General features: G+C 67.6%; 113 protein-coding genes and 1 riboswitch (2 of these 114 cut by a window edge). Of the genes, 37 read left to right on the top strand and 76 right to left on the bottom strand.

Going from position 1 to position 111779, the window contains the following annotated elements; genetic code table 11:
* The 14 genes from ACKY0W_RS06045 to ACKY0W_RS05980 all read right to left on the bottom strand — a co-directional run.
* Positions 1-838, bottom strand: partial view of a bifunctional FO biosynthesis protein CofGH gene (locus ACKY0W_RS06045; RefSeq protein WP_409436805.1) — the start only. Its footprint begins 1709 nt before the window's first position; only the first 838 of its 2547 coding nucleotides appear in the window; the start codon lies at positions 836-838; the stop codon falls past the left edge of the window.
* Positions 839-916: 78 nt separating this feature from the next.
* Positions 917-1321 (bottom strand): hypothetical protein, encoded by a 405-nt coding sequence (locus ACKY0W_RS06040; protein ID WP_409436804.1) that lies wholly within the window; start codon positions 1319-1321, stop codon positions 917-919.
* 175 nt (positions 1322-1496) lie between these two features.
* Positions 1497-2426: an N-acetyl-1-D-myo-inositol-2-amino-2-deoxy-alpha-D-glucopyranoside deacetylase gene (gene mshB, locus ACKY0W_RS06035; protein WP_409436803.1), complete on the bottom strand. Its 930-nt coding sequence runs from the start codon at positions 2424-2426 to the stop codon at positions 1497-1499.
* Between the two features lie 51 nt (positions 2427-2477).
* Positions 2478-3362 (bottom strand): hypothetical protein, encoded by an 885-nt coding sequence (locus tag ACKY0W_RS06030; protein WP_409436802.1) that lies wholly within the window; start codon positions 3360-3362, stop codon positions 2478-2480.
* A 159-nt stretch (positions 3363-3521) separates the two neighbouring features.
* On the bottom strand, positions 3522-5429 hold the full coding sequence (locus ACKY0W_RS06025) for an ABC transporter family substrate-binding protein (protein ID WP_409436801.1): 1908 nt from the start codon (positions 5427-5429) through the stop codon (positions 3522-3524).
* Positions 5430-5494: 65 nt separating this feature from the next.
* Complete coding sequence (gene typA, locus ACKY0W_RS06020) at positions 5495-7393, bottom strand: translational GTPase TypA (RefSeq protein ID WP_409436800.1); 1899 nt, start codon at positions 7391-7393, stop codon at positions 5495-5497.
* A 51-nt stretch (positions 7394-7444) separates the two neighbouring features.
* Positions 7445-7834 carry a MarR family winged helix-turn-helix transcriptional regulator gene (locus ACKY0W_RS06015; RefSeq protein ID WP_125079740.1) on the bottom strand — a complete coding sequence of 130 codons (390 nt, stop codon included), beginning with the start codon at positions 7832-7834 and terminating at the stop codon, positions 7445-7447.
* A 39-nt stretch (positions 7835-7873) separates the two neighbouring features.
* Positions 7874-8257 carry a RidA family protein gene (locus ACKY0W_RS06010; protein WP_409436799.1) on the bottom strand — a complete coding sequence of 128 codons (384 nt, stop codon included), beginning with the start codon at positions 8255-8257 and terminating at the stop codon, positions 7874-7876.
* A gap of 8 nt (positions 8258-8265) precedes the next feature.
* Positions 8266-8583 carry a DUF732 domain-containing protein gene (locus tag ACKY0W_RS06005; RefSeq protein WP_409436798.1) on the bottom strand — a complete coding sequence of 106 codons (318 nt, stop codon included), beginning with the start codon at positions 8581-8583 and terminating at the stop codon, positions 8266-8268.
* Positions 8580-9329, bottom strand: coding sequence for a respiratory nitrate reductase subunit gamma (gene narI / locus ACKY0W_RS06000; RefSeq protein ID WP_409436797.1), 750 nt, complete (start codon positions 9327-9329; stop codon positions 8580-8582). The genes ACKY0W_RS06005 and narI overlap by 4 nt, the downstream gene beginning before the upstream one ends.
* Positions 9326-9994: a nitrate reductase molybdenum cofactor assembly chaperone gene (gene narJ, locus ACKY0W_RS05995; protein WP_409436796.1), complete on the bottom strand. Its 669-nt coding sequence runs from the start codon at positions 9992-9994 to the stop codon at positions 9326-9328. Before narJ ends, narI begins: the two co-directional genes overlap by 4 nt.
* A complete protein-coding gene (gene narH, locus ACKY0W_RS05990) occupies positions 9991-11598 on the bottom strand; it encodes a nitrate reductase subunit beta (RefSeq protein WP_409436795.1) in 1608 nt (535 codons plus the stop codon). The genes narJ and narH overlap by 4 nt, the downstream gene beginning before the upstream one ends.
* Positions 11599-11602: 4 nt before the next feature.
* Positions 11603-15403 (bottom strand): nitrate reductase subunit alpha, encoded by a 3801-nt coding sequence (locus ACKY0W_RS05985; protein WP_409436794.1) that lies wholly within the window; start codon positions 15401-15403, stop codon positions 11603-11605.
* A 150-nt stretch (positions 15404-15553) separates the two neighbouring features.
* A complete protein-coding gene (locus ACKY0W_RS05980; RefSeq protein ID WP_409436793.1) occupies positions 15554-15961 on the bottom strand; it encodes a (deoxy)nucleoside triphosphate pyrophosphohydrolase in 408 nt (135 codons plus the stop codon).
* Positions 15962-15994: 33 nt separating this feature from the next.
* Between ACKY0W_RS05980 and ACKY0W_RS05975 the strand changes: the two genes are divergently transcribed.
* Positions 15995-16279, top strand: coding sequence for a 4a-hydroxytetrahydrobiopterin dehydratase (locus ACKY0W_RS05975; RefSeq protein ID WP_409436792.1), 285 nt, complete (start codon positions 15995-15997; stop codon positions 16277-16279).
* On the opposite strand, the gene ACKY0W_RS05970 is transcribed toward ACKY0W_RS05975, so the two are convergent.
* Positions 16257-17657 carry a mannosyltransferase gene (locus tag ACKY0W_RS05970; protein WP_409436791.1) on the bottom strand — a complete coding sequence of 467 codons (1401 nt, stop codon included), beginning with the start codon at positions 17655-17657 and terminating at the stop codon, positions 16257-16259. The two genes, ACKY0W_RS05975 and ACKY0W_RS05970, sit on opposite strands and share 23 nt — an antisense overlap.
* Before the next feature lie 84 nt (positions 17658-17741).
* On the opposite strand from ACKY0W_RS05970, the gene ACKY0W_RS05965 reads away from it, so the two are divergent.
* Positions 17742-18719 (top strand): hypothetical protein, encoded by a 978-nt coding sequence (locus tag ACKY0W_RS05965; RefSeq protein WP_409436790.1) that lies wholly within the window; start codon positions 17742-17744, stop codon positions 18717-18719.
* Positions 18677-19546, top strand: coding sequence for a DUF4349 domain-containing protein (locus ACKY0W_RS05960; RefSeq protein ID WP_409436789.1), 870 nt, complete (start codon positions 18677-18679; stop codon positions 19544-19546). The genes ACKY0W_RS05965 and ACKY0W_RS05960 overlap by 43 nt, the downstream gene beginning before the upstream one ends.
* Here the strand turns inward: ACKY0W_RS05960 and ACKY0W_RS05955 are convergent.
* Together ACKY0W_RS05955 and ACKY0W_RS05950 are read right to left on the bottom strand one after the other, a co-directional pair.
* Positions 19540-19686: a DUF1059 domain-containing protein gene (locus ACKY0W_RS05955; protein WP_308486008.1), complete on the bottom strand. Its 147-nt coding sequence runs from the start codon at positions 19684-19686 to the stop codon at positions 19540-19542. The genes ACKY0W_RS05960 and ACKY0W_RS05955 overlap by 7 nt on opposite strands.
* Positions 19683-20282 carry an HhH-GPD-type base excision DNA repair protein gene (locus ACKY0W_RS05950; RefSeq protein WP_409436788.1) on the bottom strand — a complete coding sequence of 200 codons (600 nt, stop codon included), beginning with the start codon at positions 20280-20282 and terminating at the stop codon, positions 19683-19685. The genes ACKY0W_RS05955 and ACKY0W_RS05950 overlap by 4 nt, the downstream gene beginning before the upstream one ends.
* A 137-nt stretch (positions 20283-20419) precedes the next feature.
* On the opposite strand from ACKY0W_RS05950, the gene ACKY0W_RS05945 reads away from it, so the two are divergent.
* On the top strand, positions 20420-20716 hold the full coding sequence (locus ACKY0W_RS05945) for a DUF732 domain-containing protein (RefSeq protein WP_409436787.1): 297 nt from the start codon (positions 20420-20422) through the stop codon (positions 20714-20716).
* Here the strand turns inward: ACKY0W_RS05945 and ACKY0W_RS05940 are convergent, their stop codons facing one another.
* The gene (locus tag ACKY0W_RS05940; protein WP_308486005.1) at positions 20717-20890 is read right to left on the bottom strand and encodes a DUF5302 domain-containing protein; all 174 of its coding nucleotides are present in this window, start codon (positions 20888-20890) and stop codon (positions 20717-20719) included.
* 44 nt (positions 20891-20934) lie between these two features.
* On the bottom strand, positions 20935-21378 hold the full coding sequence (locus ACKY0W_RS05935) for a PPOX class F420-dependent oxidoreductase (protein WP_406758778.1): 444 nt from the start codon (positions 21376-21378) through the stop codon (positions 20935-20937).
* Between the two features lie 62 nt (positions 21379-21440).
* On the opposite strand from ACKY0W_RS05935, the gene ACKY0W_RS05930 reads away from it, so the two are divergent.
* Entirely contained in the window at positions 21441-21956 is a 516-nt protein-coding gene (locus ACKY0W_RS05930) for a DUF1697 domain-containing protein (protein WP_409436786.1), read from the top strand.
* Between the two features lie 25 nt (positions 21957-21981).
* Positions 21982-22803, top strand: coding sequence for a class I SAM-dependent methyltransferase (locus ACKY0W_RS05925; protein WP_409436785.1), 822 nt, complete (start codon positions 21982-21984; stop codon positions 22801-22803).
* Here the strand turns inward: ACKY0W_RS05925 and ACKY0W_RS05920 are convergent.
* Positions 22800-23177: a GntR family transcriptional regulator gene (locus ACKY0W_RS05920; protein WP_409436784.1), complete on the bottom strand. Its 378-nt coding sequence runs from the start codon at positions 23175-23177 to the stop codon at positions 22800-22802. The genes ACKY0W_RS05925 and ACKY0W_RS05920 overlap by 4 nt on opposite strands.
* 28 nt (positions 23178-23205) lie before the next feature.
* Between ACKY0W_RS05920 and ACKY0W_RS05915 the strand changes: the two genes are divergently transcribed.
* Positions 23206-23919: an SIR2 family NAD-dependent protein deacylase gene (locus ACKY0W_RS05915; RefSeq protein WP_409436783.1), complete on the top strand. Its 714-nt coding sequence runs from the start codon at positions 23206-23208 to the stop codon at positions 23917-23919.
* A 7-nt stretch (positions 23920-23926) separates the two neighbouring features.
* Here the strand turns inward: ACKY0W_RS05915 and ACKY0W_RS05910 are convergent, their stop codons facing one another.
* Positions 23927-24565, bottom strand: coding sequence for a class I SAM-dependent methyltransferase (locus tag ACKY0W_RS05910; RefSeq protein ID WP_409436782.1), 639 nt, complete (start codon positions 24563-24565; stop codon positions 23927-23929).
* A gap of 143 nt (positions 24566-24708) precedes the next feature.
* Between ACKY0W_RS05910 and ACKY0W_RS05905 the strand changes: the two genes are divergently transcribed.
* Complete coding sequence (locus ACKY0W_RS05905; RefSeq protein ID WP_096867583.1) at positions 24709-24834, top strand: hypothetical protein; 126 nt, start codon at positions 24709-24711, stop codon at positions 24832-24834.
* A gap of 75 nt (positions 24835-24909) precedes the next feature.
* Here the strand turns inward: ACKY0W_RS05905 and ACKY0W_RS05900 are convergent, their stop codons facing one another.
* From ACKY0W_RS05900 to ACKY0W_RS05885, 4 genes are read right to left on the bottom strand one after another with little or no spacing between them, the layout of a single operon-like run.
* Positions 24910-25941, bottom strand: a complete 1032-nt coding sequence (locus tag ACKY0W_RS05900) for an amidohydrolase family protein (RefSeq protein ID WP_409436781.1) — start codon at positions 25939-25941, stop codon at positions 24910-24912.
* 10 nt (positions 25942-25951) lie between these two features.
* Complete coding sequence (locus ACKY0W_RS05895; RefSeq protein WP_409436780.1) at positions 25952-26971, bottom strand: VOC family protein; 1020 nt, start codon at positions 26969-26971, stop codon at positions 25952-25954.
* On the bottom strand, positions 26968-27822 hold the full coding sequence (locus ACKY0W_RS05890; RefSeq protein WP_409436779.1) for an alpha/beta fold hydrolase: 855 nt from the start codon (positions 27820-27822) through the stop codon (positions 26968-26970). The genes ACKY0W_RS05895 and ACKY0W_RS05890 overlap by 4 nt, the downstream gene beginning before the upstream one ends.
* Entirely contained in the window at positions 27819-29348 is a 1530-nt protein-coding gene (locus tag ACKY0W_RS05885; protein WP_409436778.1) for a bifunctional 3-(3-hydroxy-phenyl)propionate/3-hydroxycinnamic acid hydroxylase, read from the bottom strand. The genes ACKY0W_RS05890 and ACKY0W_RS05885 overlap by 4 nt, the downstream gene beginning before the upstream one ends.
* A 93-nt stretch (positions 29349-29441) precedes the next feature.
* Here ACKY0W_RS05885 and ACKY0W_RS05880 point away from each other — a divergent pair, with 93 nt between their 5' ends.
* Genes ACKY0W_RS05880 through ACKY0W_RS05870 form a run of 3 tightly spaced genes read left to right on the top strand, consistent with a single transcriptional unit; the run spans position 29442 to position 32127 of the window.
* Positions 29442-30074: a TetR family transcriptional regulator gene (locus tag ACKY0W_RS05880; RefSeq protein WP_409436777.1), complete on the top strand. Its 633-nt coding sequence runs from the start codon at positions 29442-29444 to the stop codon at positions 30072-30074.
* Entirely contained in the window at positions 30071-31177 is a 1107-nt protein-coding gene (locus ACKY0W_RS05875; protein WP_409436776.1) for a VOC family protein, read from the top strand. The genes ACKY0W_RS05880 and ACKY0W_RS05875 overlap by 4 nt, the downstream gene beginning before the upstream one ends.
* On the top strand, positions 31174-32127 hold the full coding sequence (locus tag ACKY0W_RS05870) for a fumarylacetoacetate hydrolase family protein (RefSeq protein WP_409436775.1): 954 nt from the start codon (positions 31174-31176) through the stop codon (positions 32125-32127). The genes ACKY0W_RS05875 and ACKY0W_RS05870 overlap by 4 nt, the downstream gene beginning before the upstream one ends.
* Before the next feature lie 61 nt (positions 32128-32188).
* Here ACKY0W_RS05870 and ACKY0W_RS05865 read toward each other — a convergent pair whose 3' ends face one another.
* Genes ACKY0W_RS05865 through ACKY0W_RS05855 form a run of 3 tightly spaced genes read right to left on the bottom strand, consistent with a single transcriptional unit; the run spans position 32189 to position 35108 of the window.
* Entirely contained in the window at positions 32189-33187 is a 999-nt protein-coding gene (locus ACKY0W_RS05865) for a nitronate monooxygenase family protein (RefSeq protein ID WP_406758772.1), read from the bottom strand.
* Between the two features lie 40 nt (positions 33188-33227).
* A complete protein-coding gene (locus ACKY0W_RS05860) occupies positions 33228-33980 on the bottom strand; it encodes a 3-hydroxyacyl-CoA dehydrogenase (protein WP_406758771.1) in 753 nt (250 codons plus the stop codon).
* 42 nt (positions 33981-34022) lie between these two features.
* Positions 34023-35108 (bottom strand): CaiB/BaiF CoA transferase family protein, encoded by a 1086-nt coding sequence (locus tag ACKY0W_RS05855; protein WP_409436774.1) that lies wholly within the window; start codon positions 35106-35108, stop codon positions 34023-34025.
* A 51-nt stretch (positions 35109-35159) separates the two neighbouring features.
* Here ACKY0W_RS05855 and ACKY0W_RS05850 point away from each other — a divergent pair, with 51 nt between their 5' ends.
* Positions 35160-35969 carry an enoyl-CoA hydratase gene (locus ACKY0W_RS05850; RefSeq protein WP_409436773.1) on the top strand — a complete coding sequence of 270 codons (810 nt, stop codon included), beginning with the start codon at positions 35160-35162 and terminating at the stop codon, positions 35967-35969.
* An 83-nt stretch (positions 35970-36052) separates the two neighbouring features.
* Here the strand turns inward: ACKY0W_RS05850 and ACKY0W_RS05845 are convergent, their stop codons facing one another.
* The 5 genes from ACKY0W_RS05845 to ACKY0W_RS05825 all read right to left on the bottom strand — a co-directional run bounded on the left by ACKY0W_RS05845 (position 36053) and on the right by ACKY0W_RS05825 (position 41239).
* On the bottom strand, positions 36053-36772 hold the full coding sequence (locus ACKY0W_RS05845; protein ID WP_409436772.1) for a CPBP family intramembrane glutamic endopeptidase: 720 nt from the start codon (positions 36770-36772) through the stop codon (positions 36053-36055).
* Positions 36773-36851: 79 nt separating this feature from the next.
* Entirely contained in the window at positions 36852-37370 is a 519-nt protein-coding gene (locus tag ACKY0W_RS05840; protein WP_047317638.1) for a gamma carbonic anhydrase family protein, read from the bottom strand.
* A gap of 5 nt (positions 37371-37375) precedes the next feature.
* Positions 37376-38164, bottom strand: a complete 789-nt coding sequence (locus ACKY0W_RS05835; protein ID WP_409436771.1) for a crotonase/enoyl-CoA hydratase family protein — start codon at positions 38162-38164, stop codon at positions 37376-37378.
* Positions 38161-39306, bottom strand: coding sequence for a thiolase family protein (locus ACKY0W_RS05830; RefSeq protein ID WP_409436770.1), 1146 nt, complete (start codon positions 39304-39306; stop codon positions 38161-38163). The genes ACKY0W_RS05835 and ACKY0W_RS05830 overlap by 4 nt, the downstream gene beginning before the upstream one ends.
* A gap of 79 nt (positions 39307-39385) precedes the next feature.
* Complete coding sequence (locus ACKY0W_RS05825; RefSeq protein WP_409436769.1) at positions 39386-41239, bottom strand: DNA/RNA helicase domain-containing protein; 1854 nt, start codon at positions 41237-41239, stop codon at positions 39386-39388.
* Between the two features lie 123 nt (positions 41240-41362).
* Here ACKY0W_RS05825 and ACKY0W_RS05820 point away from each other — a divergent pair, with 123 nt between their 5' ends.
* The 4 genes from ACKY0W_RS05820 (at position 41363) to ACKY0W_RS05805 (ending at position 50000) form a co-directional block, all read left to right on the top strand.
* Positions 41363-42013: an SDR family oxidoreductase gene (locus ACKY0W_RS05820; RefSeq protein WP_409436768.1), complete on the top strand. Its 651-nt coding sequence runs from the start codon at positions 41363-41365 to the stop codon at positions 42011-42013.
* Positions 42014-42067: 54 nt separating this feature from the next.
* Positions 42068-42272, top strand: a riboswitch (cobalamin riboswitch).
* Between the two features lie 120 nt (positions 42273-42392).
* A complete protein-coding gene (metE, locus tag ACKY0W_RS05815) occupies positions 42393-44678 on the top strand; it encodes a 5-methyltetrahydropteroyltriglutamate--homocysteine S-methyltransferase (protein WP_409436767.1) in 2286 nt (761 codons plus the stop codon).
* Between the two features lie 73 nt (positions 44679-44751).
* Positions 44752-45642 carry a mycobacterial-type methylenetetrahydrofolate reductase gene (locus ACKY0W_RS05810; protein WP_409436766.1) on the top strand — a complete coding sequence of 297 codons (891 nt, stop codon included), beginning with the start codon at positions 44752-44754 and terminating at the stop codon, positions 45640-45642.
* A gap of 332 nt (positions 45643-45974) precedes the next feature.
* On the top strand, positions 45975-50000 hold the full coding sequence (locus ACKY0W_RS05805; protein WP_409436765.1) for an HAD-IC family P-type ATPase: 4026 nt from the start codon (positions 45975-45977) through the stop codon (positions 49998-50000).
* An 8-nt stretch (positions 50001-50008) separates the two neighbouring features.
* Here the strand turns inward: ACKY0W_RS05805 and ACKY0W_RS05800 are convergent, their stop codons facing one another.
* Genes ACKY0W_RS05800 through ACKY0W_RS05785 form a run of 4 tightly spaced genes read right to left on the bottom strand, consistent with a single transcriptional unit; the run spans position 50009 to position 51664 of the window.
* Entirely contained in the window at positions 50009-50488 is a 480-nt protein-coding gene (locus ACKY0W_RS05800; RefSeq protein WP_409436764.1) for a hypothetical protein, read from the bottom strand.
* Between the two features lies 1 nt (position 50489).
* Entirely contained in the window at positions 50490-50840 is a 351-nt protein-coding gene (locus ACKY0W_RS05795; RefSeq protein ID WP_409436763.1) for a VOC family protein, read from the bottom strand.
* Positions 50841-50861: 21 nt separating this feature from the next.
* The gene (locus tag ACKY0W_RS05790) at positions 50862-51134 is read right to left on the bottom strand and encodes a GyrI-like domain-containing protein (RefSeq protein WP_409436762.1); all 273 of its coding nucleotides are present in this window, start codon (positions 51132-51134) and stop codon (positions 50862-50864) included.
* Entirely contained in the window at positions 51131-51664 is a 534-nt protein-coding gene (locus ACKY0W_RS05785; protein WP_409436761.1) for a MerR family transcriptional regulator, read from the bottom strand. Before ACKY0W_RS05785 ends, ACKY0W_RS05790 begins: the two co-directional genes overlap by 4 nt.
* 64 nt (positions 51665-51728) lie before the next feature.
* On the opposite strand from ACKY0W_RS05785, the gene ACKY0W_RS05780 reads away from it, so the two are divergent.
* Entirely contained in the window at positions 51729-52607 is an 879-nt protein-coding gene (locus ACKY0W_RS05780) for a crotonase/enoyl-CoA hydratase family protein (protein WP_409436760.1), read from the top strand.
* 81 nt (positions 52608-52688) lie between these two features.
* Here the strand turns inward: ACKY0W_RS05780 and ACKY0W_RS05775 are convergent, their stop codons facing one another.
* The 4 genes from ACKY0W_RS05775 to ACKY0W_RS05760 are packed head-to-tail and all read right to left on the bottom strand — an operon-like array spanning position 52689 to position 56631.
* Complete coding sequence (locus ACKY0W_RS05775; protein ID WP_409436759.1) at positions 52689-53516, bottom strand: sterol desaturase family protein; 828 nt, start codon at positions 53514-53516, stop codon at positions 52689-52691.
* 4 nt (positions 53517-53520) lie between these two features.
* Positions 53521-54237, bottom strand: a complete 717-nt coding sequence (locus ACKY0W_RS05770; RefSeq protein ID WP_409436758.1) for a FadR/GntR family transcriptional regulator — start codon at positions 54235-54237, stop codon at positions 53521-53523.
* A gap of 58 nt (positions 54238-54295) precedes the next feature.
* On the bottom strand, positions 54296-56032 hold the full coding sequence (locus ACKY0W_RS05765; RefSeq protein ID WP_409436757.1) for a DUF3556 domain-containing protein: 1737 nt from the start codon (positions 56030-56032) through the stop codon (positions 54296-54298).
* Between the two features lie 41 nt (positions 56033-56073).
* A complete protein-coding gene (locus ACKY0W_RS05760) occupies positions 56074-56631 on the bottom strand; it encodes a TetR/AcrR family transcriptional regulator (protein ID WP_409436756.1) in 558 nt (185 codons plus the stop codon).
* A gap of 180 nt (positions 56632-56811) precedes the next feature.
* On the opposite strand from ACKY0W_RS05760, the gene ACKY0W_RS05755 reads away from it, so the two are divergent.
* Positions 56812-58032, top strand: a complete 1221-nt coding sequence (locus ACKY0W_RS05755) for a cytochrome P450 (protein WP_409436755.1) — start codon at positions 56812-56814, stop codon at positions 58030-58032.
* On the opposite strand, the gene ACKY0W_RS05750 is transcribed toward ACKY0W_RS05755, so the two are convergent.
* From ACKY0W_RS05750 to prpD, 4 genes are read right to left on the bottom strand one after another with little or no spacing between them, the layout of a single operon-like run.
* A complete protein-coding gene (locus tag ACKY0W_RS05750) occupies positions 58016-59176 on the bottom strand; it encodes an acyl-CoA dehydrogenase family protein (RefSeq protein ID WP_409436754.1) in 1161 nt (386 codons plus the stop codon). The genes ACKY0W_RS05755 and ACKY0W_RS05750 overlap by 17 nt on opposite strands.
* Positions 59177-59204: 28 nt before the next feature.
* Positions 59205-60347 carry a bifunctional 2-methylcitrate synthase/citrate synthase gene (locus tag ACKY0W_RS05745; RefSeq protein ID WP_406758749.1) on the bottom strand — a complete coding sequence of 381 codons (1143 nt, stop codon included), beginning with the start codon at positions 60345-60347 and terminating at the stop codon, positions 59205-59207.
* Positions 60344-61258, bottom strand: a complete 915-nt coding sequence (prpB, locus tag ACKY0W_RS05740; RefSeq protein WP_409436753.1) for a methylisocitrate lyase — start codon at positions 61256-61258, stop codon at positions 60344-60346. Before prpB ends, ACKY0W_RS05745 begins: the two co-directional genes overlap by 4 nt.
* Complete coding sequence (gene prpD, locus ACKY0W_RS05735; protein WP_409436752.1) at positions 61255-62760, bottom strand: 2-methylcitrate dehydratase PrpD; 1506 nt, start codon at positions 62758-62760, stop codon at positions 61255-61257. Before prpD ends, prpB begins: the two co-directional genes overlap by 4 nt.
* A 120-nt stretch (positions 62761-62880) precedes the next feature.
* On the opposite strand from prpD, the gene ACKY0W_RS05730 reads away from it, so the two are divergent.
* The gene (locus tag ACKY0W_RS05730; protein WP_409436751.1) at positions 62881-64326 is read left to right on the top strand and encodes a short-chain fatty acyl-CoA regulator family protein; all 1446 of its coding nucleotides are present in this window, start codon (positions 62881-62883) and stop codon (positions 64324-64326) included.
* Here the strand turns inward: ACKY0W_RS05730 and ACKY0W_RS05725 are convergent.
* From ACKY0W_RS05725 to ACKY0W_RS05715, 3 genes are read right to left on the bottom strand one after another with little or no spacing between them, the layout of a single operon-like run.
* The gene (locus ACKY0W_RS05725) at positions 64290-64808 is read right to left on the bottom strand and encodes a DoxX family protein (protein ID WP_409436750.1); all 519 of its coding nucleotides are present in this window, start codon (positions 64806-64808) and stop codon (positions 64290-64292) included. The two genes, ACKY0W_RS05730 and ACKY0W_RS05725, sit on opposite strands and share 37 nt — an antisense overlap.
* Positions 64809-64817: 9 nt before the next feature.
* Positions 64818-66059 (bottom strand): DUF1298 domain-containing protein, encoded by a 1242-nt coding sequence (locus tag ACKY0W_RS05720; protein ID WP_409436749.1) that lies wholly within the window; start codon positions 66057-66059, stop codon positions 64818-64820.
* A 15-nt stretch (positions 66060-66074) separates the two neighbouring features.
* Entirely contained in the window at positions 66075-66968 is an 894-nt protein-coding gene (locus ACKY0W_RS05715) for an alpha/beta fold hydrolase (RefSeq protein ID WP_409436748.1), read from the bottom strand.
* 72 nt (positions 66969-67040) lie between these two features.
* Here ACKY0W_RS05715 and ACKY0W_RS05710 point away from each other — a divergent pair, with 72 nt between their 5' ends.
* Both ACKY0W_RS05710 and ACKY0W_RS05705 read left to right on the top strand, forming a co-directional pair.
* The gene (locus ACKY0W_RS05710; RefSeq protein ID WP_409436747.1) at positions 67041-67892 is read left to right on the top strand and encodes an alpha/beta fold hydrolase; all 852 of its coding nucleotides are present in this window, start codon (positions 67041-67043) and stop codon (positions 67890-67892) included.
* Entirely contained in the window at positions 67893-68720 is an 828-nt protein-coding gene (locus ACKY0W_RS05705; protein WP_409436746.1) for an adenylate/guanylate cyclase domain-containing protein, read from the top strand.
* 6 nt (positions 68721-68726) lie between these two features.
* Here ACKY0W_RS05705 and ACKY0W_RS05700 read toward each other — a convergent pair whose 3' ends face one another.
* Positions 68727-68888: a hypothetical protein gene (locus ACKY0W_RS05700; protein ID WP_109519456.1), complete on the bottom strand. Its 162-nt coding sequence runs from the start codon at positions 68886-68888 to the stop codon at positions 68727-68729.
* Positions 68889-68899: 11 nt separating this feature from the next.
* Between ACKY0W_RS05700 and ACKY0W_RS05695 the strand changes: the two genes are divergently transcribed.
* Positions 68900-69604, top strand: coding sequence for a guanylate cyclase (locus ACKY0W_RS05695; protein ID WP_409436745.1), 705 nt, complete (start codon positions 68900-68902; stop codon positions 69602-69604).
* A 54-nt stretch (positions 69605-69658) separates the two neighbouring features.
* Here the strand turns inward: ACKY0W_RS05695 and ACKY0W_RS05690 are convergent, their stop codons facing one another.
* Positions 69659-69979 (bottom strand): putative quinol monooxygenase, encoded by a 321-nt coding sequence (locus ACKY0W_RS05690; protein WP_409436744.1) that lies wholly within the window; start codon positions 69977-69979, stop codon positions 69659-69661.
* A 5-nt stretch (positions 69980-69984) separates the two neighbouring features.
* Positions 69985-70497, bottom strand: a complete 513-nt coding sequence (locus tag ACKY0W_RS05685) for an OsmC family protein (protein WP_046283855.1) — start codon at positions 70495-70497, stop codon at positions 69985-69987.
* Between the two features lie 103 nt (positions 70498-70600).
* Here ACKY0W_RS05685 and ACKY0W_RS05680 point away from each other — a divergent pair, with 103 nt between their 5' ends.
* Complete coding sequence (locus ACKY0W_RS05680; protein ID WP_046283854.1) at positions 70601-70954, top strand: hypothetical protein; 354 nt, start codon at positions 70601-70603, stop codon at positions 70952-70954.
* A 48-nt stretch (positions 70955-71002) separates the two neighbouring features.
* Here ACKY0W_RS05680 and ACKY0W_RS05675 read toward each other — a convergent pair whose 3' ends face one another.
* The 3 genes from ACKY0W_RS05675 to ACKY0W_RS05665 all read right to left on the bottom strand — a co-directional run bounded on the left by ACKY0W_RS05675 (position 71003) and on the right by ACKY0W_RS05665 (position 73033).
* On the bottom strand, positions 71003-71305 hold the full coding sequence (locus ACKY0W_RS05675) for a hypothetical protein (protein ID WP_409436743.1): 303 nt from the start codon (positions 71303-71305) through the stop codon (positions 71003-71005).
* A 113-nt stretch (positions 71306-71418) separates the two neighbouring features.
* Positions 71419-72630: an acetyltransferase gene (locus tag ACKY0W_RS05670; RefSeq protein ID WP_409436742.1), complete on the bottom strand. Its 1212-nt coding sequence runs from the start codon at positions 72628-72630 to the stop codon at positions 71419-71421.
* Between the two features lie 10 nt (positions 72631-72640).
* Positions 72641-73033: a nuclear transport factor 2 family protein gene (locus ACKY0W_RS05665; RefSeq protein ID WP_409436741.1), complete on the bottom strand. Its 393-nt coding sequence runs from the start codon at positions 73031-73033 to the stop codon at positions 72641-72643.
* 70 nt (positions 73034-73103) lie between these two features.
* On the opposite strand from ACKY0W_RS05665, the gene arr reads away from it, so the two are divergent.
* A complete protein-coding gene (gene arr / locus ACKY0W_RS05660; protein WP_409436740.1) occupies positions 73104-73514 on the top strand; it encodes an NAD(+)--rifampin ADP-ribosyltransferase in 411 nt (136 codons plus the stop codon).
* On the opposite strand, the gene ACKY0W_RS05655 is transcribed toward arr, so the two are convergent.
* The 4 genes from ACKY0W_RS05655 to ychF all read right to left on the bottom strand — a co-directional run bounded on the left by ACKY0W_RS05655 (position 73451) and on the right by ychF (position 76709).
* Positions 73451-73762 carry a hypothetical protein gene (locus ACKY0W_RS05655; RefSeq protein WP_409436739.1) on the bottom strand — a complete coding sequence of 104 codons (312 nt, stop codon included), beginning with the start codon at positions 73760-73762 and terminating at the stop codon, positions 73451-73453. The genes arr and ACKY0W_RS05655 overlap by 64 nt on opposite strands.
* A gap of 148 nt (positions 73763-73910) precedes the next feature.
* Positions 73911-74918, bottom strand: coding sequence for an alpha/beta fold hydrolase (locus ACKY0W_RS05650; protein WP_409436738.1), 1008 nt, complete (start codon positions 74916-74918; stop codon positions 73911-73913).
* 249 nt (positions 74919-75167) lie between these two features.
* On the bottom strand, positions 75168-75605 hold the full coding sequence (locus ACKY0W_RS05645) for a VOC family protein (protein WP_409436737.1): 438 nt from the start codon (positions 75603-75605) through the stop codon (positions 75168-75170).
* Between the two features lie 30 nt (positions 75606-75635).
* Positions 75636-76709 carry a redox-regulated ATPase YchF gene (ychF, locus tag ACKY0W_RS05640; RefSeq protein ID WP_409436736.1) on the bottom strand — a complete coding sequence of 358 codons (1074 nt, stop codon included), beginning with the start codon at positions 76707-76709 and terminating at the stop codon, positions 75636-75638.
* A 71-nt stretch (positions 76710-76780) separates the two neighbouring features.
* Between ychF and ACKY0W_RS05635 the strand changes: the two genes are divergently transcribed.
* Positions 76781-77950, top strand: a complete 1170-nt coding sequence (locus ACKY0W_RS05635) for a DUF6542 domain-containing protein (protein ID WP_409436735.1) — start codon at positions 76781-76783, stop codon at positions 77948-77950.
* A gap of 13 nt (positions 77951-77963) precedes the next feature.
* Here ACKY0W_RS05635 and ACKY0W_RS05630 read toward each other — a convergent pair whose 3' ends face one another.
* The gene (locus ACKY0W_RS05630; protein ID WP_406758727.1) at positions 77964-78980 is read right to left on the bottom strand and encodes a 4-hydroxy-3-methylbut-2-enyl diphosphate reductase; all 1017 of its coding nucleotides are present in this window, start codon (positions 78978-78980) and stop codon (positions 77964-77966) included.
* 96 nt (positions 78981-79076) lie between these two features.
* Between ACKY0W_RS05630 and ACKY0W_RS05625 the strand changes: the two genes are divergently transcribed.
* From ACKY0W_RS05625 to ACKY0W_RS05605, 5 genes are all read left to right on the top strand, one after another.
* Entirely contained in the window at positions 79077-79664 is a 588-nt protein-coding gene (locus tag ACKY0W_RS05625) for a lipid droplet-associated protein (protein WP_409436734.1), read from the top strand.
* The gene (xseA, locus tag ACKY0W_RS05620; protein WP_409436733.1) at positions 79661-80917 is read left to right on the top strand and encodes an exodeoxyribonuclease VII large subunit; all 1257 of its coding nucleotides are present in this window, start codon (positions 79661-79663) and stop codon (positions 80915-80917) included. Before ACKY0W_RS05625 ends, xseA begins: the two co-directional genes overlap by 4 nt.
* Positions 80907-81149, top strand: coding sequence for an exodeoxyribonuclease VII small subunit (locus tag ACKY0W_RS05615; RefSeq protein WP_409436732.1), 243 nt, complete (start codon positions 80907-80909; stop codon positions 81147-81149). The genes xseA and ACKY0W_RS05615 overlap by 11 nt, the downstream gene beginning before the upstream one ends.
* Positions 81150-81203: 54 nt before the next feature.
* Positions 81204-82313 carry an NAD-dependent epimerase/dehydratase family protein gene (locus ACKY0W_RS05610; RefSeq protein WP_409436731.1) on the top strand — a complete coding sequence of 370 codons (1110 nt, stop codon included), beginning with the start codon at positions 81204-81206 and terminating at the stop codon, positions 82311-82313.
* A gap of 74 nt (positions 82314-82387) precedes the next feature.
* Positions 82388-85597, top strand: a complete 3210-nt coding sequence (locus tag ACKY0W_RS05605) for an adenylate/guanylate cyclase domain-containing protein (RefSeq protein ID WP_409436730.1) — start codon at positions 82388-82390, stop codon at positions 85595-85597.
* Here the strand turns inward: ACKY0W_RS05605 and ACKY0W_RS05600 are convergent.
* The 3 genes from ACKY0W_RS05600 to ACKY0W_RS05590 all read right to left on the bottom strand — a co-directional run bounded on the left by ACKY0W_RS05600 (position 85578) and on the right by ACKY0W_RS05590 (position 90423).
* Complete coding sequence (locus tag ACKY0W_RS05600; protein WP_409436729.1) at positions 85578-87053, bottom strand: PE-PPE domain-containing protein; 1476 nt, start codon at positions 87051-87053, stop codon at positions 85578-85580. The two genes, ACKY0W_RS05605 and ACKY0W_RS05600, sit on opposite strands and share 20 nt — an antisense overlap.
* Before the next feature lie 65 nt (positions 87054-87118).
* Positions 87119-87304 carry a hypothetical protein gene (locus ACKY0W_RS05595; RefSeq protein ID WP_409436728.1) on the bottom strand — a complete coding sequence of 62 codons (186 nt, stop codon included), beginning with the start codon at positions 87302-87304 and terminating at the stop codon, positions 87119-87121.
* Between the two features lie 548 nt (positions 87305-87852).
* Positions 87853-90423, bottom strand: a complete 2571-nt coding sequence (locus tag ACKY0W_RS05590; protein WP_409436727.1) for a LuxR C-terminal-related transcriptional regulator — start codon at positions 90421-90423, stop codon at positions 87853-87855.
* 286 nt (positions 90424-90709) lie between these two features.
* On the opposite strand from ACKY0W_RS05590, the gene ACKY0W_RS05585 reads away from it, so the two are divergent.
* Complete coding sequence (locus ACKY0W_RS05585) at positions 90710-91759, top strand: NAD-dependent epimerase/dehydratase family protein (RefSeq protein WP_409436726.1); 1050 nt, start codon at positions 90710-90712, stop codon at positions 91757-91759.
* Complete coding sequence (locus ACKY0W_RS05580; RefSeq protein ID WP_409436725.1) at positions 91756-92844, top strand: AI-2E family transporter; 1089 nt, start codon at positions 91756-91758, stop codon at positions 92842-92844. Before ACKY0W_RS05585 ends, ACKY0W_RS05580 begins: the two co-directional genes overlap by 4 nt.
* Here the strand turns inward: ACKY0W_RS05580 and ACKY0W_RS05575 are convergent, their stop codons facing one another.
* Complete coding sequence (locus ACKY0W_RS05575) at positions 92845-93474, bottom strand: DUF4245 domain-containing protein (RefSeq protein ID WP_409436724.1); 630 nt, start codon at positions 93472-93474, stop codon at positions 92845-92847.
* Between the two features lie 65 nt (positions 93475-93539).
* On the opposite strand from ACKY0W_RS05575, the gene glpX reads away from it, so the two are divergent.
* Genes glpX through ACKY0W_RS05560 form a run of 3 tightly spaced genes read left to right on the top strand, consistent with a single transcriptional unit; the run spans position 93540 to position 97356 of the window.
* A complete protein-coding gene (gene glpX / locus ACKY0W_RS05570) occupies positions 93540-94571 on the top strand; it encodes a class II fructose-bisphosphatase (protein ID WP_409436723.1) in 1032 nt (343 codons plus the stop codon).
* A 25-nt stretch (positions 94572-94596) separates the two neighbouring features.
* Positions 94597-95991, top strand: coding sequence for a class II fumarate hydratase (locus ACKY0W_RS05565; RefSeq protein ID WP_409436722.1), 1395 nt, complete (start codon positions 94597-94599; stop codon positions 95989-95991).
* A gap of 15 nt (positions 95992-96006) precedes the next feature.
* Positions 96007-97356 (top strand): MFS transporter, encoded by a 1350-nt coding sequence (locus tag ACKY0W_RS05560; RefSeq protein ID WP_409436721.1) that lies wholly within the window; start codon positions 96007-96009, stop codon positions 97354-97356.
* Here ACKY0W_RS05560 and ACKY0W_RS05555 read toward each other — a convergent pair.
* From ACKY0W_RS05555 to ACKY0W_RS05525, 7 genes are all read right to left on the bottom strand, one after another.
* Entirely contained in the window at positions 97313-97900 is a 588-nt protein-coding gene (locus ACKY0W_RS05555; RefSeq protein WP_409436720.1) for a TetR/AcrR family transcriptional regulator, read from the bottom strand. The two genes, ACKY0W_RS05560 and ACKY0W_RS05555, sit on opposite strands and share 44 nt — an antisense overlap.
* Before the next feature lie 13 nt (positions 97901-97913).
* Positions 97914-98870: an oxygenase MpaB family protein gene (locus ACKY0W_RS05550; protein ID WP_409436719.1), complete on the bottom strand. Its 957-nt coding sequence runs from the start codon at positions 98868-98870 to the stop codon at positions 97914-97916.
* A 150-nt stretch (positions 98871-99020) separates the two neighbouring features.
* Complete coding sequence (locus ACKY0W_RS05545) at positions 99021-99836, bottom strand: polysaccharide deacetylase family protein (protein WP_409437661.1); 816 nt, start codon at positions 99834-99836, stop codon at positions 99021-99023.
* Positions 99837-99889: 53 nt separating this feature from the next.
* Positions 99890-101197: a PhoH family protein gene (locus ACKY0W_RS05540; protein ID WP_409436718.1), complete on the bottom strand. Its 1308-nt coding sequence runs from the start codon at positions 101195-101197 to the stop codon at positions 99890-99892.
* A 192-nt stretch (positions 101198-101389) separates the two neighbouring features.
* On the bottom strand, positions 101390-102217 hold the full coding sequence (locus ACKY0W_RS05535; RefSeq protein WP_409436717.1) for an acyl-ACP desaturase: 828 nt from the start codon (positions 102215-102217) through the stop codon (positions 101390-101392).
* Positions 102218-102292: 75 nt separating this feature from the next.
* Positions 102293-103567, bottom strand: a complete 1275-nt coding sequence (gene glyA, locus ACKY0W_RS05530) for a serine hydroxymethyltransferase (RefSeq protein WP_409437660.1) — start codon at positions 103565-103567, stop codon at positions 102293-102295.
* Positions 103568-103751: 184 nt separating this feature from the next.
* A complete protein-coding gene (locus ACKY0W_RS05525; RefSeq protein WP_409436716.1) occupies positions 103752-104948 on the bottom strand; it encodes a DUF885 domain-containing protein in 1197 nt (398 codons plus the stop codon).
* A gap of 45 nt (positions 104949-104993) precedes the next feature.
* Between ACKY0W_RS05525 and coaA the strand changes: the two genes are divergently transcribed.
* A complete protein-coding gene (gene coaA, locus ACKY0W_RS05520) occupies positions 104994-105932 on the top strand; it encodes a type I pantothenate kinase (protein ID WP_409436715.1) in 939 nt (312 codons plus the stop codon).
* Between the two features lie 65 nt (positions 105933-105997).
* Here the strand turns inward: coaA and ACKY0W_RS05515 are convergent, their stop codons facing one another.
* From ACKY0W_RS05515 to ACKY0W_RS05500, 4 genes are all read right to left on the bottom strand, one after another.
* Positions 105998-106591, bottom strand: coding sequence for a DUF732 domain-containing protein (locus tag ACKY0W_RS05515; protein ID WP_409436714.1), 594 nt, complete (start codon positions 106589-106591; stop codon positions 105998-106000).
* A 54-nt stretch (positions 106592-106645) separates the two neighbouring features.
* Complete coding sequence (locus tag ACKY0W_RS05510; RefSeq protein ID WP_409436713.1) at positions 106646-107053, bottom strand: hypothetical protein; 408 nt, start codon at positions 107051-107053, stop codon at positions 106646-106648.
* A gap of 99 nt (positions 107054-107152) precedes the next feature.
* Positions 107153-108520 carry a hypothetical protein gene (locus tag ACKY0W_RS05505; RefSeq protein ID WP_409436712.1) on the bottom strand — a complete coding sequence of 456 codons (1368 nt, stop codon included), beginning with the start codon at positions 108518-108520 and terminating at the stop codon, positions 107153-107155.
* 6 nt (positions 108521-108526) lie between these two features.
* Positions 108527-109330: a (2Z,6E)-farnesyl diphosphate synthase gene (locus ACKY0W_RS05500; RefSeq protein ID WP_409436711.1), complete on the bottom strand. Its 804-nt coding sequence runs from the start codon at positions 109328-109330 to the stop codon at positions 108527-108529.
* A 75-nt stretch (positions 109331-109405) separates the two neighbouring features.
* On the opposite strand from ACKY0W_RS05500, the gene trhA reads away from it, so the two are divergent.
* The gene (trhA, locus tag ACKY0W_RS05495; protein ID WP_409436710.1) at positions 109406-110119 is read left to right on the top strand and encodes a PAQR family membrane homeostasis protein TrhA; all 714 of its coding nucleotides are present in this window, start codon (positions 109406-109408) and stop codon (positions 110117-110119) included.
* Between the two features lie 8 nt (positions 110120-110127).
* Here the strand turns inward: trhA and ACKY0W_RS05490 are convergent, their stop codons facing one another.
* Together ACKY0W_RS05490 and ACKY0W_RS05485 are read right to left on the bottom strand one after the other, a co-directional pair.
* Entirely contained in the window at positions 110128-110511 is a 384-nt protein-coding gene (locus ACKY0W_RS05490; RefSeq protein WP_046285480.1) for a nuclear transport factor 2 family protein, read from the bottom strand.
* Positions 110512-110521: 10 nt separating this feature from the next.
* Positions 110522-111779: the 3' portion of a thioredoxin domain-containing protein gene (locus ACKY0W_RS05485; RefSeq protein WP_409436709.1), read on the bottom strand. The gene runs 818 nt beyond the window's last position; only the last 1258 of its 2076 coding nucleotides appear in the window; its start codon lies beyond the right edge, outside the window; its stop codon occupies positions 110522-110524.

Raw genomic sequence — 111779 nt, 5'->3', positions numbered from 1 at the left:
GAATGTGCCCGAACTCCTTGTGCACCTTACGGATCGCGTGCAAGGTGTCGGCACGCTCGGCCAGCGTCTCGCCGATGCCGACCAACAGGCCGGTGGTGAACGGGATCGAGAGTCGGCCCGCGTCGGCCAGCGTCCGCAGGCGCACCACCGGGTCCTTGTCCGGGCTGCCGTAGTGCGCGAGGCCTTTGGTCTCGAACAGCCGCCGGGACGTGGTCTCGAGCATCATGCCCATCGACGGCGCCACCGGCTTGAGCCGTGACATCTCCGACCAGCTCATCACTCCGGGGTTGAGGTGCGGCAGCAGGCCGGTCTCCTCCAGCACCCGGATGGCCATCGCCCGTACATAGGCCAGCGTGCTGTCATAACCGCGCTCGTCGAGCCACTGGCGCGCCTCGGGCCAACGGTCCTCGGGCCGGTCCCCCAGTGTGAACAGCGCCTCTTTGCAACCCAACTCGGCACCGCGGCGAGCGATGTCGAGGATCTCGTCGGGCCCCAGGTACATCTGCTTGCCCTGGGCTCGCAGCACACCGGGCACGGTGACGAAGGTGCAGTAGTGGCAGGTGTCGCGGCACAGGTGGGTGACCGGGATGAAGACCTTGCGCGAGTAACTGACCGGCAGTCGTCCGCCCGGCCCGCGCCGGCCGCCCGACACCAGTCCGGCGTCGCGGACCCGGGCGGCGCTCGCGCACAGGTCGGCCAGGTCGCTGCCGCGCGCGGTCATCGCGATGGCGGTTTCCTCGGGATTGAGGAGCACGCCGTCGCGGGCCCGTCGCAGTACGCGGCGCAGTGCCGACGAGTTCGTCATCCGCGCGTCACCCGCATCCGGAATCTCGCGCATGCCATAAGCGCCACAGTAGCCGCCGCGCCAATCGGGCCTTTCAGGTAGCCCGGCGCGCACCCCGCGCCCGTCGGCCCGTCAGGCCTGCCTGGCCGTCGAGGCCGCGGCCAGCGCCTGACGGCGCCGCCACAGCACCCACCCGGGCGGCGCGCTGCCCAGCACGATCATCAACAGCACGCCGTAGGCCATCACGCCGCGGTCGGCGAAGATCAGGTCGTCCCCCGGACCGCCGAAGGTCATCAGCGCGATCGTCAGCAACCAGGCCCACAGCGGCAGCGCCGCCAACCGCAGCGACGACGCGCAGCGCAGCGCCACCCAGACCAGGCCGGCGTTGACCAGGCCCCCGATCAGGGCACTGAGCGGGAAGGGCACGGCGCCGAGGTGCGCGGGCAACAGTAGCGCGGTGGCCACGGCGCAGAGCGCGCCGTCAAGGGCGAGCAGCGCCAACACGATGAAGTTGAATGCCGGCGTTTCAGTGGGCATCGCGGGCTCGATGAGCGACGCGACGGGGCTCAAGTGGGGATGCTCTCCAGCTGACTGACCAACGAACCGACCATCCACTGGTAACTGTCGAGCCACCACTGCCAGTGTTCCAAGTTCGGGTCCAGATCGGGATCCATGCCTAAACCACCTAAGTCCGTGCCTCTACAGAAACTGCTCAGCAGGAGCCTACCTTGTGGCCGTCGTCACCGAGCTCAAGTCCGGCCAGGAGATCAGTTTCCCATCCTCGGGCGTCACGCGGACCGGCGTCACCGGCGACCAGAACGTAATGCTCGGCGTCCACGATCGGCTGGACCGCGTTGTTCGACAGCGCGAACGCCCGTCCGGTCGGCCCGACGGTGACCTGGGTGGCGTGGGCGGTCATGGCTGCCACCTTGGCGGCGCGAGCCTGGGCGGCCTCGATCACCGCATCGATCCGGTCGTCGGGGAAGTCCCCGACTACCTGCTCGTCCGACGCGTCGGCCGCCACTGTCCAATGCGGCAGCCGATCGGCGTCCTGCAGCTCCGCCAGGGCGGTTCGCCGGGCGCTGCCTGCGGTCACCGTCCAGTAGAACTTCGGCGTGACCCATCCCGGTTCGGAGCCGCCATCGGCATCCTGTGCCGCGGCGGCCAGCGCCGCGGTGGTCACGTGATGGGCGTGTATGTGGTCGGGGTGTCCGTACCCACCGTTCGGGTCGTAGCTGACAACCACGTGCGGGCGCAGCTTCCGGATGATGTCCGCCAGCGCCCCGACGGTCTCGGCGTCGTCGGCGTCGATGAACCGCTGCTGTCGGCGCGCCGGGGTGCCGGTCATCCCCGAGTCACGCCAGCGGCCGGCGCCGCCGAGAAACTGCGGCGCGCCCACGCCCAGCGCCCGCAGCGCGGCAGTCAGCTCACCGATCCGGTAGCCACCCAGTTGGTCGGCCCCCGCCACCGCCAGGTGCGCCCAACGGTCGCCGATGACCTCACCCTCCTCCCCCAGCGTGCAGGTCACCACTTGCACCTGGGCGCCGCGGGCGGCGTAGTGGGCGATCGTCGCCCCGGTCGTCAGGGTCTCGTCATCGGGGTGGGCATGCACGAACAGCAACCGTGGAATCGGATCCGACACGCCAAAACCCTACCGCCACAGCGGTGAACAGACCGGCGAACCTCGCGTCGATCAGAACAGGCCGGCGAAGAACCCATCCCAGTCGATGCCGTCCAAAAGCAGAGCAAGGTTATCGCCCTGAATCATGTTGACGATGTCGTTGAACGCGTCTGGACTGAACCCGAGCATGGTGGTCCAGTCGGTGTCGAGGATCGCCGGGTCGAAGTGCCCGAGCAGGCTGTCGTGGGTGTCGAAGCTGATGCCCAACATGTTGTTGAACGCGGCCTCGTTCTGCGCCAGCACCGTGTTGTTGAGGCTGAAGATCCAGTTCACGACGTCGTTCAACTCGGGATTGTCGCCGGCCAGGCGCTCGGCGGCGGCCTGCTGTGCTTCGACAAGGGCATTGTTGAAATCCGCCTGCATCGCGACGATGGCGGCGTTCATGGCCTCCCTCGCGTCCGGGATCGCCTGCAGCATGAGGCTGAAGCCGGCTGCTGCGTCGGCCGCGGCGATGTTGGCAGCCTGACTGGTTCCGCCGCTGAACGCTCCGGCGCCCGGGACCTCCAACCCACCCAGATCCGGCGTGAAAGGCACCCCGATCGGCAGGTTCTGCGGGTCGAAGCTGCCCCCGGTCAGCTCGTTCAAGACGGTCTCGTCCACCTCGCCCGCGCTGAACGTCGAGCCGACGCCGAAGGCATCGTCGCCGCTCCCGAAGAGCAGAGAACCCAGGTTGATCTCCTGGGCGTCGGCACCACCATTGCCGACGAAGTCCGGGCGGACGTGATTTTCGATGACGTCGAGGCCCGGGCTCACGTCGACGTTCGCCGCGGCCAGGTCGATGTCACGAATCTGTACATCGGGCATGGCCGGGGTCATCGACGTCAGTACCGCGACCAAGCCGCCGACACCCAGGGCTGCGGCAGCCACCGTGCCGCAGCGGTGAGCGAGGTATTCCATGGACTAATCCCCCTCCGACGAGTCCCGCGCAGGTTTGCTTAATCTTATCCAAGAATTGCCTGTGCGCAAGACTTCGTTAACGCCGATTCCAGCTGGCGGCCACCTGATTTCTCCCCCGTCGCCGCCGGCCTGGGCAAGCCTAGCGTCTGCGTCGCACCGTTAGGGCAGCTTGAGCCAGGTTCCGGCCCCGCCCACGATGCCCACCGGGACAGCCCCGGTCAGGCTGACATTGGCCACGCTGGGGCCCACGGCCACGATCGTGGTGTCCTGCAGGATCGGCAGCACCGTCGCCATATTCCACAGCCGTGGTTCGACGGAGGCGATCACGTCGCCGATGGATTTACTGCCCTCGAGGGCCGCGTCGATCTCGGCCTGGATGGCATGGTCGCAGACACCAGTGATGTTCGACGGAGCCTGTACCAGCGCCCCTGGCGCGGCGGAGCGCGGTGGAACCTTCGAAGTCGGCTTGGCCGGTGCCGGCGCTGGGGACTGCGGGGCCGGAGTCGTCGAGGGCGTCGGCACCGGGCTGCCCGAGGTAGGCACGGTCGTGGGGGCCAGTGCCCCGCAGCCGTAGCGCGACGCCAGCAGCGTCGCGAGATCCCCGCCGGCCTGCTGCCAGCCGACGATTGCATCGACCTGCTGGGTGACCAGCGCCTCCCGGTAGAGCTTCACCGGGTCCAGTGCAAGCACGGTGGCGGCGATGCCGACGTTGCGCAGCTGGTCCGCGGCGGTGTTGGCCACCGCCAGGGAGGTCGGGTCGTTGGCCGCCACCCCGATGACCAGCGACAGCTGTTCCCCACCCTTGCTGATCCGCCCCCGGGTGATCTCCGGCGGATGCGGCACACCGGTGGCGGAGCCGGCAGGTGGGACCAATGCGGACGGAGGCGCATCCTTCTCGACCCGGTAGCCGGCCGCCAGCAGCAGTGCCAGCGCCGCCGATTCGGACATCGCCGGCGGTGCGGTTGGCACGTAGCCGGGATCGCTGGGCGTCCGGATCTGGGCCTGATCCAAGGTGACGGTGTTGTCGCTGCCGGCCCCCACCGTGGCCAGCAGGCCGACGTCGAGCAGTCCCAGAATGGCCCGGCGGACGCGCACATCGGCCAACTTGGGGTCCGCAGCCCGCAGCGCGAGTTGCATGATTCGCGGCGTGACCACCCGAGTGGTCTGCACGCCGGGGATCACCGACAGCTGAGCGAACGCCGCCGAGCCGCCGTGCACCTGAGCCACCTGGGTATCACCGTTGCGGATGGAGTCCGCCAGCGCCGCCGCTGAGCCGGCGCGGCGGAACAGGACCAGATCCGGCTTTGCCGGCGGGCCCCAGTAGCGGTCGTTGCGGGCGAGCAGGATCGCGTCGCGCTGCGGGTCGATGTTCTCCACCCGGAATTGGCCACCGGTGACCGGCAGCGCCCGAGCCAGGCCCGCCGGGAAACCACCGGGCACGTCCTTGACGATGTGCGCCGGAACGATGTTGTTGAACAGCTCCCGCCAAGCCGGATACGGCTTGGCGAAGGTGACCACCACCTGCTTGCCGCCTTCGACGGAGTGCACCCCGGTGATCAGGTCATATCCCGCCGGATCGACGACGCCGGGCTGGCTGACCATCTGCTGCCACAGGTACCAGAAATCGTCGGCGGCGATCGGCGCGTTGTCGGTCCAGGACGCCTCGGGGCGGATCCGGTAGGTCACCGTGAACGGCGCTTCGGCGGTCACCTTGGCCGACACCAGCAGGGTCGGGTCCATCTCCCACCGCGACCCGGTGGGCGTGCTGGAGTCTGGGATCGGCCGAAACGCGCTGGGCAGCACCAGCGCGCTGATCGCCGCGGTGACTGGCGACAGGTCCGAGCGCAGGTGGGGGTTGAAGCCGGCGCCGATGGAATCTATGCCCATAATGATCTGGCTGATCCGCTGGGGCGGCGGCGCCGAACTCTTCGGCGTCTCCGTACTCTGCGGCGCCGGCGGCGGATTCACCGTGCACGCCGAGGTCGCCTGCGTCAGTACCAGCATCGTCGCCGAAACCAGTGCCCCCACCGTGACATGGACGCGGCGGGCTGGTTTCGGCACGGCCACCAGGGTATCCGGGCGGCGATTCTGACGCGAAGACCGTCGAGCAGCGCGCAAAACCGCGCCCAAACCTAGAGGTTCTTGGCCCGGGAGCGGCTGCGTGCCCGCAGCGTCGAGTCCAGTTCGACCTTGCGGACCCGGACCACCTCGGGGGTGACCTCGACGCACTCGTCTGCCGCGCAGAACTCCATCGCCTGCTCCAGATCGAGCTCGATCGGACGGGCCAGGGTCTCCATCACGTCGGCCGTCGACGACCGCATGTTGGTCAGCTTCTTCTCCTTGGTGACATTGATGTCGAGGTCCTCGGCTCGAGGATTGATCCCCACCACCATGCCCTGGTACGTGTCCTGACCCGGCTCGACGAAGAACTGCCCACGGTCGGCCAACTGGATCAGCGCGAACGGTGTGATGGACCCGGCCCGGTCGCTCACCAGCGACCCGGTGTGCCGGGCGCGGATCTCGCCGGCCCACGGCTGGTAGCCCTCGAACACCGCATTGGCGATACCGGTGCCGCGGGTTTCGGTGAGAAAGTCGGTGCGCCACCCGATCAGACCGCGGCTGGGGATGATGAACTCCATCCGCACCCACCCGGTGGTGTGGTTGGCCATCTCGGTCATCCGGCCCTTGCGTGCCGCCGCCAGCTGGGTGATGGCGCCGACGTACTCCTCAGGGCAGTCGACGGTGAGGTGCTCGAACGGCTCGTGCACCTTGCCGTCGACCTTGCGCGTCACCACCTGCGGCTTGCCGACGGTCAGCTCGAAGCCCTCCCGGCGCATCTGCTCGACGAGGATGGCCAGCGCCAGCTCGCCACGGCCCTGCACCTCCCAGGCGTCCGGACGGCCGATGTCGACCACCCGGATCGACACGTTGCCGATCAGCTCGGTGTCCAGACGCGACTTGACCATCCGCGCGGTCAACTTGTGGCCGGAGACCTTGCCCGCCAGTGGCGAGGAGTTGGTGCCGATCGTTACCGAGATCGCCGGTTCGTCGACGGTGATGCGCGGCAGCGCGACCGGAACGGCCAGATCGGCCAGGGTGTCACCGATCATGATGTCGCCGATCCCGGCGACCGCCACGATATCCCCAGCCGCCGCTTCCTCCGTCGGGGTGCGTTCGACCCCCTCGGTGACCAGCAGCTCGGTGATCTTCACGGTGGTGGTCACCGGCTCGCCGTCGACCTCACGCATCCAGGCGACCTGCTGGCCCTTGCGGATGCGGCCGTTGTAGACCCGGATCAGGGCGAGCCGGCCCAGGAAGGGCGAGGCGTCGAGGTTGGTGACCAGCGCCTGCAGCGGTGCTTCCGGGTCGCCCGACGGCGGCGGGACGTGCTTGAGCAGCACGTCGAACAGCGGGTCCAGGTTGGCTTCGGGGTTGTCCAAGTCCGGAATCTGGCCGTCGGCGGGCGCGGTGGTGCTCGCCACCCCGGCCCGGCCGGATGCGTACAGCGTCGGCAGACCGAGGGCGTGTTCCGCGGCGGCCTGCGCCTCGTCGTCGAGATCGCTGGCCACGTCAAGCAGCAGGTCGTGGCTGGCGTCGACCACCTCGGCAATGCGGGCGTCGGGCCGGTCGGTCTTGTTGACCACCAGGATCACCGGCAGATGAGCGGCCAGCGCCTTGCGCAGCACGAAACGGGTCTGCGGCAGCGGCCCCTCGGATGCGTCGACCAGCAGAACCACGCCGTCGACCATCGACAGCCCGCGCTCCACCTCGCCGCCGAAGTCGGCGTGACCCGGGGTGTCGATCACGTTGATGACGGTGACGGTGCCGTCAGGGTTGTGGCGATGCACGGCCGTGTTCTTGGCCAGGATCGTGATGCCCTTTTCCCGCTCCAGGTCACCGGAGTCCATGATGCGCTCTTTGTCGTCATCACCGCGGTGCGAGAGGGCGCCGGACTGGCGGAGCATGGCGTCGACCAGAGTCGTCTTGCCGTGGTCTACGTGCGCGACGATGGCGACGTTACGAAAGTTCACCGGGCGATTCTGCCAGCGCACCCTGTCAATCGCGAAAACATGAAAGCCATGTCACAGCCCGAGGGGGGACTCCGCGGAGAACCTCTCGAGCTCCTTGACGTGCAGTTCGGTCAGCGATTGCAGACACTGCGCCGCCGTTTCGGTGAGCTGCAGCCGGATCACCCGCTGGTCGCCGCTGTCGCGGACCCGAGTGACCAGACCGGCGGCTTCGGCCCGCTGAATCAGCTCTCCGGCACTGTGATGGCGCAGCAGCAGGTATTCCGCGATGTCGCCGACCGTCGGCCCCCGCGAGTCACCGTGACCCCGGATCGCCAACAACAACTGGTGCTGTGCAGGGGTGAGTCCGGCCGCTTGCGCCTGGTCGGCACTCCACCGCTCAAAGCGCCTCAGCCGCGTGCGGAAAGCAAGCAGCCGGGAATAGACCTCGTCAGGCAGTGGCACGTCTGTAACTTTATGCCGACCCCCGCCGTCGCGCGCAGCTCAGCTCAGCTGTGCGGTGATCCGGATTTCAACCACCGCCCCCGGGATGGCCAGTTCGGAGATCCCGACGGCTGTCCACGCGGGGTACGGCGCGGCCACAAAGGTGTCCTTGACCGCCACGAAGTTGTCGATCTGAGCGCTCAGACCGACGTGGTAGGTGGTCATCTCCGTGACATCGGCGAAGGTGAGCCCCACCTCGCCGAGCAGGCCGCGCAGATTTTCGAAGGCCAGGGTGATCTGCTCCGTCGGGTCTGCCGGCACGGACAGGTCGGGCCGGATGCCGATCATGCCCGAGCAGCGCAGCTGATCTCCGACGATGACGGCCGGCGCGTAGTGAAAGTTGTCATAGATCGGCTTCATCCACTCGGGAATCACGACCTGCATGGTTGCTCCTAGGTGCCGTTGCGCACCAGCTGGTCGGGGCAGTACACCTGGGCGGCGATCCCCACGAACTGGGTTCCGTGCTCGGTCGTCAGGCCCGGATTGCGGGCCTTGAGGCCCTCGAGTACCTGCGGGCTGGGTTGGCCCTCGGCGATGAACCCGCACACCATTTTCGCGGTGATGATGGCCTGGTCGGCGTTGTTGTAGGTGATGCCCGCCGCCCGCAACGACACCAGGAAATTGGTGTCGGTTTCCGAGGGATCGGCATGAGCGGGCGCGGCGAAGCAGACACAGCCAAGCGCGCCGAGCAGCGCCGCGCGGATTCTCACCAGCCCCTCCGTTGCGGTCGTGAACCCATCGGCTGATTCCTCCTTGCGACGTCGCGGCTGCGGTAGACGATGTACGGCCGAAACAGATACCCGATCGGCGCGCTGAAAGCGTGCACCAGACGAGTGAACGGCCACAGCGCGAACAAAGTCAACGCAATCATGACGTGAACCTGGAAATACAGCGGCGCTTGCAGCATCAAATCGCCCCGTGGATCGAGCGTGAAGATCGACCGGAACCAGACCGAGACCGTCTGCCGGTAGTCGTGCGCCTCGCCGTAGGCGGTGGTGCCCATCAGGGTGCAGCTCATCCCGACCACCAGCGCACACACCAGCACCGCGTACATCAGCTTGTCGCTGACGCTGGTGGCCTTGAACACCGAGCGCTCGGTGCGGCGCCGGTAGATCAGCAGCCCGACACCGATCAGGGTGGCGATGCCGGCGGGCAGACCCAGGATCAGCGCCTGCAGGTGATAGAGCCGGTCGCTCATCCCCAGCGCTTCGGTCCACGACTCCGGGACGACCAGTCCCATGATGTGTCCTGCGATCACCACGAAGCTGCCGAAGTGGAACATCGGGCTGCCGATCCGCAGCAGCTTGGACTCATACAGCTGCGACGAGCGCGTGGTCCAACCGAACTTGTCGTACTTGTACCGCCACCAAGTGGCGACGCCCGCGATCGCCAGCACGAAGTAGGGCACGATATCCCACCACAGCTCCGCGGGGCTGGTGAGGGTGACGTCCGTCATCGGGTCGGAACCTTGGGCATCCCGAGCGGGACTGCCGCCGTGAACGGTTGCAGCCCAACGGCTTCCGCCGGCGGCCCAGATGCCATCAGCTGACTCACCTGTTGCACCTCCTGATCGGTTACCGCTGGGAGTGTCGCGCAGACCGCGGCCACCGCGAAGGCATACGGCGACCCGGCGTCGCTCAACGCACGGTGCAGGATGTCCAGCGGTGCGCGGTGCGCCAGCAGCAGCTGGCGGCCGGCCTGCGGAGCCACCGTCGCGGCGAACTCCAGAACCACCGGCAGGTGGTCGGGCGCCTCGCCCACCGGCGGCTGGGCCCCGGCCTCGCGGTAGGCGGTGGCAAAGGCCAGCATCTGCATCCCGCGGTTGCGGGTGTCCCCACCGGTCCAGTAGGTCAGAAACATCGTCGAGCGCCGGCGCATGTCGAAGGTTTCGACGTAGTCGACCGCGGCCACCATCGGGTCCGCAGCACGCAGTGCGGTGACCGTGCGCCGCAACAGATTCGCTGCCGGTTCCTCGGCATAGGCGAGCAGCGCCTCGACGGTGTCGAGCCGCTGAGGCAGTTGGTCATCGGGATAGGAAAGCAGCAGAGACGCCGCCTGCCACACCGCCCGGTCGGCGGGTCCGCCGGCCTGGCGTCGCAGGGAATGTATGAATCGTTTCACTGGTGCTCCGGGAACATCTCCGGCACGGCCCGCTCGCCGCCACCCCAGTTGAGCAGGTTGGTCCGGCCCCGCGGCCGCTGCGCGTGCCCGTTTTCGACCAGATGGAACGACGACTTCGCCACGTCATCGGCACCGACGAACGGATCCTCCTCGTACGCCTCAGGTCCCCCGGTGATCGAACATCCCAGGTGTTCGAGATCGTGCGCCTGTTGGCTGTAGGCGGTGGGAATCACATAGCGCTCTTCGTATTTCGCGATCGCGAGCAGCCGGTACATGTTGTACATCTGTTCCTCGGTCATTCCGACCGAGTCGGGTATGTGCGGCTGGGTCTCGCGCCCCAGGCTGATGTCACGCATGTAGGAGCGCATCGCCGCCAGCCGGCGCAGCACGCCCTCGACCACTCCGGTGTCACCGGCGGTGAACAGTTCGGCGAGGTAGGCCATCGGAATACGCAACGCGGACAGCGCCCCGAACAGGTTGCCCAGATCTTCGCCGTCGTGCCCGTCGCGGCTGACGGCGTCGACGACCGGAGACAGCGGCGGGATGTACCAGACCATCGGCATGGTCCGGTACTCCGGGTGCAGCGGCAACGCCACCTTGTAGGTGTTGATCAGCGCGTAGATCGGCGACCGTTGCGCCGCCTCGATCCAGGCATCGGAGATCCCCTCGGCGCGCGCGCCCGCGATCACCTGCGGGTCGGTCGGGTCCAGGAACACCCCGCACTGCGCCTCATACAGGTCGGTGTCCTTGTCGACCGAAGCCGCTTCGAGCACCTTGTCGGCGTCGTAGAGCACCAGGCCGATATAGCGCAGCCGGCCGACGCAGGTCTCCGAACAGATCGTCGGCAGGCCGACTTCGATACGGGGGTAACAGAAGTGGCACTTCTCGGCCTTGCCGGTCTTGTGGTTGAAGTACACCTTCTTGTACGGGCATCCCGACACGCACAGCCGCCAGCCGCGACAGCGGTCCTGGTCGACCAGCACGATGCCGTCTTCTTCGCGCTTGTAGATGGCCCCGGTCGGGCACGACGCCACGCACGACGGATTCAGGCAGTGCTCGCAGATCCGCGGCAGGTAGAACATGAACGTTTCTTCGAGCTCGGTTTTGACCTGATCGCTGACCTTCGCCAGGATCGGGTCGTTGACCAGGGTCTCCGGCGCCCCGGCGAGGTTGTCGTCCCAGTTGGGTCCCCACTCGATCTTCATCGGCTCGCCGGTGATCGAACTCTTCGGTGCCGCAACCGGGATGGTGTCCCCCAGCGGCGCGGTGGTGAGGTTCTCGTAGTCGTAGGTCCACGGCTCGTAGTAGTCCTTCAGGCCCGGCAGGTTGGGATTGGCGAAGATGTTGAGCAGCTTGTGGAACCGGCCGCCGGCCAGCAGGCGCAACCGGCCCCGCTTGTCCAGCGTCCAACCGCCCTTCCAGCGGCTCTGGTCTTCGTAGGTCCGCGGATACCCGCCGCCGGGGCGGGTTTCGACATTGTTGAACCAGACGTACTCGGTACCCTCGCGGTTGGTCCAGGCCTGCTTGCATGTCACCGAACAGGTATGGCACCCAATGCATTTGTCCAGGTTCATCACCATGGCCATCTGCGCCATTACTTTCATGACTTCAGTACCTCACGTCCTGGCTGCGGCGCCGCACCACCGTCACCTCGTCGCGCTGATTGCCGGTCGGCCCCAGGTAGTTGAACGCGAACGCGTGTTGGCCGTAGCCACCGGCCAAGTGGCTGGGCTTGACCCGGATCCGGGTCAACGAGTTGTGGGTGCCGCCACGCTTGTTGTTGGTCTCGGCCCGCGGGGTGTCCACGGTGCGTTCCTGCACGTGGTAGACGAACACCACCCCGTCCGGCATCCGCTGGCTCACGATCGCGCGACCCACGAACACGCCGTTGACGTTGACGGCTTCGATCCAATCGTTGTCCTTGACACCGATTTTCGCGGCATCGCCCGGGCTCATCCACATGGTGGGGCCGCCGCGCGACAGCGACAGCATGTACAGATTGTCTTGGTAGGTGGAGTGGAACGACCACTTCGAATGCGGGGTCAGGTAGCGCACGGTGATCCCGATGCCGTCCCCGGTCTCGCCGAGTTCGGGGGCATCGAACAGCCTCGCCATGTCCAGCGGCGGACGGTAGACCGGCAGATGTTCGCCGAGCTCCTCGATCCAATCGTGCGCGGTGTAGAAGTGCATCCGGCCGGTCAGGGTGTGGAACGGTTTGAGGCATTCGATGTTGATCGTGAACGGGGCGTAGCGCCGTCCTCCGGTCTCACTGCCGGACCATTCCGGGCTGGTGACCACCGGCACCGGCCGCGCCTGGGTGTCGGCGTAGGTGATCCGCTTCTCCTCGCTGCCCTCGGACAGGTGCGCCAGTCGCTGGCCGGTGCGCTTCTCCAGTTCCCGGAAGCCCTCCGTGGCGATCCGGCCATTGGTGGTGCCCGACAACGCCAGCACGGTGTCGGCCATCCGTGTCGCGGTGGTGAGCGCGGGGCGACCGGTCCCGGCGCCGGACTTCATCACCCCGAATCTGGCGGCCAGGTCCTCGACCTCTTCGTGCGGAAACACCGTGTAGCCCTTGGTGGTCAGCCCCAGGGTGTCCACCAGTGGGCCCAGTGTCTGCCATTTGTCACCGATAGCGGCGTAATCACGCTCCACCACAGTGACTTTGGGCATGGTCTTGCCGGGAATCGGCGTCTCGCCGCTGCGCAGCCAGTCGCGCTCGGTGCCGTCGGGGTAGGCCATCGCATCCGCGGTGTCGTGCTGCATCGCGGTGAGCACGACGTCGTTGCGGACGCCCAGGTGCTTGGCCGCCAGGGTGCTGAACGTCCGGGCGATCGCGCCGAAAGCGTCAAAGTCGCTGCGGGTCTCCCAGGGTGGGTCGATCGCCGCGCTGAACGAATGCACGTAGGGGTGCATGTCGGTCGACGACAGGTCGGCCTTCTCATACCAGGTGGCCGCCGGCAGCACGACATCGGACATCAGCGTGGTCGAGGTCATCCGGAAGTCGATCGACATGAGCAGATCGAGCTTGCCCTCGGGAATGTCGCGGTCCCAGCGCACATCGGCCGGTTTCACCCCGCCGGCGGGCGGCTCGCCGATCACGCTGGCGTCGGTGCCCAGCAAGTGCTTGAGGAAGTACTCCCCGCCCTTGCCGGACGCGCCGATGAGGTTGGCCCGCCACACCGTGAGCACACGCGGCCAGTTCACCGGGTTGTCCGGATCGGTGACCGACAGCTTCAAATCGCCGGCGGCGAGTTGCTCGGCGACGTACTCCCCCGCATCACGGCCGGCGGCCTCGGCCTCATCGGCCACCTCCAGGCTGGAGCGGTCGAACTGCGGATAGAACGGGCTCCAGCCCATCGCGGTGGCCGACGCCAGGATGTCCATGGTGTGTCGGCCGTCGAATCGGCCGCGCCCGAGCGGCGTGGTCAGCTTCTCCGCCCCGTAGGCGTCGTAGCGCCATTGGTCGGTGTGGGCATACCAGTAGGAGGTGCCCGGCACCTGTCGCGCCGGCCGCGTCCAGTCGCTGCCCGCGGCCATCGTGGCCCACCCGGTCAGCGGGCGCACCTTCTCCTGTCCGACGTAGTGCGCCCAGCCGCCGCCGTTGCGGCCCATCGAGCCGGTGAGCATCAGCAGCGCGAGCACCGCCCGGTAGGTGGCGTCGCCGTGGAACCACTGGCAGATGCCGCTGCCCATGATGATCATCGACCGGCCGCCGGATTCTTCTGCGTTGCGGGCGAATTCACGCGCGATCCGGATCGCCTGCGCTGCCGACACCCCGGTGATGGACTCCTGCCACGCCGGGGTGTTGACCTGCGTGCCGTCGTCATAACCGGTCGGCCATTCGCCGGGCAGCCAGGGCCGGCGCACCGAGTAGTTGGCCAGCATCAGGTCGAACACGGTGCAGACCAGGTGCTCACCGACCTGACGCACCGGCACCCCGCGTTCGACGACGGTGCCATGGCCGGTCACGGCATCGAAGCCGGGCAGCGAGACCAGTGCCGCAGGCTGATCGCCGTTGCGGAATTTCGGGTTCTGGACGCTCAACGCCGGCCGCACGTCACCGAGGTCCAGGTTCCACTTGCCCATGCCCTCGTCGCCCCAGCGGAAGCCCAGCGAGCCGTGCGGCACAACAACACTGTCGGTGACCTCATCGAGCAGGGCCGGCTTGAACGCCGAGTTCTCGGTGTCCGCCAGATCTCCGCCCAGGTCGGCTGCGGTCAGGTTCTTTCCCGGAATCAGGCGGCCGTCGCGCTCCTCCAGCTTGATCAGGAACGGCAGGTCGGTGTAGCGGCGCACGTAGTCGGTGAAGAACGGCACCTCCTGCTTGACGTAGCACTCGGTGAGGATGACGTGGCCCATCGCCATCGCCAGTGCGCCGTCGGTGCCGGCCGCACACGGCATCCACTCGTCGGCGAACTTGGTGTTGTCGGCGTAGTCCGGGCTGACGGTGACCACCTTGGTGCCGCGGTACCGCACCTCGGCCATCCAGTGCGCGTCGGGCGTTCGGGTGATCGGGACGTTGGAGCCCCACATCATCAGATAGGCGGCGTCCCACCAGTCCCCGGACTCCGGGACGTCGGTCTGGTCGCCGAACACCTGGGGCGAGGCAACCGGCAGATCGGCGTACCAGTCGTAGAACGACGTCATCACCCCGCCGAGCATCTGGATGAATCGGGAACCTGCGGCGAACGACACCATCGACATCGCCGGAATCGGGGAGAACCCCGCGACCCGGTCCGGGCCGTAGGCCTTGATGGTGTGCACGTGGGCGGCGGCGATCATCTCGGTGGCTTCGGCCCAGGTCACCCGAACCAGCCCGCCCATGCCGCGGGCCTGCTGGTAGCGCCGGCGACGCTCGGGGTCGGCCTGGATGTCCGCCCAGGCCAGCACCGGGTCGCCCAGGCGCGCCTTGGCCTCCCGGAACATCTCGACCAGTGCCCCGCGCGCGTAGGGGTAACGCACCCGGGTCGGCGAGTAGGAGTACCAGGAGAACGAGGCGCCGCGCGGGCAGCCCCGCGGCTCGTACTCGGGACGGTCCGGGCCCACCGAGGGATAGTCGGTGGCCTGGTTCTCCCAGGTGATGATGCCGTCCTTGACGAAGATCTTCCAGGAACAGGACCCGGTGCAGTTCACCCCGTGAGTGGACCGGACCACCTTGTCGTGGCTCCAGCGATCCCGGTAGAAGATGTCGGCCTCGCGCCCACCCCGGTGGGTGACGGTGCGCAGGTCCGGTGAGACCTGTCCCCGGGTGAAGAACCGGCCGCTACGTTCCAGCAGTTCTTCGAGGGGACCACCGACCCCGGTGGTTCGGCGAGGCTCGCCGGAGTCGGCCCCCGGGCCGGCGGAGGCGAGGGGAAGCCGGGACCGCCGTAGGAACCCGGTGGTGGGCGGTCGCGCTGCGCGTGTCATTTCCGATTCTCCTTCGGCGGGTCGGCGCGCTCCGACGGATTTCACGTAGGCCGGAGCCACCGCCGCACGCCATATCAGGCCCGAAACACCAGCGTAGCGGGATATATCGCCCAACGACCCAATCCGTCGGGAAGATTTAACAGAGCCTTTTCACCAGAGTGCCTGAGCCAGCTCCGGCAGCCAAGCTCGATCAGCAGGTACCCAGTCAACGTCGGCCAGTTGCACAGCCGTCACCCAGCGGAGCGCCTGATGGTCATGGGGATGAGGCTCGCCGCTCGTCAGGCTGACCAGGTAGGCGCGCAGGGTCATCTCCGGGTTCAGCACCACATCGGCACCGAGGCGCTCCCCCACCGTGATCGCCCCGGCGTCCAGGCCCAGCTCTTCGCCGAGTTCGCGGGCCAACGCGGCGGATTCACTCTCACCGGCCATCACCTTGCCGCCGGGCAGTTCCCAGCGACCGGCCAACTCCGGCGGGCGGAGCCGCTGCGCGATCAGCACTGTTCGCCCGGCCGCCGATTCGGCGATGACGGCTCCGGCGACGACGATCTGGGGTGACATGGCGTGTGAGGCTATACCGTCCTACCGTCGGGTATGGCTTTGTTGACTGACGATCAGGTGAACGCGGCGCTGCCCGACCTCGATGGCTGGGAGCACGCCGAGGGAGCGCTGCGGCGCTCGGTCAAGTTCGGCTCGTTTCTGGCCGGGATCGATGCCGTGCGTCGAGTCGCCGAACGTGCCGAGGCGGCCGATCACCACCCGGATATCGATATTCGCTGGCGCACCGTGACGTTCGTGCTGGTGACGCATTCCGAAGGCGGGATCACCGACAAGGACGTGGCGATGGCCGGCGAGATCAATCGGATTCTCGCGGCGTGACCCGCGTGGTCGCCATCCAGCCCAAGGTGACCACGGCGCCGACGATGTAGACCAGGCCGGCCCACGCCAGGTACCAGGGCCGTCCGTCCTGCCAGATCGTCGGCTGGAAGAAGCTCAGCAACCACGGCACCCCGATGAGGGTGAGCGTGAGCCACATCCAGCCCAGGATGCGGGCGCCCGGGCGATCCGCGCACGGCCCGTAGAACAGCCAGATCATCAGCGGCAGCAGCCACACCCAGTGATGGGTCCAGGAGATCGGCGAGGCCAGCAGCCCGAAGAGCTCGACCACCAGTAACGACCCCAACGGATCGGGTCCGGCGGGAGTACTGTTCAGCGCCCGCCAGGCCAGTACGGCCAGCACCGCGGTGACGCCGATCGCGATCAGCACCGGCGGGCTGTAACCGGCGTCGTGTCCGAGGATGCGGGAGATCCCGCCCCGCCAGGACTGATTGAACGAGGTTCCGATCGGGCCTACCCGGTGGGCGTCACCGAGTAGCTCGGTGAAGTAGCGGCGAGCCTGATCGCCGGTGGCCCACACCGATACTGCAATGGTGCCGGCGAAGACCACGGCCGAGAACACCGCGGCGGCCCAGCGCCGTGCCGCGGCCAGATAGACCCCGGCGATCGCCGGGGTCAGCTTCACCCCGGCGGCCAGGCCGACCAGCAGCCCCGACACCCACCACCGCCGGCTGTAGACCGCGTAGAGCACCGCCAGCACCAGGATCACATTGATCTGGCCGTAGTCGAAGGTGCTGCGCAACGGTTCGGACCAGATCCCCGCGGCCGTCCACAACATCGCGACCCGGCGGTTCAGCGAGGCTCGACAAAGGAGAGGCGAAGCTGGGACCGCCGCATCAGCCAAGCGGTTCAGCGAGGCTCGACGAAGGAGAGGCGAAGCTGGGACCGCCGCATCAATCCGACGCCCCGAGGTGGCCGATTCGCCGAGGAGGCGCTGGCACAACCGCACCACGCCGTACAGGGCGGCCATCGTGCCGATCTGCCATCCGAGCGCAACCAGCCCGAACGGCAGGAAATGCAGCGGGTAGAACACCACCGCGGCGAACGGCGGGTAGGTGAACGGCAGCGGGAAGTCCGGGGTCTGGTCGGCGTAGACGTAGTCATACAGCGCGCCGGGCTGGGCCAGCGCGGCCGCGCCACTGATGTAGACGTGCAGGTCGACGAAGTTGGCGCCGTGCGGGGTCAGGTAGGTCCAGGCGAGTCGCGCCGCGATGCTGACCACCAGCAGCAATGGAGCCCACGCAGTCAGGCGATTCGTCAGCGAACGCGCAGGCGGGGTGTCGAGGGTGGTGTCTACCGGCACGACTCTAGCGAACGGCCGCCAGATCACCGTCGCAGTTCGGGTCCGTAACGGTTCCATAAATGACACACGTGTCACTTGAGCCTCACCAGCAACAGGCTAGCTTCAGTTTTCAGGAAGCCATCGCCGACGATTGGGGAAGTCATGTCGCGCCTCCAGACGCTGATCACCACCGCCGCCAAAGCGGCCGTCGCAGCCGGATCATCGGCCGTGCTGGTCCTCGGCGCCGTCGGCGGGGTGGCCACGGCAGACCCGGCCATGCCGGCGCTGCCGCTGCCCACCGCGGGATTTCCTGGACTGCCCGCCATTGAGCAGTTGAGCCCGGTGATCCAGCAGGCCGCCGCCGACCCCGCCGGGGCGACCTCGCTGCTGATGGCCGCGGCCGCCGCATTCACCGGAAACTCCAACACGCCCGCTAGCTCGCGGCAGGTGGCCGACTCGGTGGCGCAGTTCGTCCAGTCGCCGCCCGAGGCACTGCCGAGCAATCACGTACCGACGGCCGGCTCGGAACCCGGGCTGGTGGCCCACCTGCCCAGCGGCATCGACCCGGCCAAGTCAGTGGGCCCGCTCCCGCAGGCCGCCATCACCGCGCCCGAAGCCCTGCCCGCGCCCGCCGACGCCCTCCCCGAGGCGGCCCCGGCGGCTCCCGAAGCCGCATCGACCGTCGCGGCACCCGACGCGGCGACGGCGGCCACCCCCGGCTTCGGCCCGGACGCCCCACCGACCCAGGACTTCATGTACCCGTCCATCGGCCAGAACTGCCAGGCCGACGGCGGCAACGTCATCGCCACCGCCCTGTCGGTGGCCGGGCCGGCCACGATTCCGACCCCCGGCCCCAAGCCCGGCCAGACCGCCTACGTGTTCACCGCGATGGGGACCCCGGGCCCGGCCGAGACGCAGAAGCTACCGCTGAACGTCACGTGGGTGAACCTGACCACCGGCAAGTCCGGCAGCGCCACCCTGCAGCCGCGCACCGACATCAACCCGGAGGGGCCGACGACGCTGACCGCGATCGTCGACACCGGCTCGGGCAGCATCATGTCGACGATCTTCGGTCAGGTCAGCACCAAGGACCACCAGTGCAACTTCCTGCCCACCATCGGCTCGACAGTGGTGCCCTGACGGCCATGACCGTCCCCCGCACGTCGGCACCTTGGACGTTGTTGATCGGCTTGGCCGCGATGTTGCTCCTGGCGATCAGCGGTTGCGCCGGGGAACGGCCGTCGCCGGAACGGTCGCCGTCCGCGGACGCTGTTTCCGCGCCGGCGCCGATGAGCCCGCCGCCTCAGCAGCTGCAACGGGATGTCGTGACCACCGGCAGCCTCAATATCGCGGTGACCGACGTCGGCGCAGCGGTGGAGCGACTCATCGACCTGACCACCGGCCTAAGTGGCCGCGTCGATGACCGCACCGAAAGCACGGCACCGGGTCGTTCCCACACCGCCGAGCTGACGGTGCGCATCCCGTCACCCAAAGTCGATGAATTCCTCGACGACGCAAAGCAACTGGGCGACGTCTCGTCGATCGCGTTGAGGCACGACGACGTCACCGGCCAGCGTGTCGACCTCGATGCGCGGGTCGCCGCGTTGCAGGCGTCGGTGGACCGATTGACCGCGCTGATGAAGTCCGCCTCCACCACGGCCGATCTGCTGCAGGCCGAGAAAGAACTGGCGTCGCGGCAGGCCGACCTCGACAGCCTGCGGGCGCAGCGCACCCAGCTCGGCGACCAGATCAGCTACGCGACGCTCACCGTTTCGCTGGCCTCCGAGTTCGAGTCGACCGCCCCCGGATTCCTCACGTCGGTTCGCCACGGCTGGCACGCCCTGCTGTCGTTCACCCACGGCCTGATCTCGATCGCGGGTTTCCTACTGCCCTGGCTACCGGTGATCGTAGTGATCACCGGCGTCGTAGTGGTCCTGCGCCGCAGGACCCGCCGGCGGCGTCAGTAGGCCATGAACAAGATGGCGTCCCGGTCGTACTCCATACCGGGGTGCACATCGGCGAGGTGCTTCTGCACCACGACGACCAGTTCGTCCTCGTCTTTGCCCGTCATCGCCTCGCCACACGGACAGTTCAGGTGAGTTTTCACGTCGTCGCCTTTCCCTTACTCTCTCGGGCCTGCTTCGCAGCCAATTTCTGGGCCTTCTTGGTGGACCGCACCTGCTGCAGCGACGACGCATCCACGACGTCAGCGATCGACAGGTGTGTTCCGGGCTCACCGTATGCCCCGGCGGCCTCCCGCCATCCCGACGGGGTCACGCCGTATTGCTTGCCGAGCAGGGCCAGAAAGATCCGGGCCTTCTGCTCGCCGTAGCCGGGCAGTGCCTTGAGGCGCTTGAGCACCTCGGCGCCATCGGGATCACCGACCGTCCACAATGCGGTCGTGTCGCCGCCATACTGATCCAACACAGCTTTGGCCAGGGCTTGGACACGACCCGCCATCGAACCCGGAAAGCGGTGCACCGCAGGCGTTTCGGCGAACAACGCGGCGAAGTCGTCCGGATCGCGCTCGGCAATGTCGTGCGGGTCCAGCCCACCCATCCGGTCGGCGATCTTCTTCGGGCCGGCGAACGCGACTTCCATCGGGATCTGCTGATCGAGCAGCATTCCGACCAGCAGCGCGAACGGGTCTGCGCTCAGCAACGCGTCGACAGGAGGGTCCCCGACCAGCTGCAGCTTCGGCACCCGGCCAGTCTAGAACCACCCGCGATCACCCCGCAGCGCTCCACCCCGGCCAACTAAAGAGTTCCGCAGGTCTGTGTCGGTGGAGTGTGCAACCGTGTAACGACACCACGAGCGGACGCATTTCCAGGAGAAGGACCATGAGACGTGTAGCGGCAGCACTGATTGCAGCGGCGGTTTCCGCGATTGCCTTGGCCGCCACGGCCGGCGCCATACCGGACCAGGGCACCCCGGAATTCGACACCTACATGGAGGGCCTGGAACGCAACGGGTTCAACCTGAATCCGGACACCGCCTGGCGCCTGGCCCACCAGGCATGCGAAGGCGGACTCCCGGGCTATATCGGGTTGGAACTCGCCGCACAGGGGGTCGTCGGACCCGGCGCGAACCAGCGGGTGATGGACGTGGCACGCAAGTACGCCTGCCCCGTGCAGTAGCTACCCGCTCTTGCGGCGGAATTCCCGGCGGCTCTCCAGCGGCCCGTGCGACCGTGACTGCTTGGCACCGCCATCCTTGTGGTCGGAGCCGCCCGCCGACTTCGCCTTCTTACGCTCCAGCGCCTCCCGGAACTTGCGCTTGTTCTCGTCTGCGGCGGAATCTGATTCGGGCATACCCCGGAGCCTAGCCCAGCGCATGGCCTACCGGTGGGAGATGCTCAGCGCACGCCCGGCGGCATGCCGTAAAGGTGATGGATGGGCAGCGTCAGCAGCACGCGACGGTCGGTCACCATGGCCTGGCGGTACTCGTCCCAATCCGGGTGTTCCCCGGCGATGTTGCGGTACAACGTAATCAACGCCTCGACGGTATCGTCATCGGGCGCGGCGGCCGGCGGCGTCAGCTGAGCATCCCCCTCGGCGACGGCATAGGACCAGCCGTCGTCGGAATCGACCAGCAGCGACGCCCTGGGGTCACGGCGCAGGTTGCGGGTCTTGGCTCGCGGTTCGGTGACCGAGACCTGCACCACCAAAGACCGCGGATCGAAGTAGTACTGCACGTTCGACAGCTGCGGGCGCCCGTCGCGTTTGAGGGTGGCCAAGACACCGAGTGAGTTCCCGCTGATCAAGGCAAGCAACTTGTCGTCGAATACCTGGCGTCCCATGATCGAAGCCTACCGACGCGTCCGGTTATTGCCATCGTTCTTCCACCGATTGGAGTCGTCTCATGACACGGTATGCACTGTTTCTGCGCGGCGTGAACGTCGGCGGAGTCAACCTCAAGATGGCCGAGGTCGCCGCCACGCTGACCGCCGCCGGATTCTCCGAGGTCCGCACTCTCCTTGCCAGCGGCAACGCGCTGCTGGACTCGCCCGCCGATGCCGAGAAGGTGCGTGCCAGCGCCGAGGCGGCGTTGCGGGAGCGCTTTGGCTATGAGGCCTGGGTGCTGGTCTATGACGTGGAGACGGTGCGCGACATCGTGGCTGCCTATCCCTTCGAACCCGAGGTCCCCGACCAGCACTCCTATGTCACGTTCGTGGCCGACGACGCGGCGCTGACCGAACTGTCCGGGCTCGCAGCCGATGCCGAGGAGAAGATCACCCTCGGGGACGGGGTGATCTACTGGCAGATCCCCAAGGGCGACACCCTGACCAGCACGGTGGGCAAGACGATGGGTAACAAGCGGTACAAGTCCGCCACCACCACGCGCAACCTGCGCACTCTGAACAAAATGCTGCGCTAATGCGCGCACCGGTAAGGTCGCAGACGTGAGCCAGGCACAGAAAGTCACCCTGACCGGGGTCTCCGAAACCGCGTTGCTGACGTTGAACGCTCGGGCGACAGAAGCCCGCCGCTCTGACGGGATCATCGATGACCCGATGGCGATCCGCCTCGCCGATTCGATCGACTTCGATTTCGCAAAGTTCGGGCCGACCCGCCAGGACATCGCCCTGCGCGCCTTGGCCTTCGACGAGCAGACCCGGCAGTTTCTGGATCAGCACCCGTCGGGCACCGTGGTGGCCCTGGCCGAGGGCTTGCAGACCAGCTTCTGGCGGGTGAGCGCGAGCGTTCCCGACACCGCTTTCCGCTGGCTCACCGTCGATCTGCCGCCGATCGTCGACATCCGCACCCGACTGCTGCCGGCGTCACCGCAGGTTTCGGTGTGCGCCCAATCCGCCTTGGACTACAGCTGGATGGATCAGGTCGATCCGGACAACGGCGTGTTCATCAGCGCCGAGGGCCTGCTGATGTACCTGCATCCCGAGCAGTCGCTGGGACTGATCGCCGAGTGTGCCCGCCGTTTCCCGGGTGGGCGGCTGCTCTTCGATGTGCCGCCTCCGTTGATGGCGATGCTGATTCGCCGCGGGGTGTGGACCTCGCTGCGCTACAAGGCCCCGCCGATGCCGTTCAACCTGTCGGTGCGCGAGGCCGCCGATCTGGTGAACACCATGCCCGGCATCCGGGCCGTTCGCGATCTGCCGTTGCCGGCCGGGCGGGGCTGGCTGTTCAACACCCTGCTCTCGAGCGCCTATCGGCTGCGCTTCCTCGACCCGGTCCGTCCGTCCCTGACCCTGCTCGAATTCGGCTAGGTAGCGTCGGCGCTGCCGAAGGCTGCGTCGAGGTAGCGCAGCGCATCGGCCTTGCCCAAACCGACCGCGCGGGCCGCGGCCGCGAAAGCACCGGCCGCCTGCGTCATGGCCGCATCTGCCGGGTCACTGCTTGCCACGAAGGTGCCGAACCGGCCCCGCGTTTCGACGACGCCGCCGGCCTCCAGCTCGCGGTAGGCGCGCGCGACCGTGTTGACCGCCAGCCCCAGCTGACTCGCCAACTCGCGCACCGTCGGCAGCCGGGTCCCCGCGGGCAATGTCCCGGCCCGGACCGCCTCGATCAGCGCAACCCTGATCTGATCGAACAGCGGCACGTCGGCATGCGCGTCGGTTTTCAGCAGGTCCGCGAAGTCCATTGGGCCAGTATCCCGCTATCTTGGTGGCGTGCGGGTGGTGGTGTTCAGCGGTGCAGGGATCTCGGCGGAGAGCGGGATACCTACCTTCCGCGACGACGAGAAGGGGCTCTGGTCGCAGTACGACCCCTATGAGGTGTCCAGCATCGACGGCTGGAATCGGCAGCCGGAACTGGTCTGGGGTTGGTATGTGTGGCGCTGCCAGCTGGCCCACCGCTATGCGCCGAACCTGGGTCATACCGCGATCGCGGACTGGGAACAGCACGCCGACGTCCAGGTCATCACCCAGAACGTCGACAATCTGCACGAGCGCGGCGGCAGTTCCACGGTTCACCATCTGCACGGCCGGATGTTCACCTTCCGCTGCTCGGACTGCGAGCAACCGCACGACACGCAGCTGCCGGAGCTGGCGGAACCCGTGCTCGAAATCATGCCGCCGCAGTGCGAGTGCGGCGGCCTGATCCGCCCAGACGTGGTCTGGTTCGGCGAAGAGCTGCCCGAGGGACCGTGGAACGCAGCGGTCGATGCCATCGATGCCGCCGACGCGGTGATCGTGGTCGGCACGTCCGGGGTGGTCTATCCGGCGGCCAGCCTGCCCGAACGGGCGCTGGAGCTGGGCAAGACCGTCATCCAGGTGAATCCGGAGCCGACGCCGCTCTCGGAGCGGGCCACGGTTTATCTGCAAACCACTGCGTCGGCGGCACTGCCGGGAATGGCACAGCGGTTGCCGTTCCTGCTGGGCTGACTCGGTATCAGGCCGGGCGGTTGGCGGAGCCCAGCGCGAACTCCGACACCGGCACCGGGGCCCATGCCGGGAATTGATGCCCGCGCCGCGATTTGCCAACGACGAAGCCTGCGGCGGTGATCATCTGCTCGGTCTCGCGGTGGGTGTGGCAGTTGCCGAACAGTCGGGGCCAGAAGGTGGCGTCGGCCAGCCGTTGCAGTCCGCCGCGTACCCCGGCGCTGGCGACATGCTCGAAGTAGCGCAGCTCGCCTCCGGGCTTGAGCAGTGCGAACAGCTGGCGCAGCACTTCCTCCGGGCGGTCGACCGAGCACAAGACCAGCGAGCACACGATCGCGTCGAACGGCTCCCCGGCGTCCAGGGCCTCGACGGTGCTCGCCAGCACGGTGATCGGCGCCGGCGCCGCTGCCGCGGCAGAATTGGCGGCATCCCGTAAGCGTGATTCGGGTTCGGGGGCCACCACTTCGGTCACAGTGTCGGGGTAGAAGCCGAAGTTACTCCCGGTGCCGGCTCCCACCTCCAGGACGCGGCCGGACAGCCCCTCCAGGTTCTCCCGGCGGCGGTCCCGCAGCCAGTCGGTCTCGCGGCTGGACATGAAGGTCCAGATCCGGGCGAACAGCGGGTTGTCCAGGGTGTCCGGTGCGCTCATGGCAGCCACCCTAGCCGGGCGGAGCGGGCCGCAGGCACGTCCCCGAGCACAGGCCCCGCAAAGGCTACCGGTCAGTAGTATTGCCACCATTTCCCGAAACGTGACTCAATGATTCCTTAATAGTGACCAATAAGCTCAGGGTCATGTGGATCGACGACTCAAGTGCCGACGTCATCAAGGTCGACTTCGAGGCCCTGTACCACGGCGATTTCCTCGTCGAGGGCGACACCTCGGAGCAGTTCGACGGCTTGCATTCGCTGGCCAGCTGATTGATCGGCGCCGCGACAGCGGCGCCTTTCAATGTGGTGCGGTTGCGCACAGGTCGCCGCCTTGCGGACGACGTCTCAGCTTCGGCTGATCATGCGCGACAGGGACCGCACAACGTGACGACTGGCCGAGTGCCGCACCCTCTGAATTACCGGTTGGCGGATCTGCGTGGCACCCACGCCAAAGCGAGGAAACAGCCCCACAGCATTTGTCCGGTCGATCGCATCGCGGCCGGCTCGATCCAGACCGGCATACGTCTCCAGACCAGCAGCGAACAGTCTTCCGGCGGCGCTCGGCGCGAACGGCCAGTCCGAGCCGAAGGTGACATGCCCCGGTCGCGCGAAAGCCAACAGACTCGGCAGCGCAGCGGCGCTGGATGACAACGCCGTATCGAAGTAGAAGCTGGAAAAATCGTCGAGGACGTCGGCCGGACTTCGGCCGGTGTCGGCCGTGATCGCGACCGCCATCCGATGACTCGCATACGGCACGAAGCCCCCGGCGTGACTCAACAGGAAGCGAATCCTCGGGTAGCGGCGCCGAATACCGTTGCGCACCAACAGGTAAGCGGCCCGGGTGGTATCCAGCAGGAAATCGGCGGCGAACGGGGCGACCCCGGGTATCACCGGTCCGGGCAGGTCGGCCGGGTGAATGAACACCACGGCCGCGCGCTCATCCAACGCGGTGAACAGCTCGTCCTGCCCGTCCTGGCCCAGGTAGACACCGGCACTGTTGGCCAGCAGCACCACGCCGTCGGCCTTGAGCTCGTCGAGTGCGCGGACGGCTTCGGCTACTGACGCATCGAGATGCGGCATCGGGATGGTGGCGAAGAAGCCGAACCGGCCGGAATGATCCAAGACCAGTTGCGCGGTGTAGTCGTTGAGGTCGCGCGCCAGCGCGGCGGCGTCAGCCACAGCCGGCAGAAAAGTGGTGCCGGGGGTGGACACCGACAGAATCGCGGTGCCGACGTCCAACTCGTCCATGGTGTGCAGCGACGCTTCCGGGCTCCAGTCGGGCAGCGCCCGTCCCCCGGCTTCGTCGACCCCGGCTTTCCGCAGGGCTGTGCGGTAGTCGGGTGGGATCAGGTGGTGGTGGGTGTCGATGCGCAGCATGTCCGCCTCCTCATTGGCTGTCGGGGATACCGACCCCGGACAGGGCCGCAACCGTGTCTTCGCGATGCCGTAGCGACGCTGCCGCGGCCTTGAACTGTGCGAGCTTGCCGATGATGGTCTGCCCCTCGGGAGTGTGCCCCCAGATGCTGATGCCCTGATGGGTCGTCGGCTCCCAGGTGGTCTCGTCGACGACGATGGGGTTCCATCCCACTTCCCACTCGAAACCCGACGGGGTCCTCGCGTAGTAGGACAGTTCGCGGTCGTTGGTGTGCTGTCCGACCCCCAGAGCCATGTCGAAGCCAAGTTCCTTGACGCGTTGGTAGGAGGCGGTCATGTCATCGAGGTCGGCGACCTGAATGTTGAGGTGCTGGATACGCGTGCGGATCGGGTTGATTGGCAGCCGATTTACCGCGGCAATAGCCACCGAGTGATGCCGCTGGTTGACCCGCAGGAACCGGATCTTGAACTTCATGCCGCTGATCGTTTCGTCGATGAAATCGCTGAGTCGGGCGTCGAAGACGGTGTTGAAGTAGCCGCGTACCCGGTGCGGCTTTGTCGTCGTGATCGCGACGTGCCCGATCCCGGCGTCTCCGGTGACGAATCCGCCGCTTACCCGCGTGTTCAGCGGCGACGGGCTTGTCGAGGCCCGGACGAAGATCTCCTGGGTCAGCCCGTTGGGTCCGGGGAACCGCACCAGTCGTTCGACGCCGCGCAGCGCGGCCTGCTCCGCTGTTCCCTCGGTGATCGGGACGCCATGCCCGGTGACCCGGGAGAGGACTTCATCGAAGCTGCCGTGGTCGTCGAGTTGCCACCCGAGGGCGGTGACGTCTTCGGCGGGGCCGCGCTGTAGCAGGAACCGGCAGTCGTGGTCGTCGAGGCGGAAGCGCATCACGTCGGCCAGGGTGTCGTCGACGTGCATGCCGATGGCATCGCGACCGAATCGTCGCCAGTCGGTGAACTGTTCCGTCTCGACGACGACATACCCCAGGCGGACGTTGCCGAATATCGAGGGCACCGCGGTGGCAGTCATGGCGCGAGAAACTCGGCGACGATCCGGTTGAACAGTTCGGCGCGCTCCCACTGCATCCAGTGGCCGGTGCGGGCGGTCACCACCAGATCGGCGTTGGGCATCAGGTTCACCAGCAGCGGGCCACCGGCGGGTCGGTTGACCTTGTCGTCGCGTCCCCACAGCACCAGTGTCGGGGTGGCCAATTCCTTCAGCCGCTTATCGCGAGTCAGATCCATCCGCCACAGTGTGCGCAGCGCCGTCGGTCCCGAGGGCCGGCGAAGCGGCGGGTTGGCCACCACCTCTGGATCGATGGAAGCGGCGTAGCGCAGGTCGATCAGATCGTCGGGGACCGAGCCGCCGTCGTAGACCAGGTAGGTACGGATGAAGGTCTCCAGCTTGGCGCGGCTGGGACCGTCGCCGCCGTAGTAGGCCAGCAGGCTTCGCAGTCCGGCGGTCGGGGCGCCGCGGGTGGTCCCGATGCCGCCCGGGCCCATCAGGATCAGCTTGCCGACTCGCGCCGGGCTGTCGAGCGCCAATCGCAGCGCGCATGAACCTCCGTAGGAGTTGCCGACCAGGTGCGCGGTGTCCACGCCGAGTTCGTCGAGCAGGCCACGGATCGTGGTGGCGAGGTAGCCGAACGGGTCGGTCTGGTCGACGTGTTTGGCCGAGCGGCCGTAGCCGGGCATATCGGGCACGATCACGCGGAAGCTCTGCGCCAGTGCGTCGATGTTGCGCGAGTAGTTCGACACCCCGGTGGCGCCCGGTCCCCCGCCGTGCAGCAGCACCACGGCGGGGCCGCTGCCGGCTTCGGTGAGGAATATCGGCCGGCCGTCCACGGTGACGGTGCGCTCAGTGAGACCGATGGCGGTCATGCGGCTACCTCTTTTCTTGCCGCGACGGTGTAGCCGTCCGGGGGTGCGGGCAGTGATTTTCCGGATCCGGCTGCGGCATAGATGAATCCGTCCGGGCGCAGCGCGACTGTGGTTGCTTTTCTGCTGCGCAGCCAACGCACCAGGCCGGGGTCGGAGATCCGGTGTGCAGGGACCCCGAGTTCGGTCCAGGCTTCCACGCCCAGTGGCAACTGGCCGGTGTGCAGAATGGCCCAGTCGCCGCCCAGCAGATCATCGAGGCGAATGCTGGTCCCTTCGCTGGAGGTGATCCACGGTTGCGGGACCTGCCAGCCGACGGCACGATGCCGGCCGGTGGCCAAGAAGCCCTCCGCATAGCGGGCATCGGGAACCCACATGCGGCGTTGCGACGCGGCACGTACGAGGGGCACCGACGTCACCATGCGCATCACGCGGTTGCGCACGGCGGCGATCGCCCGATTGCGTTCGGTGATGATTCGCCCGACCATCCGTGCACGCCTTGTGGTTTCGGTGACGTGCGGCTTGCGCTCTGTCTGGTAGGAGTCCAGCAGCTCGTCCGGCGCCAGCCCGTTGAGCACCGCGGCGAGCTTCCAGCACAGGTTGGCCACGTCACGCACGCCGGCGGACATGCCCTGCCCGATCCACGGCGGCATGGCGTGCGCGGCGTCGCCGGCCAGAAACACCCGGCCCACCCGCCAGCGGTCGGCGACCCGGACATGATGGCTGTAGATCACCGCCCGAAGGATCTTGACGTGCTCAGAGGTGATGCCCTGGACACCGAGAACCTTCCAGATCTCTTCCTCACGTACGAGTTTCTGCTCGTCCTCACCGGTTCGGGCGGGGAACTCCCAGCGGTGATGCCCCAACGGGGTCGGGCAGTCGACCATCGGCCGGGCGGGGTTGCAGTGGAATCGCAACCGGTCGTAGCCATCCCACTCCCGCAGGACTTTGGTGTCGATGACCACCCAGCGCTCGCCGTACGTGCGGCCCGAATAGCCGATCCCCAGCTGTCCCCTGGTCGGTGACGCTCCCCCGTCGGCGGCGATCACATAGCGGGCGCGGACCCGCTTGAGGGTGTCCTGGCTCAGGTCGGCGCAGAGCAGTTCGACCCCGTCGTCGTGAGGCAGCACCCGCAGGCATTCGTGTTCCAGCAACACCTCGACGTTCGAGTAGCGTTGCACGCCCTCACGTAGGACGCCATCGACGGCCGGCTGGTACAGAAATTGCTGCGGCGGATGCCCGCATCCACGTGGCGTGATCTTCAGATCGATGAACGGGGCACCCGCACCGTCAACGAAATTCAACGGAAGGTCGGGCAGCATGTCCTGCTGCAGTCGCTCGGCCAGACCGACCGACTGCCACACCCGCATGACCTCCTCATCGGTGGAAATCGCGCGGGCTCGCCCATATATGTCCGGATCACGCTCGACCACAATCACTTTCAGACCGAATCGGCCCAAGATGTTGGCGGCGGTAGCCCCGGTGGGCCCATAGCCGATCACCGCCACGTCATAGGTATCTGTAGTCACGATGCCTGCTCTCGCCTCCGAGATACTTGTTCTGTAGTGATCGCTACGGTAATGTAGCGATCACTACAGAGTCAAGACCCGAGGAGAGGCGCAATGGCGAAAACCAGCCAGCCACAGCGACGCAAACGGGTTGACGGTGAGCTGTCTCGCGAGCGCATCCTCGATGCCGCCTCCGAGATCGCCGCCGAGCGCGGCTACGAAGGCACCAGCATCGCCCTGGTCAGCGCCAAGTGCGAGCTGCCCGCCAGCTCGATCTATTGGCACTTCAAGAACAAGGACGACCTGATCGCCGCGGTCATCGAGCGCAGTTTCGCCAGCTGGCTCAGCGCCTGGCAAGTCCCCGAGGAAGGCACTGCGCACCAGCGGGTTCAGGGCCTGGCGATGCAGATCGCCAAAGCCCTGCTGGAATCACCGGACTTCATCCGACTCGGGCTGATGCTGGCACTGGAACGCCGGCCCATCGAGGCGCGGGCACGGGCGATGTTCATCCAGGTCCGAACCCAGACGGCCGTTGCGCTGACCCAGACGCTGAGCGAACTCACCCCGGGGCTAACCGAGACCCAGATGCGTCAGCTGGTCACCTATGCCATCGCCGGCGCCGACGGACTGTTCATCGCCAACGAAGTCGACGATCAGGCCATGGATCTCATCAAGATGTTCGACATGCACGCCCATGCCCTCTACAGCACGGCGCTGCGCCTACTCTCCGAGAACGCCGGGCAATGACGCTGCACAGCACGCAGGGCGCGCACCGAGGTGAACACATCGGCAGGTCAGCCAAGCCGACCATCAAAGTCGAGGACCTGGCGTGGCTGGAGTTCGACAAGCCCGACTTGGCGCGGGCCGAGGAGTTTGCCCACGCCTTCGGGTTCGCCACCGCACTGCGGACCGAACAGGAACTGCATCTACGCGGCACGGACGCCGCCGAACCGTGCGTGATCATCCGACGCGGGAGCCGAAACCGTTTTCACGGCATGGCGTTTCGCGCACACGACACGGCGGATCTGACTCGGTTGGCATCCGCGACCGACGGCCGCATCACCCCGCTGCCGGAATCACTCGGTGGGGCGAGCGTCGACCTGCTCGATCCCAACGGCCTGAGCGTTCGGGTGGTGTCGTCCACCCACCAGCTCGACGCCCTGCCGGCGCAAACCCCGCACACCGTCAACGTCGGTCACGCGGTGCACAGGTCCAATGCCACCCAGCGCCCCACGCGAGCACCGGCGATCGTGCAACGCCTCGGCCACCTGGTACTGCAAAGCACCCGATACCTTCAGACGCTCAACTGGTACCTGGACACCCTCGGGATGATCGTCAGCGACTTTCAGTACTTCCCCGGGCAGCGCGATCGTGGACCGACCATGAGCTTCATCCGTTGCGACCGGGGCAGCACCCCGGCCGACCACCACACCCTGGCTATCGCACTGGGCCCAGCCGACCGCTATATGCATTCGGCGTACCAGGTCTGCGACCTCGACGCTCTGGCCGCCGGCGGCGAGTACCTCAAAGATTTGGGATACCAGCGGTCTTGGGGCGTCGGCCGCCACATCCAGGGCAGTCAGATCTTTGATTACTGGCGCGATCCCGACGGCTTTCTGGTGGAACACTTCACCGACGGCGACATGTTCGACAACACCGTGGAACCAGGCTGGGCGCCCTTCACCGCGTCCGGGCTGGCCCAGTGGGGACCGCCGGCCAGCAGGAACTTCCTCGGCACCGAGGTGCGGACGGCGCCCCATGAAGCGCGCGCGATCCTGGCCGCACTGCGCAGCGACAACGAGTTCGATGTCCGCCGGCTGGCCGGCCTACTGAAAGTTGCCACCTCATGACTATTTCCGTCCTTCGCACCGCTGACGGCTGGTGGGTGCGCACGCCGGCCGGCGCCGCCCGGATCGACACACACGCCACCACCACCGGGGCGCTGTTGGCCGATCGGGCCGCCATCGATGCCGCTGCGAGCAGTCACGACGTCGTCCCGGTCGAGGGCCTTGCCCTGCTTTCCCCGGTGACAGCTCCGTGCCGGGTGATCGCCCAGATGACCAACTTCGTCTCGCACATCAAAGACGCCGGCCTGAACCCCGCGACGGTGCCGCTGACCTTCTTTCGCAAGGCCTCCGCGTCGATCACCGGCCCGTTCGACGACGTCGTCAAGCCCAGCCATGTCCGCCTGCTGGATTACGAAGTCGAGATCGGCCTGGTCATAGCTCGTGACATCCCGGTCGGTACAACGATTTCCGAGGCCGACCTGCCGCAGCTGATCGCCGGCCTGGTGGTCACCAACGACGTGTCGGCCCGCGACGTGCAACTGCCCCAGACCCAGTTCTACGAGGCCAAGTCCTACCCCGGATTCACCCCGGTCGGCCCCGCCCTGGTGCTGCTCGACGCCGCAGACTGGGCACGATTCGGACAGTTGCGCCTTCGCCTGGCGGTCAATGGCGAGATCCGTCAGGAAATGACGGTGGACGGCGACATGGTGTATCGGCCCCTCCAGGCCCTACAGAGCCTGACCCGATTTCAGACTCTCGACGCCGGGGATCTGATCCTGACCGGCACTCCGGCCGGCACCGCGCTCAGCGCCCCGCCCAAGCCGATCGAGCTCCTCGGCTCGCTGCTGCCGCCAGCGGTGAAGTGGAAGGCCTTCTTCAAGCGGCAGGCCGGCAATCCCCGCTACCTACACGACGGCGACATCGTCGAAGCCGGTGTGGCAACCGATGACGGTGCGATCGACTTGGGCACCCAACGCAACACCGTGCGCTACGCCGCCGCTGCATCCGGCTGATAACGCAAAGGGCTGCGATCCGATTCGGATCGCAGCCCTCGACGCAAACTCAGACGGCCGACTAGGCGACGTTCTCCTCGTCCTCGTCCTCGACCATGTTGCCCAGGCGTCCGAGGATGATCTCCTCGGCCTCGGACACCATCCGCGACACCAGTTCGTCGCAGGTCGGGATGTCGTTGATCAGGCCCATCGCGGTGCCCACCGTCCAGATCCCGGCGTCGACGTCGCCTTCGTCGAAGACGCGGCGGCCGCGCACGCCGGCCACCAGCTCTTGGACGTCGGGGAACTGACCGCCGTTCTTGAGGATCTCCACGACCTCGCGGGACACCGCGTTGCTGGCCACCCGAGCGGTGTTGTGCAGCGACCGGAAGATCAGCTCAGTGCCGCGCTCGTCGCCGGCGACGATGGCTTCCTTGACGTTCTGGTGAATGCAGGACTCCACAGTGCACATGAACCGCGAGCCCATGTTGACGCCGTCAGCTCCCAGGGCCAGCGCCGCGACCAGGCCGCGGGCGTCGGCGAACCCGCCGGAGGCGATCATCGGGATCTCGATCTGCGCCGCGGCAGCCGGGATCAGCACCAGGCCCGGGATGTCGTCCTCACCCGGGTGACCCGCACACTCGAACCCGTCGATGCTGATGCCGTCCACGCCCAGGCTCTGCGCCTTGACGGCGTGCCGCACCGAGGTGCACTTGTGCAGCACCTTGATTCCGTTGTCGTGAAACATCGGCAGGTGCGGCGCCGGGTTGGATCCGGCGGTCTCGACGATCTTGATGCCGGCGTCGACGATCACCTGGCGGTACTCGTCGTAGGGCGGCGGGTTGATCGCCGGCAGGATGGTCAGGTTCACCCCGAACGGCTTGTCGGTGAGATCCCGAGTCTTGGCGATCTCGTTGGCCAGGTCGGCCGGCGTCGGCTGGGTGAGCGCGGTGAGGAAACCCAGCGCCCCGGCGTTGGCGACCGCCGCCACCAACTCCGCGCGACCCACCCACTGCATACCGCCTTGGGCGATGGGGTGCTCGACCCCGAATGTCTCGGTGAACTTCGTTGTAATTGCCATAAGGACTCCTAGCTCTGCTTGATGCTCTTCGCGCAAGCGCTCATCGGGGGGCCATCCGGATCGCACCGTCGAGGCGGATGACCTCGCCGTTGAGCATCGGGTTGTTGATGATGTGTTCGGCCAGCGCGCCGTACTCGTCAGGGTCACCGAGCCGCGACGGGTGGGGCACCTGCGCACCCAGCGACTTCTGCGCCTCCTCGGGCAGCGAGCCCAGCAGCGGCGTCTTGAACAGGCCCGGCGCGATGGTGCAGACCCGGATCAGATCACGGGACAGATCCCGGGCAATCGGCAGCGTCATGCCGACCACGCCGCCCTTGGAGGCCGAGTAGGCGGCCTGTCCGATCTGGCCCTCGAACGCCGCCACCGAGGCGGTGTTGATGATGACGCCGCGCTCGCCGTTGATCGGCTCGGTCTTGGCGATCCGCTCAGCCGAGAGCCGCAGCACGTTGAACGTGCCGATCAGGTTGACCTGGATGATCTTGGTGAAGGCATCCAGCGGGAACGCGCCGTCCTTGCTCAGCGTCTTGATCGCATTGCCGATTCCGGCGCAGTTGACGTTGATCCGCACGGGGCCAAGAGATTCCGCGACATCCAGAGCCGCGCCGACCGCCTCGGGGTCGGCCACGTTGGCCTCCACGAAGCGGGCCCGGTCACCGAGCTCGGAGACCACGTCCTCGCCCTTGAGGTCGATCACCACGACCTGGCCGCCCGCGTCCAGCAGGCGCTTGGCCGTCGCCAACCCCAACCCGGAAGCACCGCCGGTGACAACGGCTACCGCGTCCTTGATCTGCACTCTCTTGGCCCCTCTCAGTCCCAACCGTCTGGTTGGTCGGGACTATACCCAGTCGCTCAGAATGGAGTCGTTGTCGGCTCCCAGAACGGCAGGCGGGACCGGGACGTCGGGAACGCTGCGGGAGAACCGCGGCGCCGGCATCGGCTGCAGGTAGCCGTTGGCCTCGTAGAAGGTGTCGCGCTCGGTGATGTGCGAATCGACCTGCACCTCGTTGAACGCCAGCACCGGTGCCACGCAGGCATCAGAGGTGGCGAACACCTTGGCCCAGTGGTCACGCTCGTGGGCGGCGAACGCCTTGGTGAACACCTCGCGCAGCTCTGGCCAGCGGGCGGTGTCGTTCTGCGCCGGCAGTTCGGCGGGGTCCAGCTCCAGCTTGGCCAGCAGTTCGGCGTAGAACTGCGGCTCGATCGAGCCGACCGACACGTACTTGCCGTCGGCACACTCGTAGGTGTCGTAGTAGGGCGCACCGGTGTCGAGCATGTTGACGCCACGTTCGTCACTCCACAGCCCCTGCGCGCGGAAACTCCACATCATCGCCGAGAGCACGCTGGCCCCGTCGACCATCGCCGCATCGATCACCTGGCCCTTGCCGGACCGCTGCAGCTCCCACAGCGCGGCCAGGATGCCGACCAGCAGGAACATCGACCCACCGCCGAAGTCACCGGTCAGGTTCAGCGGCGGTACGGGGCGCTCCCCCTTGCGACCGACGGAGTGCAACAGCCCGTTCAGCGAGATGTAGTTGATGTCGTGGCCGGCCTGCTGTGCGCGGGGGCCGGTCTGTCCCCAGCCGGTCATCCGGCCGTAGATCAGCCGTTCGTTGACCTTGGCGCAGTCCTCCGGGCCGAGGCCGAGCCGTTCGGTGACGCCCGGCCGGAAGCCCTCGATCAGCACATCGGCCTTGGCGACCAGCTGCAGCACCAGGTCACGGCCTTCGGGCGACTTCAGGTCGGCGGTCACCGAGCGCCGGTTGCGCAGCATGGTGTCCTTGCTGGCCCCGCCACCGAATTTCGGCGGCCGCTCCACGCGGACCACATCAGCGCCCAGGTCGCCGAGGATCATCGCCGCGTGCGGACCCGGTCCGATCCCGGCCAGTTCGATGACCCGCAGTCCCGCCAGTGGTCCCGCCATATCTGCCTCCTCGTCGTGTGCCTGTGTGATGTGCATCCTAGGGTGAGGGCCATGACTGCAATCGACTCCGGCATCGACACCCTGGCCCCGGTGGCGGGCGTGTCCGTCACCCTGGCCGACGGGGTGCTCTCGGTGACCATCGACCGCCCCGACAGCCTCAACTCGGTGACCACAGGTGTGCTGGCCGGTATCGCCGACGCCATGGAAGCCGCCGCCCGCGACCCGCGGGTGCGCGCGGTCCGGCTCGGCGGCGCGGGGCGCGGCTTCAGCTCCGGCGCGGGGATCAGCGCCGACGACGCGGCCGACGGCGTGCCGACCGAGATCATCGTCGAGGCCAATCGCGCGATCCGGGCGATCGTCGCGTTGCCGCGGCCGGTGGTGGCCGTCGTGCAGGGTCCGGCAGCCGGCATCGGCGTGTCGCTGGCACTGGCCTGCGACCTGATCGTGGCTTCGGACAAAGCCTTTTTCCTGTTGGCGTTCACCAAGATTGGGCTGATGCCCGACGGCGGCGCCTCCGCGTTGGTTGCCGCGGCGGTGGGCCGGACCCGCGCCATGCGGCTGGCACTGCTGGCCGAACGGCTCTCGGCCGCCGACGCCCTGGAATGGGGCTTGATCAGCGCGGTGTACCCGGCGCAGGAGTTCGACGCCGAGGTGGACAAGCTCCTGGCCGGCTTGCTGGCCGGGCCCGCCGCGGCGTTCGCCAAGACCAAGCACGCCATCAACACCGCGACACTGACCGAGCTGGATGCGACTCTGGACCGCGAATACGTCGGGCAGTCAATCCTGTTGAACGCCCACGACTTCCGCGAAGGCGCCCGCGCGTTTCAGGAGCGGCGCTCCCCCAATTTCACCGACTCCTAAGCGGCGACGAGCGTGCGCAGAATGCCACGCTCAAACGGCGTGTCGCCGTACAAACACGCACCCTCGCGCGAATTTTGGGGCTGCTACATTCCAAAAATGGGGGGTAGCGCCAGCACCATCACCAGCCCCCACACCAGGTGGGTCAGCACCGGGGCCAGCACTCCACCGGTAGCGCGCCGCTCGAGTGCGCAGACGGTACCGAGCACCAGCGCGGCCACCCCGACCATCAGGTTGCCTGCGGCCATCATCGCTGCGACGTAGAGCAGGGTGGAAAACACCAGCGGGGAGCGGCGACCGAACGCACTGAACAGTGCGCCGCGGAAGAACAACTCCTCGGCAATCGCGTTGACGATGGCGATCAGCACCACCAGCCGCCAGGAGACTTCGGTGGTGTAGGCCAGGATCGCGACGACCTGATCGGCCAGCGGCGGAATGTCCTGCACCGCAAGCCCGCCCAGCAGGAACACTCCGCCGAGTACCAGGCCGACGCCGGTGCCGGTGAACACCGGCCGCTCGTTGCGGCCGCGGAACCGCAAGACCCCCAGGTGCAATGGGCCGGCGACCACCGCCCCCACGGTCCACACCGCGGCCAAGACCAGCGACAGCCAGTAGAACGACGCGTCTCCTGGAAGCTTGCTGTGCATGGCGGCCAGTACCGAAGCGCCGATCAGCACCACCACCCCGACGACCGCACGCCGCCGCTGCACCACGGCCCGTGGTTCGTGATAAGGCAGGGCGACCCTGGTCATGATGTCGGTGATCTCACGCAGCAGGCCGGGGCGGGCTGGACTGATCTGGGTCATACAGGACGTCCCCTCAGCGGCGGGTTGAGCAACGTCCCTAAAACGTAGCGGCGAAACGGCGGCCGGTGGCCCAAATGCGTTAGTTCGCTCGATGGACTTCGATCAGTCGGCGATACGCCGCGGCGTTGTACCGATTGTTGCGGACCTCGGCCTCGCTCAGATCTCGTCGTACCCGGCCCGGCACCCCCGACACCAGCGACCGGGGCGGCACCACCATCCCCTGCGGGATGACGGCACCCGCCGCGACCAGCGAGCCCTCCCCCACGACCGCACCATTGAGGACGATCGCTCCCATGCCGATAAGGCAGTCGTCCTCAATGGTGCAACCGTGCAGCACCGCGTTGTGCCCGACGCTGACGTGCGCCCCCACTCGACAGGGGAACTCCTTGTCGACGTGGACGGTCACGCCGTCCTGGATGTTGGTGTCGATGCCGATCTCGATCGGCTCGACCTCGGCGCGCAGCGTCGCCGAGTACCAGACGCTGGCCCGCGCGGCCAGGCTGACCTGGCCGATCAGGCTGGCGTTGGGTGCCACCCAGGCCTCCGGGTGTAGCTGCGGGGCGCGCCCGCGGATGGAGATGAGAAGCGGCTCCGGCACGCCGCTCAACGCGCCTTCCACACCGGTGCGCGCTTCTCGGCGAACGCCCTGGGTCCCTCCTTGGCGTCCTCGGACCGCAGCAGGGCGGAGAACTCCCGGCCGGTGCGAGCCCAACCGTCCACTTCGCCGGGGATGGCCCCATCATCGACGCCGTAGGCGATCCGCTTGCTGGCGCGCACCGACAGCGGCGCGTTGCCGGTGATCCGTTCGGCCAGCTCCAGGGCTGCCTCCAGCGCGCCGCCGTCCTCGACCACTCGGTTGACCAGTCCCCAGCGGGCCGCGTCGGCCGCCGAGATGGGCTCCCCGGTGTAGAGCAGCTCCAGGGCAACCTTGCGGGGCAGCTGATCGATGATGCGGAACACCCCGCCGGCACCGGCGATCAGGCCGCGCTTGACCTCGGGCAGCCCGAATTGGGCGCGCTGCTCGGCGATCACCAGGTCGCTGGCCAGCGCGATCTCGGTGCCGCCGCCCAGCGCGGTGCCGTTGACCGCCGCGATGACGGGCTTGTCGATGAAGTGCTGCACGAAGCCGGCGAAACCCCACTCCGGGTGCTCGGGGTGGTAGATGTTCTCCCGGTTGGCGATCGCCTTGAGGTCGGCTCCAGCGCTGAACGACTTGTCGCCGGCGCCGGTGAGCACTACCGCGCGCACCTCGTCGTCGTCTTGAGCCTGCGCCAAGGCGTCGCCGATGCCGGCGCTGACCGCCCCGTTGATCGCGTTGCGGGCGTCGGGCCTGTTGATCGTGATCAGCAGGACATTTCCACGCCGTTCTACCAGAACGGCCCCATCACTCACAGCAGCTCCAGGATGGTGGCGTTGGCCTGGCCGCCGCCTTCGCACATGGTCTGCAGTCCGTAACGAATTCCGTTGGCGCGCATGTGGTAAAGCATGGTGGTCATGATCCGGGCGCCCGAACCGCCGAGCGGGTGGCCCAGCGCGATCGCCCCACCGTTGGGGTTGAGCCGCTTGGGGTCGGCACCGATTTCGGCGAGCCAGGCCATGGGGACCGGGGCGAACGCCTCGTTGACCTCGAACACCCCGATGTCGTCGACACTCAAGCCCGAGCGCTGCAGCGCCTTCTGGGTTGCCGGGATCGGACCGGACAGCATCATCACCGGGTCAGAGCCGGCCAGCGTCGCGGTGTGCACCCGCGCCAGCGGGGTCAGGCCCAGTTCGCGGGCCTTGGCCGCCGACATGAACAGCAGCGCTGCCGAACCGTCGGAGATCTGGCTGGAGTTGCCGGCGTGAATCACGCCGTCCTCCTTGAAAGCGGGCTTGAGCTGGGCCATCTTCTCCAGCGTGGTACCGCGGCGGATGCCCTCATCTTCGCTGACCACGTTGCCCTCGGAGTCCGTGATCGAGACGATCTCGTCCTTGAAGGCGCCGGCGTCCTGTGCGGTGCCGGCCTTTTCGTGCGAGGCCAGCGCGAACTCGTCGAGCGCGGTACGGCTCAGCCCCCACTGGGTGGCCATCATCTCCGCACCGATGCCCTGGTTCGGGGTCTGGCTGTAGCGCGCCTTGAAGGAATCCCCGTACGGCCGGCCGCCGTTGGCCAGCGAGGAACCCATCGGGGTACGCGACATTGACTCGACACCACCGGCGACCACGACGTCGTAGTGTCCGGCGACCACACCCGCGGCGGCGAAGTGCACCGACTGCTGGCTGGATCCACACTGGCGGTCCACCGTCACCGCGGGCACGCTCTCCGGCCATCCCGCGCTCAGCACCGCCGTGCGGCCGATGTCCAGGGCCTGCTCACCAGCCTGCATGACACAACCCCAGATCACGTCGTCGACCAGGGCCGGGTCCACGCCGGCCCGGCTGACCAGCCCGTTGAGCACCTGGGCGGACAGCTCGGCCGGGTGTACTCCGGACAGTCCGCCGTTGCGCTTGCCGACAGGCGCGCGCACCGCTTCGACGATGACGGCTTCAGCCATGGGGTGCTCCTTAGTTCGTTCGGGGTCTTGTTGCCTCGATTGTCGACCAACCCGCACTCAACACACTCGGGCGGGGTGGCTAGTCCGGGATCATCTCGCGTAAGGCGGCTCGGGTCTCTTCGTCTGTGGAGTAGATGACGGTACCCATCATCCCGCGCGTCAGCAGCACCTTGTAGACGTTGCGGACCAGCCGATCGAACCGCTGATCGGAGACAGTAGACCGATTTCGAAAATCGGGATCACGGTTGGCCTGGCGCACGGCCACAAACCCGCCGTCACGCCAAACCAGATCGTCACCGAGAATGACACCGTTCCAGTCGTATTCAAATCCTTGCGCCGTGTAAACACAGCCAACTTGGCCGAACCCACCGTTCTCGGTGGCCCACAGCGCACTAGGCGGTGCATCGCCGATTCGCCTATCACTCTTGCTATTCCAGGGCCGCGCCCAACCGCCGATCTTCACGTCATCGACAAGCGTGCCGTCCTTTCGGGCAGCGCTCCATGGCCAGCAGTAGCCCGCGGTCATTCGCGCCGAGTAGCCACGATCCCGGAAATGCGCCAAAGTTGCCTCCAGCTCTTCGGGACTGTCAACGAGCCGAACGGTGAACTGTGGATCTCCTCGCCAGGGACTCGGCCGCTTCTCCTCAAGTCCGAGAACGCGGGTTACCCATAGGACGTATTCCTCGCTGCCGCCGCAACGGAATTGCTCACCGAGCGGAATGTGCTGGAACTGAATTCCAAGGTGGCTTGCATACCGTTCAATCTGAGCTAACGTGCCCATTTCGCCTGGCCGGACCACCTGGTGTTCATCCAACAAAAATACCGGGACCCTCGCAGCGGCGATCAACTCATCGATCTGCGGCCTTTCAGTGCGCAGTTCAGCAGGAGTGTATCGGTGGGCAGATGTCTCTCGGATTCTGTGCGCTTCGTCCATAACGATGACATCGAGACCGTTGGCTTCGGCCGACATGAACTGGTTGAAGTACTTGAACATCGACTTCACCATTGGCGCCCGGCTGCCAGCGACTTTTCGTAGCGTCAGTGTAAAACTGCGAGAACCGGTCGCATGGACAACAGAGCGGCCCCTACGCGCCAGATCACCGAGTAGGGATAGCGCCACCACGCTTTTTCCGCTGCCGGGACCGCCAGTCACAACGATGACCCGTTTGGTGTTGCCCGCTCGCGCGCGCTCGACCGCGTGCATCACAAGATCCACTGCCAGCTGCTGATTTCCGATCAACTGGAACTGGGGACGATCTCGGACCTCAGCGGCTGCCAACTTCAGCAACTGCTTAGACGGCGCAATCGCCGAACGGATCAGCAAATCAGCTGCGGCGCGGCCCGATACGGGCCGCAGTCTCGATCGCAGGAAGTCGGTCATCGCAGAACGATCCGCACCCGTGAACAGCCTGCCGGTCGTAGACACCGGCACTGCGAGCAGATCCGCGATCAAGGCCGGGTCGAGAGCATTGTGGAGATAAGCCATACCCGCAAGGGCATCTGGCTGATCCGCGACAACTCGAGCGAACCCCGCAAGGTAGTCGCAGTATCCACGTACCTGCTTCACCGGATGCTGCTTGGGACCTCCTGGCATCCCGGGGACGTCAACCAGGTCGGGGTCGCCCTCAAACGTGTAAGCGGCTGACCACTGCTTGAGCTCCACGACGACATACGACGGCTGACCGGTCTGAGGGTGAATCCCAGCTAAGACCACATCGGCTCGCTGCGAGGTCAAAGGAAGGTGGTATTCAACCAGCATTTCCACATCGCCCAGACCGGCCGCAACCAGGTCACTCGCAAGAACCGGAAGGCTCCGCTGCCACGACATCTGTTCGGATGGGGATGCGCGCCGGCCGGTGCGAAAAAGCATCTGCTCGAGCAATTGCTCTACCAATGACGAAGGTGGCTCGGCACAGGCACGACTTGCCGTCATGCGAATGAGCGTCAATGAATATTCCCCAGGGCAGCACGAATTGAATCGTGCGGGTGGGGACATATCCTGCGCCGGAAGTCCGTCGGACCGCGGTGATCATGCTAGCCGCGTACCGTCGACTCCATGGCACGCATCGTGATCATCGGCGGCCACGGCAAGATCGCCCTGCTGCTGGCCCCCATCCTCGCCCATAGCGGCCACCAGGTCAGTTCGGTGTTCCGCAATCCCGAACACGCCGAGGAGGTCGCGGTCACCGGCGCGGTCCCGGTGGTGGCCGACATCGAGCAACTCGACGTCGACGGCCTGGCCCGCGTCGTGGCCGGCCACGACGCGGTGGTGTTCTCCGCCGGAGCCGGCGGCGGCAACCCGGCACGCACCTACGCCGTCGACCGCGACGCCGCCATCCGCAGCATCGACGCCGCCGAGCAGGCCGGTGTGCGGCGCTTCGTGATGGTGTCCTACTTCGGCGCGGGTCCTGATCACGGTGTTCCCGACGACGATCCGTTCTTTCCGTACGCGCAGGCCAAAGCCGCCGCCGACGCCCACCTGCGTGCCACCGATCTGGACTGGACGGTGCTGGGCCCGAGCCGGCTCACCCTTGATCCGGCGACCGGCCGAATCGCCCTCGGCCCCGATACCGGCAAGGGGCAGGTCTCCCGCGACAACGTGGCAGAGGTGATCGCCGCCTGCCTGGCCGACAACTCGACCATCGGCCGCACCATCGAATTCAACGACGGCCAGACCCCGATCCCGGAGGCGCTTCGAGCCGATTGACCAGGTAATCTTCATTACGCAACTGGTTTGCCGTAGCTGCCGTAAGGCGGCGTCGGCATCGAGCGCAATGCGGTTTTCCGTGGAGCGCAAGAGGGAACCCGGTGAGAATCCGGGACTGTCCCGCAGCGGTATGCAGGAACGACCGCCGTCACAAAGCACTGGTCACGGGTTCGCCCACCGACTGGGAAGCGACGGCCACTAGGAGCACCTCGGTGCGCGCCTGCGAGTCCGAATACCTGCCCGTTGTGCTGGGCGCGCCGCGCCCGGCGGATCAACGCCTCGCGGAATGGGCGTCTGGTTTTGAGGGTTATAGTGCTTTATATATAGGCACGGGACCGGATCAGCTGGGCGACTGCTGGCGTTGACCCACCCTCGTCAATTGAAGGATCAAATCGTGATCGCTCAACCCTTTACCGCCACCGTTCTCGGCTCACCTCGTATCGGGCCGCGCCGCGAACTCAAGCGCGCCACCGAAAGCTACTGGGCCGGCCGGATCGGCCAGGACGAACTGAAGACGGTGGCCGCCGGCCTGCGCCGCGACACCTGGGCCCAGCTGGCCGCCGCCGGGCTGGACTCGGTGCCGGTGAACACGTTCTCCTACTACGACCAGATGCTCGACACCGCGGTGCTGCTGGGCGCACTCCCGGCGCGGGTGGCCGGCGTCGCCGATGAGCTGGACCGCTACTTCGCCGCAGCCCGGGGCAACAAGGACATCGCCCCGCTGGAGATGACGAAGTGGTTCGACACCAACTACCACTACATCGTTCCCGAGATCGGCCCGGACACGAAGTTCTCGCTGAACCCGGCCAAGGTGCTCTCCGAGCTCGCCGAGGCGCAGGAGCAGGGCATCAACGCTCGTCCGGTGATCATCGGGCCGGTCACCTTTCTGCTGCTGAGCAAGGCCGTCGACGGTGCGGACGCACCGATCGCCCGCCTTGATGAGCTGACCGACATCTACGCCGAGTTGCTGGGCAAGCTGGCCGACGCCGGCGCGCAGTGGGTGCAGATCGACGAGCCGGTGCTGGTGACCGACATCTCCGCCGACGCCCCCGCGTTGGCCGAGCAGGTCTACAACCGTCTCGGCGGGCTGAGCAAGCGGCCGTCGATCTTCGTGGCCACCTACTTCGGTGACCCGGGCGCCGGGCTGCCCGCCCTGGCCCGCACTCCGGTCGAGGCGATCGGCGTCGACCTGGTCTACGGCGCGGACACCAAGATCGCGTCGGTGCCGGAGCTGGCTTCCAAGACGCTGGTCGCCGGTGTGGTCGACGGCCGCAACATCTGGCGCACCGACCTGCAGGCCGCGCTGGCCAAGCTGGCGTCGCTGCTGGGGAGTGCGGAGGCTGTTGCCGTATCGACGTCGTGCTCGACGTTGCACGTGCCCTACTCGCTGGAGCCCGAGACCGGCCTGGACGACGCGCTGCGCAGCTGGCTGGCGTTCGGCGCCGAGAAGGTGACCGAGGTGGCCACCCTGGCTCGCGCCCTGCGCGAGGGCCGGGACGCGGTCGCCGCGGAGATCGCCGCGTCCAACGCCGCGGTCGCCTCCCGCAAGTCCGACCCGCGACTGAACAACGCGGCGCTGCGCTCGCAGATCTCCAAGATCAAAGAGGCGGGCATCCAGCGCGGTTCGGCCGAGGAGCGTCGCGCCGCTCAGGACGAGCGACTGCACCTGCCGCCGCTGCCGACCACCACGATCGGCTCCTTCCCTCAGACCGTGGAGATCCGCAAGGCCCGTGCCGCGCTGGTGGCCGGAGAGATCGACGACGCGGAGTACACCAACCGGATGAAGGCGGAGGTCGCCGCCGTCATCAAGCTGCAGGAAGAACTCGGCCTCGACGTGCTGGTGCACGGCGAACCGGAGCGCAACGACATGGTGCAGTACTTCGCCGAGCAGCTGGACGGCTTCTTCGCCACCAGCAACGGCTGGGTGCAGTCCTACGGCAGCCGCTGCGTGCGCCCGCCGGTGCTGTTCGGCGACGTCACGCGGCCCAAGCCGATGACGGTGGACTGGGCCACCTACGCCCAGTCGCTGACCGACAAGCCGGTCAAGGGCATGCTCACCGGTCCGGTCACCATCCTGGCCTGGTCGTTCGTCCGTGACGACCAGCCGCTGGCCGACACCGCCTACCAGGTGGCGCTGGCTATCCGCGAGGAGACGGTGGATCTGGAAGCCGCCGGCATCGCGGTGATTCAGGTAGACGAGCCGGCCCTGCGTGAGCTGTTGCCGGTGCGCGACGCCGACAAGGCGGCCTACCTGGACTGGGCGGTCGGATCATTCCGGATGTCCACCTCGGGTGTCTCGAATGCGACGCAGATCCACACTCACCTGTGCTACTCGGAGTTCGGCGAGGTGATCGGGGCGATCGCTGATCTGGATGCCGACGTCACCTCGATCGAGGCGGCCCGCTCGCACATGGAGGTGCTCGACGACCTCAACGCGATCGGCTTCTCCAACGGGGTGGGCCCGGGTGTCTACGACATCCACTCGCCGCGGGTGCCGTCCACCGACGAGATGGCCACGTCGCTCCGCGAGGCGCTGGATGCTGTTCCGGCGCAACGTCTCTGGGTGAACCCGGACTGCGGCCTGAAGACCCGCAAGACCGACGAGGTGACAGCATCGCTGGCCAATCTTGTTGCGGCGGCTAAGGAAGCCCGCACCGGCCTGTGACCTTCTGACATGTTGCGCCCCAGAGCGATTTCTGGGGCGCAACATGTCCATTCCATGAGATCGGAGTCCCCTGGTGCCGTTGAACACCATCGCACTGGAATTGGTGCCGCCCAACACCGATCGCGGGCCTGAGCACGCCCGCGAAGAGGCATACAAGGTTCTACAGCTATCCGAGCAGGCGGGTATCGCAGGCCGGATCGGGCACGTCATGATCCCCGGGTTGATCCCCGAGGATGACGGTCGGCCGGTCGAGATGAAACCCAAACTCGACGTATCCGACTTCTGGTCGATCATCCACCCCGAACTGCCCGGCGTACGCGGACTGTGCACGCAGGTAACCGCATTCCTCGACGAGGCGGCGCTGCGGACGCGCCTTGTGGACCTGCGCCGGGCCGGGTTCGACGGAATCATCTTCGTAGGTGTCCCCCGCACGCTGAACGACGGCGAGGGCGGCGGCGTCGCACCCACCGACGCGCTGTCGAAGTTCGACGACCTCGTCGACAACCGGGGCGTCATCCTCATCCCGACACGGGACGGCGAGCGGGAACGCTTCGACTTCAAATGCGACCGGGGCGCCACCTTCGGAATGACGCAGCTGCTCTACTCCGATGCGATTGTCGGATTCCTCCGCGACTTCTCCGAAGTCAGCGACCACCGGCCCGAGGTCCTGTTGTCGTTCGGCTTCGTGCCGAAGATGGAGTCCAAGGTCGGACTGGTCGATTGGCTGATCCAGGACCCGGGCAACGAAGCCGTCGCCGCCGAGCAGGCCTTCGTGCGGACACTGGCCGCGGGCGAACCCGACGTCAAACGCCGCCAGTTGCTCGACTTGTACAAGCGGGTCATCGACGGCGTGGCCGATTTGGGCTATCCGTTGAGCCTGCACTTCGAGGCTCCCTACGGTATTTCGAAACCGGCATTCGACACCTTCGCCGAGATGCTCGCCTACTGGTCGCCGCACGCCTGAACCCGGCCCGACCCCGGGCCACGCAACTGCGCGCTCGATCTACTCCGCCAGATCCACTGTGGTGCACAGCATTCACCGGCATTTCAAGTAGGGTCTCGCCGGTGTTCAGCTGAACGCTGCCTACCGGACCTACCTTCGAGCGTGAAGGGGAGTAGTTCCTACCCGCCACACCTGTGGCGGATGTGAATGGTCGTCAATACGGCGGGTTCCACCCGCCCGGTCATTCAGCGGACCCAGGACTTTCGCGAGCGAGACCTTCGGACGATTGACCATGTCGACCGAAGGCTCCGCAGGCTTTCCTTGCAGATTCGGTCGCCGAGCGAAGGAGACCGATGCCCCCCTCGATACCTGCCCTGATCGACGACGTCGAACCGGCAACCGACGAGCCTCTCGATACGATCACCGTCGTCGAGAGCCCCCTGATCGACGACGACCTCGACGACGACGTCGCCGACGGTCCCACACCCCGCGCCACCCCCGCACCCGGCGACGGGCTGTTGGCGGTCTCCACCGCGGCGATGGCAGGTATCAGCGCCGTCGGCTTCGGCATCGCGCTGGCCGGGCGCGTCCTGCGCGTTCCCCGTCTGCCGGCCAGTGTGCAAGGCGCCGTGGTCGCTTTGGACCACCAGCCGCGGCTGCGCCGACTCCTCGAGGAACGCATCGGTAAACGCGCAACGGACACTGCCATGGGGCTGGCCTCCACCGCCGCCAACGCGCTCGCCGTCGCCCCGTCGATTCTGGCGATCGACCTGGCGATCAACACCTTCAAGGCAGCCGAAACGCGCGCCGACGCCCGGGCATGGTCCCGGCGCGAACTGGCCCGCCCCACCACCGGATCCGAGACGCAGTCAGCCGCACGCCCGGTACCTGCCCCGGTCGGCCCAATCGAACAACACCTGCAGCGCGGCACCTGGGTTCAGGCGATCGGCGCGGCGGCGGTCGGCGCGGCCAGCCGCGACCCGAACCTGGCCGGCAATGCCGCGTTGGTCGCCGTGCCGAAAGCCGCCCGCTCCACGCAGGAATCGTTCGCGGCGACACTGGGTCGCGGACTGGCCAACAACGATGAGGCGCTGCAGATCGACCCGGACAGCCTGCGCCGATTGGATCGGATCGATGTGGTGATTCTCGATCCGCGAGTGCTGCGCAGCGAGTCGTTGCGCTTGGTGCGGCTTCGGGGTGGCGACGAGAAGGATCTGACCACCTGGGAGCGCGCCCAGGCGATGTTGGCGGCCGGCGACCTGCAGCCCGGCTGGCGCCCCGTGCCCGGCACACGCCGCGGCAAGGGGCGCGCCGTCACCGAGGCGCTCTTCGCCCCGGCACCACATCCGCTGGCTACCGCGACGCTCGCCGAGACACAGCGAGCCGACGTACAGACCATCACCGTCGACGACTCCGTCGGTCTCGGAGAGCTGCGGCCCGCGTTCGACGAAATCGCACCGATGACAGGCGATTCGATCGACGAGGCACTGCTCGACGCGGTGCACGACTACCAACAGGAAGGCCACACCGTCGCGGTGGTTTCTTCGGCGGCTGCCCAGGCACTGTCGGCGGCCGATCTCGGGGTGGGCATCCTGCCCGACGACAGCCACTCGCAACCGCTGGAGGCGGACCTGATCGTCGATGACCTGGCCGGGGTGTGGCGGATTCTGCATGCCCTGCCCGCGGCGAAGGCGGCCAGTCGCCGCGGCGTCGAATTGTCCGTCGGCGCTTCGGCGATGGGTTCCCTGCTGCTGATTCCGACCGTCCGGGGCCGCGGGCCCGAAGCGGTGGTCTTGGGCGCGGCGGCGGGTGTAGCGTCCGGCTACTGGTCGGCGCGCAAGGTCGTCAACGCACCGCTGCCCCGGCCGGTTCCGGTCGACGAGTGGCATGCCATGTCGGTGGAGCAGGTGCGTGACGCACTGAAATCCGCAGAGCCCACCTCCGCCCCGCGCATTGCCGCGGACACCGAACGACCCGTGATCTGGCAATTCCTCGACGCGGTGCGCGACGAACTGTCCGACCCGCTGACCCCGGTGCTGGGACTGGGCGCCACGGCCACCGCGATACTGGGCTCGCCCATCGACGCCCTGCTGGTCGGCACCGTGCTGGCCAGTAACGCCGTGCTGGCCGCCGGTCAACGGCTGAGCGCCGAGCTGCGGCTGAATCGGCTGCTCGCCGACCAGATCCCGCCCGCCTGGAAGGTGACGATCCGGCCCGACGGTACGCGCGAACGCGTGCAGGTGCTCCCCGAGCAGTTGCAGCGCGGGGATCTGATCGAGGTGGGTCCCGACGACGTGGTGCCGGCCGACGCCCGCGTCATCGAGCAGGAGAAGCTGGAGGTCGACGAGGCGTCACTGACCGGGGAGTCGCTGCCGGTGACCAAGCAGCTCGACGCCACCCCGGGCGCAGAACTGGCCGAACGTCGCTGCATGCTCTTCGCCGGCACCACCGTGGCCGCCGGGACGGGCCTGGCGTTGGTGACCGCGGTGGGACCCGACACCGAGGTGCGGCGCGCCGCCGACCTGGTCACCAGTCGACACGGCGACATCGGGCTGGGCCACCAGCTCGGCCAGATCACCAACCGGACCTGGCCGCTGAGCCTGGTGACCGGCGGATTGGTCAGCGCGCTGGGGGTGCTGCGCGGTACCCGGCTGCAACAGGCGGTGGCCCAAGGTGTTTCGGTGGCCGTCGCCGCCGTCCCCGAGGGTATGCCGGTGGTGGCGACACTGGCTCAGCACGCCTCGGCGCAGCGACTCACCAAATCCGGTGTGCTGGTGCGGGTGCCACGCTCCGTGGAGGCCCTGGGCCGCGTCGACGTGGTGTGCTTCGACAAGACCGGCACGCTCAGCGAGAACCGGCTGCGGGTCACCGAAGTGCGCACGGCATCCGAACATTCCCGCGACGAGGTGCTGCGGTGCGCGGTACGTGCGACGCCGTCGGCGAAGGGGCAAAGCCATGTGGACGCCACCGACGCCGCGATCGTTGCGGCAGCCGAGTCGGTGCCGGGTGCCATCGCATCGGGGGCAGCCGACGCCCATCTGCCGTTCCGATCGGGGCGGCCGTTCGCGGCATCGGTGTTCGGCACCGAGTTGACCATCAAGGGTGCACCCGAGGTGGTGCTGGCGGCCTGCGACGACGTCCCGGCTGACATCGACGACGTGGTGGAACAGCTTGCCGACGAGGGACTGCGGGTGCTCGCGGTCGCACGACGTGAGCTCAGTCCCGCTCAACTGCAAGCGCTTTCGGCCGATCCCGACGATCCCGAAGCCCAGCTTGCTGCCATGGCCCGCCAATGCGCCGACGGGCTGACCCTAGTCGGATTCGTCGGCATCTCCGACACCCCGCGCGCTGGGTCGGCCGGCCTGCTGGCCGAGCTGCACCGCCGGCAGGTGCCCATTCGGATGATCACCGGTGATCACCCGACCACCGGTCGCGCGATCGCCCGCAAGATGGGCTTGCAGCTGACCGCCGACCAGGTCATCACCGGCTCGGAATGGGAGACGCTGTCGGGCAAGGAGCAGGAGCGCGCCGTGGCCGAGCGGGTGGTGTTCGCCCGGATGTCGCCGGCGAACAAGGTGCAGGTGGTGCAGGCGCTGGAACGCAGCGGCAAGGTGTCGGCGATGGTCGGCGACGGCGCCAACGACGCCGCCGCCATCCGGGCCGCCACCGTCGGGATCGGGATCGTCGCCCAGGGCAGCGACGCCGCCCACACCGCCGCCGACGTGGTGCTGCTCGACGGCCGCATCGAGACCCTGCTGGATGCGCTCAACGAGGGCAGCCAACTGTGGCAGCGGGTGCAGGCGGCGGTGGCGGTGCTGTTGGGCGGCAACGCCAGCGGCGCGGTGTTCGCGATCATCGGCAGCGCGCTGACCGGTCAGGCACCGTTGAACACCCGCCAGCTGCTGCTGGTCAACATCGTGACCGATGCGTTCCCGGCCACCGCGCTGGCGATCAGCCAACCGCGTCGCCCGATGCCCTTCGGGGGGCGCGGGCCCGACGAGAAGGCATTGTTGCGGGCGGTGGCGGTGCGTGGCACGACCACGGCCAGTGCCACCCTCGCGGCGTGGTTCATGGCGCGAGCCACCGGCTTTCCGCGACGCGCCTCCACGGTGGCGCTGGTCGCGCTGGTGACCACCCAGCTGGGCCAGACCCTGCTGGAGTCGCGTTCCCCACTGCTGCTGGCTACCGCGGGTGGGTCTTTCGCGGCGATGGCGCTGTTGATCAGTATCCCGGGGATCAGCCAGTTCATGGGATGCACGCCGCTGGGTCCGATCGGTTGGGCCCAGGCGCTGGGATCGGCGGCGGTCGCGACCACCGCGGCGGGCATCGCGCCCCGCTTCCTCGCGCGTACCGAGGCGAAAGACGCTGTCACCGCCTGACACCGGATTCAGCGGCGGCGGGCGAGATACTCCTGCTTGAGCAGCCAGGTGCGCCCGTCGTCGCTGCGTTCGTCGCGCCAGCGAAACGAGTCCGGCCCGATGTCGCGGAAGCTCCATCGGATGGCGGAGCCGTCCGGCAGCGTGCCGTCCTGCACGATCCCGTCCGCGTCGGCCGTGCCCAGTTGGTGCAGCCGAAGTCCCAGTTGCGGTTCGGTCCACTGGATGTGCCAGGCGTCGATAGCCGGGTCGTAGACGCGCAGTGTGGTCCCGTGAAAGAGAGTTTCGGCGTGCCAGACGTCCTGGACGGCTCGCCCGTCGAGCACCCAGTCCGCGACCATCCAGCCGGAGACGTGGCGGGTGCCCTCGTCGCCGAACCAGGTGATGTCAAGATCCCAGCGGCCACCGACCAACCACCCGTAGCGGGCCATCGCGTCGCGATGTTCGGCGGTTGGTCCGGTGGCGACCAATGCGTTTGTCAGCAAAGACATGTCAGGCCGCCACGATGTCGAACTCGTTGCCCTCGGGGTCGGCCAGGGTGGTCCACCGGTAGCCGCCATCGGCATGGTCGGCCAACCGGGCGGCGCCGAGTTCCAGGGCCCGCTCGACCGCGGCGGCCAGATCCGCCGCGACGAGGTCGAGGTGCACCCGGTTCTTGACCTGCTTGGCTTCTGGCACCTGCACGAACACCAGGCGTGGGGGCGTCTGCGCGGAGATGCCGACTGAGGCGATCGCGGCGCTGGCTCCGTCGTCGACCGGTCGGGCCAGCAACTGCGACCAGAACCGCGCCAGCTCGCCGGCGTCGGCGCAGTCGAAGGTGACGGTGTGCAGCGTGATTTCCATGGGTGAACTCCTTGTCGTGGGTCAGGATTTGGTGCGAAAGATCGGCCAGCACACCTCGGTGCGATGCGCTGTCTCGTCGTCGGTGTCGTAGCCGGACACCAGGTAGTGCTCGCGGATCGGTCCATCGACACCCAGTTCGCGTTCGGCAACATGGGTGCCCAGCGCGGCGTAGGTGCGGTCCAGCTCGCCGAACGCCCCGCGGTGCACGGCCACCGCCAGTTCCGCCGCGGGAATCTCCAGCGTGTGCACCCTGCCCCGGGCCGTCGCGGCGCCCACCGGTCGGAACGCGATCACCTCTCCCCCGCCGGCTTCGAAGAACTCCGCCGAGTACAACGCACGCGAGCCCCGGGGGCGTCGACGACCGCGGCGTCGAGCTCGGAGAACGCCTGCGTCCACCAGTCGTCGATGTCTGCCATCGCCACCTGGTCCACGACCGCGGCCGCCAGCGTCGCCGGCACCGACCGGTAGGTGACGTCGCAGGCATCACCGGAGTCTTCGAGCAGCGCTCGCAGCGATTCCACGCTGGCCTGGGTTTGCGCCAGGCGGTCCTGGAGCCGTTGCAGGTGAGCCACGATGGCCCGGTTGCGGTCGGTGACCTGTTCGGCGCGGACCACGTCGGTCAGCTCGTCGAGCGGCATGCCCAGATCCCGCAGCCGGCGGATGACTTGGGCGATCGGCACCTGGTCCGGGCTGTAATAGCGGTACCCCGACGACGGGTCCACCTGCACGGGCGCCAGCAGGCCGCGCTCGTGATAGAGCCGCAACGCCTTGACGGTCAGATAGGTCATCCGGGAGAAGTCCCCGATGGGCAACAGTGTCGGCATGCGCTCCAGTGTCGAATCTCCCCCGGGGGCAGAGTCAACAGATCGGTGCAACTAGCCTCGGTTGATGGAGTTCAACACGCTGCGCCACGAGGTCGAAGACGGCATTCTCACCGTGTACCTGGACCGACCGGACAATCTCAACGCGTTCACCGTCGAGATGGCCGAGGAGCTGGAACGCACCTTCGTCGAGGTCAACGACGACGACGCCGTTCGCGCGGTGATCGTCACCGGTTCCGGACGCGCCTTCTGCGCGGGGATGGACCTGTCCAGCTCGGGCAATGTGTTCGGACTCGACGAGTCCAAGTCGCCGTCACTGGCCGCCATGGCCGATCTCGATGATCCGGAGCTGGCCCGGGTCCGCGACACCGGCGGGCGGGTGACGCTGGCGATCTATGGCTGTCGCAAGCCGGTGATCGCCGCGGTCAACGGTGCGGCGGTCGGGATCGGCGCCACCATGATGCTGGCGATGGACGCCCGGCTGTTTTCGACAAAGGCGCGGTTCGGTCTGGTGTTCGGGAAGTTGGGCATCACCCCGGAGGCGTGCTCGACGTGGTTTCTGCCCCGGATCGTGGGTGTGCCAACGGCGTTGGATCTGCTCTACCGCGCCGACATCCTCGACGCCGAGGGGGCGCGCGCCTGTGGGATCGCGCAGTCCCTCCACGAACCAGAGACGCTGCTGGCGCAGGCGCGGGCGCTGGCCGACGCCTGGACCAAGGGGCGTTCGCCGGTCTCGTTCGCGTTGATCCGCCAGATGCTCTACCGCAACTCCGCGCAGCCCGACCCGGTCGAGGCGCACCGGGTGGACTCGCTGGCGATGTTCTACACCAGCATCGGCGACGGCGCCGACGGCGTGCGCGCCTTCCTGGAGAAGCGCGACGCGCAGTTCACCTCTCGGGCGTCGGCGATGCCGCCGTTCTACGACGAGTGGGTCAAGCCCGTATAGCCCGCACACCTGCCACCCTCCCCCATCTCCCGTCGAGCGTGAAGCCAACTTCACGGTCGACGAGTGGGTCCAGCCCGGTTCCTAACCGGTGGGCTGCCATCCCGGGCCGCGAAACAGGTGGCCCCACGCCGCACGCCAACTGCGGGCCGCGCGGATGTCGCGCCAGATCGCGACGTACTCGTGGGTGGCCACCCGCACCGGATTGAACGTGTCGATGTTCTTGGTCAAGCCGTAGACCACGCGCTCGTCTTCGGGCTGGAAGGTACCGAACAGCCGGTCCCAGACGATGAGGATTCCCCCGTAATTCTTGTCGAGGTATTGGGCGTTCGCCCCATGGTGCACCCGGTGGTGTGACGGGGTGTTGAAGATGAATTCGATTGGTCGCCAGAGCTTGCCGACCCGCTCGGTGTGGATGAAGAACTGGTAGAGCAGGCTGACGGACTGTTGCAGCAGAATCATCCACGGGGCGAAACCAACGAACGCCAACAGGATCCAGAACGGCACCGCGGTGAACGGCGTCCAGGTCTGGCGCAGTGCGGTGGACAGGTTGTAGTGCTGACTGGAGTGGTGCACCACGTGGCTGGCCCAGAACACCCGGATGGTGTGGTGGGTGCGGTGATACCAGTAGTAGGCGACGTCGTCGGCGACGAACAGCGCGATCCAGGTCAGCGGGTTGGCCGCCGGCAGGTGAACCGGGGCCAGCAGGTAGACGCCACTGAAGACCGCCAGCACCACCAGCTTCCAGCCGATGTTGATGATCACGTTGCCGATGCCCATCGAAAGGCTGGTGCCGGTATCGCGTAGTTCGTAGCCGCGCTCGTCGTCGTCGGGGCGCACGACGAACGACACGGCTTCCAGGATCAGGCAGAGCACGAAGACCGGAATGGCGTGCGCGATGAGGTCGAACATGCGGCTAGTCCTCTCCCTCGGCGCCGGCCTGGCAGGCCGTGACGAACCGGGTCAGCAGCTCGTCGGCGAGGCGGTACGCGGCGTCCTCGTCGGCGGCGGCGATAGCGGCGGCCAGGTCGATGTGTGCGCCGCGGTCGGCGAACTCGGCGGCCCCCAGCGCATAGATGGCCTCGCGTCCCATCTCGTCGTAGGCGGCGACCAGGGTATTGAGAGCCAGCCGATAGGCAATATTGCCGGACGCGTCAATTACGGCGATCCAGAACGCCAGGTCGGCGTCGCTGACCTCCGTGAGATCCCCGGCGGTCGGGTATTCCGCGGCGGCCGCGATGATCGCGGCCCGCTGCTGCGCCGAGGCGTTCCGCGCGCACAGGCGTGCGGCGTCCGCAGCGATCGAGCGCCGCATCACCGCCACGTCGCCGATGATCTGGCGTGCCGGGATCGCCCCGGCGACGGCCAATCCGGTCAGGGCATCCAGGCCGGCGCTTTGACGCCAGTCCAGCACCCGGGTCTTTCCACCGTGGCTGATCCGGACCAGTCCCGCCTGCTGCAACCGCTTGAGCGCTTCGCGGACGGCATGCCGGTTGACCTGCAGGGTCAGGGCCAGTTCGCGTTCCGACGGAAGCGGCTCGCCGGCGGGCAGGCGTCCGGTCAATATCTCTTCGACAAGCCGCACGAAGATCGTGTCGGAGAGTGCGGTGCGGGAGATGGGCGCCAGATCCATGGTCTACATCGTCAGGCACCCCGCCCCACTGGTCAACTGGTTGTACCAGTTATCTGGGTCACATCGCGGCGGGGCGATCGACGTAGATCGGCAGGTCGTCCTGCCAGGGCTGACGCACCACCATGTCCGCCACTTTCACGTGGCCACGTTCAAACTCACCGGTGGCGGCATCGACCAAGCGATACTGCTGGGTTTGTCGCTGAATCGGCTGCGCGTCAAGCATCACGATGCGCACCTCGCCCGGCTCGAACCCGCAGCGCTTCTGTAGCGCGGCGACCAGCTGCTCGTTGCTGAAATGCCCATCACCGAAATTCCATCCGAGAGCGGTGCTGCAGATTCGCTCGCCGTCGGTCAGGACATAGTCGTCTTCGTTCTGATCAGCCATGGCACGGTGGGCCAGGGCAAACAGTGCGCGGCCGTGCGTGTTGAAGGCGCGGAACGCGTACCCCATGTACATCGGGATCTGCGCCGCTTCTTTGCTGCCGTAGAACTTCTCCAATTGGGCGGCGGGCATGCTGGCGATCGACACGATTCCCTCGGCGATCTTCGCGTCAGCTGACGGCTTGATGCACCACAGCGTGGTATCCCAGTTGCCCGCGTAGTAGCGCATGCCGGGCAGGAAGGACACCTTGCGGGGGAACAGATTCCCCAGCACGACGGTCCCCGCGACGACGGCCAAAAGCAGTATTGGCAGGGGTGTCGTCATATCCGTCAGCCCGACCCCGGAATGACCGACGAACAGCGCCAGCACCGAAAACATCATGAAGACGTTCCATTCCAGCGGCACGCCCATCGGAATCGCGGACAGGATGCCGAAGTGGAAGCACAGCATGACGAACGCGGCGATCGCCGTGGGCCAGCCGCCGTGACTGAAGAACAGCACCAGCGGGACCAGTCCCTCGATGACCGTGCTGAAATGCGCGAGCCAGCGCGAACGCCAGCCCGGACGGAGATCGTCTGGAAAGTGCTCGAAGAACTTGCGTTTGATGAACCGCGGTCGAAACAGCGGGTTGTTGCTCATCATCGTCGAGATGACGAATGGGAAGTGTTTGTTGAGCTTGGATGTCGCCGCGCCCAACCAAATAACCAGACAGACGAGCTTGGCGCCCAGGATCAGATCGACGCCGTAGCCGGCGAACAGGAACGCGACGGTGAACGAGGCGTATACCTCACCGCGGGCAGCCAAGAACACGACCTTGTCCCGCAGACCCAGCACCGCCAGCACGATCAACACGGCCCAGATCTGCCACGCCGGCAGCACCCCGACCGTCGTTCCCAGAGCGGGCACCGGGCCGGTTCCATCGGAAAAGAGCGCGATGATGAGCAGCACCAGTAGCGCGCCGTAGAGCAGCGCATCGAACGGCGTTCGGCTATCACCCTTCGTCAACGGAATGCGGCTCGGCCACGGCGGGAGCCGAATAGTGCCGGGTCGCAGCCAGTACAGGATCGAGCCCATCGGCGGGAAGAACCGATTGTTCAGCGGTCCGAACCCGCAGCCCAGGCCAACGACCTCGAACAACATCGTGTACAGCACGACCTTCTCGAACACGATGGGCTCGGCGTACCAGTGCGCGACATTGGTGAAGCCATCGATTCCCGTGGTGGTCAGCACCAACAACCAGGCCGCCAGAACATAGACCGCGATCTTGACGACGTAGAACAGGTGCAGCAAAACCGGGGTACCGAAACCGACTTCGGCCCAGTGCCGCGCCATCGGCATGATCTTCTCGGCGCGGGTGCCCTTGCTCCATTCCTCAAAGTCGATCTGCGGGGTGTCCTGCTTGAGAAATCCCATGACGGTCAGATTAGAACGCGTTCTAGAAGTTCGGGTCGCGATCAACCATTCGTGTCGAACGCCGGGGCTACGAAGCGCTCCAGAATCTGCCGCTCGGCCTCGGCGTCCTCGACCGGCCAGCACAACAGCGACAGCACCACCCGCACGACCCACTGCGCGGCCTCTCGGTCGTCCTCGCTCAGGCCGCTGAGATCGCGGGCGAAACCGGCGACCATGGGCGATGCGGCCAGTCGAGTCATCTCCTGTGCGCCGCGCACCGAACCGACCATCGGTTGGACGAGCGGATCCGAGCGGATCCGATGCAGTGCCGCCGCTATCGCGACCACCACCCGTTCGGCCCCGCTGCGCCCGGCGACCGCCTGCCGCACGGTGTCCACGATGCGTGCAGCCGACCGGGCCAGAACGGCATCGCGAATCTCGGCCTTGCCGCCGGCATGCCGATAGATAGTGGCCCGCGAGCAATGCACCCGGGCGGCCAAGACGTCGATGTCCAGGGCATCCAACCCGTCGCGAACCACCAGATCAGTTGCGGCGGCGTAGATGCGTTCGGCACCGGCGGTACGGCGGTCTTCGCCCACCAGCCAGTCATGCCCCGTCATCGCAAGCTCCCTCCGCCTGGAAACTTTATCTCAGCGTGAGACAGAAAACGACCAAATTCTCACCGGGTCTGCAGGTCCGCGGCGCGCCCTGAGACGACTCCCGGCGGTCGGCTCCATGGGCGGCTTTCAACTTTGCGCAGCGCATTGACGCAGGTAGCACGCCCTGAGCAGCCTAGAGCCATGCCAGTAGGAATAGACCCGATGGGCCTGCGCCTGTTCGACGACGCGTGCATTCAGGACCCGTATCCGCTCTATGAGCGGATGATCACGCAGGCGCCCGTCCACCCGGTCGGTGATTCCGGCTTCTATCTCGTGTGCGGCTGGGATGCGGTCACCGAGGCCGTGGCGCGAGTGCAGGACTTCTCCTCGAACTTGACCGGGACGATGCTCTATCAACCCGACGGCACGGTCGCCACGTTCCCGATGCCCGGACTCAACGACCCCACCCATGTGCTGGCCACCGCCGACGACCCGGCACACGCCGCGCACCGCAAGATGCTGGTGCCACAGCTGGCGGCCAAGCGTATTCGTGCCTTGGAACCGTTCATCTCCGAAATGATGGACCAGCTATGGCACGACGGCGTCCGCGATGGACGCATCGAGTGGATGAGCACCGTCGCCAACCGGCTTCCGATGATGATCGTGGCACGGCTGATCGGTGTGCCCGACGAGGACGTGGATCAGCTGACGGCATGGGGCTACGCCGGCACCCAAGTGGTGGAGGGGCTGGTCGACGCCGACCAACTCGCCAGTGCGGGTGTCGCCGTCATGGAGCTCGCGGGCTATATCAACGACCACTTCGGGCGGGCCGCGCTCGATCCCCGGGACAACCTGCTCGGCGACCTGGCCACCGCCTGCGCCACCGGCGCACTCGACACCCTCACCGCCCAGGTCATGATGATCACCCTGTTCAGCGCCGGCGGCGAATCGACGGCATCGCTGATCGGTTCGGCCGCCTGGACTTTGGCGACGCGCCCGGAGATTCAGCGTCGGGTTCGCGAGTCACCGGAGCTGATCGGCCCGTTCCTCGAAGAGGTGCTGCGGTGCGAGTCGCCGTTTCGCGGTCACTACCGGCACGTCCGCCGCGACACCAGCCTCGGCGGGGTGGACCTGCCGGCCGGATCACGCCTGCTGCTGCTGTGGGGCGCAGCCAACCGGGACCCGGCACGCTACGCCGAGCCGAACGATTTCCGCTTGGACCGTCCGCCGCAAAGTCACCTGGCCTTCGGCAAGGGCGCGCATTTCTGCGTCGGCGCCGCCCTGGCACGCCTGGAGGCCAGAATCGTGATCGGCGAACTTCTGGCACGCACCGCACACATCGGTATCGGCGAGGCCGGCCGTTGGCTGCCCAGCCTGCTGGTGCGCCGGCTCGAGCACCTGGAGCTCACAGCGATCGGCTGATGATCTCCTTCATGATCTCGCTGGTGCCGCCGTAGATCCGGTTCACCCGCGAACCGGTGTACATGTTGGCGATCGGGTATTCGGCCATGTAGCCGTAGCCGCCGAAGATCTGCAGGCACTTGTCGACCACCTGATCGGATTTCTCCGCGGCGAACAGTTTGGCCATCGACGCGGTCATCGGGTCGTTCTTGCCGCCGACGTACTGGCTGATCGCGTAGTCGACCAGGGTCTTGATCGCGAGTGTGTCCGTCTTGCATTCGGCCAGCACGAATTTGGTGTGCTGAAAGTTGCCGATGGGCCGGCCGAACGCCTCGCGTTCCTTGGAGTAGCGGATGGCCTCCAGCACGGCGGCCTCGGCCAATGCCGCGCACAGCGTCCCGATGATCAGCCGCTCCCGGGCCAGCTGGTCCATCAGCTGGTAGAAGCCCAGGCCTTCCTTCTCCCCGAGCAGGTTGGCGACCGGCACCCGCATGTCGGTGAAGTACAGCTCCCGGGTGTCCTGGCCGTGCTGGCCGATCTTCTGCAGCACCCGACCACGTTCGAAGCCGGCCAGTCCGTTGGTCTCGGCCACGATCAACGACACCCCGGCCGCGCCCTGGGACGGGTCGGTCTTGGCGACGATCACCAGCAGATCGCAGTGGGTCCCGTTGGAGATGAACGTCTTCGAGCCGTTGATGACGTAGTGGTCGCCGTCGCGCACCGCGGTGGTGCGCACCGACTGCAGATCCGAGCCGGTGCCCGGCTCGGTCATCGCGATCGCTAGCACCGCCTCGCCGCTGATGACCTTGGGCAACCAGCGTTTGCGTTGCTCGTCGTTGCCGTAGGCGTACAGGTAGTGCGCCACGATCGGCGAATGCACCGAGAAGCCGAAGCACTGGTCGTGGGCGTAGACCAGTTCTTCCTGGACCACCGAGTGCATGGCGTAGTCGCCGCCGGCTCCGCCGAACTCCTCGGGCAGATCCAGTCCCAGCAGCCCGGCGTCACCGGCCTTGTTCCAGAACTCGCGGTCCACGCCGTGTTGGGCTACCCAGCGTTCCTGGTGCGGGGTGGCCTCCTTGCGCAGGAACTCCGCGGCGTGCTTGCGCAGTTCGCGGTGCTGGTCGGTCTCCCAGAGCGGGCGGTAATCGGGGAACAGTTGCGACATCCCCGGATGGTAGCCCCCGGGGCGAGCCTCAGACCGCGCCGACGACGCGCTGCGGACTTCCCGAATAGGCGCTCAGCGGGCGGATCAGCGCGTTGGACGCGGTCTGCTCGATGATGTGCGCGGTCCATCCGGTGATGCGGCTCATCACGAACAGCGGGGTGAACATCGGGATGTCGAAGCCCATCAGGTAGTAGGCCGGCCCGGTCGGGAAGTCCAGGTTGGGCTTGATCCCGGTTGCGGCGAACATCTCGGCCTCCAGGATCTGGTAGATGTCCAACCAGCGCTGGCCGCCGCGGGCCGCCACGACGCGCTCCAGCGCCGCCTTCATGGTCGGCACCCGGGAGTCACCGTGCTTATACACCCGGTGACCGAAGCCCATCACCTTGTCTTTGCGAGACAGCTTGCCGTGCAGCCACTCTGCGGCCTTCTCCGGCTCACCGATCTCGATCATGTCGTGCATGACCGCCTCGTTGGCCCCACCGTGCAGCGAGCCCTTGAGCGCGCCGATGGCCGCGGTGACCGCACTGTAGATGTCGGACTGGGTGGAGGTGACCACCCGCGCGGCGAAGGTGGACGCGTTGAAGCTGTGCTCGGCGTAGAGGGTCATGGACTGCTCGAATGCCTGCACGATCACCGGCTCGGGCACCTCACCGAAGCACATCCGCAGGAAGTTCTCCGAGTAGCCGAGATGGCTGTGCGGCGCGATCGGGTCCAGACCGCGCCGGCGGCGCATGTCCGCGGCCACGATCGTCGGCAGCACCGCGAACATCCGCAGCGCCTTGGCGAAGTTCGCCGACTCGGAGGGGTCGTCCTCTTCCGCGTCCTCGGCACCCAGGTAGCTGATCGCGGTGCGCACCACGTCCATCGGGTGGCAGTTCTCCGGGAGCTTTTCCACGAGCGACAACAGCGACCGGTCCGCTCGCCGGGCCGCCCGCTCGCGCTGGCAGAACAGTGCCAGTTCGGCGTCGGTCGGCAGCTCACCGTGCCAGAGCAGGTAGGCGACCTGCTCGAAGCTGCAGTGCGCGGCCAGGTCCTGCACGGGATAGCCGCGGTAGGTCAGCGAGTTGGTCTCCGGCACCACTTTGGAGATCGACGTGGTGTCGACGACGACGCCTGCGAGTCCCTTGCGGATTTCCGGTGCTGAGGCGGCGTCGGAGGGGGCGATCGTCATTGGGACGCTCCTAACGTGAAGTTGAAGATGTCGTCGTCGAACTGGCTGTACTCGGCGTACCGCAGCAGCTCGTAGAGCCGACTGCGGTGCTGCATCTGGTCCAAAAGACCGGATTGCGTTCCGGCCGTGTCGATCTCCCGCAGCCCGACTTCGACGGCGAACATGGCCAGCCGCAGGGTGGTGACGGGATAGATGACCGCGTTGTAGCCGAGGTCGGTCAGTTGAGCGGCGGTCAGCAGCTCCGATTTGCCGAACTCGGTCATGTTGGCCAGCAGCGGAACATCGACTGCGGCGCGGAACGCTTCGAAGTCGGCCGGCCCGCGTAGCGCTTCGGTGAAGATCAGGTCCGCTCCGGCGTCGGCGTAGGCCTTGGCCCGGTCGATCGCGGGCGAAAGCCCTTCGATGCCCGCGGCATCGGTGCGGGCGCAGATGACGAAGTTCGGGTCCCGGCGGGCGGCGACCGCGGCCCGCAGGCGCTTGACCATCTCGCTAGCCGGCACCACGGCCTTGCCGTCGAGGTGCCCGCACCGCTTGGGGTTGACCTGATCCTCGAGGTGACAGCCGGCCAGCCCGGCGTCTTCGAGTGCCGTGATGGTGCGGGCGGCACTCATCGGCTCGCCGAAGCCGGTGTCGGCGTCGATGAAGGTCGGTAGGTCGGTGGCGGCCGCGATCTGCGCGCCGCGCCCGGCCACTTCGGTCAGTGTGGTCAGCCCGATGTCCGGCAGCCCCAGATCGGCCGACAGCACCGCACCGGAGACGTAGACGCCCTCGAAGCCGATCTCGGCAACCAGCTTGGCGACCAGGGGCGAGAACGCCCCCGGGAACCGTTGCAGCCGACCGGATTGCAGTCCGGCCCGAAAGTCCGCCCGCTTGTCCGCCGGGACCGCGGCGGCCCCGAGCAGCCCACTCACCGGAAGATCCCGTCGGGCGTCGCCGGCGCCTGGCTCAGCACCGCGGGTTCGACGACGATGTTGAGTTCGCCGAGCTGAGCACCGGAAAGCCCCGCTAGACCTTCTGCGGCGGCGAGGAACCGTTCCTGCTCGCCCACCGTCACCACGCCCTCGGCGAGCTCGGTGAACTTGGCGATGTACTGCTTGCGTTCGAACGGCCGCGCCCCCAGCGGGTGCGCGTCGGCGATCGCGAGCTCGTCGGTGATGACTTCCCCACTGGCCAGGGTGATCTCGGCGCGCGCCCCGAAGGCCTTCTCATTCGGGTCGGTCGAGTGGTAGCGCCGCGTCCACTCCGGGTCCTCGACGGTGGAGATCTTGCGCCACAACGCGATGGTCTCGGGGCGGTGCGCACGCTCCGGGGAGTACGACCGCACGTGGTGCCAGCTGCCGTCCTCCAGGGCGACGGCGAAGATGTACATCACCGAGTGGTCCAGGGTCTCCCGCGAGGCGTCCGGGTCGAACTTCTGCGGGTCGCCGGAGCCGGTCCCGATCACGTAGTGGGTGTGGTGGCTGGTGTGCAACTTGATCGTGGCCACCTGGCTCAGGTCACCGACCCGCTCCCGCAGCCGCTTGGCCAGGTCGATCAGCGCCTGGCTCTGGTACTCCGCGGAGTACTCCTTGGTGTAGGTGTCCAGGATGGCGCGCTTGGCCTCGCCCGGTCCGGGCAGCGGCACCTGGTAGGTGTGGTCCTTCCCGGACAGCATCCAGGCAATGACGCCGTCCTCGCCCTCCCAGATCGGAGCCGGTGCGCCCTCACCGCGCATCGCCCGGTCCACGGCCTCGATGCCGACCTTGCCGGCCCAAGCCGGCGCGTAGGCCTTCCAGCTCGAGATCAGGCCCTTGCGGGACTGGCGGGTGGCGGTGGTCAGGTGCAGCGCCTGGCCCACCGCCTGATAGATCACCTCGGGGTCCAGCCGCAGCATGGTGCCGATTCCGGCGGCCACCGACGGGCCGAGGTGCGCGACGTGGTCGATCTTGTGCTCGTGCAGGCAGATGCCCTTGACCAGGTCGACCTGGATCTCGTAGGCGGTGGCCAGGCCGCGGATCAGGTCGGCGCCGGACAGGCCGAGCTGCTGGGCGACCGCCACCAGCGGCGGGATGTTGTCGCCGGGGTGTGAGTACTCCGCGGCCAGGAAGGTGTCGTGGAAGTCCAGTTCGCGCACCGCGGTGCCGTTGGCCCAGGCGGCCCACTCGGCGGAATAGGTGCCCTCGATACCGAAGACCGCAGCGCCTGGCTTCGACGGGTGCGCCTGAGCCTGCCGGCGGGCCACCGTCACCGGCCGGCGCAGTACCGAGGCAGCACTGACCGACGCGTTGTCGATGATCCGGTTGATCACCATTGCCGCGGTGTCATCGGGAACGGCCACCGGGTCGGCGGCCACCTGTGCGATCTTCCAGGCGAGGTGCTCGGAGCGGGGAAAGTCATCGGCACTGCGGCGGGTCTTCACGTCATGTAGCTGCATGTTCCACACCCTACGCACGACCGGTAAACACCGATATGCATGGGAAATGCGTATTAATGCGTCCTAAGTTGGCCAGAATTGCGAACCTTGCGAATGCATTCGCGGGTTACGCTGCACGACATGGCACCCACCACAACCCGGACCTTCGCCGGGGCCCGGCTGCGACGCCTGCGCGAGGAGCGCGGCCTGACCCAGGTGGCACTGGCACGCGCGTTGAACCTGTCGACCAGCTACGTCAACCAGCTCGAGAACGACCAGCGTCCGATCACCGTGCCGGTGTTGCTGGCGCTCACCGACCGATTCAGCCTGCCCGCGCAGTACTTCTCCGGGGACGCCGATGCCCGGCTGGTGGCCGACCTGCGAGACATGTTCACCGCAACCGCCGGCGAACACGCCGCCAGCGACAGCCAGATCGAGGAACTCGTCGCGCGGATGCCCGATATCGGCAACAGCCTGCTGACCATGCATCGCCAGCTACGCGGTGCCACCGAGGAATTGGAGTCCTACCGGTCACAGATCTCCGGCGACTCGGCGCAGTCGGTGGCCCGGCCCATGCCGTTCGAGGAGGTCCGCGACTTCTTCTACGACCGCAACAACTACATCGGTGAGCTCGACAATGCCGCCGAGCGGCTGTTCGTCGAGACCGGGATGCGCTTCGGCGGCTTGGACATTCAGCTGTCGACGCTGATGGCCGAGCGATTCGACATCACCGTGGCGATCGTCGACGACCTGCCGGCGGGGACCAAGCGGGTCTTCGACCCGGCGACTCGGGTGCTGCGCATCGCGCATTGGCTGCTGGCGGGGCAGCGGGCCTTCCAGATAGCCACCCAACTGGCACTGCTGACCCAACAGGAGTTGATGTCGGACATCGTGGCCCAGGATCAGTCACTGAGCCCGGAGTCCCGCGATGTTGCCAAGATTGGGCTGGCCAACTACTTCGCCGGCGCTTTCCTGTTGCCGTATCGGCAGTTTCAGCGTTCCGCAACCGACCTGCGCTACGACATCGACCTGCTGGGACGCCGCTTCGAGGTCGGTTTCGAGACGGTGTGCCATCGGCTCTCGACCCTGCAACAGCCCGGACGACGCGGTGTGCCGTTCATCTTCGTCCGTACCGACAAGGCGGGAAACATCTCGAAACGGCAGTCAGCCACCGCGTTTCACTTCAGCAGGGTCGGTGGCAGCTGTCCGCTGTGGGTGGTGCACGACGCGTTCAGCCAACCCGGCCGGATCGTCACTCAGGTGGCGCAGATGCCCGACGGCCGCAAGTACTTCTGGATCGCCACCACCACGCCGCCCGAGGGGCGCGGCTATCTGGGGCAGCACAAGACTTTCGCCGTCGGATTGGGGTGCGACCTGGCGCATGCCGACAAGCTGGTGTACTCCACCGGCGTCGCCCTGGGTGACGCCGCCACCGTGGTACCGATCGGTGCGGGTTGCAAGATCTGCGAACGCGAGGCGTGCCCGCAGCGGGCATTTCCGTTTCTGGGCCGGCGGGTGGTCGTCGACGAGAACGCCGGCAGCGGGCTGCCCTACTCGCCGGTCGTGTCGACTGCCCCCGGACGGTAGAACAGCGCCAGCTGGCCCACGGCGCCCGCCAGGCCGAGACCGAGCGAGATCCACAGGCCCGGCCAGCCGTTCTTCCAGCAATGGCAGAACATCTGGTGGTCCACGCTGAGATAGCCCGGCCCGAGCATCGCCACCACGACGGCGCCGGTGGCCAGCACCAGGTTGTACTCCCAGCCGTTGGTCAGCACGAAGAAGCCGTTCGCGCGGTGCACGGTCCACACCGCCACCGCCATCAGGGCCACGAATCCGGCGGCGGCGATCGGGGTCAGCAGCCCCACCGCCAGCCCCAGCCCGGCGGCGATCTCCGCAGTAGCAGCCGTCACCGCCTGGAACTTGCCGTACTTCATCCCGATGCTTTCGAACCAGCCCGCGGTGCCGGGGATTCGGCCTCCGCCGAAGAACTTGTTGAACCCGTGCGCCGCCATAGTCAGGCCGAGAACCAGGCGCAGGAGCAGCAATGCGACATCAGCAGCAGTGACCATCTGCTCAAACTACAACGCAGCGTCCAGCAGTCGCAGATATACCTCGATATCCCGGACCGCCGACTCGGCGGCATGCACGCTGATCACCACGGTGTCACCGATGCCGTGCACCCCGTGGGTCAGGCCCATCGCCGGGGACAACGAGGGGAACCCCGCGGTCAGCAGCACCGGCGCCGCACCGAAACGCAGGTCTTTGGCGCCGCGGTGCACGCTGGAGACCACGGTGTTGCCGGTGACCCGCTCCGGCCGGGCATCGGGGTCGAAATTGTCGATGCCCCAGCGCAGCAGCGCCGCGGGTGTCGCGGCGAAGGCCCGATCGGCCGCGGCCGCGGCCGGGTGGCGACCGCGCAGCCGGCCTCCGGCGATGTCGGCGGCGATCCGTTCGCAGCGAGTGTCGCGGCCCAGATGCGGGTACAGGCCGACCGGAATATTGCCGAAGTGGTTGTGGGCCTGACGCTCACCGACTTTGGCCATCGGCACTTCGGCGCCCAGATCCTCGCAGGGTTCGTCGAGATACTCCGACAGCGCCGCCGACACCGCTGACAGCGCCGCCACGGTGACCGTCGGCCCGCGCAGTTCCTGTCGCTGCCGCACCAAGGTGCGCACTGTCCGGCCACCGGCCGGCCGGTTGTTGGTGGCCAGCGGCGGGCGGTCACCGACCGGGGGCGGCAAGAGTCCCGCCGCAGTGTCCTCGACCCGCTTGCGGTGGGCCCGCGCCGCGACAACCGCACGCCACGGCAGAAAGCCACGGCCCGGTGTTTGCACCGCAGGCACCGGTGCGGCCCGGCCGAACAGCCAGGCGGCCAACGCTGAAGCCCGCCCGCCGTCGGCGAGGGCATGCGCCACTTGCAGCACCGCCACCGTGCCCGCACCGCGGTGGCCGGGAATGTCGTGGACCGGCGCGAAAACGTGCAACCGCCAGGGCGCCACCCGCACATCAAGCTGGTCGTCGGTCAGGCGCGAGACGGCATCCAGGCAACCGGACCAGCTGTCACCGGGGGCCCGGATCGCGGCTACGTCCTCGCTGGGCTCGGTGATCGGCACCCACCGCGGGTAGCGCAGCGCGCCGGCCTCGGCGACCCGGATGGTCAGGTCCGGGATCGTTCGGGATCGGTCGAGTACGTCTGCGATCGCATCGTCGAGGTCGGCCGGTACCCCGGCGAAGGCGTACAGCAGGAACTGGTCGCTGGGGATCTTCGCGGACATCCAGTAGAACTGCGTGTCGATCGCGGTCATGGGGCGTCCGCGCATCAGGTCAAACCCTGCTCATCGGGACAGAAAGGGCAGCACCCGATCGGCGACCTCGTCGGGCTGCTCGAGTTGCAGGAAGTGACCGGCATTCTCGATGACGGCCACCGCACTGCCTGCGGGCAAGGCCGGCTGCACCCACTGCGTGAATCCAGGCGACATGCAGCCATCGGTGCGCCCGTGCAGGTACAGGGTCTGCAGCCGCGGGAGCTGCAGCCAGTGCCGGTGCAGGTCGGCGTAGCGATCGGGAGCCCGCAGACTGCGCAGCGCCCGGTACGGACCGAGTGCTGCGCGCCAGCCCTCCGGCGTTCCGATGGCCGCGTCGACGTGCCGCAGATCCTCTTCGGCGGCATACCCCGGTGACCACCGCCGCCACAACAGCGGCAGCACCCACGAGGCGGACCGATCCGGCAGCCACGGCAGTTGGAAGTAGCTGATGTACCAGCTGCGCAGCAGTTGCGCCGGCAGATAGCCGGCCAGGGTCAGTCGGTCTTTCCCGCGGACCGCACGCAGCGATGCCGGCGGCGGAACCGACATGATCACCGCCTTGGTGAACGGACTGTCCGGCAACGCGGCCAGCCCGGTGGCGGCCATCGCGCCCCAGTCATGACCGATCACCACATCGCGACCGGTCCCGCCGACGGCGGCGTGCACCCGCAGTGCGTCGTCCATCAGCGCGCCGATGTGGTAGCTGCCGTCGGTGGGAATCGACGACGGCGCGTAGCCCCGCATGAACGGCGCCACCACATGCCAGCCGGCCGCGACCAGGTGCGGGGCCAGCCGGCGCCACCCGTAGGCGGTGTCAGGAAACCCGTGCAGGCACAACGCCACCGGGTCACCCGGTGTCCCCCAACTCAGTGCCTTGAGCGCGACTCCGGGCGTAGACACGTCGATCCACCGCGGTTCAGTCATCACATACCCCCAAGACCGGGCCGGGCAGGCGTTTCTGTCCGCCCTGTCGTTCAAACTATCTACCATCTTGAGATGCGCACAGCCCAGACCGTCGAGTACGACGGCGTCGGCGGAGTAACGCTGGTCGCCGACGAGTGGAACCGGGGCGCCACCGAGGCCGCCGAGCATCCGACGATCGTGATGCTGCACGGCGGTGGTCAGAATCGGCACTCCTGGCACAAGACCGGCCAGATCCTGGCCGACCGCGGTTATCACGTCGTCGCGCTCGACACCCGCGGCCACGGCGACAGCGACCGCGCACCGAACGCCGACTACGCCATCGAGACGCTCACCGCCGACGCCGTCGCCGTGATCGAGGCGATCGGCCGGCCGGTGGCGCTGATCGGGGCCAGTATGGGTGGGCTGACCGGCATCCTGGTGGCCGATGAGGCCGGGCCACAGCGGGTGACCAAGTTGGTGTTGGTCGACGTGGTGCCGCGTTACGAGAAGGACGGCAGCGCCCGGATCCGCGACTTCATGTTCAGCCACATCGACGGCTTCGACTCCCTGGAGCAGGCCGCCGACGCGGTGGCCGCATACCTGCCGCATCGGGCCAAACCCCGCAGCCCCGAGGGATTGAAGAAGAATCTGCGGTTCCGCGACGGCCGCTGGTACTGGCACTGGGATCCGGCGCTGATGACCAAACCCGGCGACGATCCGGCGCTGCGCACCGAGAAGATCGAGGCCGCCGCGATGGGGCTGCAGATCCCGATCCTGTTGATCCGCGGCAAGTTGTCCGACGTGGTCAGCGCCGAGGGTGTCGCCGACTTCTTGTCCAAGGTGCCCGGCGCGCGCCTGGTCGAGTTGTCCGACGCCGGGCACACCGCGGCCGGCGACGACAACGATGCCTTCAGCGCGGCCGTCGTCGAGTTCGTGTCGGGCTGAATGTTCGGCATCGGATGGTTGACGCCGACGCTGCTGGCGGCCGGTGTGCTGGCGGCGGTGGCGGTCACCGAGGCCATCGCCCTGGCCGTGTTGACCCGACAGTTGCGGACGGCCCAAGCCGAGATCGATGCGCTGCGCGGTCGGGTCGACACCCGCAACCTTCTGCTGGCCGGCGGACGTGAGGCCGTCAAGACGGTGTGGCAGACCGCGAACCTGGTGCGCAAGCAGGGGTTCGGTGCGGCCGTGCGCAGTTCGATCGAAGACCTCGCGGACTGGGCCGAGGTGGAGCGCCCCGATCTGGCCCGGATGACCCCGAACGGGCATGTGGTGGTGCTGTTCACCGACATCGAGGGGTCCACCGCGCTCAACGAGCGGATCGGCGATCGCGCGTGGGTGAAGCTGATCGCCCGGCACGACGAGATGGTGCAACGACTGGTCGCCCAGCACTCCGGGCATGTGGTCAAGAGCCAGGGCGACGGCTTCATGATCGCCTTCGCCCAGCCCGACCAAGCGGTGCGCTGCGCCATCGACATCCAGCACGCGCTGGCTTCGCGCCGCGGGCGCAAACCGCAGCACCCGATCCGGGTCCGGATCGGGGTGCATATGGGCCGCTCGGTGCGCCGCGGTGACGACCTGTTCGGACGCAACGTCGCGATGGCCGCTCGGGTGGCCGCGGCCGCCGAGGGCGGCCAGATCCTGATCAGTGGACCGGTGCGCGACGCCGTCAAGGAATGCGACGACATCACCGTCGGCGCGGGCCGCGACGCCGAGCTGAAGGGCTTCGCCGGCACGCACCGCCTCTACGCGGTCGACGTCACCACGGAATAGTCCGCGTTAGTCCTCGCCGCCGGCCTCGGCCAGCCGCTCATGCAGCCGGGCGCGGATTTCGTCGGGCGTGTAGGCCCGTCGCCGCCGCTGGTCCCGCGCCACCAGCACTCCCCCGGCGGCAACCCCGACCACGCCCGCCAGGCCGATCCATTTCCAGATGCTGCGCACGCTCACACTTTATGGTGCTGAGCGTGGACGAACACACCGTGACTTTGGAGCGGGCGCTGGCTGAGACGCGCACCGGCGACATCTGGCTGTTCCGGGGCCGCTCCGGGCCAGACCGCGCCATCCAGACGCTGTCCAACTCTCCGGTGAACCACGTCGGGATGACGGTGGCGCTCGATGACCTGCCGCCGCTGATCTGGCACGCCGAGCTCGGCGACAAGCTGCACGACTTCTGGACCGGCACCAATCACCGTGGCGTGCAGCTCAACGACGCCCGGGCCGCCGTCGAACAGTGGATGGGCCGCTACGAGCAGCGCTGCTGGTTTCGCCAGCTCAGCGGGACCATCACCCGCAAGCAGGAGAACCACCTGCTGCAGGCGATCGCGCGGATGGACGGCACCGCGTTTCCCACCACCGCGCGGCTGACCGGCCGGTGGCTGCGCGGGCGGCTGCCGACCGCCAGCGACTGGACCCGCGGCATCCCGTTTCTGGACCGCAAGGTTCACGAGATCAGCCAGCGGCGCAAGGCCCGCAACAACAAAGTCGCGTTGCAGACCGCGTACTGCGCCGAGACGGTGGCCATCACCTATGAGGAGATGGGCCTGCTGTCGACCGACAAGAATTCGAACTGGTTCGACCCCGGGTCATTCTGGAGCGGCGATATCTTGCCGTTGACCCCCGGCTATCAGCTGGGCCGGGAGATCGTCGTGGTGCGCTGATTGCGATTTCGGCGCGGTTTCGCCCGCTCAGCGGGAGTTAGCGCGCCGAAATCGCTAGACCGACAGCTCGCCCATCTCTGACCAGCCCGTCGCGTCGATCTGCTGGCTGATGATCTTCGGCGTCGACACCAGCGCCTGCGGCATGTCGGACATGGCTTTCTTGAAATGGTCGCTGTTGACGTGCGCGCCGCCGGCCTCACCGTCGCGGAAAGCCTCGACGAGCACGTACTCGTTCGGATCCTCCAGGCTGCGCGACCAGTCGAACCACAGGTTGCCCGGCTCGGCACGGGTGGCCTCGGTGAAGCCGGCCACCAGCTGCGGCCAGCGCTCGGCCCACTCCGGCTTGACCGCGAACTTGACCACGATGAAGATCATCGCCGCTACCCGATTTCCAGCGTGCTGCGCACCGGGGTGACATTGGTGGTCAGATCCAGTACCGGGCAGTGCTTTTCGACGACCTCGTGCAGTTCGCGGTAGCGCTCCTCGGTTTCCGGGCCGGTCACTGTGACGACCACCCGCACCTCTTTGAAGCCGGGGCGCACCGAGTCGTCCAGGCCGAAGAACCCGCGCACGTCGAGGTCTCCCTCGGCCCGCCCGGTGATCTCGTCAACCGCGATACCGAGCTTCTCGGCCCAGTACCGCCAGGTGACCACCTGGCAGGATAGCAGCGAACCCAGGTAGTACTCGACCGGGTTGGGGGCGGTGTTCTCACCGCCGAGCGCCGGCGGTTCGTCGACCTCGACGCTGTAGCGGCCCATGGTGATGGTGCTGGCCACTGCGTCGTGCGCGACGGCCGAGGCACGGAAGACCACCTGGGAGCCGGCGGGGTCGGCGGCAGCCGGGTCACTGGTGGCGGCGACGACGGCGGCCAGGCGAGTTGTCGAAGAAGTCATGCCGGTAAGGGTAGAGACCCCTCCGACAGGTCGGCGAACGACGCGACCACCAGGTCGCCGGAAGGAATACCATTTGCCGCCGCCAGGGGCTAGCCTGAGCGACGTGGAGGTACTACGGCACGTAATAGTTCTGCTGCACATCGTCGGATTCGCGGTGACCTTCGGGGCATTGATCGCCGAAGCCGCGGCACGGCGCTTCCAGCTCACCCCGGTGATGGACTACGGCGTGGTGCTGTCGCTGCTGACCGGACTCGCGCTGGCCGCGCCCTGGCCCGCCGGCGTGGTGCTCAACTACCCCAAGATCGAGATCAAGCTGGTGATCCTGATCGCCCTCGGTGCCGTGCTGGGCATCGGCCGGGCCCGGCAGCGCAAGTCTGGCGGGGAAGCCCCTCGCCCGCTGTTCTACGCCGCGGGCGCGCTGGCCCTGACCGCCGCCGGGCTCGCCGTCATCTGGTAGCCGTCACTTCACGCTGATTTCGCTCAGCGTGATCGGGCTTCCCCGGTCTCAGCCGGCGCTGACCAACGTGATGTCGATCGGCGGAAGCATCGGACACTGATAGGTACCGGTAAGCGAAGACTCGTCGAGAGTGGTCTTACAGCCGCCGGTCGTGGTGCCCGCCCACGCATTGCCCTGCCTGTGCAGCTGGCCCGACGGCGCAATGGTCAGGCAGTCCGGACCGCACGAGCTGAGCTCCCAGTAGAAATCGTCCTGCAGGCCTTGCCCGGTGACGTGGTACCTGCCGCTCGGCGGATCGGTGCAGGCCGGACCGGCCAGCACCATCGCACCGCCAGCTAACACTCCCGCCAAGATCGCAATTCTTTGACCTCGCATTTTCGTCTCCATCGCGATAGGTGGGCCAACTTTTTGCCCACTTTTCCGGAGCCTAACAGCGGCCGCCGAACCTGGTTGCAGATCGCGATTCAGTCGCCCGCCGCGACGTCAGCAGCCTCTCGGATCAGCCCGACCAGCGTCGGCACCAACGCCACGACGCGCTCGTAGTGGTCGCCCCAGTTCACCTGGGCGAGGCCGAGATAGTCCTGCCCGGCAAGCTCCAGCAGCGCACGATCCTGTCCCGTCAGTCTCGGCGCGACACGTTGCGCGGCAACGTCCTTGGGGACAATGTGCCCGGTCTCGATGGTGACCAGCATGCGAGCCAAGGTCAGCAGGAAGAACCGCTCCTCGCCCGCCGGATCGTTCAGGAGCTCGGGCAACAACGCGAGCTGGGCGCTCCGGAGACGCTCGGGCGGCACCGGAGCGACGAGATCTTCGAGCGGCCGGCCGCGCAAGACCCGGTGAGCGCTCTGGGCGGTGGCGAGCAGCACGACCACATCGGGATCGGCAACGGCAGGCGGCATCTGGCCGTCCAGCAACTCCACGCGCAGCCATTCGCCGAATTGGAAGTCGCGCCTGGGTGTCTGCGGCAGCGGATCTACATCGGCCACCACGAGGCTGGTCAGCTCCAATGGCCGCCGGTCGGCGATCTCGGGGAACTGCGCAGCGTGCCCGCGCCACCCGGAAGCACTCAGCAACATGGAAACCAGGGAAGCCCGCTCGGACTCCGACAGCGACTCGCGGGTGAGGACCAGCAGATCGACGTCACTGTCCGGCCGCAGCCCGCCGGTCGCCGCCGAACCGTAGAGGTAGGCCCCGGCCAGCTCGCCCGGCCGGTTCTCGTCCAGATAGCTCAGGACCGGTGTGAGCAGTGCTTCCATGTGCAGCAACGGGTACGGCCGACCCGCGTCGTCACGCTCGCTGCGCCCGATGACGACGAAGCCGCGTCGAACGTAGAACCCGACCGCCTGCTCGTTCTGCTCGTTGACGTCCACCAAGCGGACCTGCGGCTCGGCGATCGCATGATCGAGCAGGGCTGTCCCGACACCGTGGCCGCGAGCATCAGCGTGGACGAACAACATCTCCAGGTTCTCCCCCGCCGTGCCGGCGAAACCCACCGGCTCACCGTCGATTTCAGCGACGGTGAGACGAACCCCGGGAAAGTAGTTGTCCGCCAGCTGGCTTTCGATGGCCGCGCGGTCGGCTTCTGCCAGAAAATCGTGCGTCGCGTCGACGGCGCTGCGCCAGATCGCCACCAGCCGGGGATAGTCGGCCGGGCCGACGCAGTCACGAATCCGCACCGCGGTCAGGTTACCGGGCAAGCGCGGCCGAAAGCGCTTTGGTGTCAGGAAGAATGACCTCCTCAACGACCTTGCCCCACACCACGCGCCCGAAGTACGTACCGCGATAGACGAGCCGGCCGTCTTGCTCGGTGTGGTAGCGGGTCGCTATGCGGGTCGACCAGGGCCCGCCTTCGACGAGCGTCTCATCGACAACGAACCGCAGGTTCGGCAGCCGGGCAAGCAGCTGATCGCGTAGCCAGTTGCGCACCGTCTCGGCCCCGCGAAGGTCGGCGGCCAACTCGTGGTCACCGAGGAAGACAAAGTGCATGTCATCGGCCAGGGGCGTTTCGTCGAACCGCTGCTCGGACAGTCGTTGCCACCCAGCCGCAGCCTGTCTGCGTACCAACCAGCGATAGATCATCGTGCGAGCGTATTCCGTGTGCGGCGCCGTCACAGGGGAATAGCCGCCGCGATTCGCTAGCCTCGATCCAATGGACGCGATCGACGACGAAGGCCCGTTCTTCCACGGCACCAAGGCTGACCTGACGGTTGGGGATCTACTCCTCCCGGGCTTCCGTTCCAACTACCGCCCCGAAATCGTCATGAACCACATCTATTTCACCGCCCTGCACGACGGTGCTGGCCTAGCGGCCGAGCTCGCCGCCGGCCACGGCGCGCCACGGGTGTATCGGGTCGAACCGACCGGAGAGTACGAGAACGATCCGAACGTCACCGACAAGAAGTTCCCCGGCAATCCGACCCGCTCCTATCGCAGCAGCGAACCGCTGCGGGTCGTCGAAGAGATCCACGACTGGCCACGACTGACACCCGAAGCCCTTCAGGAGTGGCGTGACCGGTTGGCGGCGATGCGGGCAGAGGGAATCGACGTCATCATCAACTGAGCGATGCGCCCGAGGAAGCCGCTGCCGGCAACTACCCGCCGAAGAACGGCGGCACCGCCGGCGGCCACTGCCCGGTACGGGACGATGGCGCGCTCGATGGACAGCCGGACGGTGTCGATCAGCCCGGTCACCTGGCGCCGCCTGGCACGAAGCTTGATCAGGTAGTGGCCTCCGAGGCACGCCGCGGCCACCACCACGACAATCCACAGCACCGCCGCGACCAGGTAGATCGCCTCAACCACCGACATGAGGATGAGCCTCCCCTATCGCCGTCGCGGTGAGGTCACCGGCGAGACACGCGTCGGCGACTTCTCTGCGGGCGAACCGCCGCTGCTGGCGCTATCCTTCCCCATTCGGGGCATTCAGACCATCGGTTATCAGGCCAGAACCCGCGGGTCAGGTGACGCTGCGGCCGTCGGTCAACGCGCGCCGCAACTCCTCATCCGGACCGGCCACCCCTGGCTCGGGCGCTCCGTCGGTGAGCAGCCGACGCCACCGTTCCAGGTCGAAATCCAGCGGCACCGTGCTGGTGATGAAGTCGTCGACGAGGTCGGCGAACCGCAGCGGGTCGTCACGGAACGGGAAATGACCGGAATCGACGAAGGTTTCCAGCCGCGAATGCGGCATAGCGGCGTGTGCGAGCTTGGCGTGCGAATACGGCAGCACCAGATCGTGGGTCCCCCAGACGATCATGATTGGGAGCCGTTCGGTCAGATAACTGCGGTCGAGCATGGTGACCATCTGCCCGCGCCAGTCCACCACCGCGCGCAGCGTCCGCACGAACGCCGCCCGCTTGTTCGGCGAACTCAAATCACCGAGCACCCGCAGGATCTCGGGCAGATCGACCAGAAGCGCCGGCAGGGTCACCTTGTCGATCCGCCCCCGAACCATCCGAAGCGCTGTCTCAAATCCTGGCACTGAAAGTGCGGCTAGCGCCTGCGGTGCGGCCGGCAGCGACGCCAGCCGCAGTGCGGGGTTGACCTCGCGCTTCACACCGCCGGCGGCCACCAGCACCAGCCGCTCAACCATCTGTGGGTACTGGTAGCAGAACTGCATCGCCACCCCGCCGCCCAAGGAGTGCCCGATGACCGTCACCCGGTCAAAATTCAAGGCCGACAGCAGATCTCGCATGCCATTGGCGAACGCGGCGACGGAATAGTCGGCGCGCGGCTGATCCGAGAGCCCGTGACCGAGAAGATCCGGGGCGATCACCGTGTACTTCTGCGCCAGCAGCGGGATCAGCGGACCCCAGGTCGACGAATTGTCTCCAATCCCGTGGATCAGCAGCAGCGGCGGCCCGTCCCCGGCCACTCGAAACGCCCGGCGATATCCGTGCACGGTTCGGTATTCGACTCGGACCGGATCATCCGAGACCGTCCGCAATCGAGGCTTACGCGCAACCATTCGGCGCTCCCTCCATCGGCAGTTACCGACAGCTAACCGCCTATTGACCCGTTGCGCACCCGATGTTTCGAGGATTTAACGCGCGACCCGTTCCCGCCCCCGGCCCGCTCGCGGCAAACCCGTGGTAAGCAACGTCACTCGCGCCGCCGTGCCTGCGTCACCCGCCATGACAAAGTCGCCGTCCGCTTCGCCGCCACCATCGAAATCACCGGCATCAACCATCGGTTTAAACGACCAGCTCATCAGAAGTCAGGTGTTCCCCAGCTCCTCGGCGAGCATGACGATGATTCCGCTGGGACCGCGGACATAGGTGAGCTTGTACACGTCGTTGTAGTTGGCCACGCCGCGGAGCGGGTGACATCCATGCTTCGCGGCTACACCGAGAGCCTCGTCGATGTCGTCGACCGAGAAGGCGACGCGGTGCATACCAATTTCGTTCGGACGCGTCGGATTCGACTCGATGGCACGGGGGTGGATGTACTCGAACAGCTCGATGCGGCCCTGGCCGTCCGGCGTCTGGAGCATCGCAATGTTGGCGTGGTTACCGTCGAGACCCACCGCGATGTCGGTCCATTCGCCGCTCACGGTGTCACGTCCGACGAGTGTCAAACCGAGGTCGGTGAAGAAGGCAATTGTTGCTTCGAGGTCGTCCACCGCGATGCCGACGTTCTCGAGTTTGATGGCCATGCGCTAGACGCTAACGCGCACACAGTCCACCTACACGTTGAACCGGAACTCCACCACGTCCCCGTCGGCCATGACGTAGTCCTTGCCCTCCATGCGCACCTTGCCGGCGGATTTGGCGGCGGCCATCGATCCGGCCTCGACCAGGTCGTCGTAGGAGACCACCTCGGCCTTGATGAAGCCCTTCTCGAAGTCGGTGTGGATCACCCCGGCCGCCTTGGGCGCGGTGTCGCCCTGGTGGATGGTCCAGGCCCGTGCCTCCTTGGGCCCGGCGGTCAGGTAGGTCTGCAACTTCAGGGTGTGAAAACCGGCCCGCGCCAAGGCATCCAGGCCGCGCTCGCTCTGCCCGATCGACTCCAGCAGTTCCATGGCCGACTCATCGTCGAGCTCGGCGAGCTCGGCTTCGATCTTGGCGTCCAGGAACACCGCGTCGGCCGGGGCCACCAGCTCGCGAAGCGCGGCGACCCGCGCCGCGTCGGTGAGCACCGACTCGTCGGCGTTGAACACATAGAGGAACGGTTTGGTGGTCAGCAGGTTCAGCTCGCGCAGCGGCGCGGTGTCCACCCCGGCGGCGAACAGGGTCTTGCCGGTGTCGAGGATCGCCGCGGCGGCCACCGCGGCCTCGTGCATGGGCTTGCGGTCCTTGTTGTTGCGGGCTTCTTTCTCCAGCCGCGGGATCGCCTTCTCCAGGGTCTGCATGTCTGCCAGGATCAGCTCGGTGGCGATCACCTCGATGTCGGCCTCGGGGTCCACCTTGCCGTCCACGTGCACCACGTCGTCGTCGGCGAAGACCCGCACCACCTGACAGATGGCGTCGCACTCGCGGATGTTGGCCAGGAACTTGTTGCCCAGCCCGGCCCCTTCCGAGGCGCCCTTGACGATGCCGGCGATGTCGACGAACGTCACCGGCGCGGGCAGGATCCGCTCGGAGCCGAAGATCTCGGCCAGCTTGGTCAGCCGGGGGTCGGGCAGCGGCACCACACCCTCGTTCGGCTCGATCGTCGCGAACGGGTAATTGGCGGCCAACACATCGTTGTGTGTCAGCGCGTTGAACAGGGTCGACTTACCAACGTTGGGCAACCCCACGATTCCGAGACTCAGGCTCACGGGTAGCCAAGTCTAAGGCCCGGGGCGTGCCGCCGTGCGCCCCCGCCGCCGTCAGCCGGTACCGTCAGTGTGTGGCAGTAGCGCGGGAGAAGTCGGCAGTGGCCGCTGACCACCGTTCGATTTTGCCGAGCATCGCCGGTTTGCCGTGGTGGAGCGCCGTGGCCGTGGCGGTGGTCGCGACCGCGATCGGGGTGGCGTTCGACGCCGGCTCCGGCGACAAAGAACTGACCATCGTCTTCTCCGCGCTCTATGCGATGGGCTGTATCGCCGCGGTGCTCATGGTGCAGCAATCGGCCGTGTTCACGACGGTGGTCCAGCCCCCGCTGATCCTGTTCGTCAGCGTGCCCAGCGCATACTGGCTGCTGCGCGGCGGCGGATTTCCCGGCCTCAAGGCCATCGTCATCAACTGCGGCTATCCCCTGATCGAACGATTCCCACTGATGCTGTTCACGGCCGCGGCCGTGCTGCTGATCGGGATGGTTCGCTGGTATCTCGGGATGCTGGGCGGGACCACGAAGCGCGATACCGCGGACGACGCCACCCCGAAGCGGGCCACGCTCAGCGACCGCATCGGCGTCATGCTCACCTCGGCCCTCACCCGCAACCCAGCGCACGCCATTGAGCAGCCCGCCTCCCGCGAGGAGCGCCCGGGCCAGCGCCCCCGCCGCGCCACCGCGGAATCGCGTCGGGCCGCGCGCGCGGCCTCCGGGTCCCGCTCCCGCACCCGCTCCACCGAGCGCCGCGGCGCAGCCAACGGCTCGGCGCCGACACGTTCGCGGCACGTCCGGCCGGAGATGGACGCCCGCGCCGCCGAGCAACCACGCCCGCGCCGCCGCCCGGCAGCCGACGGACGCGACGAACCCATGCAGCGGCGGCGACGCCCGGCTCCCGAGGCGCACGATGAGCGCCAACCCCGCCGGCGGCCGGCGCCGGACTGGCAAGACGAGCCGCGGCGGCGTCCGCGCCCGCCCCAGGACTCACCGCGCTCAGGTGACCCGCTCTCGCGGACTAACCGGGATCCGCATCCGCGCAGCTACCGCCCTTCCGACGCACCCGAGTCGATGCCCCGGCGCCGACCGGCCCCGACAGGTGGCGAGGGGCGCGGCAACGGGACCGACACTCGGCATCCCGTTTCTCAGGTGCGTTACCGCAGGTCCGGGGCCGACGAGGCCGAGGCGCAACCCCGCGCCCGCTCCCGTCAACCGCGCGATGACGTCGACTCCTGGGAGTTCGACGTCTAGCTAGCGCCGAACGCTAGCGGCGACTCGGCCGGATCTCGCGGGGCAAGGCGAACACCAGGGTCTCATTGGCGGTGGCCACCGGGAACACCGTGCCGTAGCCGTACTCGCCCAGCCGCTCCAACACACCGCGGACCAGGATCTCCGGCACCGACGCACCCGAGGTGACGCCGATGGTCTGCACCTCACCGGCCTCCGGGGCCAGCCACGCCGGGTCGATGTCTTCGGCGTAGTCCACCAGGTGGGCCGCGCGCGCACCGGCACCCAGCGCCACCTCGACCAGTCGGCAGGAGTTCGAGGAGTTCCGCGAGCCCACCACGATCACCAGCTCGCACTCCGGGGCCATCGCCTTGACCGCGGTCTGGCGGTTCTGGGTGGCGTAGCAGATGTCGTCGCTGGGCGGGTCCTGCAGGTTCGGGAACCGTTCACGCAGCTTGAGCACCGTCTGCATCGTCTCGTCGACGCTGAGCGTGGTCTGCGACAGCCACACGATCTTGTTCTCGTCGCGGACCTGCACCGAGTCCACCGCGTCCAGCCCGTCGACCAACTGCACGTCGTTGGGGGCCTCGCCGATGATCCCGACGACCTCTTCGTGGCCGGCGTGGCCGATCAGCAGGATGTCGTAGCCGTCGCGGGCGAATCGTTTGGCCTCGTTGTGCACCTTGGTCACCAGCGGGCAGGTCGCGTCGATCACCCGCAAGTTGCGGTCGGCGGCCGTTTCGTGCACGGTCGGGGCCACGCCGTGCGCGGAGAACACCACGATCGCGCCTTCGGGGACCTCGTCGGTCTCGTGCACGAAGACTGCGCCCTTGTTCGTCAGGGTGTCCACCACATGCTTGTTGTGCACGATCTCGTGCCGCACGTATACCGGAGCTCCGTGCTTCTCCAGTGCCCGCTCGACGGTCTCGACCGCCCGGTCCACGCCCGCGCAGTACCCGCGTGGCTCCGCCAGCAGCACCCGCTTACCGGCGGGGGCGCCGCTCGCCCGCGCGGCTGAACTGTAGGCGATCTCCACGTCGACGGTTTGGGGCATGGCAACCAGCGTACGGTCTGCCGACACGAGACCGCCAGCTCGCGTCAGGCCGGTCAATACTTGGAGATGACCGGCAGGTAAGGCAGGCTGGGGGCCATGGCAAACGCACCCTTTGGAGTCCGGCTTCTGGTCGGCGCGGCCACCGTCGCGGTCGAGGAGACCCTGAAGCTGCCGCAAACCATCCTGACCTACCCGATGACGCTGGCCAGCCAGGCCGCGCACGCGGTGATGCGCTGGCAGCAGGGTATGGCTGAGCTGGTCAACAAGGGCGACACCACCCTCGAGTCGCTGTTCCCGCCGAAGGATGAGCAACCGGAGTGGGCGACCTTCGACGACGACGTGGAGGACAGCGTCGACGGCGCGGCCGTGACCTTCGATGACGACGACGACGCCAGCCCGCGTACCGACGGGCGGTTCGCCCTCTATTCGTTCAGCGAGGACGGGGCTACCCCGCCCGTGGAGAACGGCGCGCCGAGCAAGACCGTGAGCTCCGACGTGCCCGTCCCCGACCTGGTCGACGAACTGGACTACGGCTCGCTGACCCTGGCCCAGCTGCGGGCCCGGCTGGCCTCGCTCAGCCTCGACGAGCTGGAGACCCTGCTCGCCTACGAAGAGGCCACCAAGGCCCGGGCACCGTTCCAGACGCTGCTGGCCAACAGGATCACCCGCACCACCGCAAAGTGACCGCCCCCGCGCCGGGCGAATCCGCCGAGACCCCGTTCCCGGTCCGCGCGGTTGCCATCCGGGTCAAGGGCTGGATCGACCGGCTGGGATCGGTGTGGGTGGAAGGGCAGCTCACCCAGATCAACCTGCGCCCGGGCGTGCGGACGGTGTTCATGGTGCTGCGCGACCCCGCCGCCGACATGTCCCTGACGGTGACGTGCAGCCCCGAACTGGTGGCTTCAGCGCCGGTCAAGCTGACCGAAGGCACCCAGGTGGTGGTCTGCGGCAAACCCAACTTCTACACCGCCCGGGGCACCTTCTCGCTGCGCCTGACCGAGATCCGTGCCGTCGGCATCGGTGAGCTGCTGGCCCGCATCGAGCGGCTGCGCCGGCTGCTGGACGCCGAGGGACTCTTCGATCCACGACTCAAACGGCCCCTGCCATTCCTGCCGGGCACGATCGGCCTGATCACCGGGCGCGCCAGTGCCGCCGAGCGCGATGTCATGGCGGTGGCCGGCACCCGGTGGCCAGCGGTGCGCTTCGCGGTGCGCAACACCGCCGTGCAGGGCCCGACCGCCGTCACCCAGATCGTCGAGGCGCTGCGCGAGCTGGACGCCGACCCGGCCGTGGAGGTGATCGTGCTGGCCCGCGGCGGCGGCAGCGTCGAGGACCTGCTGCCGTTCTCCGACGAAACCCTGTGCCGGGCCATCGCGGCGTGCCGTACCCCGGTGGTCAGCGCGATCGGTCACGAACCCGACAGCCCGTTGTGCGATTTGGTCGCCGACCTGCGCGCAGCCACCCCCACCGATGCGGCGAAGCGGATCGTCCCGGACGCCGCCGCCGAACAGGCCCTGGTCGATGACCTGCGGCGACGCAGCGCGCAGGCCGTACGCAACTGGGTGGTGCGCGAGGACCGGGTGCTGATGCAGCTGCGTAGCCGGCCGGTGCTGGCCGACCCGCTGCGCGCGCTGACCGAGCGCGGCGAAGAGGTGCGGCGGGCGCTGGCCGCGGTGCGCCGTGATGTCGCCCGGCTGATCGCCGTCCAGAGCGAACGGGTGGGGCACCTGTCGGCGCGGCTGGCTACCCTGGGCCCGGCCGCGACCTTGGCGCGCGGCTACGCGGTCGTCCAGACTGTCGGCGCGGCGGGGCCGCACGTACTGCGGTCGGTCGACGATGCGGCGGCCGGCACCCGACTGCGAATCCGGGTGGCCGACGGGGCCGTCGCGGCAACGAGTGAGGGGCGACTTCTTGAAGGACCCAGCGATGGCAGCTGAGCAAGCCGATCCGGTGACACCCGTTAGTGAGCTTGGCTATGAGCAATGCCGCGACGAGCTGATCGATGTGGTGCAGCGGCTGGAGCAGGGCGGGATGGATCTCGACGCGTCGCTGAGCCTGTGGGAACGGGGCGAGCAGCTGGCCAAGCGGTGTGAAGAGCACCTGGCCGGCGCCCGGCGCCGGGTGCAGGAAGCGCTGGACTCCGAGCCCGGCGATGACGCCCGCGGGTGACTTCCCTCTTTACAAGACCACGGGAACTGAAACACGTTCAGTTATGCTCGCCCGATGGGTGATCCTTCACTGACTACTGAACTGGGCCGGGTACTGGTCACCGGCGGCTCCGGCTTCGTCGGGACCAATTTCGTCAAGACCCTGTTGGAACGCGGCTACCAGGTGCGCTCTTTCGACCGCGCACCGTCGAGCCTGCCCGACCACCCCAACTTGCAGAAGCTCGAAGGCGACATCTGCGACGCGCAGACGGTGGCCGCGGCGGTCACCGACATCGACACCGTGTTCCACACCGCCGCGATCATCGATCTGCAGGGCGGCGCGAAGGTCACCGACGAGATCCGCCGGCGCAGCTTCGCCGTCAACGTGGACGGCACCAAGAACCTGGTGCAGGCCGGACAGCGGGCCGGGGTGAAGCGGTTCGTCTACACCGCCTCCAACAGCGTCGTGATGGGCGGCAAGGCCATCTCCGGCGGAGACGAAACCATGGCCTACACCACCAAGTTCAACGACCTCTACACCGAGACCAAGGCGGTCGCCGAGAAGTTCGTGCTCGGCGAGAACGGTGTCGAGGGCATGCTGACCTGTGCGATCCGGCCGTCGGGCATCTGGGGCGACGGCGACCAGACCATGTTCCGCAAGCTGTTCGAAAGCGTGGTCGCCGGGCACGTCAAGGTGTTGGTCGGCAGCAAGCGCGCCAAACTCGACAACTCCTACGTGCACAACCTGATTCACGGCTTCATCCTGGCCGCCGAGCACCTGGTCCCCGGCGGATCGGCACCCGGCCAGGCCTACTTCATCAACGACGGTGAACCGATCAACATGTTCGAGTTCGCTCGACCGGTCATGGAGGCGTGCGGAGAGCGCTGGCCCCGGATCCGGGTCTCCGGCCGGATGGTGCGCGACGCGATGTTCGCCTGGCAGTGGCTGCACTTCCGGTTCGGCCTGCCCGAGCCGATGTTGGAACCCGGTGCGGTGGAACGGCTTTACCTCAACAACTACTTCTCGATCGCCAAGGCCGGCCGCGACCTCGGCTACCAGCCGTTGTTCACCACCGAGCAGGCCATGGCCGACTGCATGCCCTACTACAAGAAGCTTTTCGAGGTAGTCAAGGCCGAGGCGAATCCGCACCTGGCGACCGTGGTCGCCGAGCCGCACCCGGAGTAGCCCCAGCTCAGCGCCGGGAAGTTTCTCGGCGAACGCGGTATCCAGCTATGGGTCCGCGGTGACACGATAACGACGTGAACGGCGTTGGGCCGCTGTCGGAACTGCCAGCTTTGGTGTGCAGTTCATGCGGCACTGGGCTGCCCGCGACCTTCAAGTTCTGCAATGAGTGCGGAGCGGCGGTTCTGGCCGCACCGATACCGGCTGAATACAAGCAGGTGACGGTGCTGTTCGCCGACGTGGTGCACTGGATGGACATCGCCGCGGCGGTGGGTTCCGAGCGGTTGCGCGAGATCATGGCCGACCTCGCCGACCGCTGCGCGGCGGTGGTACAGCGCTACGGCAGCACGGTCGCACAGTGGACGGGCGACGGGATCATGGCGGTGTTCGGCGCCCCGGTCGCCGTGGAAGACCATGCCGTGCGGGCCTGCCTGGCGGCGTTGGATATTCAGGAGGAGTCGAAGCGGCTTGCCGTCGAGGTCGCCGAGCGCGACGGCATCGAGCTGCGGCTGCGAGTCGGGTTGAACTCCGGTGAGGTGATCGCGGGCGGGATCGGCTCGGGACAGTTCGGCTACGCCGCGGTGGGTGAGCAGGTCGGCATGGCCCAGCGGATGGAGTCGGTCGCGCCGCCGGGCGCGATCATGCTGAGCACGTCGACAGCCGGGCTGGTCGAGGGCACGGCGGCACTGGGTGATGTCGAGTGGGTTCGGATCAAGGGCGCCTCGGAACCGGTGCCCGCCCGCCGCCTGTTGGGCATGGCCAAGCGGCATCGCGCGGTCCGGCGGGCGGAGTCCAGCCTGATCGGCCGGCGCGGGGAGCTGGCCACCGTAGCGGCGATGGTGGACCGCGCAGTCCACGGTCACGGCGCTGTGGCCAGTGTGGTGGGGGCGCCGGGCATCGGGAAGAGCCGGATGGCCCGGGAGGTCGCGGCGGCCGCGGCAGGTCGCGGCGTGAAGGTGGTGTGGGCATTCTGCGAGTCGCATGCCGGTGACATCCCGTTCCAGGCCGTGTCGAGGCTGCTGCGGGCGAGCATCGGCGTGGATGACCGGCGGGACGAGGACGCCCGCGCACGGGTCCGCGACCGCTTTGGGCACGGCGACGCGCAGGATCTGCTGCTGCTCGATGATCTGCTGGGTATCGCCGACCCTGATGTGACACCGCCCCAGATCGACGCCGATACCCGCCGCGGCCGGCTGACAGCTCTGATCAACTCGGCGTCGTTGGCCCGCACCGAACCAACTCTGTTCATCATCGAGGATGCGCACTGGATCGATGCCGTCAGCGATTCTCTGATCGCCGACTTCTTGGCGGTGCTCCCCCGCACCCCCTCGATGGTGCTGATCACCTACCGCCCCGACTACCGCGGCGCACTGACACATCTACCCGATGCACAGAAAATAGTCCTTGCCCCGCTGGATGATTCGGACATCACGGCACTGACCGGCGAGCTGTTGGGATCGGATCCGTCGGTCGGCGAGCTGGCCGCGATCATCGCCGGGCGAGCCGCCGGAAATCCGTTCTTCGCCGAGGAGATGGTGCGCGAGTTGGCCCAGCGCGGGGCGCTGGCCGGCGAACACGGTGGCTACGTCTGCCGGACGCGGGCCGCGGACGTCACGGTGCCGCCGACGGTGCAGGCGGCCATCGAGGCGCGCACCGACCAGCTCAGCAGCGGGGCCAAACGAACATTGAACGCAGCCTCGGTGATCGGGGCCCGCTTCGGCGCGGAGCTGCTGCCCGCACTGGGCGTCGATGCGGTGTTCGACGAGTTGCTCGAGGCGGAGCTGATCGATGAGGTTGATCTCACCGCGAGTGCCGAGTACGCCTTTCGGCATCCGTTGATCCGCACGGTGGTCTACGAATCGCAGCTCAAGTCCGATCGCGCTCACTGGCACCGAAAGCTGGCCGCCGCGATCCAAGAACGGGCTCCCGGCTCGCTGGAGGACAACGCTGCGCTGATAGCCGAACATCTGCAGGCTGCGGGTGAACTGCGCGCGGCGTATGCCTGGCACATGCGCGCCGGGGCATGGTCCACCAACCGCGATCTGGTCGCGGCCCGGGGCAGCTGGGAACGAGCCCGCCGGATCGCCGACGCGCTACCGACAGCGGACCCAGAATATTTGTCGATGCGCATCGCCCCGCGAACCATGTTGTGCGCCACCGACTGGCAAGCCCGAGAAGTCCAGGAAAGCCGCAGTCGCTTCGAGGAACTGCAGGAGTTGTGCGACGCGGCCGGCGACCAGGTGTCGCTGGCCATCGGGATGACCGCGCTGGCCACCGAGCTGCTCTACGCGGGCCGCTCACATGAGGGCGCGCAGCTGGCATCCCAGCAGATGGCACTGTTCGAGTCGATCGGCGATCGCTCCCCGACCATGGGCTTGGCGTTCATGGCGTTCGTCAACTGGCTCTGTGTCGGTGAATTCGGCGAGATCTTGCGGTGGTCGCAGACCATCGTCGACCTGGCCGAGGGCGACCCCGCCAAGGGCGCCAACTTCGGTGTGGGATCACCTCTCGCGATCGCACTGGCATGGCGTGGCAGTGCCCGGTGGTGGCTCGGCCGTGCCGGATGGCTCCAAGACCTCCACGATGCCGTTGCGATGGCCCTGCGCAGCAACGCGGAAACCCTGGGCAGCACCGTCGCCTGGACCTACGGTTTCGCGTTGCAGTACGGGGTGCTTCGCCCCAGCGCCGCCGCGCAACGCGCGTGCGAGGAGGCGGTGCAGTCCGCCCAACGGGCCAGCAGCGATCGCGCACTCGGGCTGGCCGGCTATGCGCTCGGAGTCGTGCTGATCAATCGGGACAACGCCACCGATCGTCATCGGGGGCTGGAATTGATCCTGCAGAGCCGCGACATCTGGCTGCGCAAGCGCGCCCTCTTCCTCATCCCGGTGACCGACGTGTGGGCCGCCCGGGAGACCGCCCGCAGCGGTGACTGCGACGCCGCCATCACGGCGATGCGCGAAGCGGTCGACGACTTGCGTAACGCCGGCAATGTCTTCTACGGCGTGTGGGGCACCGGCGTCCTGGTGGAGACACTGCTGGAGCGCGGCGCCGAGGGCGACCTGACCGAAGCCGACGAGGCACTTCACTGGTTGGCGAGCCTCCCGGCGGGTCAAAGCTCGGCGATGTGCGAGATCGCCCTGCTGCGGCTGACTGCACTGCTGTGCCGTGCACGCGGTGACGTCGTGGCCGGCGCCGAAGCGGTGAATCGCTATCGCGCCCTGGCGGAATCGCTCGGCTTCGAACTCCATACCGACTGGGCGAGGGCGCTTAGGAGAACAGCTCCATGAAGTTGTCCAGGGTGCCGATGGCCGCGAACAGTGCCGGTGGAGCCCCGAGCAGCAGATCGAACGGGACCAGACCTGAATACGCCGCCAGTGGAAGCCCGATCGCGTCAAGAAGGTCACCGGCCAGCAGCTGGTCGACAAAGATGTTAGCGGCGTATGCGGGGAGGCTGGTGAACAGCGCACCGACCGCGTCGGCTGCGGGCAGCAGCGCCGAGTAGTCGTAGGCCAGCGTGCTGTTGATCATGGTGATGATGTCGGCCACCGGTGAATTGAGCGTCACGTCGGAAACCGGGAAGCCGGCGAGCGTGAGGAGCCCCTCCATCACATCGTCAAACGTCGGGTTCTCCGGAGCGAATCCGTGGGTGTAGATGGAGTCCGCGAACGGCAGCCATGGCGCGATCTGCTCTTCGTAGCTGACCGGATTCGCAATGGCGTTGAGGGCGTCGGTGATTCCCTGCTGCAAGCCATTACCCAGTGCCGTAGAAAGCTGGCCCAGGTCGATCTGCGGGAACAACCCGAACGTCGTGGGGACATTCGCCGGCCCCTGATTCCATCCTTCGTCGATGCTGCCGTAGCCCAGGTTCACCAGGATCCGAGTGACGGGCTCCAGCAGGTCATACAGGGGCTGGCCGATCCCGGGGAGGAACAGCAGCGGCATCAGCAACGGCAGGCTCGCGCTCGGAATCATGTAGTAGTCGGTGAGGCCTTCGCCGGACAGCGCCTCGGATCCCGGCAGCAGAATCGCACTTTCGGCCTGCTCCGGGGTGAGGTTCGCATAGATGAAGTGCTGGGTGAAGTTTCCTATCAGGGCGTTGAGGACCGACAACAGATTGAGCGGGTAATGCGGAAAGTCGGCGCTGGCGTCGTATTCGAGACTGTAGATGTCGGTCGGATACAGATCCGACGGGGTCGGGGGGCTGAACGGGAAGTTCGCGGCGGTGAAGGCCCAGTTGTTGCCGGCCGGAAAATCGAAGGTGTTCAACAGGCCGCCGTTGGGGTTGTTGACATCGCCCACCAGCACGAAGTGCACCAGGTCGCTGGGGACACCCGCGTCGCGGAGTTGCGGCATGATCTGCGAGGCCACCGCGGCGCTCTGCGAGTAGCCGAAAACCACGAGGGGATTCTCCGATGTCACCCCGCCGGCAGCGATCTGGTTTTGGATGTCGGAGAGCATGATCGGTTGTCCGTGGCTCACCGACGCCCCGAATCCCATGCTCTTGACACCGGTGATCGGATAGAGCTCGTTGGGCAGCAGCGCGGCCTGCATCGTGCCGGTGAAGCCGCCCGGCTGCAGATACAGCGTGTTGATCGCATCGAGAAACTGCGGGGGCGGCAGCATCGGGCCACCGCTGCCGTCATACACCAACGCCGTACCGCCGCCGGCGAGTTGGATATCCCGGGCCTGCGGGGCGGACGATGCCGCCACCGGGGGGACGGCGATCAGGCTGGTGCCGGCCACCACCGCACTTATGGCGAGTAAGGCGACCGGCAAAGTCGGTGTACGCCTCATCGTCCTTCGCGCCGTCACAGTCGGCGCATCTCTCGCGCCAAGGCGGCATTCTCGAGAAAGGAGCTGAGGTCCGGCGGATAGTGGATCCGTTCCGGCCGAGTTCCCATGTGGAACATCGCCACGACGGCTTCGATCGCATGAAGGTGCTTGAGGTGCGGCACGTGCAACGGATGGGCGTGTACCGCAGACAACGTGGACATGATGGGTCTTCTTTCTGCTGCACTGTGATCGGAGAATCGTGACTCTGTTCCGATACGCAGTACGCAGTAGACGACTACTGCAATCTCCCCCGGTTGCACTGGCGCAATACCGAGCTCATCCCCTGCGCCCACGCGACGATTTTTCTCGGACGGATGCGCGAACCGCAGCAATCCACTTCAGCGATGACGAAGTCACCCGCATTCGTGATGGGACCGGCCTTTCAACAATGTCGCTACCGCCCAAGGAATTCGAGGCTGACCGCCTATGCCTGCGCCCACTGCAATGCTGTCCGGTGCACCTCTTCAACGGAGCCCCTGAACAGCTGGATGACTTGCAGGTTCAGGTCATAATGCGTCGCGACCCAGCCGATACCGCGTTCGCAGTCAACGCGCAGCAAGGTGCCGTCTTTGGCCCAATCGTGACCGCACGATCGTGGGGCAATCATGTCAACCCTCCCCGCTTGGTTCCTGGTAACGAGGCGTCCATATCAATCATCACGGGCATGGGGCGGCTGTAGTTCAGTGGTGCACTACTGCAGTCTCCGGACCTACGGGCGGTGGGGTCGCAGGGCTGCGAGTTCGTCACGGCAGTTGGTGTCCGTCTTCAACATGGCCCGGTAGATGTGGCTTTCGACAGTGCGAACGGAAACGGTCAGCCGCTCGGCAATCTCCCGGTTGGACAATCCCGCGCTGATCAACATCACGATCTCTTGCTCGCGATCGGTGAGAGGCAAGGGCTGCGCGGCCTGGCGCAGCGCCGGGGTGCTCGCGCCACCGCATTGTTCGGCCAGGGCGGCGGCGCGGGTCGAGCAGACCAACGCTGTTCCGCGCAGGTCTTGGCGGCGGTACTCGATCGCTGCCTGGGCGGCAGCATCGACCGCGGCAACCAGGTCCCCCATACGCTCGAAGTCCAGCGATACCACGGCCATTTCCCCGGCATCTCCGTCGCGTAGCGCGGCGGAGAACCGGGCTGCCAGGCCTACCCGCGGCCCCTCGACGACATCTTCGAGCTCGCGCAGCCGGGCGGCACCGGTGCGATCCCCGAACTGAGCGGCGGTCTGCAGACAGATCACTTCCGCCGCGAACTGCCCTTTGGCAGCGGCGGCCTGGGCCGCCGACCTGACGACGGCGATCGCCTCCCTGACTGCGCCCTGGCCGGCGACCACCCACGCCCGGGCCAGGCTCCGGTCACAATCGAGCAGGCGGAACGGACGTGGCGGCTTGTCGAGCGTGGCGAGGGCAGCGGCAGCCTCATCGGTTGCACCACGCATGGCTGACGCGGTGATGCCCGGCACCAGATAGCGGTATCCCCAACCGATGGCATGGCTGGCGGACAATCCTGCTTCCGCCTGCTCCAGCAGCCGGCACGCGGCGTCCAGGCGGCCCGCACCCAGGGCCGCCAGGCCCGCCACGGCGACACCGAGCGACCCCGCCGCCCCTGGCAGCTCGGCTGCCTGCCGGCGGACCCGCTCGGCCGCCTCGACGGCATCGCCTACCCGTCCCGCCATCAGCAAGGCGCCGACATGTGCGTCGGCGATGTTGAAACTCATCTGCGGAGCGTCAAGAGAACGGACCGCGGCGCCATACCCGGCCTCCGCGGTGGCCACGGCCTCGGCTGTTCGCCCCGCGTCCGCGGCGATGGCGGCAAGCACCCAGGCAATCTCGGCGCCGACAACGGCGGGCAACTCCTCCATCTCAAGCACTTCGGCGGCCTGCCTCGCCGCATCCGGGCGGTCCACGGCAAACCAGTACACCGTGAGGAAGGCATCGATGTAACTGCGCGCCTGCCGCGGCACGGTGCGCGAAGCCTCATCGATGATTTCCTTCGCCCGCGCGGGCTCACCGAGCGCCCAGAGCATGTTGCTGGCCCGCAGAAACGCCAACTGGGCCCGCTCGCCGTCGGCCAAGTCGCTGGCGGCGATCTCGGCGAGCACACTGTCGGCCTCCCGGCCACGGCCCAGCCACGACAATGCGTGTGCACGAACGAAACTCGACTCCGGCCCGCCACCGCCGCGGATCGCCGCTCCGGCAAGTCGTTCGGCGAGGGGCAAGTCCGCCAGCCAGACGGCGCCACGAGCCGCCCGGATCAGCAATTCGGCGTCGGGGGTGAGGTCGGAGTCGAGACTGAGGGTGGCGCGGCGCACCACCACCTGAATGTCGTCTCGATCTTCGGCTTTGGCGAGTTCAGTGGCCACCACTCCGCGCAGCCGCCGTAGCCGGGTGGCCGGCGCGCGGGTGCGGCGCACTTCACCGTAGAGCGGATGCGCGACCCGTACCAGAACACCTCCGACGCTGGGCTCCAGCGTGATCAGGCCGCGAGTATCGGCCTCCTCGACCGCGACAGGGTCGGTGATCCGGGTCAGGGCGGCCAGGTCGATTGGCTCCCCGACTGCCAGCACGTCGATCACATCGCTGATCGGGCCGGGCAGGGTTCCGAAGCGAGATTCGATGAGCTCGACCAGGCTGAGCGGCATGATCGGATCCCCGATCCACCGCCAATAGCCGCACTGTTGCGTGATCCGGCCATCGGCGACCTCCTGCTCGACGATGTGTCGAAGATACAACACGTTGCCGTGAGTCAGCTTCCAGAGCCGCTGCACCGCATCAGGATCCACCGGTCCCGCCATAGCCGCCGACAGCAACGTGGTGGTCTCCTCGATCGACAACGGCTGCAGGTCGAGCCGTTCGAACCGACCAGAGGTCCAAATCTCACGTACCGCAGCGGGAATGGGCTCACCGTCGCGGACGGTGAGAATCACTTTCGCCAGGTTCCGCTGCACGATCTGGTGCACGACGAAGGCCGACAGGTCGTCGAGCAGATGCGCGTCATCGACGCCCACCACAACCGTGGCGCCGGCAGGGGGGGCCACCAGCGATTCGATCACCCCCCGCAACAGCTGGACCGTGTCGGTGACACCCGGCGGCATCCACGCCGCGAAGGCGCCGAGTGGAATTGCGCGCGCAGCAGATGTGCCGACCGCCCAACGTGTTTCACTGCCCCGCGACTCGGCAGCCGACAGTGCCTCACGTGCGATCCGGCTCTTCCCCACACCCGAGACGCCATGGACAACGATTCCGGAGACATCCGTGGCCACGAGCGCAGTCTCCAGAGTCCGCATCTCCGCCGGACGGGCGGTCAAAGGCCACGACAAACGCACGATCCCGCCCCGATTGTCACGCTCATCGCTACGCCGCCGATCCGGAATTCATCCGATCGGAAAAGAATAGACTTATCCACCCTGACCAGCTGCTTATCGGGAAATTAGGACTCCGTGCAGTAACCAGGCCCCAGACCGCCCGCGTCCTTCCCGACGCGACATTCCGCGAGGTGTTTACCCGGAAGATCGATCGCTGCGCCGAGTTTCCCGGCAAAATCGCGAGAACACTTTCCAATCGAGGGGTCTCATGGACACGGTCCTGGTCACCGGCGCGTTCGGGCTGGTCGGTTCGGCGGTGGTGCGTCGGTTGGCCGCCGAGGGCCGCGCCGTTGTCGCGACCGACCTCGACATCCCGGCCAACCGCAAGGCGGTCGCCGCGCTGCCGGCGTCGGTGCAGGTGCGCTACGCCGACCTGACCGATCCGGCGGCCGTCGACGCGCTGGTCGGCACTGTCCGGCCCGCCGCGATCATCCACCTGGCGGCGGTGATCCCGCCGTTCATCTACATGCGCCGCGACCTGGCGCGCCGCGTCAACGTCGAGGCCACCGGGCACCTGTTGTCAGCGGCCGGCGCCGAAACTAAACCGCCCCGACTGGTGCAGGCCTCCAGCATCGCGGTGTACGGGTCACGCAACCCGCACACCGTCTCGGGCGTGCTGACCGCCGACACCCCGACCAATCCCGCCGACGTTTACGGTGACCACAAACTGCAGGCCGAACAACTGGTGCGCGCCTCGCCGCTGGACTGGGTGATCCTGCGGTTGGGTGGGGTTATCACCGTCGACCCGGGCTCCTACATGAAGCTCGACAACCTGTACTTCGAGCAGCTGCTCCCCACCGACGGCAGGCTGCAGACCGTCGATGTGCGCGACGTCGCCGCGGCGTTCGTCGCGGCCACCACCGCGCCCGTCGTCGGGGAAACCCTGCTGATCGGCGGCGACGACTCGCATCGCCAGATCCAGGGCGACGTCGCGCCGGCGATGGCCGCCGCATTGGGCCTGGTCAACGGCCTGCCCGTCGGGCTGCCCGGCAATCCCGACCATGACGCGGACTGGTTCAACACCGACTGGATGGACTCGCGGCGCGCCCAGGAGGCCCTGGGTTTCCAGCACCATTCCTGGCCGGAGATGTTGGCCGAGACGGCGGCCCGAGCCGGCGCCCAGCGCTACCTGCTGCGGGCCGTCGCTCCGCTGGCCCGCCCCGTACTACGAACCCGCTCCCCCTACTACCGCAATGGCCAGCGGTTCGCCGAACCCTGGCAGGCCATCGCCGACAAATGGAGTGACCCGCGCCCATGAATCACGAATTCACTCCCACCCAACGACGGGCGCTGGCGGTCTTCACCGTGATCGCGCTGATGTTCGGCGCCTATTTCCTGCGCACCTACTTTGTGCTGATCGTGGTGGCCGCGGTCGGCGCCTACCTGTTCACCCCGTTGTTCCGGCTGCTCAACCGCAGGGTGTCTACCGGGCTGGCGGCCACCGGGACCCTGTTGGCGGCCCTGGTCGCCGTCATCGTCCCGGTCGGATTGTCGGTCTTTCTGGCCGTCGTGCAGATCTCTCGCACGGTCGGCGAGGTGGCCGAATGGGTGCAGGCGACCGATCCCAACGCGCTGGGCGACAAGGTGCTGAAGTTCATCAACGGCGTGCTGGCCAAGGTGCCGTTCGTGCACGTCGAGCTGACCATGGAATCGCTGCGCGGGGCGATGGTGAACGTGGCGCAGAAGGGCGGCGAGCTGCTGCTGCACGTGTTGCAGGGCGCCGTCGGCGGAGTGGTGGGCGCGGTCACCTCGGCGATCATCTTCTTGTACGTGTTCCTCGCGCTGCTGACCCACCGCGAGGAACTGCACACCCTGATTCGCCGGCTCAACCCGCTCGGCGCCGAGGTGACCGATCTGTACCTGGCCAAGATGGGCTCGATGGTGCGCGGCACCGTCGGCGGACAGTTCGTGATCGCGTTCTGCCAAGGCGTCGCCGGAGCCGCGTCCATCTACATCGGCGGATTCCACCAGGCGTTCTTCATCTTCGCGATCGTGCTGACCGCGCTGTCGATCATCCCGCTCGGCGGAGGCATCGTGACCATGCCGTTCGGCATCGGCATGGCACTGTTCGGCAACGTCATCGGCGGGCTGTTCGTGTTCTTCTTCCACCTGGTCGTGGTGACCAACATCGACAACTTCCTGCGCCCGGTCTTGGTGCCGCGCGACGCCCGGCTCAATTCCGCACTGATGCTGCTGGCCGTCTTCGCCGGCATCGCCATGTTCGGCTTCTGGGGCATCGTGATCGGCCCGGTCCTGATGATCATCATCGTCACCACCATCGACGTGTACCTGGCAGCGTTCTCCAGCGACGAGACCAGCGAGGAGCTGTTGGCAGAGGGTTAGCTACCGAGTCGCCGGCAGCGGCGGCTGTGACTGCACGGCCGCCGCCACAGTCCGGAACAGCTCGGGTCCGCCCGCACCGGAGATCGCCAACTGGGCCGCGCCGGCCTTTGCGGCCAACCGGGTGGTCCACACCGGGTCGCCGTCGCCTTGGTACACCACCCAGCGGGTGCCGTCGACGTCCTCGCTGCCGGTCGGGTGTAGTCCGGGGCTGATGGAGGCGACCAGCGGGACCTCGTCGGCGTTGCTCTGCGTCAGGCTGACGTACATCCCGGTCGGGCTGACGTAGCCCACCCGCGAGGTGACCGCGCGTAACCGCTGGCCTTTAGCGTCGCTGCGCCCATCGGTGATGCTGCCGCGGGAGCCGGAATTGGGCTGCCACCCCTCGGGCAGCTGCGGCAGTCGGACCGGGAACCCCAGGGTCTGCGCATCGGCCTTCACCGCCGTGGCAGCGTCGTAGGACGGCACCGGGCCGGCGGTGATCCCACCCGGCCGAAACGCGCACGTCCCGGCCAGACCGGCCAGCGCGACGCAGGCCAACACCAGCGGCACGATCGACCAGAACATGTCACGCCAGTCCTGCAGTATGCGTGGTTTGGCAGGCTTGGGCGCCGGCTGGGGCTCATTACTCACGGAAGCCAGTATCCCAGCTCAACAGTGCGAATCCGGCTCTGGGAGAATCAACAGCCGTGACTGGCATGACGGGACCAACTCGACGCGAAGCCCCAGACCGCAACCTGGCCTTGGAGCTGGTGCGGGTGACCGAGGCCGGTGCCATGGCATCCGGCCGCTGGGTGGGCCGCGGCGACAAGGAGGGCGGCGACGGCGCGGCCGTCGACGCGATGCGCGAACTGGTGAACTCGGTGTCGATGCGCGGCGTGGTGGTGATCGGCGAGGGCGAGAAGGACCACGCGCCGATGCTCTACAACGGCGAGGAAGTGGGCAACGGCGACGGCCCCGACTGCGACTTCGCCGTCGACCCGGTCGATGGCACCACCCTGATGAGCAAGGGCATGCCCAACGCCATCTCGGTGCTGGCGGTGGCCGAGCGCGGCGCGATGTTCGACCCGTCGGCGGTGTTCTACATGAACAAGATCGCCGTCGGCCCGGAGGCCGCTGACGTGCTGGACATCACCAAGCCGATCGCCGACAACATCGCCGCGGTCGCCAAAGTCAAGGGCCTGTCCGCCCGGGACATGACGGTCTGCATCCTGGACCGCCCGCGGCACGCGCAGCTGATCGCCGACGCCCGGGCCACCGGGGCGCGCATCCGGCTGATCACCGACGGCGACGTGGCCGGCGCCATTTCGGCGTGCCGGCCCGACTCGGGCACCGACATGCTGGCCGGGATCGGCGGAACCCCGGAGGGGATCATCGCCGCGGCCGCGATCCGCTGTATGGGCGGGGCGATCCAAGCCCAGCTTGCGCCCACCGATGACGCCGAGCGGCGCAAGGCCCTCGACGCCGGCTACGACCTGGACGCGGTGCTGACCACCGAAGACCTGGTCTCCGGGGAGAACGTGTTCTTCTGCGCCACCGGCGTCACCGACGGCGACCTGCTCAAGGGGGTTCGCTACTACCCCGGCGGCTGCACCACCCAATCGATCGTGATGCGCTCGAAGTCCGGCACCGTCCGGATGATCGAGGCCTATCACCGGCTGTCGAAGCTCAACGAGTACTCGGCCGTCGACTTCACCGGCGACTCCCACGCCGCCTATCCCCTGCCCTGACCGTCAAGCGAGGACCGGAAAAGCTATGAGCGAGATCGAATACCGCATCGAACACGACACCATGGGCGAGGTCCGGGTGCCGGTGACCGCGCTGTGGCGCGCCCAGACCCAGCGTGCGGTGGAGAACTTCCCGATCTCCGGGCGGGGCCTGGAGCGCACCCAGATCCGGGCGCTCGGTCTGCTCAAGAGCGCGTGTGCGCAGGTGAACGCCGACCTGGGTCTGCTGACCCCGGAGAAGGCCGCCGCCATCAAGGCCGCCGCCGCCGAGATCGCCGACGGCAAGCACGACGACCAGTTCCCCATCGACGTGTTCCAGACCGGCTCGGGCACCAGCTCGAACATGAACACCAACGAGGTGATCGCCTCGATCGCCTCAGCGAACGGCGTCACGGTGCACCCCAACGACGACGTGAACATGTCGCAGTCGTCCAATGACACCTTCCCGACCGCCACCCACATCGCGGCCACCGAAGCCGCAGTGCGCCACCTGATCCCGTCGCTGCAGGTGCTGCACGACGCGCTGGCCGCCAAGGCCGTCGAGTGGCGCACCGTGGTGAAGTCGGGCCGCACCCACCTGATGGACGCCGTCCCGGTCACCCTGGGTCAGGAATTCTCCGGCTACGCCCGCCAGATCGCCGCCGGTATCGAGCGGGTGCAGGCCACCCTGCCCCGCCTCGGTGAGCTGGCGATCGGCGGCACCGCCGTCGGCACCGGCCTGAACGCCCCGGACGGCTTCGGCGCCAAGGTGGTCGAGGTGCTGGTCGCCGAGACCGGCATCACCGAGCTGCGTACCGCGGCCAACTCGTTCGAGGCCCAGGCGGCGCGCGACGGCCTGGTCGAGGCCTCGGGTGCGCTGCGCACCATCGCGGTGTCGCTGACCAAGATCGCCAACGACATCCGCTGGATGGGATCGGGTCCGCTGACCGGCCTGGCCGAGATTCAGCTGCCCGATCTGCAGCCGGGCAGCTCGATCATGCCGGGCAAGGTGAATCCCGTTCTGCCCGAGGCGGTCACCCAGGTGGCCGCGCAGGTGATCGGTAACGACGCGGCGATCGCCTGGGGCGGCGGCAACGGCGCCTTCGAGCTCAACGTCTACATCCCGATGATGGCCCGCAACATGCTGGAGTCCTTCACGCTGCTGTCCAACGTCTCGCGCCTGTTCGCCGAGCGCTGCATCGTCGGACTGGTCGCCAATGAGGAGCACCTGCGCGAACTGGCCGAGTCCAGCCCGTCGATCGTGACACCGCTGAACTCCGCGATCGGCTACGAGGAGGCCGCCGCGGTGGCCAAGCAGGCCCTCAAGGAGCGCAAGACCATTCGCCAGACCGTGATCGACCGCGGCCTGATCGGCGAGAACCTGTCGGAGGACGAGCTGGACAAGCGCCTCGACGTGTTGGCGATGGCCAAGGTAAAGGACTGATCCGCCAGGCCGCGGATGAACCCTGATCCCGCTGGGGCGCGACTGGGCCGGGCGACGCTGGCGAAAGTCTCTCGTCGGCTGATCCCTTTCCTGGCGCTGCTGTTCGTCGTCAACTACCTGGACCGGGTCAATATCGGCTTCGCCGGGCCCAACGGGATGAACGCCGAGCTCGGCCTGACCGCCACCACGTTCGGGTTCGCGTCGGGGATCTTCTTCTTCGGCTACCTGTTGCTGGAGATACCCAGCAATATCGCGCTGCACAGGTTCGGTGGTCGACGCTGGCTGGCCCGCATCATGGCGACCTGGGGAATCGTCAGCACCGCAATCGCTTTCGTGCCCAACGCAGCGACGCTCGTGGCGCTGCGGTTCCTGCTGGGGGTGGCCGAAGCCGGCTTCTTCCCGGGCATCATCCTCTTTCTCACGTTCTGGTTTCCCGAGAAGCAGCGATCCCGGGCGATCTCGCTGTTCATGGTGTCGGTGCCGGTGTCCACGGCCATCGGCGCCACCTTGTCCGCACTCGTCATCGACTGGGGCCATGGTGTTTTCGGCCTGGCCGGGTGGCGGTTCATGTTCCTCGTCGAAGGGTTGCCGGCCATTGCCTTGGCGTTCGCCTGCTGGTTCTACCTGACCGATCGCCCGGCCGCGGCCGGCTGGCTCGACGCCGAAGAACGCCAGTGGCTGGAAACCACGTTGGCCGATGAGCGCGCGGCGGCCGAGGCCGGTCAGCACTGGCCGCTGCGCAAGGCGCTCAGCCACCCGAGGATCCTGGCCCTGGCGTTCGTCTACTTCGGGATCGTCTACGGGCTGTACGCCGTTGGGTTCTTCCTGCCGACCATCGTCTCGGGATTTCAGCAGCAGTACGGCAGCCACCTGAGCATCATCGGGCGGGGCCTGGTGACCGCTGTTCCCTACGCCATCGCGGCGATCGTGATGGTGCCTTGGGCTCGCCACGCCGACAGGACGGGCGAGCGCGTCTGGCATGTGGCGATCCCCGCGATCGCCGGCGGGATCAGCATTCCGGCGGCGCTGTATATGGCCAACCCGTATCTGGCGATGGTCGCGATCACGGTGACGACGTGCTCGATCATGTGCGCCATGCCGGTTTTCTGGGCGCTGCCCTCGACGTTCCTCACCGGGACCGCGGCGGCCGGTGGCATCGCGTTGATCAACTCGCTGGGCAACGTCAGCGGCTTCGGCGGTCCGTACGTGACGGGTTGGCTGACCGATCTGACCGGCGACGGTAAGGCCGCGCTCTGGGTGGTCGGGGCCTTCTCGCTGGCGTCGGCCGTCGTGGTTCTCCGGCTCGGTTCCGCCCCAGCGGCTACCAGACCAGCGGCGCCAGATACTTCTTCGCGTAGGCGCTGACCGCCTGCTCGTCAGCCGGGTCGAGCACCGACGTCGACACCTGGGCGATCGAAGCGGCCAGGCGCACATGCAGTTCGGCGGCAGCCACCAAGTCGGCGTCGGGCATGGTGGCCCCCGCGGCACGTAGCGCCTTGGCCATCGCGCTCGACGCGCTGTCCAGGAATGCTTCGGCCTCCTGGTACATCCCGGCCATCGTCGGCACACCGGCGTCCAGCCGCAGCAGCTTCCGCACCACCGGATCGGTGGTCAGTAGCCGCAACCCGGCGCGAAACGCCGCAACCGCCGCGTTCTTCGGCCCTGAGTCGACCGCGACGGTGCGCAGCTGAACCATCGCATTGTCGAAGGCCCGGCGTCCGAGCTCGGTGATCAGTGCGTCGCGCGTCGGGAAGCGCCGGTACAAGGTGCTGCGGCTGACCCCCGCCTGGCGGGCGATGACATCAAGGCTGGCGCGGCCCACCCCGACCAGTCCGACTTCTTCGGCGGCCGCTTTGAGGATGGCCGCCTCTTGCTCGGCTGGGCTCGCGGTACTGCGTCGCGATGTCATCGGCACCAGTGTGTCATCCCATCGGGCAGCCGCCGGGCGGCGCAAAGGAATCCAGCGCGACCGAGCGGTGCATCTTCACCAGCTTCTCGTACTGCAGCCGGTTGTAGGCCAGCGGCACCAGCACGACGCGATCGGGCAACACCCGCCATGCCATCTGCAGCAGCTGGGTGTAGAAGTTGAACTCGACGTCGTGGTGCGGCTGCCACCGGAATCCGGTCAGCTCCCGAACCCCGGGGTGCATGATCCCGAACGAACAGATCTTGACCACGCGGCCGGCCCCCGCGCTGACGACCGACCACAGCGGAGCAGCCGCGGCCCGAACCGGGGCCGGCAGGGCCGACGGCAGCGGCAACTTGCCCAGCCCGGCCGTGACCCGATCCAGGAACGGGTTGGCCGCCAGGTCGGTCTGCACCATCTGGTCGTAGTACTCGGCGGCCTCGACATAGGTCGCGGGGAACTTACCGGCCTTGCCGGGCAGCTCAAGAGCGCTGAACGCCTCGACCAGTTGCTGGTAGGCCGCCTCCCGCTCGGCGTCGTTCCATTTGATGCCGGTGACGGGGGTGAACGAATTGAGGGTTACGAACATGCCGCTGACGGCAATCCAGTTCCACAGCCGCGGGTTCAGCGCGCTGTAGCGGACATCGGCAAAGTCCCCCTTGCCGTGTCCGTGAACGTCGCGGTGCATCCGCTTGAGTCGCTCTCCTTCGGCCGCGCGGTCCTCGGCATCTCCCCAGATGGCAAGCAGCGCAGAGAATCCGCTGCGGATGGCGCGGTCGGTGAAGTTGCGTTCGAAGCGCCCGGTCTTGTCCACCGCGGCGGCCACCGGCACCAGGGCCACCTCGTCGAACGCCGCGGCGCCGAACAGGCCCGACAACACGCTGCCGGAGTGCCTGCGGAACTGGGCCATCACCTGAGGCCGAATCCGAGCGGCAGGGTCGATGCTGGTGACATGACTGATCACTGCCGTCATCTGTGGCCTCCTCGGCTCGCTTGACACAAAGAATAGTTTTTTGTGTCAAAGTGTCAAGAGCGCGCCCCAAGCCGCGAGACCGCAACTATGCAGGAGAAGTTCGAGTAGCCGCCTGCGTGAGCGCAATCTCGCGAACAAGCACCCCAGGGCTCAAGCCCCGTTGTTGGGTCCCCCGGAATTCGCCCCGGCAATGTCGGTGATCGGGAAGTTCGGCATCGGCGGCGGCGACGGCGTGGCCGGCAGCCCCGGGATGTCCGCGGGCGGGATGTCCTGCAGCTCGCCAGCCGGCGGTCCGTTGTCCCGGCTGCCATACACACTGCCCGGTGCGCGCGGACCGAGCAGCTGGCTGACCGTAACCACGTGGTAGCCATTGGCTTTGAGCACCGGCAGGAACTGGTAGACCAGGTCCACCGTGGATGAGTAGGTGTCGTGGAACAGCACCACCGAGCCGGGCTTGATCTGGGTCATCAGCATGTAGCGGGTGGCATTGGTGTCGGCGTCGTTGATCCAGTCGAACGGGATGACATCCCACAGGATCGCCGCCTGTCCGGCCTCGGCCGCGCGCGCGTTGACCGCCGCATCGGTGAGCCCGCCGGGCGGGCGCCACAGCGTCGGCGTGACGCCGGTCGCGGAGCGGATCGCGTCGGTGGCCTTGGCGAACTGCGCGGGCACGTCCGCTGCCGGGATCGCGGTCATATTCGGGTGTTCCCAGGTATGACTGCCGATCTCCATGCCGGCGTCGGCGATCCGCTTGGCGCCCGCCGGGTCGGCCGCCACCTTGTTGCCGATCAGGAAGAACGTGGAACGCGCGCCGGCGTCGTTCAGGATCCCCAACAGCCGGTCGGTGTAGGGCGAAGGGCCGTCGTCGAAGGTCAGCGCCACACACTTATCGACGGCGCAGTCCACCGGTTCGGCCGACGCCTCGTGGACATGGCTGGTGCAGGCGCCGAGCACCGCAACGGCCATCGCAACAACACCGACATGCCAGGGTTTTGCCACCCCGGCAGCCTACCGGGGGCTCAGCTCAGGTCGGGTCCGCTGATCTCCTCGAGCATCTCGGTGACCAGGGCGGCGATCGGCGAACGTTCGCTGCGCAGCAGGGTGACGTGCGCGAACAGCGGGTGCCCCTTGAGCTTCTCGATCACCGCGGCGATGCCGTCGTGCCGACCGACCCGCAGGTTGTCCCGCTGCGCGACGTCATGGGTGAGCACCACCCGCGAGCCGGTGCCCAGCCGCGACAGCACGGTCAGCAGCACATTGCGCTCCAGCGATTGCGCTTCGTCGACGATCACGAACGAGTCGTGCAGCGAGCGCCCGCGGATATGCGTCAGCGGCAGCACCTCGAGCATGCCCCGTGACAGCACCTCCTCGAGCACTGCCGGGCTGGCCAGACCCTCGAGGGTGTCGAACACCGCCTGAGCCCAGGGCCCCATCTTCTCGTTCTCGCTGCCCGGCAGGTAACCGAGTTCCTGGCCCCCGACGGCGTAGAGCGGGCGGAACACCACCACCTTGCGCTGAGTGCGCCTTTCCAAGACCGCCTCCAGGCCGGCACACAGCGCCAGCGCGGATTTGCCGGTGCCGGCCTTGCCGCCCAGCGAGACGATGCCCACCGATTCGTCGAGCAGCAGATCCAGCGCCACCCGCTGCTCAGCGGACCGCCCGCGCAGACCGAACGCCTCCCGGTCGCCGCGGACCAGCTGCACCCGCTTGGCCGCGTTGACCCGGCCTAAGGCATGCGAACTGCCCGCCAGCAAACGGATTCCGGTGTGGCACGGCAGATCCCGTGCAGCGGCCAGATCGATCTCGCCCTCGTCGAACAGCGCGTCGACGTCCTCGACAGACGCCTCGACCTCGTCCATCCCGGTCCAGCCGGAGACGATGACGTCCTGGGCGTGGTACTCGTCGGCAGCCAGACCCAGCGCGGCGGCCTTGACCCGCAGCGGAATGTCCTTGCTGACCAACGTGACGCTGCGTCCTTCGGCCGCCAGGTTGGCCGCGCAGGTCAGGATCCGGGAGTCGTTGCTGTCGGTGCGGAACCCGGTCGGCAGCACCGCGGGGTCGCTGTGATTGAGCTCGACGTGCAACGTACCGCCCTGTGTCCCAACGGGAATGGGCTGGTCGAGCCGTCCATGCTCTAGTCGCATGTCGTCGAAGATGCGTAGCGCCTGGCGGGCGAACCAGCCGAGCTCGTGGTGGTGGCGTTTGGCCTCCAACTCACTGATGACCACCAGCGGGACGACAACCTCGTGTTCGGCGAACCGGGTGCAAGCCCACGGGTCCGACAGCAGTACGGAGGTGTCGAGCACGTACGTCCGGATTTCAGGCACTAAGCGCTCCAGCGGTGAGGGCACGCGCGACCCCGCGCGAACATTTCGACGGGGGGCACGGCACAGAACCGGGGCCGGTCCTGTCGTAATCACGACCGGTGGTGCCGATGAGACAGCGAAGCGTGTGGCTAGCCATCGATTGCGACGGTACCCCCGTCGGCGCGTGGGCGCTGCGCAGGCGCGCCGGAGTTTTCAGCCGATGACGAGCGGCTTCAGATCGGGGTTGGCGGCCAAGCCCCAAGCGCTGATTCGGTCGGAGATCACCCGGCGCAACTGGTCGGGCCCGAAGATGCCGGCCTCGGCGATCGCGGCCTGCCGGTCGGCGTAGGCGTCGATGTCGGCGCCGACGACCTTGAGCTCGGCGGCCCGGGCGGCGATCGCGGCCACCGTCTCGTCGTGCACGAAGTCCAGGCAGTGCGCGACCAGGTTCGCGAAGAATTCCTCGTGACGCTCCTCGTCGCCCGCGATCCGGCCGATCAGCCCCTTGAGCACCGGCTCATCGATCTGGTCGGCCAGGTTGCGGCAGAACTCGGCGCAGGCACGCTCATAGAAGGCCATGAACACCAGCGTCTCGACCTGGCTGTAGCGGTCGGCGCGGTAGCCCTTCTGCACGTGCTCCATGCGAACACGCTCGTTCTCGTCGGGGTCGATCTCCCGGGTCACGATGAGGTACTCGCGCAGCGCGATGGCGTGCAGGTGCTCTTCGGCGGTCCACCGGCCGATCCAGCGGCCCCACTTGTCCTCGAGGATGAAGTGCTCGACCAGTTCACGGTGGTAGCCGGCCAGGCTGTCCTTCTCCACGAGCAGGATCTCGCAGGCGTCGGTGATCAGCTTGGGCAGTGTGACCTGCGACGGGTCCCAGTCCTGGCCGCCGAGAAACGCGAAGTTCTGGCCCTGCTCGAACGGCACGAAGTCGTGCGCGTACCACGGGTCCACCGTGTCGATGTGTCGGACCAAGTTCGCGTCGACCACCGGCTCCAGCTCGCGGATCAGTGCATTAGCAACGGGACGTTCAGCCATGAAAGTAACTGTAACCCGAATTCACACTATCCTGTCAACTCGGGGTACGGCGTGTCAGTGCCACAACGGGCGGGCCTAGGCGAGCTTCCAGTCCTCCAGGCCGTCGTACAGCGGGAAGTCCTGCGCCAGCTTGGTAACCCGGGCCCGCAGCGCCGGCACGTCAGCGGCCGAACCGTCCGCCAGCGCGGTGGCGATGACATCGGCGACCTCGGTGAACTCGGCGTCGCCGAAACCACGAGCGACCAGCGCCGGGGTGCCCACCCGAAGCCCGGAAGTGACCATCGGCGGCCGCGGGTCGTTCGGGACCGCGTTGCGGTTGACGGTGATGCCGACCTCGTGCAGCAGGTCCTCGGCCATCTGGCCGTCCAGCGGCGAGTCCCGCAGGTCGACGAGCACCAGGTGCACGTCGGTACCGCCACTGACCACCGAGACGCCGGCCTTGGCCACGTCAGCGGCCAGCAGCCGCTCGGCGATGATCTTCGCGCCAGAGAGCACCCGCTGCTGGCGCTCGGCGAATTCGGGGGTGCCGGCGATCTTCAGCGCAACGGCCTTGGCGGCGATGACGTGCATCAGCGGGCCGCCCTGCTGACCCGGGAAGACCGCCGAGTTGATCTGCTTGGCGAATTCCTTCTGGCCGACGATCAGACCGGACCGCGGGCCGCCGAGCGTCTTGTGCACCGTGGTGGACACCACCTGGGCGTGCGGCACCGGCGACGGATGCAGCCCCGCGGCCACCAGCCCGGCGAAGTGCGCCATATCCACCCACAGCGTCGCGCCGACCTCGTCGGCGATGGACCGGAACGCCGCGAAGTCGAGGACACGCGGGTAGGCCGACCAGCCGGCGATGATCACCTTCGGCTTGAACTCCAGCGCCTGGGCGCGCACCACGTCCATGTCGACGCGGTGAGTGACAGGGTCGACGCCGTAGAAGGCGTTCTCGTAGAGCTTGCCGGAGAAGTTCAGCCGCATCCCGTGGGTCAGGTGTCCCCCGTTGGCCAGGTCCAGGCCCAGCAGGCGGTCGCCGGGCTCCATGAGTGCCTGCAGCACCGCGGCGTTGGCCTGCGCACCCGAATGCGGCTGGACGTTGGCGAAGTCAGCGCCGAACAGTTCCTTGGCACGGTCGCGGGCGATGTTCTCCACCACGTCGACGTGCTCGCACCCGCCGTAGTAGCGCCGGCCCGGCAGGCCCTCGGCGTACTTGTTGGTCAACACACTGCCCTGTGCCTGCAGCACCGCCCGCGGGACGAAGTTCTCCGAGGCGATCATCTCCAGCGTGTCGCGCTGACGGCCCAGTTCCTTGCCGAGCAGCTCGGCGATGTCGGGGTCGAGTTCGGCCAGCGGGGTCGACATGGTGGACGCGGGGCGGGTGTTCGGTGCGGCAGTCACGCCCTCCAGTTTGGCACGCGGACCTTCACCCGATTGCCGCAGGCCAGCGATCGCTCCCCCTGCGCCGACTGTGCGGATTTATCCGCAAATCACGAGGTCCGGTGTGTAAATCCACACACTCACGCCGCCGGCCCAGCCCCCCGGGGCCTCAGTCGGCCCGCAGCGTCGACGGGGTCAACGGTTCGTCGAGCAGCCGACCGAACCGCTCGGTGAGACTCACCCCGGGCGGCGCGGCGTCCAGCCAGCCGCGCAGCAGCCGGTAGCCCTCCACGTAGGTCGAGGTGTAGGCCCGCCACAGCGGCGAGGATAAGAACCGCATGCTCTGGCGGGCCCGGTCATCGGTGACCAGCAGCCAGCGGCGCAGGTAGTCGGCCACCTCGTCGGCGTCGCGATGTTCGTCGTGCAGCATCAGCGCCGCGTCCTGCCGCACGTCGGCCAGCGCCGCGGCGGCCTCGGACACCGCTTCGGCCCGGGCCCCGTCGAACTGCAGGCCCAGGTCGGCGTAGATCTCCGCGGCCCAGGCACCCCAGCCCGGCCCGACCGCCGCATACAGCGCCAGATCGGCCAGGCCCTCGGCCATCAGGCATTGCGGGGTGTTGACCAGGAAGATGGTCTGCTCGGCCTGGCCGAGCTTTTCGACCAGCCCGGCTTCCTTGCGGCAGTGCTCGGTGTGATGACCCGGGTAGGACTCGTGGGCCACCAGCCGCGGCAGGTTCGACATCAGCTGTTTGAGGTCAGCGTTGACCGCCACCGTGGAGCGGTAGTCGCCGCGGTAGTAGTTGAACCCCGACCACGGCTTGTCGGTGACCACTTCGTAGGTGATGGTTTCGGTCTCCGGCAGCGGGAAGTGCACCCGCACCCGGTCGCGCAGCGCCGAGGAGAACGCGTGGATGGCGGCTTCGAGTCGCTCCGGCGGAATCTCCTCGGCCTTCCGGTGCGCGGCCATCCGCTCGGCCAGCGGGCCCGTGCCACCCAGTGCTTCGTCCAGCCGGGCGTGCGCTTGGCGATAGCGGTCGGTGTCGCCCTTGACGATGTCGACGTCGAAGTAGTCGCGGACCTCCTCGACGAAGCCGACCTGCTCCCCGGCGAACTTGCGCCCGGCGCACGCCAGCGCCCGCAGGTGCACCCGCAGGTACTCAGCGCGGGCCGGATCGAGGCCGCCCGGCAGCGCAGCGACCAGCTTCTCGGCCTGACGGGCCAGGTCGGACGGGTTGGGCATCGGCTCGTTGGCGACCAGTCGCTGCAGCTCGGGGTCGCCGGTGAAAGCGTCGACGTAACCCTGCTCGATGCGGTCAAAGCGCAGACCGAGCAACAGGTATTCACGGATCAAGGCGGCGGGCTCCATACCCGATCAGGTTAACGGTCGCGGCTACTGCAAGACTGTATGGTCATGCGGCGGCTGAGCGAGCCGACTCCCTACGTGGAGTTCGACCGACGTCAATGGCGGACACTGCGTATGTCGACGCCGATGCCACTCACCGAAGCAGAAGTCGTCGCACTGCGCGGCCTCGGCGAGCAGGTCGACCTGTTGGAGGTCGAAGAGGTCTATCTGCCGCTGGCGCGTCTGTTGCATCTGCAGGTGGCCGCTCGTCAGCAGCTGTTTGCCGCCACCGCGGAGTTCCTCGGCGAGAACAATCAGAGCCTCGACCGGCCGGTGCCGTTCGTCATCGGCGTGGCAGGCAGCGTGGCGGTCGGCAAGTCGACGACGGCCCGTGTACTGCAGGCCTTGCTGGCCCGCTGGGACCACCACCCGCGGGTGGACCTGGTCACCACGGACGGCTTCCTGTACCCCAATCACGAATTGCAGCGCCGCAACCTGATGCACCGCAAAGGGTTCCCGGAAAGCTACAACCGCCGCGCGTTGATGCGGTTCGTCACCTCGGTGAAGTCCGGTGCGGACTACGTATGTGCACCGGTGTATTCACACATGAGCTACGACATCGTTCCCAGCGCCAAGCAGGTGGTCCGCCACCCCGACATCTTGATCCTTGAGGGCCTCAACGTTCTGCAGACCGGCCCGACGCTGATGATCTCCGACCTGTTCGACTTCTCGCTGTACGTCGACGCCCGGGTGGAAGACATCGAGCACTGGTACGTCTCACGCTTCCTGGCGATGCGCTCCACCTCGTTCGCCAATCCCGAGTCGCACTTCCACCACTACGCAGCACTCAATGATCAGCAGGCAGTGGCCGCGGCGCGCGACATCTGGCGCTCGATCAACCGGCCCAACCTGATCGAGAACATCCTGCCCACCCGGCCACGAGCGACGCTGGTGCTGCGCAAGGACGCCGATCACTCCATCAACAGGCTGCGACTGCGCAAGCTCTAGCGCGCGGCGATCGCAAGCGCGGCGGAGCCGGGCGCTGCGGGTCGCCGCCATCTGCGCGGCGACCGTTAGGGCTGCGTCGCGGTGCCCGGCTGCGGCTGTCCCGGCGGCGGCGCCGGCTCCGGCGGCGGCGGGGGCAGCTCCCCTGCGGGTGCAGGTGCAGGCTCGGGCGGCGGCGGGAAACCGGGAGGTGGCGGGAAGTCCGGCGGCGGGGGGAAACCCGGCGGCGGGGGGAAACCTGGGGGCGGCGGGAAGCCGGGCGGCGGTGCCGGGTCGGCCGGCGGCGGAACCTCAGGCCCCGGTGACGGCGGTTCGCCGGCACCCGGCGGCGGCACCGCCGGCGTCGGCGTGGGGTTGGCAGCGGCCGCCAAGGTGTCCGGGCACATTTCGCGTTGCGCCCCGTCGATCATGACCTTGGTGACGCCGTCGGCGACCTTCGTGCCGAACCGGTCCTTGGCCGGGCGGCCCTTCCGCAGGTTCTCGCAGATGATCTTGCCGAACTGCACCGCCCCGGACGGAGTGGTCAGCCCGGGACTGTTCTGGTATTTGAAGCCGTGCGACTCAAGGTAACTGAGGTAGGTCTTCTCGTCGGCCTGCGCCGGCGCGGCGGCGTAGATCAGGGTTCCGGGGATCAGCGTCATCGCCGCCAGCCGCCACTTCATGGGAGAGAACTGTAGACGGTGGCGGCCGCGGCGACACGTTGAGTGGGCTGCATCTCAGCCGAGGCGACGCAGCCCCCGGTACTGCATCAGTGCGAAGAACGCGGTGTAGACCGCGCTCGCCAGCATGGCCACCACTCCGATTCCGGTCAGCGGCAGTACGCCTGCCTCGACCACCGCTACGGCGGCCACGGTGCACGCCACATTGGCGGCGATCACACCGACACCCGCGCGGCGCAGGTCCGGCAGCGCGGACAGGAAGTAGACCACGACGCCATAGAGAATGCAGAAGGCGGCCACGGCGTATTCGTGGGCCGCGGTGAGGCCTTCCAGTGCCGCCATCGGGCGGGCGGCGAGCGCGCCGGCCAGGCCGACGGTTCCAACGATGACGGCGTCGGCGCGCAGCGCGAAGCGCAGCAGTGAGTCGGTCGAGTCGGACAGGACCGGGGTGGTGATGGCGGTCATGAGGAAACTCCCTTCGAGGGTGGTGCGGACACCCTCGACCTTGCGGCGCAACCGCTGCCACATCGACCCGTGGCACTGCCAAGCACTGCCACGCGCAGGTCAGAGAGCCGTCGACACCGTCATCCGGCCCCGTAGGTCGGCGGCGATCACCCGGGCCCCGGCGTTCTGCCAGTTGTGCAGCGAACGCTGCGGCACCTCGGTGACCAGCCACTGCCAGGCCTGCCGGGCGGTGGGGTCCAGTCCGGCCGCGGTGGCGTTCTGCGCGTAGGCACGCACTCCGACGACGTAGGGGAAATACAGGGCGTTGTAGTGACGCCACTGTTCGGTGGTGCCGAACTCGCCGCCGTCACGTGGCTTGAGCGCGGCGATCCGGTCGGCCAGCACGGCCTTGAGTTCGTTGGCGCGTTCCAGCGGTGCATCGGGCGCACCGCGGGCGGCCAACCGCTCGTCGATGACCGGCAACGCGGTCAGGGGGCTGGCGACAAGCTTCGACAGATCCCCGTAGTGCCCCAGCGCCCGGCGGGTCAGCCGGACGAAGGTCTCCTCGTCGAGGTCGTCGAGCGGGCCGGTCGAGCGCAGGGCCAGCGCCGCCTCGGTGCCGCGCAACACGGCGCGGTCGGCGCGCAACGCCGGGGACCGCCAGAACGCCAGCCGGTCCCAGAGTCCGGCCAGCCGGTCGACGAACACCTGGACCTCGATCCCGACCGCGATCGTGGTGAACAGCAGCACCGTCAACGCGGTCTGCGCCACCGGTTCGGTTCGGGTCAACCACAGCCCGATCAACACCTGCCCACCCAGCAGCGCCGCCATCGCGACGCAGGCAAGAAACGACCGCAGCATGTCCAAGCGCAGCGCCTGCCCCTCGTCGAAGGCATCCCACAGCGCCACCGCCAGGCCCAATAGCAGGACGTCGACGCCGGTGCTGGCCAGCGCTATCCCGCTGGGCACCACGCCCAGCGGGATGATCAGGATCGCGTTGGCCAGGGCGAAGAACAGCGTCGCGACGGCGGCTACACCGAGCACCGAACCAGGCTGCGCGGGCCGGATCAGCGCCTTGACCATCGCCGCCAACGTCGACACCGAGATCACCGCGAACAGCAGCCAGTGCCCGGCCCGCGGCGGGCCTTCCACGCTGCCGGCCCAGGTCGCTCCGACCAGCGCGGCGGCCCCGACCGCGCCGATGAATGTCGCGTCGCGCGCCCGGCCGGTCCACCGGTCACACGGCCTGGCCAGCTCCAGCAGCACCGCGAACCAGGCCACCCCGGGCAGCACCGCCAGGTAGATCTCCACCCGCCCGAGCAGCACCGGATGCCACACCTCGCGGACCGCGTCGGCGGCCACCACGGCGGCGAAACCGCACAACCCCACCGCGGCCAGCACCAGCACCGGTTTGCGCGGGTCGCGCGCCAACAGGTACATCCCGAGCCACCAACTCAGGGTGAAGACCAGCGCCGACAACATCACCACGGCTCGCTACCGCCCGAATCTCCGGTGCCGCACGCTGTAGTCGCGCAGCGCTCGCAGGAAGTCGACCCGGCGAAACGCCGGCCAGTGCGCCTCGGTGAACCACATCTCCGAGTAGGCGCTCTGCCACAGCAGGAAGCCCGACAACCGCTGCTCCCCGGACGTGCGGATCACCAGGTCCGGGTCGGGCTGACCCGAGGTGTAGAGGTTTTCCGAGATGCCCTCGACGGTCACCGCGTCGACCAGTTCCTCGGCCGTGGCGCCGTTGGCCAGCTGCTTACCGAGCAGGCCACGCACGGCGTCGACGATCTCTTGGCGGCCGCCGTAGCCGACCGCGACGTTGACGTGCAGGTTGCAGCGTCCGCGATCAGCGGTACTTACTGTGCTCTCTACGGCCTCACGCAGGCGACGAGCCGGTTCTTCGCCCAGCAGCGCCAGGTCCCCGACGGTGCGCACGCTCCACCGATTCGCGGGCGCGCAGATCTCCTCCACCACGTCGGTGATGATCTCGATCAGCGCGGCCAGTTCGGCCGGGTCGCGCTGCAGGTTCTCGGTGGACAGCAGGTAGACGGTGGCCATCTCGATGCCCGCGTCGGCGCACCAGCGCAGCATCTCGGCGATCTTGGCCGCACCCATCCGGTAGCCGTAGCTGACGTCGTCGTAGCCGGCATCGCGCGCCCACCGCCGGTTACCGTCGCAGAGCACGGCGATGTGGCGGGGCAGCGTCGACCGCGACGCCGCCAAGCCCTGCCGGAGGCGCAGTTCGTAGATCCGGTACAGCGGCTCTTTCAAGCGCGCCGGGATGATTGCCACAAAAACCCAGACTACTGTGATCTGAAAGCAATGACGGGAATCAGTCCGGGATCCGCGTGGAGTTCAGGAAGGCCCATGAGCACCCACACCGACACCATCGCCGAGCCGAATCCGAACGAGCTGCCGGCGGACCTCACCGCGCCACACACCAAACCGCGGGCACGCGGGTGGATTCACCTCGTGTCGGCCATCGTTGCCGTCATCGCCGGGATCACCCTGACCGCGGTGGCCTGGTCGCTGGCCGGGCTCGAGGCCGGCCTGGCCACCTTGGCCTACTCCATCTCCGTGGTGGGCATGTTCGCGGTCAGCGCGACCTATCACCGGATCACCTGGAAGTCTGTCGCCGCCCGGATCCGCATGAAGCGGCTCGACCACGCGATGATCTTCATCTTCATCGCCGGCACTTACACCCCGTTCGCCCTGCTGGCCATGGACCACGGCGCCCAGGAACGGCTGGTGATGGCGATCGTGTGGGGAGGTGCGCTGGCCGGCGTGGTGCTCAAGCTGTGCTGGCCGACCGCCCCGAAGTGGGTCGGGGTACCGCTCTACCTGCTGCTGGGCTGGGTGTCAGCGTTTTTCATCGCGACGATCATGCACAACGCCGGTGTCGCAGCGATGGTGCTGCTGGCCGTCGGTGGCATGCTCTACAGCATCGGCGCGATCATGTACGCGCTGAAGTGGCCGGACCCGTGGCCCGAGACGTTCGGTTACCACGAGTTCTTCCACGCGTGCACCGCTGTGGCCGCGATCTGCCAGTACATCGCGATCTGGTTCGCGGTGCTCTCGTAGCCGCGCGGCTACAGCTGGGTGATGTTCTCCGCCGACCAGTAGGCCTTCATCCCGGCGATCTTGCCGTCGCCGTCGAACACCATCACGTCGATCGGCTCGATGCGCATCCGATGATCACCGTTGGTGATGGTCAGCGCGAAGTGGAACGCCGCCTCGTTGCCGGCGACCCGCAGCGTCACCAGCTCGGACTTGCGGTCCAGCCCGGTGATGGCCGAGTAGAAGTTGCGAATGGCCTGGTGGCCGATGTGCACCTCGCCGCCGACCGGGTCCTCCAGGGTGGCGTCGGAGGCGTAGAGCTCGACCAGCGCATCGGCGTCGCCGCCGCCGACCAGCTCGATGTAGCGGTGGACGGTCTCGGTGATGGCCTGTGCCCGCTCGGGTGCGCTCGTCATGTGCCGCACGTTACACGGATGCCGGATTTGCGGGCACCCCAAGGGCAACGCCAAGTGCGGAGGCCAACTGCGCCGCGCTGCCCACCGGCAAGTCACACACCGGGCCCCGACAGACGTAGGCGGCGTCGGCGCCGTTGACCCGGTTTCGCCCAATCAGCAGCTCCGATGAGTCGGCCGTCCCGCCGACCACTATCGTCCCCCCGGGCGCCAGCCGGCGCGCCTGTGCCAGCAGCGCGGAGTCCGGGCCGTCGCAGGCCACCGCGATCTGCAGCGGACCCCGCACGTAGGCCTCGGCGATGCCGAGCCAGTGCCCGACCGCGCGGGGTACGCGCTCCAGCAGCGCGGCATGCGCCGCCAGCGCATCGGTGGCGGCCTGGCGATACCGCTCGCTACGGTCCGCGGAGACCAGGTGGGCCGCGGTCAGCAGCGCCTCGGTGATCAACGCCGCGCCCGACGGGGTGGCACCGTCCATCGGGTCGCTGGGGCGCAGCACCAGCGTCTCAGCGTCGTCGGCGCTGTCGAACCAGCGCCCGGGTGACTCCGGATCGGCGAAATGGACCAGCGCGGTGTCCAGCAGGCCGGCGGCGGCGTCGAGTAGCCGCTGCTGACCGCTGAGCTGGTGCAGGCTGAGCAGTCCGGTGGCCAGCGCGCCGTAGTCCTCCAGGATCGCGGCGCTGCCGCCCACCCGACGGCCCAGGCTGGCCCGTCGCAGCCGGCCGTCCACCAGGTGCAGCTCAAGCAGCTTGTCGGCACACTCCTGCGCCGCGGCGGTCAGGCCCGGATCTCCCAGCGCCACAGCCGCTTCGGCCAACGCCGTGATCGCCATACCGTTCCAGGCGGTGACCACCTTGTCGTCGCGCCCGGGCTGGGGCCGGGACCGCCGAGCGGCCAGCAGCTGCTGGCGCACCCGCTCGAGCCGCGCTGGATCGTCGGGATCGACCGGAAGCTGCAGCACCGACGTGCCGTGCCCATGCGGCGGTCCCAGCTTCCCCTCTCCTCCGTCGAGCCTCGCTGAACCGCCGGATTCAAAGGTGCCGCTCGCCGTGACCACGAAAACGTCTGCGGCCCACGCCCCGTCGTCGGCACCCAGAACCGCGGTCAGCTGATCGGGTGTCCACACATAGGTCAAGCCCTCTTGGCCGTCGGCGTCGGCGTCCAGCGACGAGATGAACATCCCACTGTCGGACAGCTCGTCGAGTAGGAAGCGGGCCGTCTGGGCGGTCACCCGCGTGGCGAGCGGGTCGCCGGTGCGTCGGGCCCAATGCGCA

Source organism: Mycobacterium sp. SMC-14, from assembly GCF_046250075.1.
Taxonomy (GTDB): Bacteria; Actinomycetota; Actinomycetes; order Mycobacteriales; family Mycobacteriaceae; genus Mycobacterium.
This window is presented reverse-complemented; position numbering and strand designations above follow the sequence as displayed.

Coding starts and splice junctions, on each gene's coding strand:
- ACKY0W_RS06040 (WP_409436804.1), bottom strand. CDS start 1,321: ATGCCCACTGAAACGCCGGCATTCAACTTCATCGTGTTGGCGCTGCTC.
- ACKY0W_RS06030 (WP_409436802.1), bottom strand. CDS start 3,362: ATGGAATACCTCGCTCACCGCTGCGGCACGGTGGCTGCCGCAGCCCTG.
- ACKY0W_RS06010 (WP_409436799.1), bottom strand. CDS start 8,257: ATGCAGGTCGTGATTCCCGAGTGGATGAAGCCGATCTATGACAACTTT.
- narI (WP_409436797.1), bottom strand. CDS start 9,329: ATGACGGACGTCACCCTCACCAGCCCCGCGGAGCTGTGGTGGGATATC.
- narH (WP_409436795.1), bottom strand. CDS start 11,598: ATGAAAGTAATGGCGCAGATGGCCATGGTGATGAACCTGGACAAATGC.
- ACKY0W_RS05985 (WP_409436794.1), bottom strand. CDS start 15,403: ATGACACGCGCAGCGCGACCGCCCACCACCGGGTTCCTACGGCGGTCC.
- ACKY0W_RS05980 (WP_409436793.1), bottom strand. CDS start 15,961: ATGTCACCCCAGATCGTCGTCGCCGGAGCCGTCATCGCCGAATCGGCG.
- ACKY0W_RS05975 (WP_409436792.1), top strand. CDS start 15,995: ATGGCTTTGTTGACTGACGATCAGGTGAACGCGGCGCTGCCCGACCTC.
- ACKY0W_RS05970 (WP_409436791.1), bottom strand. CDS start 17,657: ATGGAACCGTTACGGACCCGAACTGCGACGGTGATCTGGCGGCCGTTC.
- ACKY0W_RS05965 (WP_409436790.1), top strand. CDS start 17,742: ATGTCGCGCCTCCAGACGCTGATCACCACCGCCGCCAAAGCGGCCGTC.
- ACKY0W_RS05945 (WP_409436787.1), top strand. CDS start 20,420: ATGAGACGTGTAGCGGCAGCACTGATTGCAGCGGCGGTTTCCGCGATT.
- ACKY0W_RS05940 (WP_308486005.1), bottom strand. CDS start 20,890: ATGCCCGAATCAGATTCCGCCGCAGACGAGAACAAGCGCAAGTTCCGG.
- ACKY0W_RS05935 (WP_406758778.1), bottom strand. CDS start 21,378: ATGGGACGCCAGGTATTCGACGACAAGTTGCTTGCCTTGATCAGCGGG.
- ACKY0W_RS05930 (WP_409436786.1), top strand. CDS start 21,441: ATGACACGGTATGCACTGTTTCTGCGCGGCGTGAACGTCGGCGGAGTC.
- ACKY0W_RS05920 (WP_409436784.1), bottom strand. CDS start 23,177: ATGGACTTCGCGGACCTGCTGAAAACCGACGCGCATGCCGACGTGCCG.
- ACKY0W_RS05910 (WP_409436782.1), bottom strand. CDS start 24,565: ATGAGCGCACCGGACACCCTGGACAACCCGCTGTTCGCCCGGATCTGG.
- ACKY0W_RS05905 (WP_096867583.1), top strand. CDS start 24,709: ATGTGGATCGACGACTCAAGTGCCGACGTCATCAAGGTCGACTTCGAG.
- ACKY0W_RS05900 (WP_409436781.1), bottom strand. CDS start 25,941: ATGCTGCGCATCGACACCCACCACCACCTGATCCCACCCGACTACCGC.
- ACKY0W_RS05895 (WP_409436780.1), bottom strand. CDS start 26,971: ATGACTGCCACCGCGGTGCCCTCGATATTCGGCAACGTCCGCCTGGGG.
- ACKY0W_RS05890 (WP_409436779.1), bottom strand. CDS start 27,822: ATGACCGCCATCGGTCTCACTGAGCGCACCGTCACCGTGGACGGCCGG.
- ACKY0W_RS05880 (WP_409436777.1), top strand. CDS start 29,442: ATGGCGAAAACCAGCCAGCCACAGCGACGCAAACGGGTTGACGGTGAG.
- ACKY0W_RS05875 (WP_409436776.1), top strand. CDS start 30,071: ATGACGCTGCACAGCACGCAGGGCGCGCACCGAGGTGAACACATCGGC.
- ACKY0W_RS05870 (WP_409436775.1), top strand. CDS start 31,174: ATGACTATTTCCGTCCTTCGCACCGCTGACGGCTGGTGGGTGCGCACG.
- ACKY0W_RS05865 (WP_406758772.1), bottom strand. CDS start 33,187: ATGGCAATTACAACGAAGTTCACCGAGACATTCGGGGTCGAGCACCCC.
- ACKY0W_RS05855 (WP_409436774.1), bottom strand. CDS start 35,108: ATGGCGGGACCACTGGCGGGACTGCGGGTCATCGAACTGGCCGGGATC.
- ACKY0W_RS05850 (WP_409436773.1), top strand. CDS start 35,160: ATGACTGCAATCGACTCCGGCATCGACACCCTGGCCCCGGTGGCGGGC.
- ACKY0W_RS05845 (WP_409436772.1), bottom strand. CDS start 36,772: ATGACCCAGATCAGTCCAGCCCGCCCCGGCCTGCTGCGTGAGATCACC.
- ACKY0W_RS05830 (WP_409436770.1), bottom strand. CDS start 39,306: ATGGCTGAAGCCGTCATCGTCGAAGCGGTGCGCGCGCCTGTCGGCAAG.
- ACKY0W_RS05825 (WP_409436769.1), bottom strand. CDS start 41,239: ATGACGGCAAGTCGTGCCTGTGCCGAGCCACCTTCGTCATTGGTAGAG.
- ACKY0W_RS05820 (WP_409436768.1), top strand. CDS start 41,363: ATGGCACGCATCGTGATCATCGGCGGCCACGGCAAGATCGCCCTGCTG.
- ACKY0W_RS05805 (WP_409436765.1), top strand. CDS start 45,975: ATGCCCCCCTCGATACCTGCCCTGATCGACGACGTCGAACCGGCAACC.
- ACKY0W_RS05800 (WP_409436764.1), bottom strand. CDS start 50,488: ATGTCTTTGCTGACAAACGCATTGGTCGCCACCGGACCAACCGCCGAA.
- ACKY0W_RS05795 (WP_409436763.1), bottom strand. CDS start 50,840: ATGGAAATCACGCTGCACACCGTCACCTTCGACTGCGCCGACGCCGGC.
- ACKY0W_RS05785 (WP_409436761.1), bottom strand. CDS start 51,664: ATGCCGACACTGTTGCCCATCGGGGACTTCTCCCGGATGACCTATCTG.
- ACKY0W_RS05780 (WP_409436760.1), top strand. CDS start 51,729: ATGGAGTTCAACACGCTGCGCCACGAGGTCGAAGACGGCATTCTCACC.
- ACKY0W_RS05775 (WP_409436759.1), bottom strand. CDS start 53,516: ATGTTCGACCTCATCGCGCACGCCATTCCGGTCTTCGTGCTCTGCCTG.
- ACKY0W_RS05770 (WP_409436758.1), bottom strand. CDS start 54,237: ATGGATCTGGCGCCCATCTCCCGCACCGCACTCTCCGACACGATCTTC.
- ACKY0W_RS05765 (WP_409436757.1), bottom strand. CDS start 56,032: ATGGGATTTCTCAAGCAGGACACCCCGCAGATCGACTTTGAGGAATGG.
- ACKY0W_RS05760 (WP_409436756.1), bottom strand. CDS start 56,631: ATGACGGGGCATGACTGGCTGGTGGGCGAAGACCGCCGTACCGCCGGT.
- ACKY0W_RS05755 (WP_409436755.1), top strand. CDS start 56,812: ATGCCAGTAGGAATAGACCCGATGGGCCTGCGCCTGTTCGACGACGCG.
- ACKY0W_RS05750 (WP_409436754.1), bottom strand. CDS start 59,176: ATGTCGCAACTGTTCCCCGATTACCGCCCGCTCTGGGAGACCGACCAG.
- ACKY0W_RS05745 (WP_406758749.1), bottom strand. CDS start 60,347: ATGACGATCGCCCCCTCCGACGCCGCCTCAGCACCGGAAATCCGCAAG.
- prpD (WP_409436752.1), bottom strand. CDS start 62,760: ATGCAGCTACATGACGTGAAGACCCGCCGCAGTGCCGATGACTTTCCC.
- ACKY0W_RS05730 (WP_409436751.1), top strand. CDS start 62,881: ATGGCACCCACCACAACCCGGACCTTCGCCGGGGCCCGGCTGCGACGC.
- ACKY0W_RS05725 (WP_409436750.1), bottom strand. CDS start 64,808: ATGGTCACTGCTGCTGATGTCGCATTGCTGCTCCTGCGCCTGGTTCTC.
- ACKY0W_RS05720 (WP_409436749.1), bottom strand. CDS start 66,059: ATGCGCGGACGCCCCATGACCGCGATCGACACGCAGTTCTACTGGATG.
- ACKY0W_RS05715 (WP_409436748.1), bottom strand. CDS start 66,968: ATGACTGAACCGCGGTGGATCGACGTGTCTACGCCCGGAGTCGCGCTC.
- ACKY0W_RS05710 (WP_409436747.1), top strand. CDS start 67,041: ATGCGCACAGCCCAGACCGTCGAGTACGACGGCGTCGGCGGAGTAACG.
- ACKY0W_RS05705 (WP_409436746.1), top strand. CDS start 67,893: ATGTTCGGCATCGGATGGTTGACGCCGACGCTGCTGGCGGCCGGTGTG.
- ACKY0W_RS05695 (WP_409436745.1), top strand. CDS start 68,900: ATGGTGCTGAGCGTGGACGAACACACCGTGACTTTGGAGCGGGCGCTG.
- ACKY0W_RS05690 (WP_409436744.1), bottom strand. CDS start 69,979: ATGATCTTCATCGTGGTCAAGTTCGCGGTCAAGCCGGAGTGGGCCGAG.
- ACKY0W_RS05685 (WP_046283855.1), bottom strand. CDS start 70,497: ATGACTTCTTCGACAACTCGCCTGGCCGCCGTCGTCGCCGCCACCAGT.
- ACKY0W_RS05665 (WP_409436741.1), bottom strand. CDS start 73,033: ATGATCTATCGCTGGTTGGTACGCAGACAGGCTGCGGCTGGGTGGCAA.
- arr (WP_409436740.1), top strand. CDS start 73,104: ATGGACGCGATCGACGACGAAGGCCCGTTCTTCCACGGCACCAAGGCT.
- ACKY0W_RS05655 (WP_409436739.1), bottom strand. CDS start 73,762: ATGTCGGTGGTTGAGGCGATCTACCTGGTCGCGGCGGTGCTGTGGATT.
- ACKY0W_RS05650 (WP_409436738.1), bottom strand. CDS start 74,918: ATGGTTGCGCGTAAGCCTCGATTGCGGACGGTCTCGGATGATCCGGTC.
- ACKY0W_RS05645 (WP_409436737.1), bottom strand. CDS start 75,605: ATGGCCATCAAACTCGAGAACGTCGGCATCGCGGTGGACGACCTCGAA.
- ACKY0W_RS05630 (WP_406758727.1), bottom strand. CDS start 78,980: ATGCCCCAAACCGTCGACGTGGAGATCGCCTACAGTTCAGCCGCGCGG.
- ACKY0W_RS05625 (WP_409436734.1), top strand. CDS start 79,077: ATGGCAAACGCACCCTTTGGAGTCCGGCTTCTGGTCGGCGCGGCCACC.
- ACKY0W_RS05615 (WP_409436732.1), top strand. CDS start 80,907: ATGGCAGCTGAGCAAGCCGATCCGGTGACACCCGTTAGTGAGCTTGGC.
- ACKY0W_RS05610 (WP_409436731.1), top strand. CDS start 81,204: ATGGGTGATCCTTCACTGACTACTGAACTGGGCCGGGTACTGGTCACC.
- ACKY0W_RS05595 (WP_409436728.1), bottom strand. CDS start 87,304: ATGTCCACGTTGTCTGCGGTACACGCCCATCCGTTGCACGTGCCGCAC.
- ACKY0W_RS05590 (WP_409436727.1), bottom strand. CDS start 90,423: ATGCGGACTCTGGAGACTGCGCTCGTGGCCACGGATGTCTCCGGAATC.
- ACKY0W_RS05585 (WP_409436726.1), top strand. CDS start 90,710: ATGGACACGGTCCTGGTCACCGGCGCGTTCGGGCTGGTCGGTTCGGCG.
- ACKY0W_RS05580 (WP_409436725.1), top strand. CDS start 91,756: ATGAATCACGAATTCACTCCCACCCAACGACGGGCGCTGGCGGTCTTC.
- glpX (WP_409436723.1), top strand. CDS start 93,540: ATGACGGGACCAACTCGACGCGAAGCCCCAGACCGCAACCTGGCCTTG.
- ACKY0W_RS05565 (WP_409436722.1), top strand. CDS start 94,597: ATGAGCGAGATCGAATACCGCATCGAACACGACACCATGGGCGAGGTC.
- ACKY0W_RS05560 (WP_409436721.1), top strand. CDS start 96,007: ATGAACCCTGATCCCGCTGGGGCGCGACTGGGCCGGGCGACGCTGGCG.
- ACKY0W_RS05555 (WP_409436720.1), bottom strand. CDS start 97,900: ATGACATCGCGACGCAGTACCGCGAGCCCAGCCGAGCAAGAGGCGGCC.
- ACKY0W_RS05550 (WP_409436719.1), bottom strand. CDS start 98,870: ATGACGGCAGTGATCAGTCATGTCACCAGCATCGACCCTGCCGCTCGG.
- ACKY0W_RS05545 (WP_409437661.1), bottom strand. CDS start 99,836: ATGGCCGTTGCGGTGCTCGGCGCCTGCACCAGCCATGTCCACGAGGCG.
- ACKY0W_RS05535 (WP_409436717.1), bottom strand. CDS start 102,217: ATGGCTGAACGTCCCGTTGCTAATGCACTGATCCGCGAGCTGGAGCCG.
- glyA (WP_409437660.1), bottom strand. CDS start 103,567: ATGTCGACCCCGCTGGCCGAACTCGACCCCGACATCGCCGAGCTGCTC.
- ACKY0W_RS05525 (WP_409436716.1), bottom strand. CDS start 104,948: ATGGAGCCCGCCGCCTTGATCCGTGAATACCTGTTGCTCGGTCTGCGC.
- coaA (WP_409436715.1), top strand. CDS start 104,994: ATGCGGCGGCTGAGCGAGCCGACTCCCTACGTGGAGTTCGACCGACGT.
- ACKY0W_RS05515 (WP_409436714.1), bottom strand. CDS start 106,591: ATGAAGTGGCGGCTGGCGGCGATGACGCTGATCCCCGGAACCCTGATC.
- ACKY0W_RS05510 (WP_409436713.1), bottom strand. CDS start 107,053: ATGACCGCCATCACCACCCCGGTCCTGTCCGACTCGACCGACTCACTG.
- trhA (WP_409436710.1), top strand. CDS start 109,406: ATGAGCACCCACACCGACACCATCGCCGAGCCGAATCCGAACGAGCTG.
- ACKY0W_RS05490 (WP_046285480.1), bottom strand. CDS start 110,511: ATGACGAGCGCACCCGAGCGGGCACAGGCCATCACCGAGACCGTCCAC.